103 protein-coding genes, 2 tRNA genes, 2 pseudogenes and 1 riboswitch (2 of these 108 running past the window's edge) are annotated in these 115343 nt (G+C 41.5%); of the genes and pseudogenes, 48 read left to right on the plus strand and 59 right to left on the minus strand.

The genetic code is table 11. The features are described from left to right. Together tamL and ACYZ0U_RS06750 are read right to left on the minus strand one after the other, a co-directional pair. On the minus strand, positions 1-2063 hold the 5' portion of the coding sequence (tamL, locus tag ACYZ0U_RS06745; RefSeq protein WP_461451148.1) for a translocation and assembly module lipoprotein TamL. It extends 217 nt beyond the left edge of the window; the window shows 2063 of its 2280 coding nt (coding positions 1-2063); its start codon is at positions 2061-2063; its stop codon lies off the left edge, out of view. Between the two features lie 3 nt (positions 2064-2066). Beyond that, the gene (locus ACYZ0U_RS06750) at positions 2067-7223 is read right to left on the minus strand and encodes a translocation/assembly module TamB domain-containing protein (RefSeq protein ID WP_461451150.1); all 5157 of its coding nucleotides are present in this window, start codon (positions 7221-7223) and stop codon (positions 2067-2069) included. A 229-nt stretch (positions 7224-7452) separates the two neighbouring features. Here ACYZ0U_RS06750 and dnaE point away from each other — a divergent pair, with 229 nt between their 5' ends. The 3 genes from dnaE to ACYZ0U_RS06765 all read left to right on the plus strand — a co-directional run bounded on the left by dnaE (position 7453) and on the right by ACYZ0U_RS06765 (position 13324). Beyond that, complete coding sequence (dnaE, locus tag ACYZ0U_RS06755; protein ID WP_461451152.1) at positions 7453-11043, plus strand: DNA polymerase III subunit alpha; 3591 nt, start codon at positions 7453-7455, stop codon at positions 11041-11043. A gap of 382 nt (positions 11044-11425) precedes the next feature. Then, positions 11426-12391, plus strand: coding sequence for an NAD(P)H-binding protein (locus tag ACYZ0U_RS06760; RefSeq protein WP_461451154.1), 966 nt, complete (start codon positions 11426-11428; stop codon positions 12389-12391). Positions 12392-12403: 12 nt separating this feature from the next. Continuing rightward, positions 12404-13324 carry a helix-turn-helix domain-containing protein gene (locus ACYZ0U_RS06765; RefSeq protein WP_461451155.1) on the plus strand — a complete coding sequence of 307 codons (921 nt, stop codon included), beginning with the start codon at positions 12404-12406 and terminating at the stop codon, positions 13322-13324. A 268-nt stretch (positions 13325-13592) separates the two neighbouring features. Here the strand turns inward: ACYZ0U_RS06765 and ACYZ0U_RS06770 are convergent, their stop codons facing one another. The 3 genes from ACYZ0U_RS06770 to ACYZ0U_RS06780 are packed head-to-tail and all read right to left on the minus strand — an operon-like array spanning position 13593 to position 17313. Continuing rightward, positions 13593-14402, minus strand: a complete 810-nt coding sequence (locus tag ACYZ0U_RS06770; protein ID WP_461451157.1) for a patatin-like phospholipase family protein — start codon at positions 14400-14402, stop codon at positions 13593-13595. A 33-nt stretch (positions 14403-14435) separates the two neighbouring features. Then, positions 14436-15845, minus strand: coding sequence for a D-alanyl-D-alanine carboxypeptidase/D-alanyl-D-alanine endopeptidase (gene dacB / locus ACYZ0U_RS06775; protein WP_461451159.1), 1410 nt, complete (start codon positions 15843-15845; stop codon positions 14436-14438). After that, the gene (locus tag ACYZ0U_RS06780) at positions 15817-17313 is read right to left on the minus strand and encodes an APC family permease (protein ID WP_461451161.1); all 1497 of its coding nucleotides are present in this window, start codon (positions 17311-17313) and stop codon (positions 15817-15819) included. Before ACYZ0U_RS06780 ends, dacB begins: the two co-directional genes overlap by 29 nt. 213 nt (positions 17314-17526) lie before the next feature. On the opposite strand from ACYZ0U_RS06780, the gene ACYZ0U_RS06785 reads away from it, so the two are divergent. Both ACYZ0U_RS06785 and ACYZ0U_RS06790 read left to right on the plus strand, forming a co-directional pair. Further along, the gene (locus ACYZ0U_RS06785) at positions 17527-19767 is read left to right on the plus strand and encodes a sodium-translocating pyrophosphatase (protein WP_461451163.1); all 2241 of its coding nucleotides are present in this window, start codon (positions 17527-17529) and stop codon (positions 19765-19767) included. 273 nt (positions 19768-20040) lie between these two features. Beyond that, positions 20041-21876, plus strand: coding sequence for an ABC transporter ATP-binding protein (locus ACYZ0U_RS06790; RefSeq protein WP_461451165.1), 1836 nt, complete (start codon positions 20041-20043; stop codon positions 21874-21876). 114 nt (positions 21877-21990) lie between these two features. On the opposite strand, the gene trxA is transcribed toward ACYZ0U_RS06790, so the two are convergent. The 7 genes from trxA to mgrA form a co-directional block, all read right to left on the minus strand. Next, a complete protein-coding gene (gene trxA, locus ACYZ0U_RS06795; protein ID WP_461451167.1) occupies positions 21991-22287 on the minus strand; it encodes a thioredoxin in 297 nt (98 codons plus the stop codon). Between the two features lie 52 nt (positions 22288-22339). Then, the gene (locus ACYZ0U_RS06800; RefSeq protein WP_461451169.1) at positions 22340-24118 is read right to left on the minus strand and encodes an ATP-binding protein; all 1779 of its coding nucleotides are present in this window, start codon (positions 24116-24118) and stop codon (positions 22340-22342) included. 77 nt (positions 24119-24195) lie between these two features. After that, positions 24196-24420 carry a hypothetical protein gene (locus ACYZ0U_RS06805; RefSeq protein WP_461451171.1) on the minus strand — a complete coding sequence of 75 codons (225 nt, stop codon included), beginning with the start codon at positions 24418-24420 and terminating at the stop codon, positions 24196-24198. A gap of 127 nt (positions 24421-24547) precedes the next feature. Beyond that, positions 24548-25507, minus strand: a complete 960-nt coding sequence (locus ACYZ0U_RS06810) for an MBL fold metallo-hydrolase (RefSeq protein WP_461451173.1) — start codon at positions 25505-25507, stop codon at positions 24548-24550. A gap of 79 nt (positions 25508-25586) precedes the next feature. Beyond that, on the minus strand, positions 25587-26681 hold the full coding sequence (locus tag ACYZ0U_RS06815) for an AI-2E family transporter (protein ID WP_461451175.1): 1095 nt from the start codon (positions 26679-26681) through the stop codon (positions 25587-25589). An 84-nt stretch (positions 26682-26765) separates the two neighbouring features. After that, positions 26766-27743 (minus strand): Gfo/Idh/MocA family protein, encoded by a 978-nt coding sequence (locus ACYZ0U_RS06820; protein ID WP_461451177.1) that lies wholly within the window; start codon positions 27741-27743, stop codon positions 26766-26768. Between the two features lie 109 nt (positions 27744-27852). After that, a complete protein-coding gene (mgrA, locus tag ACYZ0U_RS06825) occupies positions 27853-28842 on the minus strand; it encodes an L-glyceraldehyde 3-phosphate reductase (RefSeq protein WP_461451179.1) in 990 nt (329 codons plus the stop codon). A 179-nt stretch (positions 28843-29021) separates the two neighbouring features. Here mgrA and ACYZ0U_RS06830 point away from each other — a divergent pair, with 179 nt between their 5' ends. From ACYZ0U_RS06830 to ACYZ0U_RS06840, 3 genes are read left to right on the plus strand one after another with little or no spacing between them, the layout of a single operon-like run. Next, positions 29022-29498, plus strand: coding sequence for an RNA polymerase sigma factor (locus tag ACYZ0U_RS06830; protein ID WP_461451181.1), 477 nt, complete (start codon positions 29022-29024; stop codon positions 29496-29498). Continuing rightward, the gene (locus tag ACYZ0U_RS06835; RefSeq protein WP_461451183.1) at positions 29482-30069 is read left to right on the plus strand and encodes a hypothetical protein; all 588 of its coding nucleotides are present in this window, start codon (positions 29482-29484) and stop codon (positions 30067-30069) included. The genes ACYZ0U_RS06830 and ACYZ0U_RS06835 overlap by 17 nt, the downstream gene beginning before the upstream one ends. A 1-nt stretch (position 30070) precedes the next feature. Next, on the plus strand, positions 30071-30265 hold the full coding sequence (locus tag ACYZ0U_RS06840) for a hypothetical protein (protein ID WP_461451185.1): 195 nt from the start codon (positions 30071-30073) through the stop codon (positions 30263-30265). Between the two features lie 114 nt (positions 30266-30379). Here the strand turns inward: ACYZ0U_RS06840 and ACYZ0U_RS06845 are convergent, their stop codons facing one another. Both ACYZ0U_RS06845 and ACYZ0U_RS06850 read right to left on the minus strand, forming a co-directional pair. Then, positions 30380-31690: a bifunctional folylpolyglutamate synthase/dihydrofolate synthase gene (locus ACYZ0U_RS06845; RefSeq protein ID WP_461451187.1), complete on the minus strand. Its 1311-nt coding sequence runs from the start codon at positions 31688-31690 to the stop codon at positions 30380-30382. Positions 31691-31700: 10 nt separating this feature from the next. Then, on the minus strand, positions 31701-32186 hold the full coding sequence (locus tag ACYZ0U_RS06850; protein WP_461451189.1) for an ABC transporter ATPase: 486 nt from the start codon (positions 32184-32186) through the stop codon (positions 31701-31703). A gap of 45 nt (positions 32187-32231) precedes the next feature. Here ACYZ0U_RS06850 and ACYZ0U_RS06855 point away from each other — a divergent pair, with 45 nt between their 5' ends. After that, a complete protein-coding gene (locus ACYZ0U_RS06855; protein ID WP_461451191.1) occupies positions 32232-32714 on the plus strand; it encodes a hypothetical protein in 483 nt (160 codons plus the stop codon). A gap of 125 nt (positions 32715-32839) precedes the next feature. On the opposite strand, the gene porN is transcribed toward ACYZ0U_RS06855, so the two are convergent. The 15 genes and pseudogenes from porN to ACYZ0U_RS06930 all read right to left on the minus strand — a co-directional run bounded on the left by porN (position 32840) and on the right by ACYZ0U_RS06930 (position 49455). Beyond that, complete coding sequence (gene porN / locus ACYZ0U_RS06860) at positions 32840-33790, minus strand: type IX secretion system ring subunit PorN/GldN (protein WP_461451193.1); 951 nt, start codon at positions 33788-33790, stop codon at positions 32840-32842. Between the two features lie 6 nt (positions 33791-33796). After that, the gene (porM, locus tag ACYZ0U_RS06865) at positions 33797-35323 is read right to left on the minus strand and encodes a type IX secretion system motor protein PorM/GldM (protein WP_461451195.1); all 1527 of its coding nucleotides are present in this window, start codon (positions 35321-35323) and stop codon (positions 33797-33799) included. 51 nt (positions 35324-35374) lie between these two features. After that, positions 35375-36181 carry a type IX secretion system motor protein PorL/GldL gene (porL, locus tag ACYZ0U_RS06870; RefSeq protein ID WP_461451197.1) on the minus strand — a complete coding sequence of 269 codons (807 nt, stop codon included), beginning with the start codon at positions 36179-36181 and terminating at the stop codon, positions 35375-35377. A gap of 40 nt (positions 36182-36221) precedes the next feature. After that, complete coding sequence (gene porK, locus ACYZ0U_RS06875; protein WP_461451199.1) at positions 36222-37535, minus strand: T9SS ring complex lipoprotein PorK/GldK; 1314 nt, start codon at positions 37533-37535, stop codon at positions 36222-36224. Positions 37536-37803: 268 nt separating this feature from the next. Continuing rightward, positions 37804-38562, minus strand: a complete 759-nt coding sequence (locus ACYZ0U_RS06880) for a uroporphyrinogen-III synthase (protein WP_461451201.1) — start codon at positions 38560-38562, stop codon at positions 37804-37806. A gap of 23 nt (positions 38563-38585) precedes the next feature. Then, complete coding sequence (locus tag ACYZ0U_RS06885) at positions 38586-39539, minus strand: DUF4271 domain-containing protein (protein WP_461451203.1); 954 nt, start codon at positions 39537-39539, stop codon at positions 38586-38588. 128 nt (positions 39540-39667) lie between these two features. Continuing rightward, on the minus strand, positions 39668-40807 hold the full coding sequence (locus ACYZ0U_RS06890) for a formylglycine-generating enzyme family protein (RefSeq protein WP_461451205.1): 1140 nt from the start codon (positions 40805-40807) through the stop codon (positions 39668-39670). 10 nt (positions 40808-40817) lie between these two features. Then, entirely contained in the window at positions 40818-42695 is a 1878-nt protein-coding gene (locus tag ACYZ0U_RS06895) for an arylsulfatase (RefSeq protein WP_461451207.1), read from the minus strand. 13 nt (positions 42696-42708) lie between these two features. Then, complete coding sequence (locus ACYZ0U_RS06900) at positions 42709-43677, minus strand: sterol desaturase family protein (RefSeq protein WP_461451209.1); 969 nt, start codon at positions 43675-43677, stop codon at positions 42709-42711. Further along, on the minus strand, positions 43661-43861 hold the full coding sequence (locus ACYZ0U_RS06905; protein WP_461451211.1) for a hypothetical protein: 201 nt from the start codon (positions 43859-43861) through the stop codon (positions 43661-43663). The genes ACYZ0U_RS06900 and ACYZ0U_RS06905 overlap by 17 nt, the downstream gene beginning before the upstream one ends. Next, positions 43858-44031, minus strand: a complete 174-nt coding sequence (locus ACYZ0U_RS06910) for a hypothetical protein (protein ID WP_461451213.1) — start codon at positions 44029-44031, stop codon at positions 43858-43860. The genes ACYZ0U_RS06905 and ACYZ0U_RS06910 overlap by 4 nt, the downstream gene beginning before the upstream one ends. Before the next feature lie 25 nt (positions 44032-44056). Beyond that, positions 44057-45541 (minus strand): RagB/SusD family nutrient uptake outer membrane protein, encoded by a 1485-nt coding sequence (locus ACYZ0U_RS06915; RefSeq protein WP_461451215.1) that lies wholly within the window; start codon positions 45539-45541, stop codon positions 44057-44059. Positions 45542-45553: 12 nt separating this feature from the next. Next, positions 45554-47833, minus strand: a pseudogene (locus ACYZ0U_RS06920) (SusC/RagA family TonB-linked outer membrane protein); the annotation flags it as partial. 21 nt (positions 47834-47854) lie between these two features. Further along, positions 47855-48670 (minus strand): TonB-dependent receptor plug domain-containing protein, encoded by an 816-nt coding sequence (locus ACYZ0U_RS06925; protein WP_461451217.1) that lies wholly within the window; start codon positions 48668-48670, stop codon positions 47855-47857. 566 nt (positions 48671-49236) lie between these two features. Further along, positions 49237-49455 carry a hypothetical protein gene (locus ACYZ0U_RS06930; RefSeq protein ID WP_461451219.1) on the minus strand — a complete coding sequence of 73 codons (219 nt, stop codon included), beginning with the start codon at positions 49453-49455 and terminating at the stop codon, positions 49237-49239. Positions 49456-49670: 215 nt separating this feature from the next. Beyond that, a riboswitch (SAM riboswitch) is annotated at positions 49671-49771 on the plus strand. Positions 49772-49854: 83 nt separating this feature from the next. Between ACYZ0U_RS06930 and ACYZ0U_RS06935 the strand changes: the two are divergent. Beyond that, positions 49855-50883 (plus strand): annotated as a pseudogene (locus ACYZ0U_RS06935) (cysteine desulfurase family protein); the annotation flags it as partial. Between the two features lie 59 nt (positions 50884-50942). On the opposite strand, the gene ACYZ0U_RS06940 reads toward ACYZ0U_RS06935, so the two are convergent. Both ACYZ0U_RS06940 and ACYZ0U_RS06945 read right to left on the minus strand, forming a co-directional pair. After that, a tRNA-Cys gene (locus tag ACYZ0U_RS06940) sits at positions 50943-51014 on the minus strand. Positions 51015-51155: 141 nt separating this feature from the next. After that, a tRNA-Cys gene (locus ACYZ0U_RS06945) sits at positions 51156-51226 on the minus strand. 286 nt (positions 51227-51512) lie between these two features. On the opposite strand from ACYZ0U_RS06945, the gene hemW reads away from it, so the two are divergent. The 5 genes from hemW (at position 51513) to ACYZ0U_RS06970 (ending at position 55976) form a co-directional block, all read left to right on the plus strand. Next, positions 51513-52646, plus strand: coding sequence for a radical SAM family heme chaperone HemW (gene hemW / locus ACYZ0U_RS06950; RefSeq protein ID WP_461451221.1), 1134 nt, complete (start codon positions 51513-51515; stop codon positions 52644-52646). 17 nt (positions 52647-52663) lie between these two features. Continuing rightward, positions 52664-53065, plus strand: coding sequence for a hypothetical protein (locus ACYZ0U_RS06955; RefSeq protein WP_461451223.1), 402 nt, complete (start codon positions 52664-52666; stop codon positions 53063-53065). Positions 53066-53220: 155 nt separating this feature from the next. Next, positions 53221-53769, plus strand: coding sequence for a fasciclin domain-containing protein (locus ACYZ0U_RS06960; RefSeq protein WP_461451225.1), 549 nt, complete (start codon positions 53221-53223; stop codon positions 53767-53769). Positions 53770-54104: 335 nt separating this feature from the next. Beyond that, positions 54105-54986 carry a cupin-like domain-containing protein gene (locus ACYZ0U_RS06965; RefSeq protein WP_461451227.1) on the plus strand — a complete coding sequence of 294 codons (882 nt, stop codon included), beginning with the start codon at positions 54105-54107 and terminating at the stop codon, positions 54984-54986. A 108-nt stretch (positions 54987-55094) separates the two neighbouring features. After that, the gene (locus ACYZ0U_RS06970; RefSeq protein ID WP_461451229.1) at positions 55095-55976 is read left to right on the plus strand and encodes a cupin-like domain-containing protein; all 882 of its coding nucleotides are present in this window, start codon (positions 55095-55097) and stop codon (positions 55974-55976) included. A 118-nt stretch (positions 55977-56094) separates the two neighbouring features. On the opposite strand, the gene ACYZ0U_RS06975 is transcribed toward ACYZ0U_RS06970, so the two are convergent. Together ACYZ0U_RS06975 and ACYZ0U_RS06980 are read right to left on the minus strand one after the other, a co-directional pair. Further along, entirely contained in the window at positions 56095-56238 is a 144-nt protein-coding gene (locus tag ACYZ0U_RS06975; protein WP_461451231.1) for a hypothetical protein, read from the minus strand. After that, positions 56235-56513, minus strand: a complete 279-nt coding sequence (locus tag ACYZ0U_RS06980) for a Cif family virulence factor (RefSeq protein WP_461451233.1) — start codon at positions 56511-56513, stop codon at positions 56235-56237. The genes ACYZ0U_RS06975 and ACYZ0U_RS06980 overlap by 4 nt, the downstream gene beginning before the upstream one ends. 110 nt (positions 56514-56623) lie before the next feature. On the opposite strand from ACYZ0U_RS06980, the gene ACYZ0U_RS06985 reads away from it, so the two are divergent. Together ACYZ0U_RS06985 and ACYZ0U_RS06990 are read left to right on the plus strand one after the other, a co-directional pair. Beyond that, positions 56624-57508, plus strand: a complete 885-nt coding sequence (locus ACYZ0U_RS06985; protein ID WP_461451235.1) for a carbohydrate kinase family protein — start codon at positions 56624-56626, stop codon at positions 57506-57508. Positions 57509-57659: 151 nt separating this feature from the next. Next, positions 57660-58358, plus strand: a complete 699-nt coding sequence (locus ACYZ0U_RS06990) for a DsbA family oxidoreductase (RefSeq protein ID WP_461451237.1) — start codon at positions 57660-57662, stop codon at positions 58356-58358. Here ACYZ0U_RS06990 and ACYZ0U_RS06995 read toward each other — a convergent pair whose 3' ends face one another. Further along, positions 58359-59237, minus strand: a complete 879-nt coding sequence (locus ACYZ0U_RS06995; RefSeq protein WP_461451239.1) for a lysostaphin resistance A-like protein — start codon at positions 59235-59237, stop codon at positions 58359-58361. 120 nt (positions 59238-59357) lie between these two features. Between ACYZ0U_RS06995 and pulA the strand changes: the two genes are divergently transcribed. The 4 genes from pulA to ACYZ0U_RS07015 all read left to right on the plus strand — a co-directional run bounded on the left by pulA (position 59358) and on the right by ACYZ0U_RS07015 (position 63468). After that, positions 59358-61352 (plus strand): type I pullulanase, encoded by a 1995-nt coding sequence (gene pulA / locus ACYZ0U_RS07000; protein ID WP_461451241.1) that lies wholly within the window; start codon positions 59358-59360, stop codon positions 61350-61352. A gap of 12 nt (positions 61353-61364) precedes the next feature. Beyond that, positions 61365-61994, plus strand: coding sequence for an NADAR family protein (locus ACYZ0U_RS07005; RefSeq protein WP_461451243.1), 630 nt, complete (start codon positions 61365-61367; stop codon positions 61992-61994). A 76-nt stretch (positions 61995-62070) separates the two neighbouring features. After that, positions 62071-63237, plus strand: coding sequence for an MFS transporter (locus tag ACYZ0U_RS07010; RefSeq protein WP_461451245.1), 1167 nt, complete (start codon positions 62071-62073; stop codon positions 63235-63237). Positions 63238-63303: 66 nt separating this feature from the next. Continuing rightward, positions 63304-63468, plus strand: coding sequence for a hypothetical protein (locus ACYZ0U_RS07015; RefSeq protein WP_461451247.1), 165 nt, complete (start codon positions 63304-63306; stop codon positions 63466-63468). 2 nt (positions 63469-63470) lie between these two features. On the opposite strand, the gene ACYZ0U_RS07020 is transcribed toward ACYZ0U_RS07015, so the two are convergent. The 4 genes from ACYZ0U_RS07020 to ACYZ0U_RS07035 all read right to left on the minus strand — a co-directional run bounded on the left by ACYZ0U_RS07020 (position 63471) and on the right by ACYZ0U_RS07035 (position 68393). Beyond that, positions 63471-63740: a hypothetical protein gene (locus ACYZ0U_RS07020; RefSeq protein WP_461451249.1), complete on the minus strand. Its 270-nt coding sequence runs from the start codon at positions 63738-63740 to the stop codon at positions 63471-63473. 57 nt (positions 63741-63797) lie between these two features. Beyond that, positions 63798-65030 (minus strand): cation:proton antiporter, encoded by a 1233-nt coding sequence (locus ACYZ0U_RS07025; RefSeq protein ID WP_461451251.1) that lies wholly within the window; start codon positions 65028-65030, stop codon positions 63798-63800. A 165-nt stretch (positions 65031-65195) separates the two neighbouring features. After that, the gene (locus ACYZ0U_RS07030; protein WP_461451253.1) at positions 65196-66425 is read right to left on the minus strand and encodes a family 16 glycosylhydrolase; all 1230 of its coding nucleotides are present in this window, start codon (positions 66423-66425) and stop codon (positions 65196-65198) included. A gap of 78 nt (positions 66426-66503) precedes the next feature. Then, positions 66504-68393, minus strand: a complete 1890-nt coding sequence (locus tag ACYZ0U_RS07035) for a glycoside hydrolase family 30 beta sandwich domain-containing protein (protein ID WP_461451255.1) — start codon at positions 68391-68393, stop codon at positions 66504-66506. Between the two features lie 764 nt (positions 68394-69157). On the opposite strand from ACYZ0U_RS07035, the gene ACYZ0U_RS07040 reads away from it, so the two are divergent. The 6 genes from ACYZ0U_RS07040 (at position 69158) to ACYZ0U_RS07065 (ending at position 73313) form a co-directional block, all read left to right on the plus strand. After that, positions 69158-69976, plus strand: coding sequence for an MlaE family ABC transporter permease (locus tag ACYZ0U_RS07040; RefSeq protein WP_461451257.1), 819 nt, complete (start codon positions 69158-69160; stop codon positions 69974-69976). A 1-nt stretch (position 69977) separates the two neighbouring features. Beyond that, positions 69978-70751 (plus strand): ABC transporter ATP-binding protein, encoded by a 774-nt coding sequence (locus ACYZ0U_RS07045; protein WP_461451259.1) that lies wholly within the window; start codon positions 69978-69980, stop codon positions 70749-70751. A 17-nt stretch (positions 70752-70768) separates the two neighbouring features. Next, on the plus strand, positions 70769-71761 hold the full coding sequence (locus ACYZ0U_RS07050; RefSeq protein ID WP_461451261.1) for an MlaD family protein: 993 nt from the start codon (positions 70769-70771) through the stop codon (positions 71759-71761). A 282-nt stretch (positions 71762-72043) separates the two neighbouring features. After that, positions 72044-72199, plus strand: coding sequence for a hypothetical protein (locus tag ACYZ0U_RS07055; RefSeq protein ID WP_461451263.1), 156 nt, complete (start codon positions 72044-72046; stop codon positions 72197-72199). A gap of 38 nt (positions 72200-72237) precedes the next feature. After that, entirely contained in the window at positions 72238-72630 is a 393-nt protein-coding gene (locus tag ACYZ0U_RS07060; RefSeq protein ID WP_461451265.1) for a hypothetical protein, read from the plus strand. 44 nt (positions 72631-72674) lie between these two features. Continuing rightward, the gene (locus tag ACYZ0U_RS07065; protein ID WP_461451267.1) at positions 72675-73313 is read left to right on the plus strand and encodes a DUF4738 domain-containing protein; all 639 of its coding nucleotides are present in this window, start codon (positions 72675-72677) and stop codon (positions 73311-73313) included. Here the strand turns inward: ACYZ0U_RS07065 and ACYZ0U_RS07070 are convergent. Continuing rightward, positions 73310-74551, minus strand: coding sequence for a multidrug effflux MFS transporter (locus tag ACYZ0U_RS07070; protein WP_461451269.1), 1242 nt, complete (start codon positions 74549-74551; stop codon positions 73310-73312). The two genes, ACYZ0U_RS07065 and ACYZ0U_RS07070, sit on opposite strands and share 4 nt — an antisense overlap. 107 nt (positions 74552-74658) lie before the next feature. Further along, a complete protein-coding gene (locus ACYZ0U_RS07075; protein WP_461451271.1) occupies positions 74659-75177 on the minus strand; it encodes a VOC family protein in 519 nt (172 codons plus the stop codon). Between the two features lie 113 nt (positions 75178-75290). On the opposite strand from ACYZ0U_RS07075, the gene ACYZ0U_RS07080 reads away from it, so the two are divergent. The 4 genes from ACYZ0U_RS07080 (at position 75291) to ACYZ0U_RS07095 (ending at position 79391) form a co-directional block, all read left to right on the plus strand. After that, positions 75291-76607, plus strand: a complete 1317-nt coding sequence (locus ACYZ0U_RS07080) for a gluconate:H+ symporter (protein ID WP_461451273.1) — start codon at positions 75291-75293, stop codon at positions 76605-76607. A gap of 140 nt (positions 76608-76747) precedes the next feature. Further along, a complete protein-coding gene (locus ACYZ0U_RS07085; protein WP_461451275.1) occupies positions 76748-77947 on the plus strand; it encodes a hypothetical protein in 1200 nt (399 codons plus the stop codon). A gap of 193 nt (positions 77948-78140) precedes the next feature. Next, positions 78141-78515 (plus strand): response regulator, encoded by a 375-nt coding sequence (locus tag ACYZ0U_RS07090; protein WP_461451277.1) that lies wholly within the window; start codon positions 78141-78143, stop codon positions 78513-78515. Between the two features lie 513 nt (positions 78516-79028). Next, positions 79029-79391, plus strand: coding sequence for a response regulator (locus ACYZ0U_RS07095; protein WP_461451279.1), 363 nt, complete (start codon positions 79029-79031; stop codon positions 79389-79391). 16 nt (positions 79392-79407) lie between these two features. Here the strand turns inward: ACYZ0U_RS07095 and ACYZ0U_RS07100 are convergent, their stop codons facing one another. Next, positions 79408-79572: a hypothetical protein gene (locus ACYZ0U_RS07100; RefSeq protein ID WP_461451281.1), complete on the minus strand. Its 165-nt coding sequence runs from the start codon at positions 79570-79572 to the stop codon at positions 79408-79410. Positions 79573-79642: 70 nt separating this feature from the next. On the opposite strand from ACYZ0U_RS07100, the gene ACYZ0U_RS07105 reads away from it, so the two are divergent. From ACYZ0U_RS07105 to mtgA, 9 genes are all read left to right on the plus strand, one after another. Beyond that, entirely contained in the window at positions 79643-82759 is a 3117-nt protein-coding gene (locus ACYZ0U_RS07105) for a tetratricopeptide repeat protein (protein ID WP_461451282.1), read from the plus strand. Between the two features lie 28 nt (positions 82760-82787). Further along, positions 82788-84632: a hypothetical protein gene (locus tag ACYZ0U_RS07110; protein ID WP_461451284.1), complete on the plus strand. Its 1845-nt coding sequence runs from the start codon at positions 82788-82790 to the stop codon at positions 84630-84632. A gap of 38 nt (positions 84633-84670) precedes the next feature. Beyond that, on the plus strand, positions 84671-85879 hold the full coding sequence (locus ACYZ0U_RS07115; RefSeq protein ID WP_461451286.1) for an HU domain-containing protein: 1209 nt from the start codon (positions 84671-84673) through the stop codon (positions 85877-85879). Further along, positions 85876-86589, plus strand: a complete 714-nt coding sequence (locus ACYZ0U_RS07120; protein WP_461451288.1) for a MotA/TolQ/ExbB proton channel family protein — start codon at positions 85876-85878, stop codon at positions 86587-86589. The genes ACYZ0U_RS07115 and ACYZ0U_RS07120 overlap by 4 nt, the downstream gene beginning before the upstream one ends. Continuing rightward, positions 86586-86984 carry an ExbD/TolR family protein gene (locus tag ACYZ0U_RS07125; RefSeq protein ID WP_461451290.1) on the plus strand — a complete coding sequence of 133 codons (399 nt, stop codon included), beginning with the start codon at positions 86586-86588 and terminating at the stop codon, positions 86982-86984. The genes ACYZ0U_RS07120 and ACYZ0U_RS07125 overlap by 4 nt, the downstream gene beginning before the upstream one ends. Before the next feature lie 72 nt (positions 86985-87056). Next, a complete protein-coding gene (locus ACYZ0U_RS07130; protein ID WP_461451292.1) occupies positions 87057-87866 on the plus strand; it encodes an energy transducer TonB in 810 nt (269 codons plus the stop codon). Between the two features lie 26 nt (positions 87867-87892). Further along, a complete protein-coding gene (locus ACYZ0U_RS07135; RefSeq protein ID WP_461451294.1) occupies positions 87893-88180 on the plus strand; it encodes a YciI family protein in 288 nt (95 codons plus the stop codon). Between the two features lie 54 nt (positions 88181-88234). Next, positions 88235-88843, plus strand: a complete 609-nt coding sequence (locus ACYZ0U_RS07140; RefSeq protein ID WP_461451296.1) for a YdeI/OmpD-associated family protein — start codon at positions 88235-88237, stop codon at positions 88841-88843. A 52-nt stretch (positions 88844-88895) separates the two neighbouring features. Further along, on the plus strand, positions 88896-89576 hold the full coding sequence (mtgA, locus tag ACYZ0U_RS07145; RefSeq protein ID WP_461451298.1) for a monofunctional biosynthetic peptidoglycan transglycosylase: 681 nt from the start codon (positions 88896-88898) through the stop codon (positions 89574-89576). On the opposite strand, the gene ACYZ0U_RS07150 is transcribed toward mtgA, so the two are convergent. The 4 genes from ACYZ0U_RS07150 to ACYZ0U_RS07165 form a co-directional block, all read right to left on the minus strand. Next, complete coding sequence (locus tag ACYZ0U_RS07150) at positions 89573-90760, minus strand: aspartate aminotransferase family protein (RefSeq protein ID WP_461451300.1); 1188 nt, start codon at positions 90758-90760, stop codon at positions 89573-89575. The genes mtgA and ACYZ0U_RS07150 overlap by 4 nt on opposite strands. Before the next feature lie 66 nt (positions 90761-90826). Next, complete coding sequence (locus ACYZ0U_RS07155; protein WP_461451302.1) at positions 90827-91321, minus strand: hypothetical protein; 495 nt, start codon at positions 91319-91321, stop codon at positions 90827-90829. After that, the gene (locus tag ACYZ0U_RS07160; RefSeq protein WP_461451304.1) at positions 91322-92311 is read right to left on the minus strand and encodes a hypothetical protein; all 990 of its coding nucleotides are present in this window, start codon (positions 92309-92311) and stop codon (positions 91322-91324) included. A 49-nt stretch (positions 92312-92360) separates the two neighbouring features. Further along, on the minus strand, positions 92361-92918 hold the full coding sequence (locus ACYZ0U_RS07165) for an RNA polymerase sigma factor (protein WP_461451306.1): 558 nt from the start codon (positions 92916-92918) through the stop codon (positions 92361-92363). A 135-nt stretch (positions 92919-93053) separates the two neighbouring features. Between ACYZ0U_RS07165 and ACYZ0U_RS07170 the strand changes: the two genes are divergently transcribed. Beyond that, a complete protein-coding gene (locus ACYZ0U_RS07170) occupies positions 93054-93494 on the plus strand; it encodes a hypothetical protein (protein ID WP_461451308.1) in 441 nt (146 codons plus the stop codon). A 155-nt stretch (positions 93495-93649) separates the two neighbouring features. On the opposite strand, the gene bcp is transcribed toward ACYZ0U_RS07170, so the two are convergent. The 4 genes from bcp to ACYZ0U_RS07190 all read right to left on the minus strand — a co-directional run bounded on the left by bcp (position 93650) and on the right by ACYZ0U_RS07190 (position 97058). After that, positions 93650-94114, minus strand: a complete 465-nt coding sequence (bcp, locus tag ACYZ0U_RS07175; protein ID WP_461451310.1) for a thioredoxin-dependent thiol peroxidase — start codon at positions 94112-94114, stop codon at positions 93650-93652. A gap of 6 nt (positions 94115-94120) precedes the next feature. Beyond that, positions 94121-95845: a M23 family metallopeptidase gene (locus ACYZ0U_RS07180; RefSeq protein ID WP_461451312.1), complete on the minus strand. Its 1725-nt coding sequence runs from the start codon at positions 95843-95845 to the stop codon at positions 94121-94123. A gap of 2 nt (positions 95846-95847) precedes the next feature. Then, positions 95848-96459, minus strand: a complete 612-nt coding sequence (locus ACYZ0U_RS07185; RefSeq protein WP_461451314.1) for a fumarylacetoacetate hydrolase family protein — start codon at positions 96457-96459, stop codon at positions 95848-95850. 95 nt (positions 96460-96554) lie between these two features. Then, entirely contained in the window at positions 96555-97058 is a 504-nt protein-coding gene (locus ACYZ0U_RS07190) for a T9SS type A sorting domain-containing protein (RefSeq protein WP_461451316.1), read from the minus strand. A 185-nt stretch (positions 97059-97243) separates the two neighbouring features. Between ACYZ0U_RS07190 and ACYZ0U_RS07195 the strand changes: the two genes are divergently transcribed. Together ACYZ0U_RS07195 and ACYZ0U_RS07200 are read left to right on the plus strand one after the other, a co-directional pair. Continuing rightward, positions 97244-99187 carry a KUP/HAK/KT family potassium transporter gene (locus ACYZ0U_RS07195; protein WP_461451318.1) on the plus strand — a complete coding sequence of 648 codons (1944 nt, stop codon included), beginning with the start codon at positions 97244-97246 and terminating at the stop codon, positions 99185-99187. Between the two features lie 84 nt (positions 99188-99271). Continuing rightward, positions 99272-100075, plus strand: a complete 804-nt coding sequence (locus ACYZ0U_RS07200) for a phosphatase PAP2 family protein (RefSeq protein WP_461451320.1) — start codon at positions 99272-99274, stop codon at positions 100073-100075. On the opposite strand, the gene ACYZ0U_RS07205 is transcribed toward ACYZ0U_RS07200, so the two are convergent. Continuing rightward, the gene (locus ACYZ0U_RS07205; protein ID WP_461451322.1) at positions 100076-100330 is read right to left on the minus strand and encodes a SemiSWEET transporter; all 255 of its coding nucleotides are present in this window, start codon (positions 100328-100330) and stop codon (positions 100076-100078) included. It abuts the gene before it with no gap. Next, on the minus strand, positions 100327-102219 hold the full coding sequence (locus ACYZ0U_RS07210; RefSeq protein WP_461451324.1) for an amino acid permease: 1893 nt from the start codon (positions 102217-102219) through the stop codon (positions 100327-100329). The genes ACYZ0U_RS07205 and ACYZ0U_RS07210 overlap by 4 nt, the downstream gene beginning before the upstream one ends. Before the next feature lie 80 nt (positions 102220-102299). Here ACYZ0U_RS07210 and ACYZ0U_RS07215 point away from each other — a divergent pair, with 80 nt between their 5' ends. Beyond that, positions 102300-102959, plus strand: coding sequence for a phosphatase PAP2 family protein (locus tag ACYZ0U_RS07215; protein ID WP_461451326.1), 660 nt, complete (start codon positions 102300-102302; stop codon positions 102957-102959). Here ACYZ0U_RS07215 and ACYZ0U_RS07220 read toward each other — a convergent pair. The 4 genes from ACYZ0U_RS07220 to ACYZ0U_RS07235 all read right to left on the minus strand — a co-directional run bounded on the left by ACYZ0U_RS07220 (position 102956) and on the right by ACYZ0U_RS07235 (position 106630). Then, entirely contained in the window at positions 102956-103078 is a 123-nt protein-coding gene (locus ACYZ0U_RS07220; RefSeq protein ID WP_461451328.1) for a hypothetical protein, read from the minus strand. The genes ACYZ0U_RS07215 and ACYZ0U_RS07220 overlap by 4 nt on opposite strands. Before the next feature lie 87 nt (positions 103079-103165). Next, positions 103166-104866, minus strand: a complete 1701-nt coding sequence (locus ACYZ0U_RS07225; RefSeq protein ID WP_461451330.1) for a M3 family oligoendopeptidase — start codon at positions 104864-104866, stop codon at positions 103166-103168. 138 nt (positions 104867-105004) lie between these two features. Further along, the gene (locus ACYZ0U_RS07230) at positions 105005-105934 is read right to left on the minus strand and encodes an NAD-dependent epimerase/dehydratase family protein (RefSeq protein WP_461451332.1); all 930 of its coding nucleotides are present in this window, start codon (positions 105932-105934) and stop codon (positions 105005-105007) included. 81 nt (positions 105935-106015) lie between these two features. Beyond that, the gene (locus ACYZ0U_RS07235; protein WP_461451334.1) at positions 106016-106630 is read right to left on the minus strand and encodes a Crp/Fnr family transcriptional regulator; all 615 of its coding nucleotides are present in this window, start codon (positions 106628-106630) and stop codon (positions 106016-106018) included. Positions 106631-107174: 544 nt separating this feature from the next. Here ACYZ0U_RS07235 and ACYZ0U_RS07240 point away from each other — a divergent pair. Then, entirely contained in the window at positions 107175-107600 is a 426-nt protein-coding gene (locus ACYZ0U_RS07240) for an ankyrin repeat domain-containing protein (protein WP_461451336.1), read from the plus strand. Positions 107601-107754: 154 nt separating this feature from the next. Next, on the plus strand, positions 107755-108705 hold the full coding sequence (locus tag ACYZ0U_RS07245) for an NADP-dependent oxidoreductase (RefSeq protein WP_461451338.1): 951 nt from the start codon (positions 107755-107757) through the stop codon (positions 108703-108705). A 53-nt stretch (positions 108706-108758) separates the two neighbouring features. Here ACYZ0U_RS07245 and gap read toward each other — a convergent pair whose 3' ends face one another. Genes gap through pfkA form a run of 3 tightly spaced genes read right to left on the minus strand, consistent with a single transcriptional unit; the run spans position 108759 to position 111596 of the window. Beyond that, on the minus strand, positions 108759-109754 hold the full coding sequence (gap, locus tag ACYZ0U_RS07250; RefSeq protein ID WP_461451340.1) for a type I glyceraldehyde-3-phosphate dehydrogenase: 996 nt from the start codon (positions 109752-109754) through the stop codon (positions 108759-108761). A gap of 6 nt (positions 109755-109760) precedes the next feature. Then, the gene (locus ACYZ0U_RS07255) at positions 109761-110609 is read right to left on the minus strand and encodes a hypothetical protein (protein ID WP_461451342.1); all 849 of its coding nucleotides are present in this window, start codon (positions 110607-110609) and stop codon (positions 109761-109763) included. Beyond that, the gene (gene pfkA / locus ACYZ0U_RS07260) at positions 110610-111596 is read right to left on the minus strand and encodes a 6-phosphofructokinase (RefSeq protein ID WP_461451344.1); all 987 of its coding nucleotides are present in this window, start codon (positions 111594-111596) and stop codon (positions 110610-110612) included. A gap of 121 nt (positions 111597-111717) precedes the next feature. Here pfkA and ACYZ0U_RS07265 point away from each other — a divergent pair, with 121 nt between their 5' ends. After that, positions 111718-112407 carry an NUDIX hydrolase gene (locus tag ACYZ0U_RS07265; protein ID WP_461451346.1) on the plus strand — a complete coding sequence of 230 codons (690 nt, stop codon included), beginning with the start codon at positions 111718-111720 and terminating at the stop codon, positions 112405-112407. Between the two features lie 108 nt (positions 112408-112515). Here the strand turns inward: ACYZ0U_RS07265 and ACYZ0U_RS07270 are convergent, their stop codons facing one another. Further along, positions 112516-113376 carry an N-acetylglucosamine kinase gene (locus ACYZ0U_RS07270; RefSeq protein ID WP_461451348.1) on the minus strand — a complete coding sequence of 287 codons (861 nt, stop codon included), beginning with the start codon at positions 113374-113376 and terminating at the stop codon, positions 112516-112518. 422 nt (positions 113377-113798) lie between these two features. Between ACYZ0U_RS07270 and ACYZ0U_RS07275 the strand changes: the two genes are divergently transcribed. Further along, positions 113799-115343: the 5' portion of a PAS domain S-box protein gene (locus ACYZ0U_RS07275; protein ID WP_461451350.1), read on the plus strand. It continues 1005 nt past the right edge of the window; only the first 1545 of its 2550 coding nucleotides appear in the window; it begins with the start codon at positions 113799-113801; its stop codon lies off the right edge, out of view.

Here is a 115343-nt window from a genome sequence, read left to right on the forward strand (position 1 = left end):
GTTTCAGGGTGCAACAGCCAAATGTTACCTGCATCTACAAATAAAGCGCCTTCAACAATACTAAACAGTTTAGAGCGGTATTCCACATTCCCCTCCAGTTTAATGTCGCCCGATTCATCGGGTAAAAACTCTGTACCGTTGTAGCCGGAGGCATTCCGATAATCATAAGAACCAGGCCCCAAGGTGCGCGCCTGGAAACCGCGTAAGCTATTTGGCCCGCCGATAAAAAACTGTTGAGTATAAGGCAAAATAGTTGAGTTGCCATAAGGTAAGCCAACATCAACCAGCAACCGCGTAGCCAGTTTACTATTTGGCCCGAGTTTATGGAAAAACCTGATCTCGTTCTCCAGTTTAAAATATTGATCATACGGTGTTCCGCCAATTTTTCTAACGTTACCTTTCAGCGTATCCGCACCTTCTATCAAACCCAGCAAAACAGCTGATGAGCTTAACTTACCCATGTAGTAAAAGTTATTGGTACGGTAGGTATCGCTGGTATTATCATACGTAAAACTATAGCTTGGGCCAAAGGTTAGCTGGTTATTGATGACATGTTTAAGTGCAGGGTTGCCGGTTTTGCGAATACTATCCAAATATAAAGGGGTAACATTACCTGCATCTACATATGAAAAGTCTAAAAGGTCTAATGTGTTTTGTTTAAAAAGGCTAGGTTTCCATTGGTAACCCCATGATGCATTAAACGAGTTTAAATTATACAATTGTGAACGGTCTATCAGCGTGTAACCCGTAGTAAGAATTGTTTTAGGGATAAAGGCATTATTGGTTGTAAAATTAAACGGACTGATAAACCTTGGCCACGACAGGGATGGTGTTACACCAAACTGGTAAACATCAAAGCCGTGCTGGTAGCTGCCGAATTGCTTATCGGTACTGGTGAAAAAGGTTACTGTCAATAATTCAGCGCCCTTAAATGTGTTTTTATTTCGGAAAGTCAGATCAAGCTGGGTACCATCGTAATTGGCCGATGTTTGGCGGGCGATGATCTCCGCGGTTAATGATTTACGCTTAGCCTGGGTTAAGTAGTAGTAAACATCCAGGAACGGCGAATCGGGTGTAACATCATCAAACCTGTTTTGTACATAAGTAAACGGGCCCAATTCAATAAAACGGTTTAAGGAGTTGGTATGTTCCGTGCGGTTATAAATGTCGCCCGGATGCAACAACACGGTGTTCTTAAATACAAAAGGCCTAACTGTTTTTTGCCCGCCAACAACATTATACCAGCGATATTTGACAGTAGAATCTTTCTTTTTTGAAGTATCCCCCAGGCTGTAGTGCGGGTAAACATAAATGTTCCTGATCTTATAAATCCATCTCGCCTCATCTGGCGTAGTTTCTTTAACCTTTACAAACAGATCTACCTGGTGGCCGACAATGGTACTGTCGTACTTCATGATCAGGTCTTCGGGCGCGAAATAATAATAACCTTCCTGTTTTAATTGCGCATCGATCCTGATGCGTTCATCTTTAATAATATCCAGGTTATATTTGGCTCCAACCCTTAGCAAAGTTTGTTTTGAAGTACCGGTAACCGCGGTATCTAAATCGTCTTTTTCGTTAGGAAAAATAATTTTACGATAGTGATAAGAAGGGCCAGGCTGTACGGTATAAACAGCTTTTGCCGTACGGTTTTTACTCACTGTATCACCTGAAACCTGTGCCAGGAAATAACTTTCGTTTTGCAGCCTGCTTTGTAATATGGTACTGTTATGAACCAGGTCTACACTACTAAATAAAACCGGTGGTTCGCCTAAATGGGTATTAATGTAATGCCTTAAACCCTTAACTTTTTTGGTTTTTGTTTTTTCGTAGATGTAAAGTTTATAGCGCAAGCCTAAAATATTGCCGTTAGGCTTTGGCCTGAGTAAACCCTCTAATTCACCTTTAAGGGCCTTGGCATCGCTTTTACTAATACCGGTATCAACTATCTTCACCTCGCCGCCGGTGTATAATTTTTGACCGGGATCCAAATACTTGGTGGTACTGCAAGCGCTGATGAAAGCCGCGATAAGGATAATAAATATGTATTTAATTTTGGCCATAGCTTAGTTTGATGTTTGTTTGGTTTGTGACGGCTGGTCGGCTGGTTGCGCTTCAGTTACCGCCTCATCATGTTTCTCATCAGCTTCTTTTTGTTCCTTCTTTTTCTCTTTCTGATCTTGCTTATATTTCTTCTCGCGTTCCTTATCAGCCTTTGATTTTTTAGCGAACAGTTCCTTAAACTTATTGTACTCATAAGTTATGGAGAAGCCAACACCTGTTTCAACCACTTGTCCTTCAATTACAATAAACTCATCCTTACGGTAAACCCTCACCATGTACCGGCCGTCTTCGGTCAGTTTATAATTTAATGATAAGTTACCAGCTATGTCAGTAGTTTTTTGTCCGGGTTGATTTTGGCCTTCCAGGTTAAAATTATTACCTACCGTTACTGTTACACGGTCATTAAGGAATTGTTTGGACAGGCCGACATTCAGATCGGTCCGGTTTTGCTCAACACCCGTTGAATAATCCGCGCCCGAAGTCAGGTTAAAGCTTAGCTGCACACCGCCAATTAAGTTACCTGCAAGTTTATTCAATTGATCCGACAATAAACTGCTCACACTGTTACGGATAGCGCCGTTAATGCCGGTACTGCCGCCCTCGCTTTGCAGCGGGTTATCGCCAATAAAGTGGCCCAGCACCAGCACACCCAATACCTGTTTGTTAATCTCGTTCGGATCCTGCCTAACCTGCGCTAAACGGTCATTAATGGTTTGAACAACCACCGGCGATACGGTATAGCTGCTATCAGGCAAAATAATATCAAAAGAGATATCTGGTTTTAGCAATTGATTTTTGAGGATCAGCTCTACATTAAATGGTAGTTTTTGCTTGTATTGCGTAGCATTTGCCGAAGTGTTATCGCCGCCTAATTGCTGTTGCACCAGGTCGATAGGAGGCACATTAGCCACGTATACTGCTGTCAAATTGATGTTAGCGCTGGTTGGGTCGCCGGTCCAGGTTATGGTGCTGCCTTTCTGGAACAGGAAGGTACGTTTAACCGTAGCGTAAGCCAGGTTATATGAGCCTGATTCAACGGTATAAATACCTGTTAAATTAGTTTTTCCGCTTGGGTCGATACCTCCATTCAAATGAGCCTCACCTTGTATGTGTACCACATCACCGTTGCTTGGGTCGACGACTACGGTAAACCTGGCGTTTTTGTTGATGTTAACATTAGCGCTTACATCAAGGCCTTTCAGGTTTGATTGTTTCAATGAATCCAGTTTCTTCGCCAATAAAATAGAATCCAGTTTGGGCGCGTTCTCATTAATGACTTCAACCACGCCCTGCCTGTCCTCAACGCCCGGGTCATCTGCCGGTAGCACAATGGTCAGGTCGGTTTTATCATTCACGGTTAACGTTGCATCCACTATTGGTTTATCCGAATTACCGGTAATACTCGCATCGGCGTTCATGTAAAGCTTGCCATAGTACAGTTTATTATCTGCCTGGGTTGAGTTGATCACCCGGAAATTATCCATGTGTATCTTCATCCCAAATTTAAAGCTGGTGTAGTCTGTTGTGTATATATTACCTGTAACTACGGCCTTGTTACCTGTTGAGTCGATCAGCGTAAAATCATTAAAGCGAATACCGTCGTTGTTGAAAGTGATACTTTCATTCGGCATGCTGAAGTAGGAATTAAGCATCGATACATTAAAGCCAACTTTATTAAAGTTGATATCGCCACGTACAGCCGGCGCCGTGGTAGTGCCGCTTATTTTCATGTTACCGGTAATATTACCACTGGCGTTACGAATAGCGCCAAAGCTAAAGCCTTCGATGCTCTTCATATTGAGCGAAGCAATATTCAGATTTAGGTCAAACCGGCTATCCGGCTGGGTATAATACAAGCCGCTCAGCGTAACATTATTACCTTTACCGCTAATGGCTACATTAGCTGCAAAAGCATTGGCAGTTTGGTTATTTACCTTTAGGGCGATGTTTCCTACGGTATCACCTTTAAAGCTAAAGTCGCCTACATTTAAAGCCGCTGTAAATACCGGCGATTTTTGGAAATTGCTTACATGCACATCGCCGTTCAGCACACCGCCAATCTGTAGCGAGTCCTGCTGTGCAAGGCGTGTCAAAGTTTCGATCTGGAAGTTTTTGAAGTCTACCGTAACAGGCGCATTAAAAGTTTGCGGGTTGCTGGTAATTCCTAATGATTGCCCGGTATTGCTTATCACAAAATCCTTAGCCAAAATACCCTTGTTGCCAAATTCTAATGCGTTGTCGCTGGCAACGGTCCATGGCGTGTAGTTTAACAACAAGCCATCTGTTAAGAAACTGAATTGGTATTCATTCTGCAATGCGCTGAATACACCCGCGATCTTATAACGGTCTTTTTTAGTAGCGTCTTTAACCTGTAGGCTTAAATTAAGCTTGTTGTTTTGCGCGCTGCCGCTGATGCTGGTATACAGCAAATTAATTGATGATCCGGCCTTTACATTATCAACATTAATGGAATAGTTAAGCGCGTTGTTAGCGGTGTTAATGTTCAATTTTAAATTGTTAACGGTGTTTGTCCCATAAACCACTTTAGGCATCGATCCATTTACTACTAATGTGCCAGCCTGGCTATCAAAGTTTCCCTTGATCACAACCGGGCTTAATTGCGTTAAGCTTGGAACGAACTGGGTCATCAACGGGGTTTTGGTAACATGCATATCAAACTCAAAGTTCTCCGGCGAGTATTTAACCACATGTTTGCCGCTCGCCAAACTGGTGTTGTAATATTTGTTGATCAGGTCCTGCATAGCTATACCGATCTCAGGCAGTTTGTATTTGCCTGCCATATGCGCCGTTAGCAATGGCGTTTTTAGTTTCAAAGTGCTGCTATCCGCATTGGCAGTTGAAAGCAAGCTTACAGTATCCAGCTTTATACGTTGTGTACCGTTTACGATCAGCAGGTCTGTCGCTTCAATGTCAGCGTTCAGGTAATTAGGATCAGCAGTCGGCACTTTAGCCACAATCTTGCCATGGAAACGCATAACTGTATTTGAGAAATGCAGCTTTTGCATATCAATGCTATCCACATTCAGCGTAGCGTAAACCGACGGATATTTTTTGTTCATGTTGGCCTTTGCATCCAGGCTGAAGTGGATGTTTGGATCAGCCATATTCACTTTAGCTACATAGCTACCGTTTTGGGCAGTACCCCTCAGTTTCAGGTTGTGATAGTTGTAGCCTTTTACATTCGCGTTAGCTACTTCACCGTTAAACTTCAAGCTGGCCGTTTTAGGATTAAGTCCGGTACCAGAAATGTTAGCCGACAAAGTAACCGTACCCACCATTTGCGGCTGCTTGGTTAACTCGCCGACATTTAAATTGCTCGCGCGAATGTTGGCAGCATAGGTCGCATTATTTTTATTGCTGCCGTTTTTCATGGAAGCAGTCAGGTCAACTGCGCCATCGCTGCTACGCAAATTCATTTTTGTGTTGAAGTTGCTGATACCGCCTTTAAATGTGCCTTTCAGATTGATGTTTTGGGGAATGCTGACAGAAGCCGGTATCATACCCTTAGCCGCAATAGTATTGATATCACCACGACTGGTGCTGAAGTCGTTAATGGTCAGGTCAAAATAAGCCTTGTTCACATTAGGCAGGCCACGCATGTTGGCGGATGCCTTAATGTGGGTATTGCGAAGGCCGGTAATTTCCAGGCTTGGAATATGCAGGTCATCTACCTTACCGAATATCCGCCCGTTGATCTTGAAAACTTCGTTAGGCGATACCTTGCCAATTGATGTGCTCATGGTTGGCATCAATATCAAAACATCCTTCAAACCCAAACGGCTGCCATCCAGATCAGCATTTACGCTTAACGCGCCCAAATTGGTACTAAGCGAAGCGATAGAAGGGTAACTAACCTGCAATTGTTTTTGAATAACTGTTTGCGGTGTTTCCACATACAGGTCGTTCAAATAAGCATTCTTTGGCCCATAAAAAAACGCGGTATGGAATTTATTCAGCTGTAATCCACTTTTTTCGGAGAAGGTAAATGAATTTACCTTGCCCGATATGGTATCAGGGTTGTAATTCAAACTTTCAATATCCGCGTTGAGGTTGTGAATATCCATATGCGAAAAATCCAAACCTTTAGGCAGGGCTTTGGCGGCATTGTTATCGTATTTTATATCGTCGTTGCTGAAAGTGATCCTATCCAGCGTAGCGGCCCAGCCTTTGGTACTGGCTGCCGGTTTGGCAAGGGTATCCAGTTTTTTAATAGTGGTGACCACAGTTTTTTTAACGCTTTGCGGCTGGGCAAAGGTCAAGATGGCTTTGGTATCATCCAGGTCGATGGATTTGATGCCGATCACCTGGTTATTCAGGTCTATCTTTTTCATATCCACAGCTAACTGACCTAAATTTACTTTGGCGGTCATGGTTGGCGAACCGTAATCCACGTTGATCTTGGAGATATTGACTGTGCCAATATTAAGAAATATACCTTGCGGGTGAGTAGCCGTTATTGGCGTTACCGATTTTGTTGTTGCTGTCGGCGGAACATCCGTTTGAATGATCTTCGCGTTAAAACCCGACAGGTTAACCTTCGGGATGGTGAATTTCATTTTATCCAGATCAAACGTGGTGATCTTGGTATCAAAATGCCCCAATAAAAACTTCACATTGTATCCGCTAATAGCATCCTTATAGGCGATGTTGATCTTATTCAAAATAACCGTTTCAACCGAAATGGTCATTGCCGAGGCAGTATCTGTCGGTTTGGGAGCAACCTTAGTAGGGCTGGAAAATGCCCGCATGATGTAATCAAAGTTGAAAACGCTGTCCGGACCGCGGCTTACTTTGGCTGTTATGCCATCCAGGTTAATTTCATTGATCTCTAACTTGTGGTGCAGCAGTTTCAGCATGCTTACATCTACTTCCAGTTTGTCACCGGCTATTAAAGTATCGCGTTTCTGGTCTTCAAAATAAACCCCTTGTAAAACGATTGATTTCGGCAGGCCAATGCTGATGTGATCGATACGAACTTTGGTATGAATTTTATTCTGTAAGAAAGTTACCGCTTTATTTTTCGCGAAGTTTTGTACGGCGGGTACCTGTATTAAAATAACTACAAGCAGCACAAGGAATAGTACGCCTGCAATTAACCATAAAATAGTTTTTAAAGCTATAAGTCCAATTCGTTTCAAATTTTATACGTTTTTCAAAGGTGAAGATTGTTGTTGCATTATAATGATACAAATAGTGTGCTAAATACACATTACAGGCGGTATTGTTAATAAAATCTCCTGTGTTTATGCTAAAAACAAGCAGGGCAAACTATGGGATACAGCTGACAATTGAATTATCAACACCAGGGGGTGAGCATTTGTTTTTTGATAACTTTGTATTTCGCCACAAAATTTATTAAGTTAAGCCATGCCCGATTTTTCGCACTTACACGTACATACCCAGTTTTCGTTACTTGACGGTGCTGCCGACATCAGCAAGCTTTATAAAAAAGCTGCTGCCGACGGCATGAAAGCCCTGGCCATTACCGACCACGGTAACATGTTCGGGGTATTTAAATTTGTGGCGGAGGCAGGCAAGCATAACGTAAAGCCTATTGTAGGCTGCGAGTTTTATGTGGTTGAAGATCGGCATAAAAAGCAATTCACCAAAGAGAAAAAAGACGTACGCCGCCACCAGTTAATGCTGGCTAAAAATGCCGAGGGCTACAAAAACCTGGTAAAGCTATGCTCGGCAGGTTATATGGAGGGATTGTACAGTAAATGGCCGCGTATTGATAAAGAACTGATACTGAAACATCATAAAGGTATTATCGCCACCACCTGCTGTATTGGCGCGTCGGTTCCGCAAGCTATTTTGACCAAAAGCGAAGAAGAAGCCGAAACTGAATTTAAATGGTGGCTTGATCTTTTTGGCGAGGATTTTTATATAGAATTACAGCGCCACGATATCCCTGAGCAGCATACGGTAAATAATGTGCTGTTGAAATATGCTAAGAAATATAATGTAAAGGTGATCTGCTCCAATGATTCACACTACGTGGATCAGCAGGACTCGAACGCGCACGATATTTTGCTGTGCGTGAATACCGGCGATATGCAAAGTACGCCGATAGCGACTGATGAAGAAGGTGGTAAAGGCTACCGCTTCGGTTTCCCGAATGACCAGTTTTACTTTAAAACGCAGGACGAAATGGGCAAGCTGTTCCATGACCTGCCTGAATCATTAGATAATACCAATGAGATTGTAGATAAGGTGGATGTGCTGAAGTTGAAGCGCGATATTTTATTGCCCAACTTCGTTATCCCGCCTGAATTTAAGATCCACAGCGATATGACCCCCGACGCGGATACGCTGAACCAGTGGGAATACCTGAAGCACCTGACCTTTTTAGGTGCCAGGGATCGTTATGTTGATATATCGCCGGAGGCTGAAGAACGCATCAACTTTGAGCTGTTCACCATCCGTACCATGGGATTTGCCGGGTACTTTTTGATCGTTGCCGATTTCATCAAAGCAGGCCGCGATATGGGTGTGTTCATTGGTCCGGGCCGGGGTTCGGCTGCCGGTTCCGTGGTGGCCTATTGTATCGGGATCACCAATATCGACCCATTAAAATATAATTTACTGTTCGAGAGATTTTTGAACCCCGACCGTAAATCGATGCCTGATATTGATACAGATTTTGACGATGCGGGCAGGCAAAAAGTGATCGATTATGTAGTTGATAAATACGGCAAGAACCAGGTGGCGCAGATCATTACCTATGGTTCCATGGCGGCGCGCACCAGTATCCAGGACGTAGGCCGTGTGCTGGATATGCCATTATCCGAAGTGAACTTACTGAAGAAAATGGTACCTGATACCCTGGGCATTACGCTGCAGGGCGCGATAGACCAGGTGCCTGAATTACAAGCGATATTAAAAGGAAACGACCTGCGCGCGACTGTTTTGCGCGAAGCGGGAAAACTGGAAGGCTCCATCCGTAACACGGGTGTGCATGCCGCGGGTATCATCATAGCACCGTATGATTTGACCGACATTGTACCCGTCGCGGTAGCAAAAGATTCCGACTTGCTGGTTACCCAGTATGATGGCCGTGTGATTGAAGATGCAGGCGTTATCAAGATGGACTTTTTAGGCTTGAAGACCCTGACCATCATCAAAGACGCGCTGCGGTTGATCAAGCAAAACCATGGGGTTTCTATTGATATAGATTATATCCCGCTCGATGATACCAAAACATTCGAACTATATCAACGTGGCGATACCAACGGTACGTTCCAGTTTGAAAGTGACGGGATGCAAATGTACCTGCGTGATCTGAAGCCTGATAAATTCGAGGATTTGATCGCCATGAACGCGCTTTACCGCCCGGGCCCGATCGAGTACATTCCGCTGTTTATTAAGCGTAAGCACGGGTACGAGCCTATCGCCTTCGATTTACCTGACATGGAGGAATACCTGGGCGAAACCTACGGGATTACCGTTTACCAGGAACAGGTGATGCTTTTATCGCAAAAATTGGCCGGCTTTAGTAAAGGCGATGCCGACGTTTTGCGTAAGGCGATGGGTAAAAAACAAATTGAGGTACTGAATAAGATGGAGGCACAGTTTATGACCGGCGCCACCGCTAAAGGCCACCCCAAAGATAAACTGACCAAGATCTGGAACGACTGGAAGGCGTTCGCGCAGTACGCGTTCAATAAGTCGCACTCTACCTGTTATGCTTTCGTGGCTTATCAAACAGCCTACCTGAAAGCGCATTACCCCGGAGAATACATGGCTGCGGTATTGAACAACCAGAATAACATGGAGAAAATTACTTTCTTTATGGATGAGTGCCGCCGCATGGGCGTTCATGTTTTGGGCCCTGATATTAATGAATCCGACCTGGCATTCGCTGTGAACTCCAAAGGCGAGATCCGTTTTGGATTAACGGGTGTAAAAGGTGTGGGCGATAAAGCAGTTGAAGCGATTATTGAGGAGCGTAATGAGCGCGGGCCTTATAAATCGGTTTATGACTTCGCGCAGCGCTCCAACACACGGAGCGTAAACCGAAAATCCTACGAAAACCTGATCTATGGTGGCGCATTCGACGGCATGGGCCTTAACCGTGCGCAATTCTTCGCCAAAACAGAGAACGGCATTTTAACCGGCGTTGAGCGTTTAATTAAATATGCCAACGATTACCAGAATACACAAACCAGTAACCAGTCGTCGCTTTTTGGCGGGACGGTAGCATCCTATATTCCCGAACCAGCTATGCCCGAAGCTGATGAATGGCCGCTGATAGAGAAGCTGAAATATGAAAAAGATGTGATCGGTATTTACCTGACCGGGCACCCGCTGGACAATTTTAAGCTGGAGATGGAGCGCTATTGCAATACCAACATCAGCGACCTGAAGAACATGCAGAAAGCCCGCAGCGGTGAAGGCGGCGAAGAGATCATGACCGCATTCAACGAGCTACGCAAGCGTGGCGACATCCGTGTTGGTGGACTGGTTTCAAACGTTCAGCATAAAATGACCAAAACAGGCAAGCCTTTCGGTACGTTTGTTTTGGAAGATTATAAGGAATCATACGAGTTTGCGCTGTTTGGCGAGGATTATATGAAATTCAGGTATTTGCTGGTTGATGGCTATTTCCTGCATATCAAAGGTATCATCGAAGAGAAATTCCGCCAAAAAGATAACTGGGACATGCGCATACAAACCATGAGCCCGCTGTCCGAAATGCGTGATAAATTGACCAAATCGCTTACTGTTTGTGTCGATCTGCAATTGCTTACCAACAGCCTGTTAAGCAACATTCAGCAAGCCATTGATGTAAATAATGAGAAATACCCGGTTAAGAATTGTAATCTCAAGTTTGTAGTTAAAGACAGGGAAGACAGCATCGCGCTGGAAGCGATCTCCAAATCACTAAAGGTTAACCCAAGTGATGACCTGATCGCGGAAATATTCAGTATTACAAATGTGCAGCCGGTGTTGGGTTAGGTAGTTATTATTCTCTCTTGTCATTCTGAACGGAGTGAAGAATCTTCTAAAATACGCATAGCGAGTTTTCATCTCTAAGAAGATTTCTCCCGCCAGTCGAAATGATTGTTTTATAAATTGCTGCTTTCTAAGCACTCGCTTAATCGTATTATTCAGCCTAAATGCTGCCTCACTTGCGCTTGTTTACAATGAGTGCTTAATGCTGTTTAGCATTTACAATGCGTATCGCGATGCAATCTCTAACCCATTTTAAGCACTCGTTGTAAACAAGCGCAAGTAATCTGCACTTTCCCACAAACCTTATTTCGGCTACATCAATAATGAATTTGGCTACACCGGCCCATTGATTGTTACCCACCTTTGTTGCATCAAAAACATAAACATGAAGATTGTAGTAACAGGTTCATTAGGCAACATCAGCAAACCACTAACCGAGGAATTGGTCCAAAAAGGGCATTCGGTTGTGGTGATCAGCAGCAAACAGGATAAACAAAAATCGATTGAAAAATCAGGCGCTACGGCAGCGATTGGCAGTATAGAGGACGTGCAATTTTTAACAGCCACCTTCACGGGCGCGGATGCCGTGTATTGCATGCTGCCGCCTTTCGATTATTTCGATCCCAAGCTGGATATTATGGAATCCACCCGCAGGCAGATAGGCAATTATTGCGACGCTATCAAAGCTTCGGGTGTAAAGCAGGTGGTACATTTAAGCAGTATTGGCGCGCATACCGATAAGGGCAATGGGCTGCTGGCTTTCCATCATTTAGCGGAAACTATTTTCAGGGAATTGCCATCTGATGTGATTATCAAGCACATGCGTCCGGTTGGTTTTTATACCAACTTAAAAGATTTTAAGGCCCCAATAAGTGGAAAAGGATTTCTCGGCGCTTTTTTAACCTTGCGCTTTTCAGGATTCCGGAGTTTAGTTACCGGCAAATGGGGCGTTATCGCGGCAAATTATGGGGCCGATGATAAAATGCCCTGGGTATCGCCAAAGGATATTGCCACTGTAGTTGCCGAAGAACTTACGTCGCCTTTTACAGAACGTAAATTCCGTTACATTGCCAGCGAGGAGCTGACCTGTAACGAGATAGCGAAGATCATCGGCACTGCTATCGGTAAGCCTTATTTAAAATGGGCGTTAATGAGCGACAAGGATATGATGAGCGGTTTAAAGATGTTCGGCATGCCGGAATCGCGGGCCAAAGGTGTGGTTGATATGCAGGCGGGTATGCATAACGGTTTGGTAAACGAGGATTATTACAAGCACAGGCCGAAAGTGATGGGTAAAACAAAAATGAAAGATTTTGCGCAGGAATTTGCTGCTTTTTATAACCAAAAGTAAGTACATTGTACCATGGCAAATAAACAACCATACCGGTTTAAATCCATATCGGAATATTGCAGGCTGGCCTTTCTTCCGGCTCCAATGCATCCGCTGATGACGGTGATTCACGTTAAACCCATCAAAAATCTGCCTTATGATGAACCGATCAGCGTGGTGACCGATTTTTACATCATCGCGTTAAAAAGAAATTTTACTGCCAAAATGCAATATGGCCAGCAGCCGTTTGATTTTGATGAGGGTACAATGTCGTTTTTAGCACCGGGCCAGGTATATAAGATAGCGTTGGAGAAAGGCAAGGTGCTGGATCAATCAGGTTGGATGTTGGTAGTGCACCCCGATTTTTTATGGAACACACCTTTGGCAAAAACTATTAAAAAGTACGAATATTTTGATTATTCGGTTAACGAGGCCTTGTTCCTTTCTGACCGTGAAGAGGCGACATTGAACCAGGTGGTTGAAAACATTCAGCATGAGCTGCTGTCTAATACCGACAAATTCAGTCAGGACCTGATCATAGCCCAGCTGGAAGTGTTGCTTACCTACGCCGGGAGGTTTTACCACCGCCAGTTTCTGACCAGGAAGATCAGTAGCCATAACATGTTGAACCAGGTGGAGGAATTACTGTCGGATTATTTTAACAACGAAGACCTGATCAATAAGGGCCTACCGTCGGTGAGCTACATTGCCGATAAATTGAACGTGTCGGCCAATTATTTAGGCAGTATGTTAAAGGTGCTAACCGGGCAAAATGCGCAACAGCACATCCACAGTAAGTTGATCGACAAGGCAAAAGAGAAATTATCCACTACCGGATTATCCGTAAGTGAAATTGCCTACGAGTTAGGGTTTGAGCATTCGCAGTCGTTTAGCAAGCTGTTTAAGCGTAAAACGAATTTGTCGCCTTTGCAGTTTAGGGCTTCGTTTAATTGATTCACTACGATACCGATTTTTCTTTGTTAAGCTGTTTCACTTTCCATACAAAACAAGGTTAAATCAGGTAAAAACCGCTATTTTTTAAACTTTTAGGGTCGATTTTAGGAGTATTTTGGTATGATTTCAAGGATTTTTGGCTCAAAATGATGCTAATTTCACCTGAAAATGAAGTTAAAAACACTGTTTTTGATCGTTTTTGGGGGCATAAATCCGGTCAAAAGTGTACCACATGTACCAGGGTGTTTCACCTGTATTATGAAACAGTTCAGGCTTTGCCGGATGCCAGGAAATTCTTAAGTGTTTCATTTCCGGCGATGGTTTTCAGGCCCTCGTTATAACCGATAGCGTAAATCTCATCAGCCGCATCCGTATCAAATATTCCGAAAGAGCCGAGGCCGTGTGGTTCGATAACCACGTCACACAGGATCTTATGGGCATTCAGGCTGGAATTTATAGCGATCATAGCCGCCCGGTCAATCATCCCGCCGAATGATTTGATCTCGGTAACTATGGGCAAGTGGTTACATGATGAGCCTATGATCAGGTCGCAGTTACCCACCAGCGGGTCAACCGGGAAGTTGTTGAGGATGCCGCCATCTACATACATATGGTCATCAATGATGATCGGCCTGAACAGTCCCGGCAGGCAGCATGAGGCTAAAACCGCAATATCCAGCTCACCCTCAGTAAAGTAAACCAGCTTGCTTTCGCCAAGGTCAACCGAAGCAATGGTTACCTTGGTTTTTAGTTTATCAAATGAATTATGCGGGATATATTTCTGAAAAATGGTCCTGACATTCAATATCGAAACCAATCCTGTGCTACCCAAAGCCGGGCGGAGCAACTTCAGTAGCCTGGCGTCCTTAATGATCTGTAGGATCTCCTTTGGAGCATAACCTTCAGCAAAAAATGCTGCACCAACAGCACCCGCGCTGGTACCTGAGATATGCGAGAATGTGAGTCCATGATCCATAAGCGCCTGTATCACACCTAAATGAGAAACGCCGCGCACACCACCGCCAGAGAGCGCTAACCCTATCTTTTTCGACTTGACTGCCCTGGTGTCTGTATTCATAGATAATTATACGTTTGGATGGGGTATTTGTTATTATTTCAGTTCATCCAAAACCCTAAAGATCTTCGCCTTGATCTCCTTACCGGATCCATTATAATTATTCACCATGATAGAGAAGCAGAGTTGCCTGCCGTCATGTGTTTGATAACCGGCATAGTTCAATACGTTAATAATGCTGCCGCTTTTCATGTGCATATCATTGTAAATGGGTAAACTCTCGTAGAAATCATGATACCATGGTTCTTTAGTCGCCGACAGCAGAATGGTAGCTAAAGTTGTTGTAGTGACCCGGTCGGCAGGGGACAGGCCCGAGCCATCAAATACGTTTAATGAGTTTGGATCGATGCCTTTTTGCTGCCAGAAATCCTGCAAGGCTTTAACGCCGTTAGCGGTAGATGGTTGCTTACCCATTTTCCAGGCGATAGTTTTGAGCAATTGTTCGGCATACAGGTTGATGCTTTTCTGATTGGTCCAGTAAATGATCTTGCTGAGTTCGGGCGATGATATGGCCAGGATATTTTGGGTGGCAACAGGTATTGTATTCTTTTTTGCAGCAAGCGTTGTGGTTGATTCCGCTAATCCTGTCACGGTAATTCCTAACTCTTTCAAAGTATCTAATAAGCGGAATGCTGCATCGTAAGCAGGGTCGGGGAGGGCAAGGGCGATACTTTTTTTGGTTTGATCTTCGGCATAAGTGCCGCGCAGGTAAACCATGTTGCTGTTTATCGGCGGATAGGCGTAGGATGCATCGCCGGTATGTGCCGGCGCATTGAGCAATTCACTTTTAAAGGTGAGGTATGGCATGGCAGGCATAGTTCGGGATACCGTAATCGGTGTGCCGATCTCCCCGGTATGCAGTTTTACCTCATATTGGTTCTCGCGCCAGCAAAGGCCGGATGTACCAGCGCCGTAGTAGTTGCCGATATCTTCATAGATCCAGCCATCAGGAATGGATTGTGAACCGAAGATCGAGTCGTCGCCAATAACTCTTCCGTTAACTTTTTTAATCCCCGCTTTGCGGACGGCATCAACCATCAAACTTAAAATATGTTCTTCCTTGCTGCCTTCATAACGCCAACTGCCCAGGGTTGGGTCGCCGGAACCTTTGATGATGAGGTCGCCGTTGAGTGTGCCATTGCTGATAGAACCGCTGTAGCCGAATTTGGTTTGGTATCTGAAATCTTTACCCAGCACATTAAAAGCCGTAATGGTAGTAATGGTTTTTAGGGTAGATGCCGTTGCCAAACCCATGCTGGGGTTAACTGAGAACACTTCCTGACCGCTATTTACATCCAACACGGTTAACGAAATAGATGCATAGCGGCATTGGCTATCCGCCTGCAGCTTGTTCATGGCTGCTTGCAGTTTTTGTTGCAGGCTTTGGGTGGGCGCATATCCCGCCACAAATAAAAAGCTAAGCGTTAGTAATCGTTTTATCTTCATTTTTTGATAACCATTGCGATATATAATAAATGGGTATGCCTATCAAAACGATCGCTAAACCACACTCCGTATAAGTACGCTTATAAATTAGCAATAGAATGCAAAAAGCAATACCCATCACAATATAAATGGCCGGCAAAACCGGGTACCCAAAAGCCTTATAAGGCCTGTCGGCATTAGGATACTTTGCTCTCAAAATATAAATGCCAATAATTGTCAGCACATAAAATATCACTACTACAAAAGATATCATATCCAATAAGTCGCCATATTTACCACTTAAGCATAATAGTGAAGCTATTAGGCATTGAAGCCATAAGCCAAATCCGGGAACAGAAAATTTATTTAATTCGCCTGTCTTTTTGAAAAAGACGCCATCCTTAGCCATGGTATAATATACCCTGGCCCCGGCTAATATTAATCCGTTATTACAACCAAAGGTTGAGATCATGATCATTAACGCGATGATATAAGTACCCGCATTACCAAATATAGCCTGCGATGCAGCAATACCTACACGATCTTTAGGGGCTGTAGCTATATCATGCAAAGGCAAAACGGAAGTGTATACTAAATTGGCTGAAATGTATATCACCGTAACAATAAGTGTCCCCAGGAATAAGCTTAGGCCTATATCCCGCTTAGGGTTCCGCATTTCGCCGGCTATGAATGTTACATTATTCCAGGAATCGCTGCTAAATATAGAACCAATCATAGCAATTGCGATAGCTCCTAAAGCTGCATCCAACGTGTACTGGGAAAATGTTCCGTTAACATTTAGTTTTTGCAGATGCCAGGCGTTGGTCCAGTTAGCGTGCCATACATCACCTTTCAACATAATAAAGCCGAAGACGATCAATCCGAACAGGCTCAACAGCTTGGTTATTGTAAATGTATTTTGAATGATCTTCCCGCTTTTAACGCCCCTGGTATTAATAAAAGTTAAAAGTACGATCAGGATAATAGATACGATTTGGGCAGATGTAACGGTGAAATGATAGGATGTATCTGTAGGATTGGGTACATAATGAAAAGGATAAACAATGTTGTCCTCGCTGCAATATGGAATAAGTTTAGCCGTGTAAGATGAAAACCCAAGCGCTACCGCTGTAAATTTAGAAAAAGCGACACCCACTGCCGCGATCGTCCCGGTTTGTATTACCGCGAAAAAACTCCAGCCATATAAAAACGCTATCATTTTGTTGTAGGCTTCTTTCAGGTAAACATATTGTCCGCCTGCTTTTGGGTACATGCCACTTAGTTCGCCGTAGCTTAAGGCAGCGGTTAAGGTCATAAACCCGGTGATAAGCCAAACGGCTATCAGCCAGCCGGCTGAACCTACATTTCGGATAATGTCCGCGCTTACAATAAAGATACCCGAGCCGATCATTGATCCCGCTACGATCATGGTTCCATCAAGCAAGCCTAAGGAATGTTTCAGTTTGGGCTGGGTAGATTTTTCAGTCATATAATGAGGGTCGTTTTGTGGGTTAAGATAGGAATAAGTATTTAAATTAAAATATGGCTTGTCACAAAAACAGCAGGAAGTATTAACTGTCCATAAAACACTTAAAATCAACACAAAAACAATTATGTAATCCTTTTGTAAATAAATTAAATTGCTAATTTGCAGTCCAATATATACACCAGTACTAACCAATTAATAAACTAAATTTCTAACATGGACTTTTTGTACACCAATTTAATTTACCTGATACCCGTTTTTGGGCTCATCGGGATTCTTGTGATGGCTGTAAAATCAGCATGGGTTACTAAACAGGATGCAGGCGATGGCGATATGACAACCCTGGCAGGGTATATTGCCGATGGCGCCATGGCGTTTTTACGTGCGGAATGGAAAATACTAAGCTATTTTGTAATAATAGCAGGCATATTGCTTGCATACTCCGGTACCACTGTTCATACGTCCAGCCCGATCATTGCTGTATCATTTATAATAGGGGCATTCCTTTCGGCTTTCGCCGGATTTTTGGGTATGCGCATCGCAACTAAAGCTAACGTTCGTACCACGCAGGCAGCGCGTACTAGTTTAGCGCAAGCTTTAAAGGTGTCGTTTACCGGAGGCACAGTTATGGGTTTGGGTGTTGCCGGTTTGGCAATTATAGGCTTAGGTTCGTTATTCATCGTTTTCTATACCCATTATGTAACCAATTTGCATGGTAATGTTAACGGCGAAGATATGGCAAGGGCGCTTGATGTTTTAGCCGGATTTTCTTTAGGTGCTGAATCAATCGCTTTATTTGCCCGTGTTGGTGGTGGTATCTACACCAAAGCAGCTGACGTTGGCGCTGATTTAGTTGGTAAAGTTGAGGCAGGCATCCCCGAAGATGACGTGCGTAACCCGGCAACAATTGCTGATAACGTTGGTGATAACGTAGGCGACGTAGCAGGTATGGGTGCCGATCTTTTCGGATCATATGTAGCCACCATGCTGGCAACTATGGTTTTGGGAAGAGAGATTGTATCGCATGATAATTTTGGAGGAATAGCCCCGGTTTTATTGCCAATGGTGATTGCCGGTTTAGGTTTGATCTTCTCCATAGTAGGAGCTGCCTTCGTAAGAATTAAAAATGAAACCGACAGCGTACAAAAAGCATTGAATATAGGCAACTGGGCATCCATCATATTAACAGCTATCGCTACCATATTTTTGGTGAACTGGATGCTGCCGAATGATACTTTTCACATGCTAAGGGATGAGCTTCCGGGTGGTGCTTTAAAAGAAGGATCATTAGAATTTACCAAAACAGGTGTTACCTATTCAATAATGGTTGGTTTGGTAGTTGGTACTTTAATGTCCATGATTACCGAGTATTACACCGCGATGGGTAAACGCCCTGTATTAGGGATCATCCGTCAGTCATCAACCGGGCATGCGACTAACATTATTGCAGGTTTGGCAGTAGGTATGGAATCAACCGTATTGCCAATTTTAGTATTGGCAGCAGGTATTTATGGATCTTATCACTTTGCGGGTTTATATGGTGTGGCAATTGCTGCTGCAGGTATGATGTCTACAACAGCTATGCAATTAGCCATTGACGCTTTCGGGCCTATAGCAGATAACGCCGGCGGTATTGCAGAAATGAGTATGCTGCCGGAAGAAGTGCGCCACCGCACAGATAATTTAGATGCTGTAGGTAACACAACTGCTGCAACGGGTAAGGGTTTCGCTATTGCTTCGGCAGCGTTAACCTCACTGGCTTTATTCGCGGCATTTGTAGGTGTTGCAGGTATAGAGGATATTGATATTTACAAAGCTGATGTGTTGGCCGGTTTATTTGTTGGTGGGATGATACCATTTATCTTTTCGGCATTATGTATCTCGGCGGTGGGCCGTGCAGCTATGGCAATGGTAGAAGAAGTCCGTCGCCAGTTTCGCGAGATACCTGGCATTATGGAATATAAAGCCAAGCCTGAGTACGAAAAGTGCGTTGCCATATCAACTAAAGCATCTATCCGTGAAATGGTTGCACCAGGCTTGATTGCCTTAATAACACCGATCATCGTAGGTTTCATTTTCGGCCCTGAAGTTTTGGGAGGATTATTGGCAGGTGTAACGGTATCTGGTGTATTGATGGGTATTTTTCAGAGCAATGCTGGTGGTGCATGGGATAACGCTAAAAAATCATTTGAAAAAGGTGTAGAGATCAATGGTGAGATGTATTACAAAAAATCAGAACCACATAAGGCATCCGTAACCGGCGATACTGTTGGCGATCCGTTTAAAGATACTTCAGGCCCATCAATGAATATCCTGATCAAATTGATGTCTATCGTATCATTGGTAATCGCACCGCATTTGCATAAGGACTTAAATCATAGTCCGCGTCTGCAAAAGGAAATTCACATCCAGTCGATGGTGATGCCTGCTAAACCTATAGTTAAGAGCAAAGTATAAAGGCTATTTTCAACCTATATACAATCGCGAAGGGGGATGCTTAATGCATCCCCTTTTTTGTTGCGTGTCATTGGTGACTCACAAAAATCTGTATAGGTGGATTGATATCCTGATTTTGAGTAATTTTACATATATACATCTTTACTGTCATTGCGAGGAACGAAGCAATCTCTATACTATACAGAGAAACTTGCAAAGCTGACCTGCTTATGTAGAGATTGCTTCGTTCCTCGCAATGACGTGCTTAAAAAAAATCAAACAGAAAGAAAAATATTGAATACCCGTCCCCCCAAAAACACCAAACCCGAACCCTTAACTTTTAAGGAGCGCCTTGAAGCGCTCAGGAACCTGCCCGCTTTTTTTAAATTGGTATGGCAAACCAGTCCGTGGATGACAGTGGTGAACTCTGTACTGCGCATTGTAAAATCTGCGGTGCCTTTAGGCTTGCTATATGTGGGCAAACTCATTATCGACCAGGTTATCGCTATCGCCCACAGGCATGGTACTGATACACGCTATTTATGGGAACTGGTTGCTGCTGAATTTGCGCTTGCTATATTTTCTGATGCTTTATCGCGAGCTATTACTTTGTTTGATAGCTTACTGGGAGATTTGTTCAGCAATCATACTTCTGTAAAGCTGATGGCTCATGCTGCGACTCTTGACCTCGACCAGTTCGAGGATGCTGTTTTTTATGATAAACTGGAACGTGCAAGGCAGCAAACTATCGGCCGTACTATTTTACTTTCGCAGGTAATGAGCCAGGTGCAGGACCTGATCACTATGGGGTTTTTAGCCGTTGGATTAATGGCGTTTAATCCCTGGCTGATCGTGTTACTGTTGATCGCCATTATACCGGCTTTTTTAGGTGAATCACATTTCAATGATCAAAGCTATGCGTTGACAAGAGGGCAAACGCCTGAACGCCGTGAGTTGGATTACATTCGTTACCTTGGTGCCAGTGATGAAACGGCTAAAGAGGTAAAGATATTCGACCTCTCAGGATTTATTATCGAAAGGTTTAAACTGCTATCGGATAAGTTTTACATTGATAATAAGCGCCTAACTATCAACCGTTCCCTTTGGGGTACATTCTTTGCCATGCTGGGTAGTATTGGATATTATGCCGCTTATGTGTTTATCATCGTAAAAGCTGTTGAAGGCATGGTTAGTATTGGTGAGTTGGCTTTCCTTGCAGGATCATTCCGCCAGCTAAGAAGTTTGTTAGAAGGCATTTTAACCCGTTTCACCGCGGTATCGCAGGGAGCTATTTATTTAAGCGACTTTTTTGAGTTTTTCGATATTCAGCCTAAAATAAAACTGCCGGCTAATCCAAAACCTTTCCCTAAAGTTATTCAGCAAGGCTTCACTTTTGAGGATGTTGGCTTTAAATATGTGAACTCGGAGCGCTGGGCTAACCGGCATTTATCATTCACTTTACATCCCGGAGAAAAATTGGCTTTGGTAGGTGAGAACGGTGCAGGCAAAACGACTTTAGTAAAATTATTAGCCCGTTTATATGATCCATCAGAAGGTCGGATCTTGTTAGATGGGATCGACCTCAAAGATTATGACCTGGCTGATCTTCGCCTGAATGTGGGCATCATCTTCCAGGATTATTTGCGGTACCAGATGAGTTTTGCGCAGAATATCGCGGTGGGTAATATCAGCGAAAAAGAAAACCGCCCGCTGATCGTTTCTTCAGCCAAACAAAGTCTTGCCGACTTACTTGCAGCTAAATTACCGGGCGAATATGACCAGCAATTAGGTAAGCGATTTGCCAATGGGGTTGAACTATCTGGCGGCGAATGGCAGAAAGTAGCCCTGGCCCGTGCCTACATGCGCGATGCGCAACTACTAATATTAGATGAGCCAACCTCGGCTCTGGATGCCCGTGCCGAATACAACGTATTTGAACGTTTCGCGGAGTTAACCAAAGGAAAATCAGCCGTGTTGATCTCCCACCGGTTTAGTACTGTACGTATGGCCGACAGGATATTGGTTTTAGACAAAGGCGAATTGATTGAAATAGGCAGCCATGAAGAATTGCTCATAAAAGGCGGACGTTATGCAGAATTGTTTGATCTGCAAGCTATGGGGTATCGGTAGTTCATTGGCTCACTTGTTTATATGTTCATTGGTCTTTGCAAGCGATAGTAGTTTTTCTACTTTCATAGATGCATTTTTGTGCTGTACCCCCAATGAACTAATACACCAGCCAAACTAAACAAACTGCTCGATAACCTGCTGTAACTGCTTAGCCTGTACCACGCCGCTTTGGCGCCATTTGGTTTGCCCGTTTTTAAACACGATCAATGTAGGAACACCCTGTACCTTATATTCACTTGCCGCGGATGGGTTTTTATCCACGTCTATTTTTACGATGGTAACCTTATCACCCATGGTGTCTTTTAATTGCTTCAAAATAGGTGGCATCATTTTACATGGTCCGCACCATTCAGCCGAAAAATCAACTAAGACTGGTTTATCTGATGTTATCAATTCTTTAAAATTTGCCATCGTTTTGTCTTTTTAATTAAAATTTCAACAAGTGAAAACCGTTTTGGTGTTACTAATTATTTATCATTTCGGAGGGTGTTGATCCCCATTTTTGAATGATAGATTCCAGCCTGTCAATTGTAAATGGTTTGCTTAAGAAATCCTTCATCCCGGCATCACGGCATTCGGTTTCGTTCTCACTTAAAACATTGGCTGTCATGGCAATAATTGGCGGGGTATTACCATTCAATTTATTAATAAGTTGCCGTGTGGCTTGCAGGCCATCCATAACCGGCATTTGGATATCCATAAATATCAGGTCGTAAGTTTTAGCCTCGGCCATGTCCAGCGCTATTTGGCCGTTATCGGCAAAATCTATTTTATAACCTATTTTTTCAAAAATACGGCCAGCTACCAACTGGTTCATTTTGTTATCCTCAACTAATAAAATATTAAGCGGCTTTTTAATAAAAACCGTGTTTTTATCAGGGTAATTGTTGCTTTTTGCAGAACCATCAACAATTTGCAGCGGTAAACTGAAACTAAATACCGACCCTTCAGATTCCTTGCTTTCTACCCAAAGCCTTCCACCCATCATCTCAACCAATTTCTTACAGATGGATAAGCCCAAACCTGTACCGCCGTATTTTCTTAAAGCAGTAGTATTTACCTGGGTAAAAGGTTTAAATAATTGTGTAATTGATTCCTGGCTAATACCTATCCCTGTATCACTGATATGGAAAGTGATCTCCTGCATATCCATGCGGTTGCGCGTAACCAATACCTTTAGCTCTACCGATCCTTTGTCGGTAAATTTAATAGCGTTACCAATCAGGTTAACTAAAATTTGCTGTAAACGGCTTTCATCAATACTTAAATAATCGGCCATTCTTTGATCAATAGCATATTCTATTACTAAATCTTTATTAGCCAAACCAGGCCTGCATATATCAATAACAGTTTTTACACATTCGCGTATGTCAACTGCTGTTGGAGCTATTACTAACCTGTCGGCCTCAATTTTTGATATATCAAGTATGTCGCTGATGATGTTTAAAAGCAGGCTGCTGCTTGTATTCAGCGTTTGCAACAGCTCTTGCTGGCCGGGTAACAAATCCGAATGAGATAATAGTTGCGCGGTACCAATGATCCCGTTCAATGGAGTACGGATCTCATGGCTCATATTCGCTAAAAAGTTTGATTTGGCGAGTGTTGCCGCTTCAGCCTCATCTTTAGCAGCTGATAGTTGTATTTGCGAAGCCTGAAGCTCTTCCCGCTGATCTATCATCAATCGCTTATCATTCTCATGGCTCTTTTTCAATACGCTTAATAAAAGCCCGATGATCAGGATATCGATGACGGCAGAGGTCATTATATCTGTCTCTTTTTGGGCTGTATTTTGGGGCAGCAAAATTAATTGCGGGTAATTCTTTTCAGCAAAAAAGCAGCCAAGAAATATAGCTATCGTAATACCAATGAAAAGGTAGTGGTATTTTCGATCTAATAATATAATAATTAATGAGATGAGGAAAATACCCTCCTGTGGCGTAGAGCCTTCAACACCCCCATTAAAAAACCAACCCATTATAAATAATAACTGGCCTGATATAACGTAAATAATAACTGTTTTTTGCTCGTAGGCAATATACCTGCTCCGATAGTAGGCAACCCAGGATAGTACCCCAACCGCTATGATAACGGCCTCTAAAAAAATGTTAAAACCCAATACAAGGTTTATAACAAACGACAAAAGCATATAAGCAACCAGGAGCAGGGCAACCGCATTAAATAACTTATTCTCTAACGTAAGATCAGGATCATCGTATCCGACGATATGCTTTATTCTGTTCATTAACACTATAAAAATATTACTGTATGCCTAATCAAAGTAATTATAGGCATTTTTTATCGCAATACAACCATTGGTTGTTAAATAGTTGACATTGTGTTTAGGTTGTAGTCATTTGAGGATGGGTTATTTTGATTCCAGTCTTCCAGGTCTATTAATCCTGGTTTGGTATGATAATGCGTGTCACTTACAGGGCATTTTACTGCATAAGCACCTTCATCAATAAGGGCTATAATAGGGCGCGCACCACAATCTTTACACCGCTTTACATAAATATTTTTTGGAATATTAACATAACCCTTCATATATCTTATTACGTTAATGAAAATGAATAAGTTGTAGCTAAATAATTAATTAACTTTTACGAAACATAAAAAAATCACTTAATCATGGAGCAAAGTAAATCAATATACGTTAAAAGTAGCAAACGGTTTACAGGTAGATAGGCTTACCCTGCTCAGGATAGATGAGGTTTAATTTTAATAAATTTTCATTATTAAGCTCTTTTTTTAGCGTATCTATATTTTTTTGAGGTGGTTTAACGTGTGTAATTATAATATTAAAGCCATTAAGTTGATTTTTTCCTACTAGGGATGCCAGTTCAGTCATTTCATTCATTAACCATTTTGGGGTTAAATGGCCAAATAGTGTCTTATCAGGCTGCGCATTTTGGAAAGATGTTTCTATCATGATACCCTTTAATTGTTTGGCTTTTATTAACGGAGCAACAGCTACCCAAAGGTTATGCAGATTATGACTTTTCTCAATAGAATCGGCCCCGGTATCACCCAAATATAAAATATAAGCATTATTGCTCCTGACTAAAAAAGCGGTACTAGTTAAATTAGAGTGGCTTAACGGGAATGCCTGTACTGTCATAGCTGTATTTGCTATCGCGAAAATGCTATCCGGGGTTAAAACCCGGTAATGGTATTTTTTTAGTTTGGGGGCTTCGCCTTCATCGGCAAAGTTTGCCCAGCTTTCCCATGTAAAATAATCTGTTTGGATGGTTTTGATGCAGCTGGCTAAAGCATAGATATTTTTCGCCGTATCATCCGGGGAATTGATGATCAAACCGGCAATATGGTCTAAATGAGCGTGTGATATGAAATAGCCTTTAATGTATTGTCTTAAAACCTGCTCAGCCGGGATATTAAATACCTTGTTGCTAATGGCTTTTTCTATACCGTAATGTAACGTGCCTGCATCCAGGCAAATGTAATTATTGTTACCGGTGGCAGCTACCATATAGGCAGAAAGGTTACTCTCGTCGATACCGCCTTTAACGCCAAGTGGTACTATTTTAAAAGATGGTTTATCATTAGTTTGTGAAAAGGCAGTAACCTTAAAAAACAATAAAAAAAACAGGATGAAAACGCGGTTGCGAAACATATTTGAACAGCTATTTATATCAATTATAACTCTTCAAATATAGAAAGCCTGATCGGATTGAATATTAATAAATAATCAATTATTCGGTTTTCATATCTTCTTCTGCCGATTTTTTATACTCGTATTCGCCGCCCATTAAAAATCCCCATGGCTTGAGGCTTTCAATGCGGTCAAATATTATTTTTAATATGGCAATAACGGGAATTGACAAAAACATACCCGATAATCCCCATATCATCTCACCAAAAACAATCCCTAAAAAGGTAATTAATGCATTAAGCCTTACTTTTGATCCAACAATAGTTGGCAGCAGCAGGTTGGCATCAATTGCGTGTATACATATTACACTAACAGCAACAATAAGTGCATGCTCGATTGATCCGGTAGCAAAGGTTATAAGTGAACTTAGCAATAAGGCTGTAAAAATGCCGATGTAAGGTATAATATTGAACAGGCCGACAATCAATCCCAGTAATACCGCGTATTTAATACCAATTATCCAGAATACAGAGCAGGCAACAACAGCTACTATCCCCATTTCTAATAATAAACCCAGAATATACTGCCTTAAAATACTTTGTATATTTTGCATAATATCCACTACTATGGATTTATTGTCTTCATTAAATACCCAAACTATAAAGCGGAACAGTAACCTGCGGTAGAATAATATAAAAAAAGTAAATATCATGATGAATGCATAAAACAGCATTAATGATGATATGGCACCAAAGGTGGTACCTAAAACGCTGGTGCCCGAGGCTAATAACTTTTTGGTTGTATTGTCTACATAAGTCATCTGCTTATCGGCATTGATATGAAACGCGCCTGATACCCAGCTCTGTAAATTAACGACAGATTCTGATATCTGGGTTTTTAACTGCGGCCAATCATCAGCCAAATTTGATATTTGCGAGCCTACAAGGTAACCTATGCCAAAAATAAAACCGACCAGCAACAAGATAGATACCAGGGATGACAAACTACGTGGCAGGCGGCATTTCCGCTCAAAAAAGTTTGATACAGGCAGCAAAAGTATGGCGAACAAAAATCCGAACATTAGCGGATCGAAAACATCCTTTGCCAGTATAACAAGGTACCCAAGGGCAATCAGCCCAACCAATACCATTGCCAATTTTTCATAAAAAGGTTGCGTAATTTTTTTTACTGCCATGCTTATTTTGCTTTGATACGTAACGGGATAGAATAATATATGTTTTTGAAGATAGTAATATTATATTAACCCTTAATACTAAAGCTACTGCTTACCTGTAAAACTATCCATTATTTTCATCAAAGTAACAGCTTCTTCAATGCTGCAAGGGTTAGGCCCTTCTCCTTTAAAGTAAGCTACTATTTTAGTGATCATGGGTTGTTGAATATGCTCAGGGTGAACAAACTCGACTGTTTTGTCTTCTGTTTCAGTTTTCAGCGTTACGAAGTTCCCAAAAAACGGGAATGTTATTTTTCCTTTGGTGCCGATTATCTCGCAGGAATCGATGGTATTGCTTTCGGCTACATTGAAGCACCAGGAACCGTTGACCACCACCTTGTTTTTAAATAAGATCTGTCCGCTAACATGGTCATCTGCCGGAGTAGTTTCAGATTGATTTAATGAGAAACCATTATAAAATTCAGGTTCGCCAAAATAGTGAAGCATTAAGTCGAGCTGGTGTGGGGCCAAATCATGAAAATAACCACCACCGGAAACTTCGGGGTTAACACGCCAGTTGGTAGCCACATCGGCAACCAGTTTTGGCTTGCGGGCCTGCCACATACGAATCTGCACGATGCGAACGTCGCCGATAACTTTATCATCAAGCAATTGCTTTACATGCAAAAACCTGGGTACCTCACGGCGATAGTGCGCTACTGTTAGCTTTAACCCGCTTTGTTTAACAGCCTCCGCCATTTGCTCCGCCTCGGCGGCGTTACGGGTAACCGGCTTTTCTACATAAACATTAAAACCTTTAACTAGCGCCGATACAGCATATTCCAGGTGCGATGATGGGGGAGTGGCAATATAAATCGCGTTGATACCGGCTTCATCCATCATTTTATCGGCATCGCTGTACCAATGCTCAATCTGGTGCCTTTGGGCATAATCCTCAGCTTTTGCAGCATCGCGACGCATTACGGCAACAAGCTTGCTGCCTGGTATTTTATTAAACGCCGGTCCGCTTTTTTTCTCGGTTACATCGCCGCAGCCAATTATTCCCCAGTTGATGTTGTTCATGGTATATTAAAAATGTCATTTCTACCAAAGGAAGAAATTTTCTTCGCCAAGCATCTTTCGCTTTTCATTTAGCAGAAATTTCTCCCGATGGTCGAAATGACAATAGGTTTTATTTTAAAATCGTTTCAATCTTTGCTAATTCCTCCGAAGAGAAAACCAGGTTATCTAAACATTTCAATGAGTCCGCCAATTGTTCCGGCTTACTTGCACCGATCAATACCGATGTGATACGCTGGTCTTTCAGGATCCATGACAATGCCATTTGCGCTAATGATTGCCCGCGTTGTATGGCAAGGTTATTTAATTGTTTTATCTCTTCCAAACGTTCAGGTGTGATCTGGCTTGTTTGCAGGAACCCGGTTGATTTTGCCGCGCGGGAATCCTCAGGGATACCATGCAGGTATTTGTTGGTCAGCATGCCTTGCGCCAATGGCGAAAACGGGATACAACCAACCCCATCGGCCTCTAAAACATCCAGTAAACCACCTTCAACCCAACGCTCAAACATGGAGTATTTTGGTTGATGGATCAAACATGGGGTGCCTAATCGCTTTAATATTTGGATGGCCTCATCAGCTTCTTCCTTTTGATAATTGGAGATACCTACATACAAAGCCTTGCCCTGGCGAACGATGAGGTCTAAAGCGCCCATAGTTTCTTCAAGCGGCGTATCAGGATCCGGGCGGTGATGGTAGAAGATGTCTACATAATCCAATCCCATTCGTTTAAGGCTTTGATCTAAGCTGGAAACCAGATATTTCTTTGATCCCCACTCGCCGTAAGGGCCTTCCCACATGTGGTAGCCTGCTTTGGTTGATATGATCAGTTCGTCGCGGTAAGCGCTAAAATCTTCTTTTAAAAGCTTACCAAAGTTTGTTTCAGCTGATCCCGGGGGCGGACCGTAGTTGTTTGCCAAATCAAAATGGGTAATGCCGCTATCAAATGCCAGGTGCAAGATTTTGCGGAAATTTTCCATTACATCCACATGGCCAAAGTTATGCCACAGGCCCAACGAAACCGCCGGTAACTGGATGCCGCTTTTACCGCAACGGCGATATTTCATATTTTTATATCTGTCAGGAGAAGCTACGTATGTCATATTTTTAAATTCGGTATTAGTTGGGTAAAAATAGAATTTTTTCTGTACGGATCAGGACTTTCGATAAGCTTATTCTGTAAATTCAAAAATGCTATGAATTCAGGTTCAGACAATCTTGTAACATTTCAAATATCACTGTATCTAACCCCGCAATAAAAAGATTACAAACCACTTGCTGAATGGATTTTGAACAATTATATAACCAGTATTCGCCCCAGATATTCCGGGTGTGTATGGGTTATATTAATGATCCGGAGCAGGCGAAAGATCTTACGCAGGAAACTTTCATTGCGGTATGGCGTAACCTGTCGACTTTCAGGAATGAATCCAAAGTAAGTACTTGGATCTTTCGCATCGCGACTAACAATTGTTTGCGTGCGATAGAAAAGAACAGGCGCGTAACTAAAGTTGAGCTACCGTTCCATATGCCGGATGTGCCCGAAGAAACGCAGGAAGACAAACTGACTTTTTTATACAGCTGCATTGCTGAATTGGAAGAAATTGACAGGATCATCATCTCGCTGATGCTGGAGGATCTGCCACAAGCGGAAATCGCCGGCATTGTTGGCTTAAGCCACGGTAACATCCGTACAAAAGTTTACCGAATAAAGGAAAAACTGGCCATTAAATTTAAAGAACATGGACAATTTGAATGATTTAAAAGCAATATGGCTTACGGCAAAAACCGATAGCCTGCCTAATTCGCGAGAAATGGTGCAGATAATCAGGAAGTTCCGCAACAAAAAATTATTAGGAATAGGCGGGTTAGTATTGGCTTCGCTCTTTTTTACCGCAGTAATGATTTGGGTGGTGTTTGTTTACAAATCAAGCCTGCTTACAACACGTATCGGCGAAGCCTGTATGCTGGTTGCCTGTATTATTCTGATCATCACTAATTTAAATTCCCTGATTAGGTTTTATAAATTGCGGGTATGCAGTAACAGCGAGTTTATCCGGTTTCTGGAGCAAACCCGTGCCCGCCAACAGTTCTATTATGAAAAAACACAGGTTGTCGCCATGCTTTTTTGTGTTACAGGGCTTTTAATATATATGTATGAGGGTGTTTATCAAAACACAATTTTATGCATTGTTGCTTATGCACTTACCTTAATTTACTTCGCAGTATTATGGTTTGTAGTAAGGCCGCGTGTATTTAAAAAAGATGGCAGAAAAATAACCGAACAGATAGCAAAGCTTGAATCTATATCAAAACAAATAAATGAATAACATGAAAAAACAGCCACTTTACCCCAGGATACTAATTTCAGCAGGTTTGCTAATGGTAACCATGCCGCTACTATTTAAAGAATACCTCCCAATTCCTGACTTTGTGCGCGGATTTTTATTAGGTGCAGGAGGTGTATTTGAAATAGCGGGGATCGTTTTAATGAAGAGAAGTCAAAAGTCAGGTGCTTGTTCTTAAAAAACGTTGTGTTGAATTGCTTAATTAGATTCGTCAACTTTAAGTGGATTGCTTGTGAGGACAAAATCAATTGGATAACATTTTACCTGTTGTCAGTGTCTACACAGGCAACTATTACACAACTTCTGCTACTACAAAAGTACTGCCGCCTACAAAAACCAGGTCATCCTTTTGGGCTGCTTTTTGTGCCGATCGATAAGCAACTTTTACATTAGGATAAACCTCGCCGTGCAAACCAAAGCTTTCTGCCTGTTGCCTTAGACTTTCGGCTTCCAAACCACGCGGGATGTCTGGCTTGCAGAAATAGTAGGTAGCATTTGTAGGTAACATGCTCAGTACTTTGCTTATGTCTTTATCATTCACCATACCAATCACAAAATGCAGGTGCTTATGAGGGGTATCGGCAATATTTTTCAATACTTCTTTTATGCCTTCAGGATTATGCCCGGTATCACAAATCGTAAGCGGATCAGTACTTAATATTTCCCAGCGGCCATGCAAGCCTGTTAGTTTTTTTACCTGCGACAACGCTATCTGCAAATGCTCATCAGTAATCACAAAACCTTGCCTGCGCAATTCGTTTACTGCCGATAGTACGGTTTTTACATTTTTAAGCTGATAAATACCGTTTAGGTCAAGTTGAAGATTGAAAGTTGAAGGTTGAAGGTTTTGGCCATGAATAACAAGATTCAGCATATCACTGCTTTTAACTTTTAACTTTTTACTTTCAACTTTCAACTCCACTTCAAAATCATCCGAAGCAAAACTAATATCAGCCTCTTCTTTAGCTGCTTTCTTTAAAAAAACATCAGCGATATCCGGCTGATATTCGCCAATGATAACCGGTACGCCCTGTTTAATGATTCCTGCCTTTTCACCCGCAATCAGTTGCAGCGTGTCGCCCAAAATATTCATATGGTCCCAACCAATATTTGTGATAACCGATAGGAGCGGGGTGATGATATTGGTAGAATCCAGTCTTCCGCCCAAACCGACTTCAATAACAGCAATGTCAACTTTTTCTTTCGCGAAAATATCAAATGCTAATCCCACGGTCATCTCAAAAAAAGACGGACTTATAGCTTCAAAATCTTTTTGATGCTCGGCAACAAAATCAATCACTTGCTGCTCGCTGATCATTTCACCATTGATTCGGATACGCTCACGAAAATCACGCAGATGCGGCGAAGTATATAAACCTGTTTTATAACCCGCCACCTGCAAAATAGCCGCCAGCATGTGCGAAGTTGACCCTTTGCCGTTGGTACCGCCAATATGGATGCTTCTAAATTTATCTTGTGGTTCATCAAGACGTTTGCAAAGCTCGATGGTGTTGGTCAGGTCTTCTTTGTAAGCCGATGAACCCACCCGGGTAAACATGGGTAATTGGGTATACAGGTAATCTAAGGTTTGAGCGTAATCCATCGCAAAAGGATTATTGTGCAAGCAATGAGCTGAATAACTGGATGTGCCAGCTATCTTTAAAAGGAACTTCCCATTTAGTTTCCAGCTCGCTTAAGTTTTGCACCATATTGTTAAATACAATGGTATGAGTATCGATGGTTTTATTGCTGATCAATTCCTCAAAAGTATGGCGTGGAACTGATAGGATTTCTTCGCCGCTGCGATATGCCAAATTGAACCTGTCAAACAAATTGATTCCGAAATGCTGTTCAATATCTTTCATAAATCGCACCGATTTATCGATGGAGCAACCGGTAGCGCCTGCCTGGCTTTCATCTACAATTAAAATAATAAAGCGGTTATAGCGTATTTCGGCTTTGGCTTTAAGCTGGTTGTTGTGTGCCGTCCAGCCAATCGTAAAATTATCAAGCGCTGCCTGTAATGTATTTACGTCAGCATCGTTTAACTCTTTATCCGACTGGTAAACCCAAACCCTTGAACTTTGTGAAAATTGCATGCACAAATTTAGTATTTTATTAACTTTGGAAAGAGTGAGGGTGTCATGATAAGATCAGTTATTAAAAAAACAAATAGAATTTATTTTTTAGGGGCGATAGCGCTGCTCGCGTTACCGCATTATGGCTTTAAACCAGCTATGACTGAACAGGAAATGGTTGACTGGAGCAACCGGTGCCTAAACGAATCCTACAACCCCTCCGGCGAAGCCAAACTAAAAAAGTGGGAATTGGTTTTTACTAATGACGCCTTCATCCGCCTGCGCAAAACATATACAAACGGTAAACAGGAGTATTATTCCTTCCATCTGCACCGCTTTACTGATATGGATTACCTGGGCACTACTATTGGCGGTACGTTACAATTAAAAGCAAAGGCAGATGATATTATAGTTCAAACCTATAATGACCCACATGAGGATATTGATACCATGGCAACCCAGCTTAACCTACCTGTAAAAAATATGGAACCGGAACGTTTGGACAGCCTGCAAACGATGTTGAATTATTTTAAAAATAAAGAGTTGTAAAAACTAGTTCAAGTTATTTATCAACTACTTGTTTTTGCGTAGGAGGGATGTAAAACAAAAGAGGAACGTAAAACGCTCCTCTTCAATCTTAAATCAAATCACTAATTCTAACACTAACACTAACACTAATATTGCCATAGATTAAGTTCCCAGTCCATTAAGGATTTTTTTACCTTTTCGGCCTCGTATAGTTTGTCTATACCCTGGGCGTAATCTTTAATACGTTCGTCTTTATCGTTGGATTCTTTTACAATGTAGCTGTCAAATAAACGCTTCATAAATATATCATCAAAGCTTAATCCGGTTGCGTCACTGTGTTTGTTGGCAACCTCTTTAACTGCCAATACCTGGCGTGCATCAGGGAAATAGATCCAGAATGCGGGTTGGTAGTCAAAATCAGCATTTCCGGCTTTAGGTTTAACCAAAGGAGCTATACCAACTATTCGTGGTTCAAAAATTGAACGTTGCCTGTCAAATATCCAATCTTCTTTTATACGGAATTTTACAATACTGTCAGGGTTAAATTCACCACCAATTACAGTAGATCCAATTTTGTTGCCGTCTTTATCAAATTTATCAACCACCGAGCTATCGGCCATTCTGCTTTTAGCTTGTTCGGGTGTTAAAGGGCGGTAAAAGCTATCACCATCAGGATCATTTTTTGGATCAGGTGTAGCATCATAGGCTGTAAGTTCACCATCAGCAATAGCGTTCATTAAAACATCTATCAGCCTTGATTTAGGCGAGGCCAGGTACGCGTTCATCTTCATACGAAGATCTATCTCGCGCCAAACACGCTTACGGTAAGCTACATCTGCCTCGCGCAAACTTGGGTATGGCGTAACTTTAGCACTTCTGATATTGGTTTGCTTGTAATAGCCATCCAAAGGCCTGTCAAAAGGTTTTAACGGCGCAGCAGAAACCGGCGCGGCAGACTGTGCCTGCAAAGCCGTATTTTGCGGGGCAGGTGCCTGCTTAGCAGCAACCGTTTTCTTTTTCACAGTTTTCTTTTTTCTTTGCGCAAAGGAAGCTGTGCATGCCAGGCAAAGTACAATAAGCAAAATGTTCTTTTTCATATCTTTTTAATTTGCACTTATAACAATTGGATCTAAACCACGCTGCGAACCATCCGGGCCAACAGCAATTATATCTTTAAATACGATCGTAGTGCCGGGTGTAACCGTACTCATAGCTGTGCGCATTGCCGCAGATAATTCACTACCGGTTGTGCTCGATATAACAACATCCTGGCGTGGTTTCGCAATAAGTAAGGTAAACCTTGTTACCGTAAATTTAGCATCAAAATCAAAGTTATCAAGCTTAGCAAAAACCTTATCCTGTGCCCTGATATTAGCTGCACTTGTATTTCCGCCACTTTTGCCTGCAAACTCCGGTTTTGGATCAGGTATACGTTTTACTCTGAATTCAGATGTTCCTAAAACTAAGCCCTTGTCACCCATAACGGTTATTTTAGCAGTACCTAATGCTTTTACATCAGCTGTATAGTGTCCGCCGGTGCCTCCGCTTAAAGACCCGCCGCTGATACTTAGTTTCAAACTACTGGTTGCAACACCAGGTGCTGATACAGTTACCGGGTTAGGTACACCAATATATAACACGTTCATTTTATCAGGTGATACCACAGCTGATGGTTTTGCAACCATATATTGTCCGCTAATCGGATAGCTTTTAGGTGGGCCATCTACTTGTTTAACCAGTAAAGTTCCTGTCCATGTTTTTAATCCGTCACCACTGGCAATTGTTGAGTATGTACCTACGCCATTTGATGTTGGTACGGATGATCCCTCAACAGTTATAGCAGGATTTGAGTGAGAATCATACGCTGACAAATAAATATCTGCTTTGTATGGCTGACCTGCAATTACATAATTGCTATTTGGAACGGCAACAGCTCTAAATTGGTCAAGGGTTACTTGAGCCTGGTCAACTTCGCCTAAAATCTTTTTAACAACCTCGTTTTCAGCATTCTTTGTATCTGATTGTATCTTGATCAACGCTGTCATTGCTGCAGCCATTGGTATACCTTCGCCGAAGTTCGCGTTTTCCCAGTCTTTATCAGGGAAACCATTGATATGTGGCGGATTAGGGGCATCTAATGAAAGGTTTACACCTGCTCTTTCCTTATCCTTTAACAATGCTAATAAACCATTGCGGGTTTCATCGATCTTTTTGTGCAACTCATAAGCATATTTTTGATCATTGATCATCATATGTACAGAAACATCAAGATTTTCACGTCCGCTATAATCACCCGTTGCAGGGTCAATATCTCCTGCTTCCTGAATAAATTTCTTTTTTAATCCTTCAATATATTCATTCAAATCATCCGACAATTTTTTTGCTTTTAAAGCGTTGTCAAGTATTGGTTGCGCCCGTTTTTGCTGCTCTTTTAACTTAGTGGCCTCAAAGGTTTTGAAAGTTTGATCAATACCTATTTGTACGTTAGTCTTCGAAGCCGTTAAGCTATCGCTTATATGTTTAAATGCGTCCAGCAAACTATCGGGTACATCCAGTGCTATCAGGCCTAAAAGAACCAGATAGAGGATGCCCATCATTCGCTGTCTTGGGGTTTGTTTACCTCCAGCCATTTGCTTTAAATATTATTTAGTTTATAAAAAACTGTTATTACCAATTATGTATTAAGCGCGCGGCTGGTTCATTGCTGATAGCATGTTGCCATAAACCGCATTTAATGATGACAAGTTTTTAGCTAACTGAGTTACCTCTGCCTTAAACTGTTGTGAACCGGAAGCCGACTCTGTAAAGTTTTGCATCGTAACTTCCATATCGCTATAGAATTTGCTCATTGATTTTAAATGATTGCTTGAATCCTGCAGCTCCAGTTCATAAACAGCATTTAAGGCTGAAAGATTCTTTGTCATGGCAGTAACCTGCTCATGGTAACCTTTAGAATCTACCTCCTGCGCGGCCATGCCTGAAAGGTTTGCTGATGCTTTTTCAAACGCAGCGCTTAATTTATCATAGCTTTCAGTTGCTGATTTAATTTTTTCAGTGTAAACAATTGTTGCGTTACCTGCATCTGTAACACGTGATATACCGGCTACTTTATCGCTGAATGTTCTTAAACCATCACCTAAGCTACGGATAAGTTCAGGGCCGATGTTGGCTTCTTCCATCATCTTATCTAAAGCAGCAGTTTCTGAAAAATTACTTCCTGTACCAATTGCAACCCTTGAAGATGCTGCAGGCAATTCGCCTTTGTAATCTTCAGATAGCTCAGGGTAAGCTCTTGTCCAGTCAATTTCTGTAGTATCCCTTTGAAAACCTAATATGGCGAATAAAAACGCCTCCATCCCTAATCCCAGTGAAATAAAGAAACCACCATAAGGCCAGTGCTGAATTTTAAACAGCAAGCCGATGATCACTATTGTAGCACCCCATGATACAATATTGTTTATTCCGTAAGGTTGTTTTTTCCCAGCCATAGTTTTTAAAAAATATTCGTGTATTTGTTATTTGTTTGTTTTATCGTTTGTCTTTGATATCACGGCCCAGGAAGTGAGTTACGCAGCGAAAACCGATATAAGATTTCGCGGTATCCTGGAACTCATAGGTACGGGTAGAATTTTGGAGGAAGTAACCAACATCTTTCCATGATCCGCCTCTTACTACTTTACGTTTCATTACTTCGGGGTCGCTTGCTTTCGCGTTGTACTCAAAAGTTGGTGCTAAATCATGCACAAATGTTGATGCAGACTCATTAAATGCTGATGAAGTCCATTCAGCAACGTTACCTGCCATGTTGTATAAACCAAAATCATTAGGAAAATATGATTTTACGTTAACCGTGTAAGCGCCACCGTCATCGGTATAATTACCACGGCCAGGTTTAAAGTTAGCCAATAAGCAACCTTTAGCGTTTTTAATGTAAGGGCCGCCCCAAGGGTAATCAGTACCTATTCTACCACCGCGTGCCGCGTATTCAAATTCAGCTTCGGTAGGTAAGTCATATTTTAAACGGTGAGGTAAGTGGCGTTTATCTTTAGCCGCATCGTTTAAACGTGTGCGCCATACGGTAAAGGCAGTTGCCTGGCGCCAGGTTACACCTACTACAGGGTAATTTTTAAATGCCGGGTGAGAAAAGTAACCTTCAACCATTGGCTCGTTAGCTGCGTAAGAGAAATCGCTTAACCAAACCAGGGTATCAGGATAAACCTCAACAGTATCGCGGAAAATGAAATCCGAACGTTTTTTAGTTTTGTCGCTCCTGTGGTTGGCAGCGTCGCGCAGTTCCATTATCGAGTACTGATATTTTAACAAGTGAACATCAATTTCATTTTTATCGAACACGCGGTCATCGCCCTGGTAGTACATACCGTCAAGCTTTGATGCATTTGCGGCGCCGGCCTTGCTTTTTGCACTCCAGATCGGGTTTTTGCTTACGTAAGCCCAATTAATGTATTTTTTACCGCCGGTATTTGTTGCACCTTTACGTGGCTGGAAATAATATTTTTGATCATTAAGATAGTTGGTTATGGCGATGGAATCACGCACCCAAAATACAAATTGTTTGTACTGGCTGTTAGTGATCTCGGTTTGATCCATAAAAAACGGCGGTATGGTAACCTGTTTGGTTTGCGATATCTGCGAAAAGGTAACGTCCTGATCGGTTTGGCCCATTAAATAAGAACCACCGGGAATGTACACCATGCCATAAGGTACTTCGGCTCTGAAATTACGCTGCGGTACGCCCGTTAATTCGCCCTCACCTCCATTGCGGCAACCGCTGAAAATAACCGCAAATACAACTACAACTACTAAAGAGTATATCTGTCTCATATAAAAATCAAAATTTAGCTATATAAATATAACATAAATGAAATGCCCGAATATATTAAATAATGATGATGCTGAAGCTAAATAAAACTTTTTTATCACCAATTTGTATCAAAACGCTTAATGAACTTTTTAATTACCCTTATAAGCACAAGTGCGAATTTTTTTAAATCGCTAAATGTTAATCACTTAGCAAAGCGGGTAAATAACAAGCATTATTACGAAAAAACAAACGGAAATGTTGCAGGCAGATAAATAATTTATAGTTAAATTATTTATTTACCTGTTTTACATATTGTTCTATAGCCATCGTCATGGATGGGGCTTGTGGTGTGGGTGCAGGAATGTCAAGAATAAGGCCCGATTCAAGCACGGCTTTATGGGTAGTTGCCCCAAAAGCGGCTATACGGGTATTGTTTTGTTTAAAATCCGGAAAGTTTTTGAATAGAGATTGTATACTTGATGGGCTAAAAAAGGCTATCACATCATAAAAAACTTCGGCAAGATCTGACAGATCGCTGCAAACAGTTCGGAAAAGTACCGCGGGGGTAAAGTTATAACCGTTTTCCAGCAAAAACTTTTGGGTTTCTTCTGCGGCTACATCTGAGCAAGGGTAAAGAAATTTTTCGCCCGAGTGTTTTTTTAACACCTCGGCAAGGTCGGCGGCAGTTTGCTTGCCAAAAAAGATCTTGCGTTTACGATACTGTATATACTTTTGCAGGTACAGCGCTATGGTTTCTGAAAGGCAAAAATATTTCATATCAACAGGCACCTCGAAACGCATCTCTTCGCATATCCTGAAGAAGTGGTCAGCTGAGTTGCGGCTGGTAAAGATTACTGCTGTAAAGTCAGCCAGGTTAATTTTCTCTTTACGAAAATCTTTAGCAGGCACACCCTCAACATGAATAAACGCCCTGAAGTCAATCTTCAGTCCGCTTTTTTTCGCCAGTTCGGCATAGGGGTTTTTGTCGTTCTCGGGTTTTGGTAAAGTAACCAAAATACTTTTTACCTTTTTTTTTCTATCTTCCAAAATCAAATTTATAAGCCTGATTACTATAGGTTAAGTACTTTTATCAATATCAAAATGGGGCAAATTTCGAGGGCATAAAGATAGATAAATAAATAAAATTTGTGAAATCGAATGTTAGAAATAATATTCACACTACTGCGAAGGTAGATCCAAATGAATATTACCACTATTAAAATGAGTGCTATTGCTAATAAATAGGGAATTAGTTGTGCCGCAATTAGGCTGAAACAAACGGCAACCGGTAAAAAAACAAACGCGATATTAAAGTAGGTTAAGTACAATGCTGTGATATATTCACCTACAATCTGATCAATGTCGAACAAAAAACCGATAAACTTTAACAGCAAAAATTTAAAGGCGAACAGTGATATGATGATAAGCGCTAAAGCTATAAATAATTGCATGCCGCTTACGCTATAATAAACACCATTGTACCCCGCCAGTTGGTATAAAAATAAACCAAAAGTTAAGCCAAAGAGCAAAAACAAACCTATAAAAGCCCATAAATTTATCCCCCGGTCTTCTTTATCCATCACAGATCGCTTGCTGTAAAAGGATTGGAAGATACTTTTTATCTCGGTGCCAAGCGTTAGGTTGAGGAATGCGGTATACAATAATAATCCGATAATGATAGCGATGATCCAGGGATCGCGGCTAGTACGATTATGCCCATAACCTGCTTTTCGCCTGGAGATAAAAGGAATATCTAAAAAAGTACGGCCTTTATACAATTCGTGGTTGAAAATGTACTCGGTAAATAAATTAACCCGGTTTGAGTCGGGCATAATGTATACTATCGATAAGGAATCTGCAACAAATTGCTGCCTTAGCTGTGTAGCCATGGCTACAGAATCTAAAAAAGCCATGTGCTGCGGCTTAGCCCTAACTGAATCAGGATAATTGCGCGCTAACGGGTTTGATGCCTGGCCCGTATGCTGTATTGAGTCTTGCTGAGCAAAAGCTATAGTGCAAGTCATCAGAAAGAAAAATAGACTCAGGGCAAAAAAACGCATTAATTATCCGGGCTTATTATTAAGCTGCAAAATTACCGTATTATTTGATTGTTTTATAAGCTGATTAATAAAATAGTACGTGTTAACCAGTATTAATCCTGAACGCATCTGAAACCTAAATGTTCCATACCGCTGTCCTCGGTGCTTTTCATTCTGCGTGCTACCCTGTAGCCAGTGCAATAGCTCTCGTTACAGAGAAATGACCCACCTCTGATCACTCTTTTTACAGTAAAGGGTTCATCAGGATCGTAGCTTTTTTTAGGGCCTTTAGGATTTTGTACTCCTGTGTTGCTTGTAATCGTTCTGTAGTAAGTATTGTTATAATAATCTGCACACCATTGCCAAACGTTACCGGCCATATCATAAAGCCCGTAACCATTTGACGGGAAAGAAGCGACCGGAGCCAAGCCATAAAACTTATCCGTTACTAAGTTCTGATCCGGGAAATGCCCCTGCCACGTATTGGCTTTAGGTTTACCAGCATCTACAGATTCGTTACCCCAGGGATATATTTTATCCTGAAGGCCTCCGCGCGCGGCCCATTCCCATTCAGCTTCGGTTGGCAAGCGTTTACCTGCCCATTTGCAATAAGCCACCGCATCATACCAGGAAACATGTACAACAGGGTAGTTATCCTTACCCTTAATGCTGCTTTTTGGTCCGTGCGGATGTTTCCAGTCGGCACCTTTTTTCCATGCCCACCATTGGGTATAATCATTAAGGTCGACTGCCTGTTTTGGCGGATCGAATACCAGCGATGCTGCCTGGAGCAGGCTATCGTCAGGCTTTGGTGTACCCGGAGGCAATTGTTTTTTTAGAACGTTCCAGTCGGGCTTTTGCTCCGCAGTTGTTTTATAGCCCGTGGCTTTTACAAACCTGGCGAACTGCTCATTGGTAACTGTAGTAATATCCATCCAAAAGCCATTAACCGACACCTTATGCCTCGGGAATTCATCAGGAGCAGCCTGGCTGTTATTACCACCCATTATAAACGTTCCGGCGGGGATCCAAACCATTCCCTGGTGCGTGCCTGCCGGTTTAAGGATAGGTGCGGCAATTGTAGTATGATAAGCGGCAAAGCGGTTTGGAATGTTCGATTCGCAGCAAAGCGATTTTGCCTGAACACCAACAGCCGCCGGTAATTTTATTTTACCGGCGACTGGATGATTATTAGGCTTGCAACCGTACATTAATATAGGCAATAGCAAGAATAATAACGGTTTTTTTTTCATTTGAATAGAATTACTTGCCTGGATTTACCGGTGTATATGTGGTGTGGTGAATTCGTCCTTTCAGTACATCTTCCCAATCGATAAACGGATAAATGTTGTTCTTTTTAGCCTGGTCTTCAAATAAAGCTTTCAGTTCGGCCAATTTTTCAGGATATTTTGCTGCAAGATTGATGCGCTCATTAAAATCAGTATTCAGATCATATAGCTCCCAAACATCGGCATTAAAATTATTGGTGGTGTCTACTTTAGGACCACTTAAAATCCTTGCGTAATCAGTAAAATCAGGGTGATGATAAACCTCTGCCTTCCAGCCATCTTTATAGATTGATCTCGAACCGAAAATGTAGTAATATTGCACATGGTGACGGGACGTCGCTTTGGCATCGTTAAATGAATATACCAATGACGTGCCCTGTAAGGTATCCTGTTTTATTCCCCTGATGTACTCAGGTGGTTGAATACCCAGGTACTCCAATGTGGTAGGCAGCAAGTCGTTAACATGCCCATATTGGGTACGGATTGAGCCGGCATCCTTTATTCCTTTTGGATAATACACAATCAGCGGATTACGTGTGCCGCCCTCGGCATTGGCATCCTGTTTCCAGTATTTAAACGGCGTATTAGCTGCCTGAGCCCAACCCAACGGGTAGTTGGTTTGTTTTCCTTCAGGTGTTCCTATTTCGCCTATCTCACTTAAATTATGCTGAACGATTTCCTGCTCATTACCAGGTTTTGAAAATATCTGGCGGTCAATATCGCCATTCACAGTTCCCTCTTTACTTGCGCCATTGTCGCCAATCACAACAAAAATTAAGGTATTACCCAATTGGCCGCTTTTTTTCAGGTAAGTGATCAAACGACCAACCTGCGCATCAGCATAAGTTAAATAACCGGCATAAACCTCCATAAAACGGGCGTAAAGTTTCTTTTCATCAGGTGATAAAGAGTCCCATGCCTTAATGTTCGGGTTACGCGCAGGCAAAACTGCATTTTCAGGTATGATGCCCAGCTTTTTCTGGTTCTCAAATACCTTTTCCCTAAATACATCCCAACCAGCATTAAACTGGCCTTTGTACGGATCGCTCCACTCATGGCTAACCTGGTGTGGCGCATGGGTAGCAGCAGGGGCATAGTACAGGAAGAAAGGTTTATCCGGTGCTACCTTTTGCTGCCTGCTTAAGTAAAATATGGCTTTATCAGTAATTTGCTCATTCAAATTACGTCCGTCTGGAGTTACGTGTGCATTGTCTTCCACCAGATCTGGTTTGTACTGGTCGGTTTGTGATCCCAAAAATCCGAAGAAATGGTCAAACCCTTTGCCTGTAGGCCAGCGATCGAACGGACCGGCATCTGTAGCATCTTCGTCAGGAGTTAAGCCATATTTACCTACGGCAAAAGTATTATAGCCGTTTTCCCTTAGGATCTCAGCAATAGTGCCTTTGTCTGAAGGGATGCGGCCGTCATAGCCGGGATACCCGGCAGACATAACGGTATGCGCAAACCCACCCATGTGTACATAATGATGGTTACGCCCGGTTAGCAAAGCGGCACGCGTTGGTGCGCAAATTCCCGCGGTGTGAAAGTTGGTATAACGCAAGCCCAGGCTTGCCAGGGTATCAAAATTTGGTGTTTTGATAACCCCGCCAAAGGTTGATGAAGCACCGAAGCCAACATCATCCAGCAAGATCCATACTACGTTTGGTGCGCCTTTAGGCGCCTTAACGTTTGGTGTCCATGCTTCTTTGGAATCAGCTGTTGTTTTGCCAATTACGCCTTGAAACGGCTGCTGCTGTTGGGTGTAATTTTGCGCAAAGGAAAAGTTTGCCAAAAACAACCCGCCCAGCAGCAAGCCAAGTTTCTTATTTTTATTTGTTGATAAGGATTTCATTTTATCGGTTGAATTAATTATTTGCGTAAGACGGAACGGCTGTTAATTTTTCTTTTTTATGATCAGTGCCATTTTTCTGGGCTCTTTTTTTCAGGAGTTCCTGGTCAACTTCAATGCGTACAACCGGTCCATCGGCAGCAAGCTCACTACCCGGTACTTTTGATTTAAATATAGGCCATAGCAATTGCGCATACCATTGGTCGCCCTCGTAATGCGAGATGCCGTAAGCTTTAGGATACTGGCGAGAAATTAACGCGGTACCAAAAATCACATCCCACAAAAAGAACATATTGCCAAAGTTGCCTTTGTAGTAACCTACACCGTCATCGGTAGTAGCGGCGTGATGCGCGTGGTGGGTTGCAGGAGTTGATATCAAGCGCTCCAAAACCCAGGCTATCGGGTGTAATACTTTGTATTTATAAAAAGGCTTGTCCCAGGGAATACTTGAATGCGCTAGCGTGGTAATGGTAGATTTAATGATCCTTACCGCGATTGCCGGGATACCTAAACCAAGATAAACTAAGGCTGATGTAAGGTAGATCTGCGAGAAGAAAAGCGTGTAAATCGCGTTCTGCCTGCTCGCCATTGCCATACCCATGTATGATGCAGAGTGATGCGTACGGTGAAAACGCCATAACCATGGCAATTCGTGGTGCAGGCGGTGATACCAGTATTGGGTAAGGTCATCTGCTACCGCGATGATGGCGAATCCCCATAAAAATGGCACCCAGGTAAATGTGTTTTTGAAGCCCGGTAATACAAATGGTAGAAACTTCAACCCAAAATAAGCCACAGCAGGTTGAACGATCAACCGTGGCAAGGTAAAGCACGCAATATCAACCCAACGCTCATTTTTAGGCCATTTGCCTTTGTACAGGCCAAACGAAAATTCGAGTACGCCTATAAAAAATACAAGGAAAGGAAACCCGAATCCATTCAGGTTTTCTATTACTTTTTTGAAAAAATCAATCGTTGCTTCCATTGGTTAAATTTGTTTTATTGGTAATTGTTTTGGTGTTGTTTGCCTTTTGGTTCTTCTTTTCCCAGGGCCGCTGCCCTGTTATTTTTAGTGATATAAACAGCAGGGCAATAGGCAGCAGGTAAATGAATAAGCTAAGGATCACATTCCTTACTATTCTGTCTTTGTTAGCTTTTTCTAATTTCATGGTGTGTATGTTTTAGTTGTTTTTTGATCATGTTGCTGGCCTTGCGGGTTGCCGCCCAGGGCCTTTTGGGTAAGCCATAGCCCCCCTGCAACGATGACAAAAGGTATAATGGTGATAATAATACCAACCAGGATCTTTTTGCCTAAAATGGATACATCTGATAGTGTCATAAATTTTGATTTAATGATTTATTGATTAATTATAACCCGGATTTTGTTTTAGTTTAGGGTTTAGCTGTATGTCCACCAATGGTATCGGGAACAGTGTGTTTGCTGATGTTGCTGCTGATTTTGCGGGTATTTTATGCAAGGCATCAACCAATGCGGTACCACCCTGGCGCACCAGGTCAAACCAACGGTGGCCTTCCTGTATAAATTCCTTCCTGCGTTCCAGGAAAACAGAATCGCGGAAAGCAACCTGGCTTAAGCCGGTAGTAAGGTTAGGAACATTTGCCCTTGTACGCACCTGGTTTATAGCAGCATACGCTGTAGCAGTTGGCCCGCCATTAATTTCGTTTAAGGCTTCAGCTTGCATCAGCAATACATCAGCGTAGCGTAAAACAGGATAATTGATCCCGCTTAAACTTTGTGATGACAATGGGGATAGGCTGTAGTCCACAAACTTGTTAAAGTACGGGGTGTAAGCATTATTAAATACAACCGTTTGGCCTGTAGCGGCATTATAAACCGAACTATAAAAAGTTACCGCCCGGCGTGTATCGGTAGGGCTGAATAATTTGTACAGGCTGCTGTCTACCGGGATATCGATCGGGAAAGTACCCGTGTTAAATGAAGTAAAGCTTTCGCTTAAATACTGGGTACTGTTAGCCTCGCCCAAATTGGTTTCAAATTGTACCGAGAAAATATGCTCCTGCCCGTTTTTGGTGGCTTTTTGAAATGCATTTAAATAATTAGGAAACAATGAATAGCCGTAACCTCCATTGATAACCAAATTCAATTGTGTAAGGGCGTCGGGCCAATCCTGCCGGGTTAAATATACTTTTGCCAGTAAGGTATGCGCAGCACCGCCCGTAGCGCGACCAATATCAGCACCTGTATATGATTTTGGCAAGTTGGTAGCATCTTTTAAATCTGCGATAATTTGACTGTAAACGCTGTCTGCCGGAGTCCTGGCTGTTAACAGGCTGCTGATATCTGTACTGTTTGGATTATGTAAAACCAATGGTACATCGCCATATAATCGTACTAAATTGAAATACAATAATGCCCTTATAAATTTTGATTCCCTTACAAGCCTGGCGCGTAAGGTGGTATCCATGGATATTGGCGGGATGTTATCGACAGCGATATTTGCACGGTTGATGCCATAATACAATTGCTGCCATACCTTTTGTACACGGCTGTTTGAGGATATATAACTTTCTGTTCCCAATGCCCTTACATCAGGGTTGGTATTGCTCGGACTATACAGTTGATTATCGCTCGCGTTTTCAACCAACAGGTTTAACTGCCTGCCGTACAGCGGGAAGTCACCTGTCGGATCACTATTTAATGTGCCATAAACCGCATTTACTGCCGAGGTAGCATCAGATGTTGTTTGATAGAATTGAGAGGATACGATAACCGAGCGTGGATCCTCGGTTAATTTATTGCAGGATGTCAGGGTAGTTAAACTGCCTGCAATAAATAATATAAGTTTATATGTTTTTATCTTTTTCATTATTGATATTTATTAAAAGGTGACATTTAAGCCTGCCAAAAATGTACGCACAGCCGGGTAAGTACCGTAGTCGATGCCTTGTTTAGTATTATCGTTATCGTAAAAATTCACTTCCGGGTCAAGTCCCTGGTATTTAGTTATGGTTACCAGGTTTTGGCCTGATACATAAACTCTTAATGATTTAACGCCAATTTTTGAGACAAGGCTGTTGGTGAATGTGTAGCCAAACGACGCATTTTTAAGCTTTAAGTATGAACCGTTCTGAACATATCTGTCTGTAACCTGCGGTACTGGTGAATCCGTAGCACGGGCAACTGTACCATTAGGATTTGACGGGCTCCAGCGGTTTAATAAGGTAGCTGATGCATTTTGCGTTAGCGTAGGCCTTTCTAAAGTTTGCTGTAACAGGTTAAATATTTTGTTACCGTACGAGCCGTTAAAGAATACCGACAGATCAAAATGATCATAAGTAAATGTGTTGGTAATACTACCTGTGAATTTTGGTTGCGCGCTACCCAGGTTATGTTTATCAGCAGTAGTGATCGTTCCGTCGTTATTTTCATCTACATAACGTGTATCACCTACCTGCTGCGGAACGCCTGCTAAACGTGGCACACCTTTGGCAATATCAGCTGCTGTTAGCAGTCCATCTGTAGAATATCCCCAGAAAGTACCAACCGGTAGGCCAACCTGTACAATAACGGGTGATACCTGCCCGGTTGGTGCGGTAGGATAAAAACTGGTAACACCAGGGCCTAAGCTTAATACCTTATTACGGTTCACCGCAAATTCAATATTAGTTTTCCAGCTAAAGTGGTCCGATTTAATGTCATCAGTATTGATGCCTAACTCAACACCTTTATTTTGCACGCTACCCACATTTTCTAACTCACTCGCGTATCCTGAATATAGTGGCAGCGGTACATTCAATAATAAATCAGTTGTTTTTTTGTAATAGGCGTCAAAAGTCAGGTTGATGCGGCTATCAAACAAACCAAGGTCAATACCGCCATCGTACTGCGTGGTAGTTTCCCATTTGAGGTTAGGGTTATCAATTTGTACGGGAGCTATACCGGTAACCAGTTTACTGTCGAAATAATAATTGGTTGGTGCTAAAGCTGCAAGCGAACTGTATGGCGGCACTTCTGAGTTGCCGGTTTGGCCCGCGCTTAACCTTAACTTAAGGCTGCTGATGGCCGGCTCAAGTATTTTAAAGAAATCTTCCTTATCAGCATTCCATGAAAAACCTGCGGAGGGAAAATATCCCCATTTGTTATTAGCACCCAGTTTTGATGAACCATCGGCACGGGTTGAAACGGTAAGGTTATATTTATGCTCGAAGGAGTAATTCACCCTCGCCAAATATGAATCTAAAGCCTGGCTGGCAAAACTTGAAGTAGGCAGATCGGCAACACCGGCATAAGAAAGGTTATTGAATGTAGTAAGGTCATTCGGGAACTTTTGTGCCGTCGCTACTGATGATGAAAATTGAGTGTATTGTGTGGTATAACCAACTAAAACGTTTAAAAAGTTTTTGTTATTAAAGTTATGGTCGTAGGTAAGTGTGTTTTCATTTAACCAGCTTAATTCGTTACCGGCACCAATTGATGCATACCCCTGGTCGGCATAGCCGCCTGATGTGGTTGATGGTGCATAATAATCCTGTTGTGTATTTAATATGTCGGCCCCCGCAGTAAGTTTTAAGGTAAGGTCAGGAAGTAGTTTATATTCTGCAGCAACGTTACCTAAAACACGAGTTAATAAGGTTTTATTAGTTGTGTTTGCAATATCCTCAACTGGATTGGTTGGGGTAGGGATGTATGGGCCATTGGTATAATAGCTGCCATTGGGATTATAAATTGGCGAAACCGGTGCGGTTAACAATAGCGTAGCAAAGGCATTACTAAAGTTGATGCTATTGTATGAGCTGCCTGCAAGCTTGTTTTCAGTAGACTGGCTGCCAAATATATTGGTTGATATTTTAAGTTTATCGGTAACGTTCTTCTCATAATTAAAACGGGTAGAATATCTTTTAAAACCGGTATTTAATATAGTACCTTCCTGATCGAAATAGTTACCAGATACCAGGTAACGTGATTTTTCGTCGCCGCCAGAGATGGTTAACTCTCCATTATATTCAGGTGCATTGCGCAAAGCAGCATTTTGCCAGTTTGAACCGGTACCCAGGGCAGCCAGTTGGGCAGAGGTATAGGTTTGTTTAACGCCATCGGCAGTGTTAATATCATTCACTAATGAACCCCATTGTTCAGCGTTCAAAAGGTCGAGTTTTTTGGCAACGGTCTGGTCACCAACTTATGTGCTGAAAATAACGTTGTTGGTGCCTTTCTTTCCTTTTTTAGTGGTTATGATCACTACACCGTTAGCACCATGCGAACCATAAATTGCTGTGGCGGATGCATCTTTTAAAACCTCAATCGATTCAATATCTTCCGGGTTGATGGTTGAAAGCGCGTTTACGCTGGTACCGTTTGACCCTACGTTGGCATAATCATTATCATTATAAATAATAAAACCGTCTATAACATATAATGGCGCGTTACCAAATGATATGGAGTTGCCGCCGCGCACCCTGATGGTAGCTGTGCTACCCGGCTGACCAGAGTTTTGTGTTACCGCTACGCCCGATACTGCACCTTGCAATAAGTTATCAAATGATGCGGCAGGTTGAGCAAGTATGTTTTTAGGAACTGAACCGATGGCACCGGTAAGGTCGCTTTTCTTTTGTGTGCCGTAACCTACTATAACTACATCGTTCAATTGAGCTACATTTTCGGCAAGCTCAATGTTAACCGGGCTGCCGTTGGCTACAACTTCTTTAGTTTTATATCCTACAAAGCTTACTACTAATGTATAAGGCAATTTTTGCCCGGTAACAAAAGTGAAACGGCCGTTGGAAGTTGTGGTTACCGCGTGGGTAACATTTTTTATGCGTAACGTAACGCCGGCTATCGGCTGCTTGGTTACGCTGTCAATAACTACACCTTCAATGTGTGAATTAATTACAGGGATGTCCTTCTGCTGTGCAAAGGAAGCGAAGGGTATAATTAAAAATAAAAGGGAGGGGAATAACTTATTAAGTACGTGTTTTGCATGGATATATATTTCCATATATTTAACTGTTTTATGTTAATGATTCAATTCGTTCGTAAAGCTTTGATGATCAGTGGTTGATTCGCAGTCGTTGCTGATCCATCATGTAATTAACCGGCAAGGCTTCCTTGCCGGTTTGTTTTTTTAAGGGGGTATGCTATAGGGTCATTTATAAGTTTTATTAAATCGTAATGTAAATGGTTGGTCGGTTTAGGGCATAATTATAGCATCAGCAAAAATGCTATTAAGGTATAATCAGCCAATAAAGTTTAACGATGGAACATTGCGCTTAGCAACAACAACAGGTGCAACACACGCCCTGCATTGGGATGGGGTAGAAAAGAATTGATGTATTACCGTTAGTACGTAAAAAAGCTTTCATTGCATTTGTTTTACGTGGCAAATATATAAATAATTTATAAATTACTATAATCTATATAGAATTAGTAGTCTTTTTTTATCATTTATATTGAAATGATAAAAACTCAGGATAAAAAAGTCGTTAAAATGCAAAAAACTCAAAAGGAAACCGTTTAAACGGCTAACTTTTGAGTTTTTCAAAAACTAAAAATCACCTAAAGAAATTATTTCTTTTTAGTGGTGTCTTTTTTTGCAGTGTCAACTTTAGCGCTGTCAGCTTTAACTTTAGAGCTGTCGGTAGCTAATTTAGCAGAGTCAGCAGCTTTAGCTGAATCAGCAGCTTTTAAAGAATCAGCAGCGGCAGATGATGATTTGCTTTTGCAAGCTGCGAAAGAACAAGCGATAGCAAGAGCCAAAACGCTAACTTTGATAGAATTTTTCATGTTGTTTTTTTTAAAAGTGTATAAATTGTGATTAATTATTTCTTTTATCTCATCCGGCTTTAAAAAGCTTATCAGTTAAATAACCTTTTAAAAATTGCCAGACTTTATGCTTAATACTTTAAAATTTAAAAGGTAACCCATGTTTTCAAAAAATAAATATAAAATCTATTGATTTAGTAGAATATTTATATATTTGCATCATAATAGTTCTTTAATACTTATCCAGAAAGACAGAGGGAAAGGCCCTATGACGTCTTAGCAACCTGTAACCTTACAAGGTGCTAAATCCTGCTTCGCTTGCGAAGAAAGATAAGATGATAATAGATTTGATATCCAACACGGATATTTCTCCTGTTTCGCTGTGATAAGTATTGATTAAAAAAAATAAAGCACAGCACAATGAAAATCTATCTTGACAACGCAGCAACTACACAACTTGATCCGGAAGTATTTACGGCAATGACCCCATATTTATTAGAGCATTATGGCAATGCCTCTTCACACCATTCCCACGGCCGCGAAGCTAAGCAGGCAATTGAACAAGCGCGTAATACTGTAGCAGGGCTTATCAATGCTGATCCCTCAGAAATAATATTTACCGGCGGAGGTACCGAAGCTGATAATACCGCCTTACTATCCGCTACAGGCAGAAGAATTATTACTACACCTTTGGAGCATCACGCCGTACTGCATGCTTTGGATAAGCCGCATCTTTTATCAATAAATAAAAAGGGGGAGATCGACCTGGCGGAATTAGAGCTTTTATTAGGCGATGGCATACCATCATTGGTATCCATCATGCATGCGAATAATGAGATCGGTGTTATTAATGATATTGAAGAAATTGCCAGGTTGTGTGAAAGCTACGGCGCAATCTTCCACAGTGATACCGTTCAGACCATAGGCCATTACCGACATGACCTGCAAAAACTAAAAGCTCATTATATCACCTGCTCCGCTCATAAATTCCATGGCCCAAAAGGGGTTGGCTTCTTATACTGCCGTAAAGGCACAAATTTAGCTCAGTTATTACACGGTGGTTCGCAAGAGCGTAAATTGCGCGCCGGTACAGAAAATATTGCTGGGATTATCGGGCTTGCCAAAGCCTTTGAAATTGCCTGCCGAGATATTGATGAACACCAGCATCACATCCAAAACTTAAAAAATCGCCTTGTTGCTAAATTGCAGGATTTACCGGGGGTAACTTTCAATGGCACATCAGCTACTGAAAATAGCCTTTACACCGTGCTCAGCGTAAACTTCCCCGCAACAAATATTGACCTCTTATCTTACCTCGACCAAAATAACATCTCTGTATCGGGTGGCAGCGCATGCTCAACAGGGTCTAAGTCGCATGTGCTTGAGGCCATAAAAAGCGACCGCTCCAATGACACTGTCCGTTTCTCTTTCAGTAAGTTTAATACTGCAGAAGAAATTGATCATGCTTTCGAAGTGATTGCCTGCGTATATAATACTGTTGCTGCCTTAGGCGTGAGAACGGGTTCGAACCATTGTAAAGAGTTTTGCAGACTCCCGCCTAACCACTCGGCCACTCCGCCTGTTTGTATGATTTTTTAATTCAGATAAACAGGGGAGAAGCGGCTATGGCAGCACGCTGTTACCACTTTCCCCTATTCATTCTGAATAACCAAATCAAAAACTATAAATCAACCAATTGTTTATTACCACATAAATAATCGAGGTCAGAAGCGGATTTGAACCGCTGTCCCAGGTTTTGCAGACCTGTGCCTAACCACTCGGCCACCTGACCTAATAAAATTTTCGCTTTTTAGCTGAATTTATAGCCTTATAAAATTTAACAACAACAGCTGCACAAATCCTTTTGATTGACGGATTTTCGTACGGAGATTACGGTGTTTAATTTACTGTTGCTGGTCATGTTAATAAATGTCTACTAATTTTATAGACATTGCAAATGTAGACAAAGATTTATATAATCAAAATTAATTTTAAGGTTTATAATCGGGTGTTGCAGATGAATTGAGAAAGTTTATTAATTGCGCTTACCTTTGACAGAGTTTACACATCTGATCAATATGGCAGGCATCTACATACATATCCCTTTTTGCAAGCAGGCTTGCCATTACTGCGATTTCCACTTTAGCACCTCGTTAAAATATAAAGACCAGCTTGTTGAAGCGCTGGTGGAGGAAATTAAACTACAAAAGAATTACCTTACCGGCGAAACTATTGATACCGTTTATTTTGGCGGCGGTACGCCATCATTATTAAGTGAAAGCGAGATAAGCCAGCTCATAAACACTATTACCAGCCTGCATTCTGTAGCCTCAGACGCGGAGATCACTTTGGAAGCTAACCCCGACGATCTGGACAAAGCCAAACTACAAGCGTTAAGACAAACGCCCATTAACCGCTTCAGTATTGGGATCCAATCTTTTTTTGACGATGACCTGCAATGGATGAACCGCGTACACCGCGCTGCCGAGGCGGAATCAGCTGTAAAACGGGCGCAGGATCTGGGTTTTGAAAATATTACCGTTGACCTGATCTATGGCTACCCTTTATTAACCGACCAAAAATGGAAATTCAATACCGATAAAGTTTTTGAGCTACAGGTTCCGCATTTGTCGGCTTATTCTATGACGGTGGAACCACGCACTTCTCTGGCATCATTCATCAAACAAAAAAAGCAACCCGCTATGAATGATGAGCAGAGCGCGGCCCAGTTTACTTATTTGATGGATGCCATGCAAACCAAGGGCTTTGAGCATTACGAGATCTCCAACTTTTGCCGGCCCGGCTTTTATTCGCGCCATAACTCAAACTACTGGCGTGGGGTTAAATATTTAGGCATTGGCCCGTCGGCGCACTCCTATAACGGCGAAACGCGGCAATGGAATGTTGCCAACAATACCAAATATCTGCAGGGCTTAGGATTAGGAAACATTCCGGCTGAAACCGAAATACTGAGCGAAACCGATAAACTAAATGAATACATCATGACTTCGCTGCGCACCAGCTGGGGGCTTGACCTGGATAAGTTGAATACCATTGCCGCCGCATCGGCTAACCAATTGCAGTTCGTCGCGCGGGAGTTTTTTGATAAGGAATGGTTATTGCAAAAGGAACAGGTTATTTACTTAAGCCCGACCGGTAAACTCTATGCCGACCATATCGCATCCGGGCTGTTTTTTAGCAACGGGGAATAATCCTTAGCTTTGCAGCGATGAAGAGGAAGGCGATATTACACTTACTACCCATAGTTTTTTGCCTGGCAAGCTGCCAAACCGCAATCACTGATGATATGTTCCCCGGCAAATATGCTTTAAATACTGATAAGTGTAAAGATTCGCTTATTTTAAATGATGATTATAGCTATCAACATACCTACCTCGACTCTACTAATAAGTTGCATACCTGCACAGGTAAGTGGGACCTGAATTTCAACAAAACGGTTTTATCACTGCACAATTTTGATTCCTTTAATGCCCACGGCATCAAATTTAAAGGCACCTGGAAATCATTTTTAGGTATGGATGAGGATTCGGTAAGAGTGCTTTATTCATCCTATGTGGTGGATGATGACGATTTAGAAATGCATTACGCCATGAAAATTAGCGATCAGTAACCCAACTAAAGATGCGCGCATCTACGAAGTAAAACTGCTTCCGGTTTAAAAAAATATATAACCCCACGCTCTGAACAGTTTCCCGGTTTTCGCAATCCGGTTGGTGAAATGTGCCGTATCTCCTTACATATTACCTTAAAAACAAATCATTAAAAATGAAAAAATTAATTATCGGGGCGTTTGCTTTAGTAGCTATCGCAATTGCGCCTAAAACTTTCGCTCAAACTAAAATGGTTGGTGGTGCAGCAATGTATCCAACAAAAAACATTGTTGAAAATGCTGTAAATTCAAAAGACCACACTACACTGGTTGCTGCTGTTAAAGCTGCCGGTTTAGTTGAAACTTTAGAAGGCCCGGGACCGTTCACTGTATTTGCACCAACTAACGAAGCATTTGATAAATTACCTGCCGGTACAGTTGATAACCTGGTTAAACCAGAAAACAAAGCAACTTTAACCAAAATTTTAACTTACCACGTAGTTGCAGGCCGTTTAAGCGCTGCTGATTTAATGGCTAAAGTTAAAATGGGTGGCGGTTCTGCTACCTTGACTACTGTTGAAGGCGGTACTTTGAATGTAATGCAAAAAGGTTCAAAATTATACCTTGTTGATGAAAAAGGCGGTAAATCATGGATCACCATTGCCGACGTTTTTCAAAGCAATGGCGTAATACACGTAGTGAATACTGTGTTAATGCCTAACTAATATTGTTTGCAGTTACACAGGCGGTTTGTATTTGATGAGTGGTGATGTACAAACCGCCGCTGCAAATTCTTAAAGCATTCTTTTTATCTAAAATATAATAAGCCCGGTTGCAAAAGCGCCGGGCTTTTTTGTGTGGCTAAAATTCCCTAATGTCATTAAGGTGAAAGAAGCAATCGCATGGAGAAAAGCGGATTTGCAAAGCTCGCAATTGCTTCGCTCCTCGCAAAGACGTGTATAGTTATAATAATACATTTTGTCAAAAAACTATCAAAAACAATTTTCCCCTTTTCAGGTTTTTCCGTTTTACTTACTTTTGGAGTTAATTAATTGTAAACATGGGTATTATTTTAAGTCCGATAGATAGAGTTGACCGTATAAGCCGGGAGGATTTTGTTAACAATTATTTAAAGCCGCGTAAACCACTTATCATCCGCAAAGCCACCGAAAGCTGGCCGGCACTGCAAAAATGGACCTTTGATTACCTGAAGGAAACTGTAGGCGATGTAACCGTGCCACTTTATGACAGCTCCAAGGCCGATCCATCAAAACCTATCAATGCTTCTGCTGCCGAAATGAAATTCGGTGATTATATTGATCTTATTCAAAAAGAACCAACCGATTTAAGGATCTTTTTGTTCGACCCGATAAAATATGCGCCCGGTTTACTGGATGATTACCGTTCACCAACTGACCTGTTAGGCGGATTTTTGGATAAATATCCAAATATGTTCTTCGGTGGCAAAGGGTCGGTTACGTTTTTACATTACGATATCGATCTTGCCCATATCTTTCATACCCATTTCAATGGCCGCAAGCATGTGATCCTGTTTGATAATAAATGGAGCGACCGCCTGTATTGCATTCCATTTGCTACCTATGCTTTGGAGGATTATGACATTGAAAAGCCTGATTTTACTAAATTCCCGGCTTTGGACGGGGTAGAAGGCCAGGAAGCTATTTTAGAGCACGGCGATACCTTGTTTATGCCGACAGGTTTTTGGCATTGGATGAAGTATCTGGACGGATCCTTCTCAATTTCATTACGTGCCTGGGATAAATCATGGGGCATTAAAGCGAAAAGCCTTTATAATTTAACCATACAACGCAAGTTTGACGACATCATGAAAAAGAACTTTAAAAAGCGTTATATGGATTGGAAAGAAGAGCTTGCTATTGAACGCGCAAATAAAGCCCTGGCTGAAGGACTTCCAAAATAGATACGCGTTAAAGTCATAATGCGCTAACATAACAATTCTTTAACCTATTCTTAGCTTTGGATAGCCTACCTTAGACGTTTCGATTAATTTACACATCGGAATTGATAAATGAGCTTCATCCTTCGTCCTATCGACACTGTCGAATCTATTAGCCCTTCCGATTTTAAAAAGAATTATTTAGACAAGCGGAAGCCTTTAATCATTAAAGGCCTTACCAAAAGCTGGCCTGCCCGCGAAAAGTGGACTGCCGAATACCTGAAGGAAGTGGTAGGAAAAAAGGTAGTCCCGCTTTATGATAACTCCAAAGCCGATCCATCAAAACCCATCAATTCATCAGCTGCCGAAATGCCTTTTGATGAATATATAGACCTGATCAGGTCGACACCTACTGAACTTCGCATTTTCTTCTTCAATATTTTTAAACAAGCCCCGCAATTGCTGGATGATATTGTGCTGCCTAAAGATTTGATGGGTGGTTTTTTAGAAAGTATGCCTGCCATGTTCTTCGGCGGATCGAACTCGGTTACATTCTTGCATTACGATATCGACCTGCCGCATATTTTCCATACCCATTTTGGCGGGCGAAAGCACATCATCCTGTTTGAAAATAAATGGAAGAAACGTTTATACTGTATTCCCAACGCTACTTATGCTTTAGAGGATTATGATGTAGCCAATCCGGATATCACTAAATTCCCGGCATTGAATGGGGTAGAGGGCTTTGAAACCTTTTTAGAGCATGGCGACACCCTGTTTATGCCAACCGGCTACTGGCACTGGATGAAATATTTAGACGGGTCTTTCTCATTGAGCCTGCGTGCCTGGGATGCTTCGCTGATGCGTAAAGCTGCAAGTGTTTACAATTTGGCTGTAAAAGGAGGCTTGGATAGTTTGTTGAAAATGGCCTTTAAGGCCAATTATGCTAAACGCCGTGAGAAATTAGCGGTAAAGCGGGCCAATAGGGCATTAGCTGCTGGTAAACCTTATTAACTGCTGGGCTAAAGCCATGATCTTTCTAGTTGTAATCCGTTGACTAAAATCAACGGCAATCATAACCTTTGAAAACTCGAAGCATTAAATGCCGCTATCCAACTTTTGACTTTTTACTTCACGATGTATGGTCGCAAACGATCTTCCATTCCCCATTTAATTTCTTGAACCACAGCGTGAAATAACCACCCAATGGCCCGGCCGTACGGGTTAAATGCCAGCCACCGAGCACAAAAGCATTGTTTTTATCCAATACATTCACTTTAATAATGGTAAATGCCAGTTGCCCCATTGCTGCTTTATCCGGGTAGGCTTTTTGTAGTGATCAGTAGTGGTTTGCCAGCCGTATTGCGGGGCGGTTTTGCCTACAAATACCAGCGAGTCTGATTTCCAATAGCCTTGCATAAAGCCGTCGATATCGCCTTTGTTCCAGGCGGTTTGCTGGTCGCTTAATACTTTAAGGATGGCCTGCCTGTTCTGCGCGAAAGTGGTGGCGCATGACATAAGTAATAGCAAGGATAAAAGAAGCTTTTTCATAAAGATTATAATTGCCAAAATGCAAAATACTAATATCATTAAAATCTTTTAATCTGATAGATCATGGTTCAGACAAATTAATTTAGCTTTGGGCTTTGCTTATTACGCTTATGAACAAAAAGGTACTATGCTTCGGCGAGGTTTTATGGGATACTTTTGGTGACGAAAAAATAGCAGGCGGCGCACCGATGAATGTCGCGAGGCATTTGGTTCAGCAAAAGGTTAAGGCTGGCTTTGCAAGCCGCGTTGGAACGGATGAATCCGGCGAGAAACTGGTAGAAATATTAAAACAAAATGGGTTGTATTCAGAGAATACAATTCAGCGGGATGATGCCTTGCCAACCTGCGAGGTTACCGTACAACTCGACGACAAAGGGCAGGCAACCTATATTATTCCGGAGCCTGTTTCGTGGGATAATATCCAAACTACTGAGACTTTGACGCATTCGGCAGTAAATTCTGACGCTATCGTATTCGGTAGTTTAGCATGCCGTACTGAAACTACAAAAAATACTCTGCTTAATTTATTGGATGAAACCAAGGCATTGCGTGTGTTTGATGTTAACCTTCGTGAACCGCATTATACCATGAGTACCATTGAAAACCTGGCTGCCCGTGCAACCGTGGTAAAAATGAACGATGAAGAGGCACGCTTACTCATTGGCGGCAGTAGCAGCAATTCGCTCGAAGATGTTGTGGCGGAGTTTCGCGCCAAGTACCACCCAAAAACCATCTGCATAACCCGCGGCGAAAATGGCGCCATCATCTGGCACGACCATAAGATCTATGAGCATCCCGGTTTTAAAGTAGATGTAGTTGATACCGTAGGAGCAGGAGATGCTTTTTTGGCTACTTTTATTGGAGGTATCTTAGCCAATAAACCCATGGAGGATATACTGAAAAAAGCATGCGCAATCGGCGCGTTTGTAACCAGTAAGCGTGGTGCTAATCCTGTTTATGATGAGCAGGAGATTATCAGGATCTTAAATAGTTAGATATTCTTTTTAGATAGCATAAGCGCATTGTAGGTGTGAGTCAAAACGCAACGTATTTCGGTGAGCCAACTCACCCAGCCGGCTATTTTTACTTTACCCTTACCATAATCCCTCCAGCTTGTTTTATTTTTGTTAGATAATCATAAATATCATGAAGGTAGAAATTTGGTCGGATGTAATGTGCCCGTTCTGCTATATCGGCAAACGCAGGTTCGAGGCTGCTTTAGAAAAATCAGCACACAAGGACGAGATCGAAATTGAATGGAAGAGCTTCCAGCTTAACCCCGATATGGTAACCGATCCGAGTATTAACATCGACCAATACCTTGCTGATAAGAAAGGCTGGAGCCTGGAACAAGCCAAAGAAATGAATGCCCATGTAACCGGAATGGCTGCTGAGGCAGGTTTAACGTACAATTTTGATAAAGCGGTTGTAGCCAACAGTTTTAAAGCGCACCGTTTTACGCATTTGGCTAAAAAGCATGGTTTAGGCGATGCCGCCGAAGAGCAACTTTTTAAAGCTTACTTTACCGATGGCAGAAATACCGACGATATTAATACCCTGATCGAATTAGGCACTGCTATTGGTCTTGATTCATCCGAAATAAAACAAACCCTGGAAAGTGATGCCTTTGCCGAAGAAGTGCGTTTTGATGTTTACGAATCGCAGCAATTAGGGATTCGCGGGGTGCCATTTTTTGTATTGGATAGAAAATACGGTGTATCAGGCGCGCAGGCTGTCCCCGTTTTTGAAGAAACGATTGAAAAAGCGTTTACTGAATGGCAACAAGCAAATCCCAAGCTGGACGTCATCCAGGGTGAGAGCTGCGGCCCGGACGGGAATTGTTAATTAAACAGTAACAAGATTTACTACCTCGCGGCGTCTGGTCCAAAAATAAATAGCAAGCAATAAGCACATAGCCGGAACAACGACGCCAAACTCATCAATAAAATAGGCGGTATGGCCGGTATTTGTTGTTATAGGCGTAAAAAAGGCTTGTATAAATAAATTGTGACTGGCATGTAGCATAACACCGGTCCAAAGGCTATTAGATTTTAGTCGGAACCAGGTAAAAACAAAGCTGATACTGATCACCATCATGGTGAAGCAAGCCATACCATAAAGCGGGGGAGTTCCTTCATTATAATTACCAAAAATTAATAAAGGATAGTGCCAAAACGCCCATATAACTCCGCTAATCACCGATGTTTTGGTATAACTGGTAACATTACTTAACTCGGGCACCAAAAAACCGCGCCAGCCTATTTCCTCACCCAAAGCAGTCGACATGCTGCCAAACATGCCTATTACGCCCTCAACTATAAAAAACAAAATAATAAAAACACTTTGAGGAAGTTTGCTCCAGCCTAATTCATGAGCGGCTTGGGTAACGAAAGCTTTATTGTAAAAACCGCCCCAGCCAAAAGTCCAGATGATGAGGTAACTTATTAACGCATATATCAGGGGGATAAAATAGCACCAGATCATGTATTTAGGCTTGCCCCATTGCCATGCAAGGCCTGAAAATTTGATTTTCAGCAGCTTACAGGTGATGTAAGTAGCCAGTGCCGGACACCACATTATCCCGTAACCGTATATTCTGCCGCCTATTCGACCAGTGTTTCCGGCATTAAGAGTTAGCAGCCATACCACTGTGCTTAAAGCAATTGTAATTAATAAGTAAGTATAAATTGCTTTATAACTTTTTTTAGCGGATTGTAAGCTCATATTTTGATGAACGTTAAAGTATGGTTGTCGAATATAACTAAGATGTATTGAAAAGAAAACTAAATCTCATTCAAATAACTCAAATTTTCGCTACACTTGCTCATTAGCTTTAATCCAATTATGAGCATTTTAAGATCCGTATTAACAGGCGTTACTTTAGTTATGGCGCTTACTTCAATTTCATCGGCACAAACCACAGTAAAACCCGAAAAATATCCTGTTTATAACGGCGAGCTGGGTGTAAAATATTCACCCCAAAAAACAACTTTTAAAGTTTGGGCGCCGGATGCATCCGAAGTGAAGCTGCGTTTATATGCTGCAGGTGCTAATGGTAAAGCAATACAAACCATCGATCTTGAAAAGAAACACAGCGGGTTATGGCAGGCAGAGATCAAGCATAACCTGAAAAATAAATACTATACTTTTCAGGTTCAGCAGGATGGTAAATGGTCATTAGAAGCACCTGATATTTACGCGAAGGCAGTCGGCGTAAATGGTCACCGGGGTATGGTGGTTGATTTAAAATCTACCGATCCTCAAGGCTGGTCGAAAGATAAAAGCCCAAAACTAAAAAACACTACCGATGCGGTTATTTACGAAGCTCATATCCGCGATATTTCCATCGACCCAAATTCGGGCATCAAACATAAAGGCAAATTTTTAGGCCTCGCCGAAACCGGCACTAAAGGCCCTGATGGCAAGTCGACCGGTTTAGATCATATCAAGGAACTGGGTGTTACGCATGTACATATTTTACCGGCGTTTGATTTTAATTCTATTGATGAAACCAAGCCCGATGCCAACCAATACAACTGGGGTTATGACCCGCTGAATTATAACGTGCCCGAGGGGAGCTATTCAACGAACCCTTACGACGGCAATGTGCGCATCAAAGAGTTTAAGCAAATGGTGCAGGCCCTGCATGCCAACGGATTGCGAGTGATATTGGATGTTGTTTATAATCATACAGCCGATATCGATCACTCCAACTATACCCAGTTTGCGCCGGGTTATTTCTATCGCCACAATGCGGATGGCAGCTACTCTAACGCGACAGGTTGTGGTAATGAATTCGCATCAGAGCAACCTATGGCACATAAGTTTGTGATAGAATCTGTTTTGTATTGGGTTCGAGAATACCATGTAGATGGTTTCCGTTTTGACTTGATGGGCACGCATGATATTAAAACCATGAATGCCCTGAGTGATACTTTGCATGCCATCGATCCGTCGATTGTGATCTATGGCGAGGGCTGGACTGCCGGCTCAAGTCCGTACCCTGAAGATAAGCGCGCGATGAAAAAGAATGTGCTGGAGCTGCATAAGATTGCTGCTTTCAGCGATGATATTCGCGATGGGATTAAAGGCGGTTTTAGTGACGTGAAAGAAACCGGCTTTGTAAGCGGCAACCCAAATTCAAAAATGAGTGTAATGTTTGGTGTAACGGCATCGGTTCAGCATCCGCAGATAGACTATACCAAAGTTGCCGACTCCAAAGCGCCCTGGGCTAAAGAACCTTATGGCACCATAAGCTATGCTTCCTGTCATGATGATAATACGCTGTTCGATCGTTTGAGAATTAGCAATCCCGATGCTTCCGAAGCCGACCTCATTAAGATGGACAAGCTGGCCAACGCCATAGTATTAACTTCGCAGGGTATAGCGTTCTTGCATTCCGGATCGGAGTTATTGCGCACCAAGCAAGGTATAGCCAACTCGTTCAAATCGCCGGATAATATCAACGAGATCGACTGGAGCCGCAAAACAAAATACGCCGATGTATTTAGCTACTATAAGCAGATGATCGCTTTGCGCAAAGACCATCCGGCATTCAGGATGACGACAGCAGGGGAGATCCGCAGGCATTTAAAATTTGTTGAAACCGGCGACCCATCAACCATAGTTTACCAGTTAACCGACAATGCGAATGGCGATAAATGGAAAACGATATTGGTAATATTGAATGGTAGCAAGAATGCTAAGACAGTTATCATACCAAAAGGTAACTGGGAATTAGTTAGCGATGGCAACCAAACAAACGAAGCGGGGATAAACGCTGTAAATGGCTCGTCGGTAATTGTACCGGGTACTACAGCTTATGTGTTGCACGATTAATAGATTTAAAGTATGATAGAAATTAAGTTTTATAAGGTAGAAGAACCTTACGGAGTATTTTCAAACTTTAGTCCTTCACCAATAATACTTACATCTGAGATTTGGCCAACAGCTGAACATTTTTTCCAGGCAAATAAATTTCTGAATTTTGAAGTCAGAGATAGAATTAAAGCGATGAAATCTCCAATGGATGCTGCAAAAGAAGGGCGTAATAGGAACAATATTTTAAGAGATGATTGGGAACAAATAAAAGATACTGTGATGTATAAAGCTGTAAAAGCTAAGTTTCTACAACATCCAGATATGAAATCAATTTTGTTGGACACGGGAACTTTGCCAATAATTGAACACACTGCTAATGACAATTATTGGGCTGATGGCGGCGATGGTTCGGGGGGAAATATGTTAGGAATAATTTTGATGCGGGTTAGAGAGGAATTAAGCTTAATTTCGCCCGAGCCCGATATGATATTCCCTCCGTGGATAGCATTTCCATCAGTTGACCAGGCCGATATGTTCTGGCGCATGGGGTTAGGGGAAAACTATCTGCTCAAACTGAATACATATATGACCAAATATGGCAGAGAAGAATATGTGACAAAATTCCCAGAACCTGAAGAGTGGAGATCATTCTATCGTTAGTCAAACATTTACATTTCTTTATATTCCATCTAAATTTATTAAATATCTTTGTAAGTGTATTTAATACACTTACCGCATGCAAGAAATAATAGCAGATAATCCAACAGAAATACCCTACAAACGCTCAAAACTTACATTGAGATTGGTTGTGGGGCTGATGTTTTTCCTCGCGGGACTGATCTTCGCCAGTTGGGCATCGCGCATTGTTACGGTGCAGCAAACTTTAGGCTTGTCTGATGCGGGGCTTGGCGCGGTTTTGTTTTCACTTCCTGTCGGATTGATGTTATCGCTGCCTTTTTCCGGGTGGGTAATTACCATCATTGGCAGTAAACGTTTGCTGATATTTTCATTAACAGCATACGGACTTGCACTTATTTGCCTTAGCCTGTCGCAAAATATAGTGGAGCTAATAGCTTGTTTAATTTGCTTTGGGTTTGCCAGCAATTCGGTAAATATCTCAGTAAATACACAGGCTGTAGCTACCGAAGTGATGTATAAAAAACCTATTATGGCATCCTTTCATGGTTTATGGAGTTTGGCCGGGTTTACAGGAGCGGGCATCGGTACATTTATGATCGCCAATGGCATTATGCCGTTCCATCATTTTATAATTATTACTTGTGCAGTTGTGATCATGATCATACTTACTGCCAAATACTTAAAAGACGATAAAGTGACCAATAGCGGCCCGGTTTTCGTAATGCCCGATAAATCGCTCATTATGCTCGGCATCATCGCCATGTGTTCCATGATCTGCGAGGGTGCCATGTTCGACTGGAGCGTTATCTACTTTAAAAAAGTGGTGCTTGCGCCAACAGCTTTAGTAGGTTTAGGCTTCACCGCGTTTATGTGTACCATGGCAGGCGGGCGTTTTATAGCCGATTGGTTTGCTCACCGCTTCGGCTTAAAACGCATCCTGCAAACCAGCGGAGCACTTACGGTTACGGGCTTGTTAATCGCTGTTATATTCCCTTATTTTTATACCGCTATAACCGGGTTTTTATTGGTCGGTGTAGGTGTATCATCTGTTGTGCCGATGGTATACAGCGCGGCGGGCAAATCAAAAACCATGGCGCCCGGCGTTGCCTTAGCCGCGGTATCAACCATAGGTTTTATCGGGTTTTTGTTTGGTCCGCCAATAATTGGTTTTATTGCCGGGTTGGCTACGTTAAGGGCATCATTCGTGTTTATAGCTTTTATGGGCACTTGTGTAGTGGTATTGTCAACAAAGGCCAGGTTGTAAGAAAATCGGGCATAGTATTTGGTTTGTTGTAATATACTTGTTAAATTTATATACTAATTAATCACTATGCCCAACGTAAATAAACATGAACTTCATGCGCTTATTGTTGAGATAAGTAAATTATCCAATAACATAGATGAGCTTAAGAAAAAGCGTGATTTCCTGTTGGATAAATTCAAAAACGTACAACTGACCGAAGAAAAGCCTAAGTCTCCGGTCAAATCACTTTAATATTATTCTTCGTTCAAATCTTCGTCGCCCGGGTTTAGCAGGTACTCAAACTGCTCATGGCCGTTGTGGAATATAAATTTCAACCGATGTTTAGCCTCTTCAATATCCAAAGACATAGCTGCCAATGTTGAAGGGATATTATCCCTGATCAGTTTGATATCGGTAATATTAGGCATCTCTATAAATATATCATCGCCCTGCGGGGTAATCTTCCAGCCCTGTAAATGCGCGGCAGTTAAGGTATCAATCCATTTTTGCTGATAGAAATTCATAAGTTTATAATTTGTACCAATAAAAGGAAACAAGTGGCGAATGGTTTTAAATTCCTTTTATTTGCTTTGTTTGGCAAGTTTGCCTATGGTAAGTCCCTGCACAATCACTGAGAACACGACAATCAGGTAGGTGATGAGCACAAATTCACTGCGGTGCATACTTTCGGGTATCGAGAGTGCCATAGCTACCGACAGGCCGCCTCTTACGCCACCCCAGGTAAGCATGGCGATGGCGTTTTTCTCAAACTTTATCCATATTCGCAAAACCAGAACAGGGAACAAAACGCACAGGTATCGCGCCAGCAGCACCACAAATATCATGATGAAGCCGATAAGCATTACGGTAGATTCTATTTTGATCACCAGCATTTCCAAACCCATCAGCAGGAACAGGATCGCGTTAAAGATCTCATCGATCATGTCCCAAAACTTCAGCAGGTAATCACGGGTGAGGTCCGAGAAACCTTCCCGTTTGCCTTTGGTGCCAATGATAATACCGGCAATAATAATAGCCAAGGGTCCCGATAAATGCAGTTCATCCGCAAGCCCATAGCCGCACATCACTATGGTTAGGGTGATGAGTACTTCAATACTGTAATTATCGATCGCTTTGATCAGGAAAAAGGCGAGATAGCCTATAAATCCGCCAAAAACAATCCCTCCGCCCGCCTCGCGCACAAAAAGCAGCGCAGCACCGCTCGCCGAAAATTTATCCATACCGTTTGTGGCTATCTCCAGTATGGTTAAAAATATTACTACGCCAACGCCATCGTTAAAAAGCGATTCGCCGGCAATTTTAAGTTCGAGAGATTTTTGGATGCCTACCCGCTTCAGTATCCCCATTACCGCAATAGGATCAGTCGGCGATATTAAACCGCCAAACAGCAGGCAATAAATGTAAGGTAGCGGTAAACCAAATAGCTGGAAAAGATAGTAAGCCATAACGCTCACCAAAAAGCTTGAAATGAATGTGCCTATGGTTGATAAAACGATTACCGGCCACAGCTCTTTTTTAAGTTTTGAAGCGTCGATATGTAAAGCGCCTGCAAAAAGCAGAAAGCTCAGCATAATCTTCAGTAGTACCTGCTCAAAGTTTATCCTGGCTACCAGGATATGGGCTTCTTTTGCAAACGCGGGCACCAATTGCCCCGTTAAAACCAGCAGCAGCGATGAAAACAGCGCGAGTGTCATAATTCCTATCGTTCCGGGCAGTTTTATCCAGCGCTCATTAACATAAGCAAAAATTGCCGTTAGAAAGATGATGGTTGATATGATCTGGTATGTTTCCAATAAGCGCTCATGTTTTTTCTAAAATACATAAAAAACATGAGCATGGTAGTAAAACCATTAGTCTTTTATCATGCTCCTGCAAATAACCCTGAGCCCGCTAACAAAACTATCACCCATTTTACAGGGTGATAGTTTAGGTTACTTATTGCTTATTGTGTGATTTTGTTACTTATTAACCCCGAAGGATTCCCATCCCGAAGCAGTCGTACGGTTACAGGTCATCGCTTGCGTACCGTCCTCGCTGGATATATAATCGCCGTTATTACCTTGCAGTGTAATCGTACCATCGGCATTGGTTCCCCAGGTGAACTCTTCCCAGGTGCTATAGCTGGTACGGTTACAGGTAATAGGTTGCGTTCCGTTTTCGCTGCTTACATAATGACCCATACTCTCCAGGGCTACTTTGCCGTTACCTGCATCAACTACGGTAAATTGTTCCCAGGTGCTTGCAGTGGTGCGGGTACAGGTCATGGCCTGTGTACCATCTTCGCTGCTTACGTAATCGCCGTTAAAACCTTTTAAAGTAATGGTTTGGCCAATAGGTGGGCCGCTGGTGGTAACGCCTTTGTACACATGCACATAATCAACCAGCATGGTTGCAGGTAATGTGCCGATAGTATTACCCGGCAGGTCGCCGCCGATGGCTAAGTTAAGTATGATGTAAAAAGGATTTTGAAAAGCGCCTGTGTTATTGATGTTGTTAGCGATGTTACCTGTGCAGTATAAGGTATTATCAACATACCAGTTAATGCTGTTAGCATCCCACTCAACTGCGTAAACGTGAAAATCTCCCGGAGTGGTAGTTGTACTGCTGCCATACTGAGCTGCCCCGCTGCCGCTGTTCCAATGCATGGTACCTAAAATAGTGTTTGTGGTATTCACATGTTCCATAATGTCAATTTCACCGCAATTTGGCCAGCCTACCGAATTGATATTGGTACCCAGCATCCAAAAGGCAGGCCAAGTTCCGTTTATCATCGGCAAAGAAATGCGGGCTTCAATTCGGCCATAAGTTGTAGAGAATTTGCCCAGGGTTTCTAACTTGGCTGATGTATAAGGTTGTCCTCCCACGCTTTGTTGTTTGGCAGTTATTACCAGGTTGCCACCGGTTTCGGTCACATTAGCTGCCTGGTAGTATTCTTCCTCGTTGTTCACACCGGGATTACCCGAGTCGATATTCCACTTGGTTTGGTCAACACTGGTTCCGTTAAATTCGTCAGACCATACCAATTGATAGGATACGGCATTAGGCTTAGGCGTACCTTCGGGTTTTACAAATACAGGATTTGTTGTTTTTGTTGAACCAGCCGCATCCTTTTTACAGGATACCGGCATCATTGCCATTGTCAGTATCATCACTGTACCCGACAGGTAGTTGATAAATTGTTTTTTCATAATGAAAGGAATTGTGAAACTATCACCCGTTTTATAAGGTGATAGTTCGGTTACTTATTGCTTATTGTGTTGGTTTTGTTATTTATTTACCCCGAAGGATTCCCAGCCAGATGCCGAGGTGCGGTTACAGGTCATGGCTTGCGTGCCATCCTCGCTGGATATATAATCGCCATTGTTGCCTTGCAGCGTTATTGTGCCATCGGCATTGGTGCCCCAGGTAAATTCCTCCCATGAGCTGTAGCTGGTACGGTTACAGGTTATTGGCTGGGTGCCATTTTCGCTGCTCACATACATGCCCATACTTTGCAGGGCAATTTTGCCATTGCCGGCATCTACCACTAAAAATTGTTCCCAGGTGCCTGCTGTAGTACGGGTGCAGGTCATGGCGGTTGTGCCGTCTTCGCCGCTTACATAGTCGCCATTAAAACCTTTAAGGGTAATGGTTTGACCAATAGGAGGCCCTGATGCAGATGACTGCGTGCCTGCCCATTTAAAAGTAGCGGCAGCTCCTGCCGGCAGTGTATAGGTAAATGATTCTGTACCCCATTTAATTTTGAATGTTTGGCTTGATGAAGCAGTATTAAGCGCCACAACCACTTTAGTACCATCCGGATTTTTGAAAGCCACGTTTTGTATGCTGCTTGAAAATGTATTTGATGAAATACGAACTGCTCCTGCCTGCACAAATTCAGATGCGTGTGCAACGGTATAATAAGCCGTATTGCGGGTGTAATTATTGCCTGAAATAGTAACTGCGCCCATACAATTTGAGCAACCGCCTGAAGTATGCGGATTATAATTCGGATCAGAGGCAAGGTTCCATTCTAACACTGTACGGCTCCAGTTACGTGGCGCGCCGATGATCAGGTTATTCATGTGCCAGGAAAAATCTCCGGCAAAATTACCGGGCCCGCCAATAAACTGCTCTGTAAAGTATATGTTTTTAGCCGGATAAGCATTATGTACAGTAGTTAATGCACTGATATCGCCAGCATACAAATGGAACGCCGAGCCATCAACATATTGGGCTGCACCCGAGGTGCCCAGCACAGCTTCGGGATAACTTGGTTCATCGCAATTATGATCGTAACTGATAATTTTGGTGGTGATCCCATTTGCAGCAAACTGCGGCCCCAGGTTATTTTGGATAAAATTAGCTTCCTCATTTGATTGCATGGTCATTGCAGGATTATTGTTCGCATTTAACGGCTCATTTTGCGGCGTAATGGCGTAAATGTTTATGCCCTGGGCTTTCATAGCCTGTATATATTTTACAAAATACGTAGCATAAGCAGCATAATAGGCAGTGTTTAAACTCCCGCCTGTAAAGCCATTATTACCCGTAGTGCTGCTCTTCATCCAGGCGGGCGCGGTCCATGGCGTGGCCAGAATTTTAATGTTTGGGTTAATAGCGATAATTTTTTTAAGCACCGGCACTAAATCAGTCATTTCCTGGCTGATGCTGAAATGGGTAAGGTTAACATCGGTTTGTCCTGAAGGCATATCGTCATAGGTAAAGTCAGACGAGCTCATGTCCGATGCCCCGATACTGATCCGCACAAACGCAGAGCCAACATGGCCGGAAGCCGTTGAGAAAATGTCATTCAAAAAAGCACTTTGGTTAGCACCCAACCCATCAATCAACTGTGCGCTGCCGCCGGTTAAGCAATAACCAAAGCCATCAATAGTTTGATAGGTGGTGGTTTCATCAACCGTAATAGTGGTGGCGTTTGTGCCGGCATCAGCCGCAAAGTTTACGCTTGCTTGCTGCGCTAAAAGCTTAGTTTGGTCAGATGTGGTTTCCCAAATATTAACAGCTTCGTTTGCCGATTGGGCAAAGGTTTTAACGGTCAGGTTTTTTAATTCAGGAGATGATTTGGCAGAGAGGTCTTTTTTACAGGATACATACCCCAACACCGGCATTAAGCACAGCACCGCAAGGGATTTTAGGTAATGATTTGTTTTCATAAAAGGCTATTTTGGTAATTGGTTTATTAATTATTACCAATTAAAAGCCACAAACCTATCCAAACTGAATTTTGCTGATTTTACTTAACCAATGCTTAAAAATTGAGTTTATTTTACTGCAAAAGGTAGAGGTCAGAAAAAAATTCCTAATTACAAGGCAGATGTATGTGTTTAATAATTGGTAAGGCAAATTTAGGCTAAATAAAACATATAAAACAAGTATTATTTTTATAAATAATTGATTGATAGTATTTTATAAAATATCTAATACGCTTCAATAACGGTTGGGTTTTAGTGATAATATGCATTTTTCCGTTAGGGAAAAGTTTTTTTTCGTAAAAATAAAAAAAGGGTAATACGCTTACTTCCGGCATTAATTTTTAAGCAAAAAATAGGCTAAATCGTGCTTTGCACGTCCCCTTTCAGAGCACCCTACGCAATTAATTGAGCCGGAAATTTATTAAAAATGCATGGTCCCCATGCCGGTAAGGCTAACGGTACTAAAGTAAGGTGGCGATACCCTGTATAATTCCCTGTCCCGGGCAAAATGCGTTGAGCAGTATTTTCTATAATGTTGGGAATATTATCGGCACAGACTAAACCGCTTCTATTATTAAGCGTATTTTTTTAACGTACAGGTCCGTAAACGGATGTCATATTTGTATAATAATTGTTAAATGTTGTGCACTGTAAAACAATATACCTTAATTTTTTGTAAGATTACTTAATCATAACTGGCATATTAATACCTTTGTCCCTAATTGATGGATACAACTGATACTACACCCATTCCTGCGCCTGCAAAGCGAAAAAGATTTTCGAGCTTTAAAAAAAGCCTGAATGATTTTTTTGTAAGCCTTTATAATATCAACGCCTTTATCATCAAATTTTTTAAGGAAGCATTTTTGCCCCCTTATGAGTTCAAGGAGATCATCAGGCAGTGTTACGAAACAGGCGTACGCTCCTTTACGCTCATATCCCTAACCGGTTTTATTGTCGGGCTCATCTTCACCAAGCAATCACGCCCTTCGCTGGCGCAGTTCGGCGCAACATCATGGCTGCCTTCGCTGGTATCTATTGCCATTATGCGTGCTTTGGCGCCGTTGGTAACAGCGCTTATAGCGGCAGGTAAGGTAGGCTCAAGCATCGGCGCCGAGCTGGGCTCCATGCGCGTAACTGAACAGATAGACGCGATGGAAGTGTCGGGCACCAACCCCTTTAAATTTTTAGTTTGTACCAGGGTACTTGCTACTACGCTAACCATTCCCATTTTAGCTACTTACACCGGTTTTATAGCCTTATTAGGCGGATTTTTAAATGTTTATGTAAATGAAGGTACCAGCTACCGAACTTATATAGGGCAGGTGTTTGATCCATTATCCTTTATTGATTTTGTGGCTTCACTCATTAAAGCCATCGTTTTTGGGTTTACCATTGGCATCGTTGGGTCGTACCAGGGCTATTATTCAAGCAAAGGTACCGAGGGTGTGGGTAAAGCGGCTAACGGAGCGGTGGTAACCGCTATGTTTTTAATTTTTATTGAGGAAATTACCATTGTGCAAATAACCAGCTGGTTCAGATAATATGGAGAAGCAAAAGGCACCCATCGACCATAAAAATGCAGTGATCAGCGTTCACGGGCTTGAAAAATCCTTTGAAGACTATCATGTACTGCGTGGTGTAGACCTGGAGCTTTACCAGGGCGAGAACCTGGTGGTGCTTGGCCGCTCCGGTACAGGTAAATCTGTGTTGATCAAGATCATATCAGGACTTTTGAAAGCTGATAAAGGCAAGGTTGAGGTGCTTGGTAAAAATATAGATAATATCAGCCTGAAAGAATTACAGGAATTGCGGATCAGGATTGGTTTCTCGTTTCAGAACAGTGCTTTGTACGATAGTATGACGGTACGCAAAAACCTGGAGTTCCCGCTGGTGCGTAACCGTAAAGGCATGACCCGTAAGGAAATAGATAAGGCTGTTGAAACAGTTTTGGATGCTGTGGGGCTTTTGCAAACCATTAACCAGATGCCATCGGAGCTTTCGGGCGGGCAGCGTAAGCGTATCGGTATTGCGCGTACCCTTATCCTGAACCCGGAGATCATGCTGTATGATGAACCAACGGCAGGCCTGGACCCGATAACTTGTATTGAGATAAACGAACTAATTAATGAGGTTCAACGTAATTACAATACGTCGTCTATCATTATAACACACGATTTAACCTGCGCCAAGCAAACCGGCGATAGGGTTGCTATGTTACTGGATGGGCAGTTTAAGCGCGAGGGTACGTTTGAAGAGGTATTTGATACGGATAATGCACAGGTTAAACCATTTTTTGATTATAATTTTATTAAATAGATATTTACCATAACAATATGGATTTAGGAGAAAACAGGCGCGCGATAATAGTAGGAATATTCCTGGCCCTTGGGTTGGTGGTATTTATTTTGGGCGTGTTTACATTAGGCGGGCAGTCAAAAAGCTTCTCGAAAAGCGTTCACATTAACGCTGTGTTTGATGATGTTGCCGGGCTGAAGAACGGTAATAACGTATGGTTTTCGGGCGTAAAGGTGGGTACTATCAGCACCATTCGCTTTATTGGCCCATCAGAGGTTGCCGTTAAAATGACGGTTGATGAAGCTTCCCGCCAATATATCCACAGCAACGCGCAGGTACATATTGGCTCCGATGGGTTGATCGGTAATAAGATCATCGTTATTGATGGCGGTAGTCCGCAGGCGCCGATTATCCGTGATGGCGACGTGCTGCAGGCAGCCAAGATTGTATCTACCGATGATATCATCAAAGTGGTACAACAAAACAACGAAAACTTATTGTCCATAACCAGTGATTTTAAATTGCTAAGCCACAAAATATTACAAGGTAAAGGTACAGTAGGTACACTATTGGCAGATAGCCTGATGGGCGTACAGCTGAAAGAATCCATGCATAACCTGCAACTGGCTACCGAAAGCGCAGCTGTGATGGCAAATAACCTGAGCAAATTCAGCAACAAGCTGAGCACTAAAGGTGGCCTTGCTGATAAAATGTTAACCGATACTACTACTTTTAACAAGATCCAAGGGGCTGTTGCCCAGTTAAAAGCCGCTGCAGACAACGCGAAGGTTTTAACCGATAACCTGAACACAGCCAGTAACAAGCTGAACAGGACAGACAACGTATTGGGTGTATTACTGAATGACAAGACCAGCGCTGTTAAGGTACAGCAAAGCATCAATACCCTGCAGCAAAGCTCCATCAAACTAAATGATGATCTGGAGGCGGTACAGCATAACTTTTTACTTAAAGGATTTTTCAAAAAGAAAGCAAAAGCCAAGGCCGATAGCTTAAAGAACGCCGCGAAATAAATTCAGCTATTCCTGGTTCAAATAGAGTTAAAAACGGGATAAAATCGATCATAAAATCGCTAAAAAGAGATGTTTTTAGGTCCATTTTAGGCTAAATATTGATATTTTTTAGCATTAATGAACCCTTTTTAGCACCCAAAAGCAATGTTTTTGATGCTTTTTTAGGTTGATTTTTGACCAGAAATTGTACCAAATGTGCCAATTGTTTCACCTGCTTTTTATGAAACAGTAAATCAACAAACCATTTTTAGCATAGCCTGTTATTATTAAAACCTCTACGCTATGAAAACCAAACAAACACCACAAAAAGAGGGCGATGCTAAACAACCGGCAGGTAAAGATGCCAGCAAGCTTAAAACCGAGCCGCCCATCAGCGAAAAGGATGAGGTAAAAAGTGCGGAAGACGAAACCCGCAAAGCAACTCAAAAAAAATCATAGGTTATTTTTAACTTAGGCGGTGTAAACAGTCCATCCTCATGAAATTTAATTTGCCTGTAATAGCGCTGATCCTATTTATAACATCCTGCAAGCCAGCCATCAAACCAGCAGACCTGTACGGCACGTGGAAATACCTCAAAGTTGAAAACCCTAACGAAACCCCGCCTGATAGCGTAGGGCATAATGAGCTGGTGGCGCAAGCGCCGTTTATCAAATTCACTAAAAGCGATAGTTTGATCATTAACTGGGGCGGTAAGGTATTATCGCATGGCAAGTTTAACGTGACTGGTAATAATATCAACTATACCGAGATCCTGCCCGATAATACCACAAGGGCGTTTCCATTTTACATCTCGAAGATTGACGGTAAGAATTTAGTTTTTGAAACTTTGGGCGAACATGGTACAAGGGTTACAGCTGTGAAGGAGTAATTTTTTCATTGTCTTCGATAACCTAAAATTATTCAATTTTCATAATGAGAAGATTCATAACCCTATTATTTATTTTACTTGCGACTGCCTGTACAACAAAAAAATCTACATCTCAAAATAAAACCGACACGCTATCTAAATTCAGTATAAAAAAAAGGAAAACAGATTCGTTAATAGCCATGGGAGATAGGCCGGATAGTGAACAGGAGGGTAATACGTTTAAAGAAGTGTTATCTGAAAAATTAACATCATACAATAAAATTCAAAATATTGATACGCTGGTAGTAGACGAGAAGGATAGCATGAGGGTTCATTGTAAATTCTATTGCCTGCACGATAGTTCTTTAATTGTTCCTAAACGTTATATGTGGGGTGGGGACAAATCGAGGGATTTTATAACACATAATTTCGCGGTTAAAATTATCCTTATCACAAATAGGGATACTGTTCTTACTAAAATCTTTGTAAAAAAGGACTTTACACCTGAGCTTTACGATGCGATAAGAAAATATGCGACGTTTATAGATTTTAAATTTGAAGGTTATAATACGAAGTTGAAAAATAAACTTTTGTTCGAGAGTTCTATCTCAATTCCTTTAACTGACGTCGGGGTGCCAGTATATTTAGCAATTGATAAAAAAGGAAAATATGAAATCCTTGATCAATATGCCATTAAACATTAGTGCCCCACAGGCATCGCATTCGCATCCGGCTCTATCTCCTCAATAATATTTCGCCTGCCGATGAAAAGAATCACCAAAGCAACGCCCGATGATGCCGAAATGATCACCGCCATGGAGAACGGCGAGGTAGTTTGAAACAAGCTCACGCAGTAGGTTGCAAATGCACCAATTCCTAATTGCATGGCGCCCATCAATGAAGATGCTGTTCCACCGTTTTTACTGAATGGCGCCAGCGATAACGCCGATGCATTCGGATTGATCAGGCCTACGCCGCAAAGGATAAAGAATATCATGGCAAGTGTACCACCTAAGCTAAACCAGCCATAGTAGGATTCGATCAAATAGAAAATCGCCACAGCAACCTGTCCGCATAGCGCAACGATCACAATTCTTTCGCTACGAAAGTATTTGAGCAATATATTGTTAAGCTGACTTGAGCCAATAAAGGCTATGGATAGAAAAGCAAAGATCCAGCCATACACTTTGCCATTCACATGAAAGTATTCCATAAACACAGCCGGCGAACCCGCCACATAGGCAAACAAGCCCGCAAATGCCAGCGATGAAGTTATCGCGTATGTATAAAACTGCGGGACCTTAATCACCGACAAAAAACTATTGATGATAGGCAGCGGTTTTAGCGAGTAGGAGGTATCAGGCTTATAGCTTTCGGGTAATGAAAATATCACCGCTATAAGAATCAGTGCGGCTATGCTCATCAGCATAATAAAAACTGCCTGCCAGCCAAAAGCAGCGGTAAGGTAACTGCCAACGGTCGGCGCTATCATAGGCGATGCGCCTAAAACCAACACCAGTAATGCAAACACCTTGGCATTATCCTTCACAGGGAAGATATCACGCACCATTGCCATAGCGGCAACTCCGGCGGCGCAACTGCCTATCGCCTGTACAAAACGTAGCGCAATGAGCATATTGATGGACGTTGCCGAAAAACATCCAACTGATACCAGGATATATAATGATAATCCAAAGTACAGCGGCCGCTTGCGCCCAAAACGGTCCATTAATGGTCCGTACAATAATTGCCCGAATGCAAGGCCAATGAAAAAGCTGGATAACGAGCGCGCAACCTCGGCAGTTGTGGTGTTGAGCGCCCTGGCAATGGCCGGGAAACCCGGCAGATACATATCAATACTAAACGGACTTAACGCCGTAAGCAGGCCTAATATCAGGATCAGAAAAATATAGCGCTTACGCGTCATTTCGTTATTAGTCATTAGTCAGTCGTCATTTGGAATGATGCGCCGCAAGTTAGTAAAGTGCAATACTATATCATAACAATCATTGCCAATTTACTAATGACCAATGAATCAATGATCAATGACTATTTAGGTTCCCATAATTCAACCTTGTTGCCTTCCAGGTCAAGGATATGTACAAATTTGCCGTAGGGCGAATCTTCAATTTTATCTACAATAGTTACGCCGCTGTTTTTTAAATTATCTACCAGTCCTTCAATATTTTCAACCCGGTAGTTGATCATGAAGTCTTTTTTTGAGGGTTCAAAGTATTTAGTGTCTTCTTTAAACGGGCTCCAGGTGGTTGATCCTTCTTTTTTAAGATCGTCTTTTTCAAGCCAGTCAAATGTAGCACCGTAGTCGGTTGCCGGCACGCCCAGGTTTTTAGCGTACCATTCTCTCATTTCTTTGGGGTTCTCACTTTTAAAGAAGATACCGCCAATGCCGGTAACTTTTGGTTGTTGTTGATCGCTCATATTTGTTTTTTTAAGATTATTAGAGAATGCGAAAACGTTAGACACACTTAACCCGGCACCAAAAACAATTGCCCCTGAAACTGATTTCCTGATAAAGCTGCGCCGCGAGTTGTTGTATTGAGTTTTCACACAGGCAATTTAATAATTTGTATCAATAAAAATAATAGGGGCAAAAGCTCATAATCAACAATTGTTATTACTTTAGGTGGGTGATGATCCATCGCTAAAATCGCTTAAAACAAATGGCTTTACTATCCATACTTATTTGCCTAATACTACTGGTACTATTGGTTACCTGGGCCAAGCTTAACGCTTTTGTGGCATTTTTGATCGTATCTATTATAGCGGGTTTGCTTTTGGGGATACCGTTAAATAAGGTAACGGCATCGGTAGAATATGGGCTTGGCGACACACTTAAACAGTTAGCCATCATCATTTGCCTGGGCGCTATGTTGGGTAAACTGATAGCAGTAAGCGGCGCGGCCCAAAAAATAACCGAAACCATGGTTAATGCCGTAGGTGTAAAGTATATTCAATGGGCTATGGTGGTAACCGGTTTTATTGTGGGGATACCATTATTTTACGGTATTGGTTTTGTGTTATTGGTGCCGTTTATATTTTCGGTAGTTTACAAATATAAATTGCCTGCGGTATATATTGGTTTGCCTATGCTGGCAGCCTTATCAGTTACACACGGGTTTTTGCCTCCGCATCCATCGCCAACGGCATTGGTGGTCATGTTCCATGCCAATATGGGGCTAACGCTTATTTATGGGTTGATGATAGCTATACCGGCCATTGTTTTGGCAGGCCCGGTATTTGCTCAAACTTTGAAGAAGATCCCGTCACAACCCTTACAAACCTTTGTGGCCGATGAATTACCATCAGATCAGCTTCCCGGTACATTCGCCAGTTTCTTTTCGGCCTTATTGCCGGTATTACTGCTGATGTTGGCAGCCATATTGCCATTTGTTTTTCATACTAAAGGTACAATTCAACAAATTATAGCCTTTATAGGTGATCCTGCAATTGTAATGATCATCTCGCTTTTGGTGGCAACCTTTACGTTAGGCATCAGGCAGAAAAAAAGCATGAAACAATTAAGCGATGTTTATGGCGATGCGCTAAAAGACATCGCGCTAATTTTATTGATAATCGGTGGTTCGGGTGCATTTAAGCAGGTTTTGACGGATAGCGGGGTAACCAATCAAATCGCGGCTATGCTGCAAACTTATACTTTGTCTCCACTGATTTTAGGCTGGCTGATCGCGGCTATCATCCGCGTCTGTATTGGTTCGGCAACTATTGCGGGTTTAACTGCGGCGGCCATAGTATCATCGCTGGTATTGCAGGGGCACGTTAATCCGGAATTAATGGTGCTGTCGATAGGAGCAGGCAGTTTAGCTTTTTCGCACGTAAACGACTCCGGATTTTGGATGTTTAAGGAATATTTTAACCTGACAGTTAAGGATACTTTCCGCTCCTGGTCGGTTATGGAATCATTGGTTGCGTTTATTGGTTTGGCAGGTGTTTTAATAATCAATCTGTTTGTTAAATAATGTTAAGCATGCTGCCCATTCCTTCTTTAATAGTGATTTTTGCCACCATATTGGTATCTTACAGCAATAACAAAAAAAGAGTGTAACCCCATCGTTCAAACTATATGGTAAAAAAGGTATTGGTATCCCTTTTATTGATAATGCCCCGCCTTGTATTTGCACAAAATATATATCGTAGTATAGATACCTCCCGTTTTACAGATGATACAATTCCGCAAAAGGATCTTATTGATGTTTACCGCTCTGTTTTTAAAGAGAAACCACGTCCTCCCTTAGGAGATGAAAAAAAACGGTTTTATTTTTCTTTCTTACCCGAAGGAAGTTCGGTAGTGCAAGGGCCGGGTAAGGCGCTTATTACTTCAACCACCGGCGCCTTTTATTTGGGCGAGAAATCGAATACCAGTATTTCAACAATTACCTTCACCCCGTATTTTAATTTTACCGGGCGATACGGCATACCCATCCATTCAAACCTATGGCTAAAGAACGACGACTGGAACATACAGGGCGACACCAGGTTTTTAGTTTACCCGGTTACCACCTGGGGACTGACAGGTAATACGCCGGAGAATGACGGGTTTGTGTTAAACTATAAATATGTCCGTTTTTATCAAAGTGTATTAAAACGCGTAAACGATGATTTTTATGCAGGTATAGGCTATTACCTTGATTATTATATCGACCTGGATATAAATCCAACTAACCCAAATGCCTTTCAACAATACACAGGCTATAAATACGGGACCCTTGCAGATCATAATTCATTTTCATCCGGCCCAACGCTTAATTTGTTGTATGATACCCGTAAGGATAATAATATGTTTAATCCCCTGCCCGGGTTTTATGCCAGCTTAGTGTATCGCTACAGCTCGGTACCTTTAGGTAGTGATAATAACTGGCAATCGCTTTACCTGGATATGCGAAAATACGTACAGCTAAGCTATAGCGGCCCAAAGAATATCCTGGCTTTTTGGACCTATTACTGGACATCACTTACACCCGGAACGCCTTACCTGGATTTGCCAAGTATCGGAATGGACCCATATCAGCGGTCGGGCAGGGGGATTGAGCAGAGCAGGTATCGCGGGCAACGCCTGTTTTATTTTGAAGCAGAATATCGCAGGGATATTACCGATGATGGCCTGCTTGGATTTGTAGTGTTTACCAATATTAATTCAACCAGTGAGATAAACACCAACCGGTTTATTTACTGGCATCCTGCCGGCGGTGCCGGTTTAAGGATCAAGTTCAACAAAAAATCAAATACCAATATCGCGCTTGACTATGGCTTTAGTAAAAATTATGGGGCGCTGCTTATTAACCTTGGTGAGGCTTTTTAAATACTAATTAATGCTAAAAATATTAAAATATTGATTATTAAGCTATTGTAACAAATTTATGAGTGTTTTGAATATGTTATTAAAATACTATATTTGTTTAGCGGAATTAGTATCAGCCAGATGCCTTTATTTATAAGATAATATCATAATTAATAAGAAACTTCACTTGCTATTTCGCCACATTTAAATATCTATGTTGAAACGTATTTTAGTGCTGGATGATAATCAGGATATACTGGACATTGTTCATGAAACGTTGGCTTATGAGCAATTCGAGGTTAAAAGTATAACCCGCGGCATTGAAGTTTTGCCTACGATAAAAGACTTTGAACCCGACCTGGTTATATTGGATTACCGTGTATCCGGGGCTAATGGAGGTGAGATCTGCCGCCAGATCAAAGCGCACCCGCAATTTAATTCCATTCCTGTAATTATTTTTTCTGCATATATTAATAAAGACAGCGAACTGTTAGCTTATGGCTGTGATGCGATCATCAATAAACCATTCGACCTTAATGAGTTAGTGGACAAGGTTAATAACCTTGTTGACAGGCAGGCCAATTCTTAATTATAACACCGGTAAAACTTTCTCATTTGTTTAATTTTAAGCTTTATAAACAAAGCGGAGATTATTATTAGCGATTAAACAATAAAAATATTTAATTCGGGTTTTAATTTTTAAAACCTTGAAGCAGTACGTTACTTCGTCAAAACACTACCGCTGCCCTAAATGCGGCTCATCCTTCCACTACCAGGTACATCGGAATATTTTTATGCGCATACTCTCAGTATTTAAACCTGTACGAAGTTTTTTTTGTGCAAAGTGCAAAAAAGCATATCATATATTTTTAACAAAAAAACCGTCAGATTACTAATCCCGCATAATAATGCACTAAATAACCCTCATACATATTATCGTTTAAATATTTAATATAGTTATTTTAACTGTAATATTTGCTTATTGCTTATCAAAATCAATTATAAAATTAAAAATAAGGTACTTACATATTTGTGGTACAGGAATTGCATAAGTAATAATATGAAAGCGGTTGAAAATACTTTTGACGATAATATAATAGAGATGAAGAGGATCCTTGCGGTAGATGACAACCAGGATATACTGGATGTATTAAGATACATTCTTGAAGATTCGGGTTACGAGGTTGATACACTCTCGGATGGACATCAATTATTTCAACAGATTAAAAAACATCACCCGGATTTAATATTGTTAGATATCATGCTTGGCGATATGGACGGCCGTGTTTTATGCAAGAATGTAAAAGAAACAGCCGAAACACACAATATTCCAATCATTCTTGTATCCGCAAGCCATAATGTTGCAGATAGTATGAAGCAAAATGGCGCGCCGGATGATTTTATTGCTAAACCATTCGATATGAATGATTTATTAAGTTCTATTGAACGCCAATTGGCCGCCTAAATAATAGCTTCAAGAATTATGAATAAGAATCAGGATTTTTAACCTGTTTTTTTTTGCCAGAAATTTCGTATATTAGCATTGCAGAATCGTCTTGATTCCGGAATAAAATTTCTTTTTTACTTTTTTTCTCCACATCCATACCAACTTGTAATTTAGCTTCGTTAAAACGTTGTTTATCCACATTTGTGAATTACTAATGTGGATTGCATTTTTACGATATCACTATTTTAGCAACTTGTAAGTCGCGCCCTATGTTAAAACTCAAATACCTCGCTTTTGTATTTCCCGTTCTATTTGTTTTATCGTCAAACGCCCAGCAGTCGCCAGCCTATTGGGTAAACAAAACCTACCGTACCGCTACCGATTTGTTGTTGAATGGCAAATATGCCTCAGCGGCAGAGCAATTCAGGCAGGTTGAAAATGCAACCGTTAAAACAAATACCCAAAAACAGTTCGAATCTGAATTATCGCTATTAAAGGAAAATTCGCAATACTATGAAGCTTATTGTGCCTTACAACTGGGTAATGATGATGCCGAAAGTATGTTCCTGCGTTTCATCAAAGAACACCCGGAAAACCCGTTGGCTAAAGTTGCTTATTTTCAGATCGGTAAATCTTATTTCAACAAAGAAAAATACGACCAGGCTTTACTTTGGTTTGATAAGGTTTCAGCCGGCGAGCTAAGTGGCAGCGAGAATACAGAGTATAAGTTTATGAAGGGCTATTCGTACTTCTCCATCAATGATTACAAAAACGCGCAAATGCTTTTTGCCGATGTTAAAAACCGCCACTCCAAATATACCGAAGACGCTACCTATTATTTTGCGTACATAGCCTATTTAAATAAGGATTACCAATTAGCGCTGGTAAATTTTGAACGATTGAAAAACTCGAAAAAATACGAGAACAGCTACCCATACTACATTACCGCGGTTTATTTTTTAGATAAACGCTATGATGATGTAATCGCTTACGCCATACCCATTTTAAATACCACCCACCAGCAGCACCAAACAGAAATGTTGCGAATAGTAGGTGCATCATATTTTGCTAAGGCTGATTATGATGACGCGGTAAACTACTACAGCCGTTTTCAGGATGAGGATCAGGGTAAAACGCAAAGCACACAGGATAGCTACCAGATTGGTTATACCTATTACAAAGTTGGCAATAACGCCAAAGCCGCGGTAGAGTTGGAAAAGCTGGTTGATCATGATGATATCTATGCTCAAAGCGGGGATTATACCCTGGGTGATGTGTTCCTGAAAATGGGTAATAAACAAAGCGCACGTAATGCTTTCTTAGGGGCTTCAAAATTGAACTTCGACTACAAATTACAGGAAGATGCACTGTATGAATATGCTAAACTATCCTACGAACTTGATTTTAATTTAGAGGCGCTGAATGCAACCCGCAAGTATTTAAAAAACTATCCGCGCTCCACCCGTACCGAAGAAGTTAAGATATTATTGGGCGAGGAGCTATTAAACTCTCACAATTATGCTGAGGCGGTTGATATTTTGGAGCCGATTAAGGATAAATCAGAAAGCGCTAAGATCGCATACCAAAAAGTAACCTATTATCGTGGTTTACAGTTTTATAACGAACGCGCTTTTGAAAACGCGATAGGTATTTTCCTTCGCTCATTAAAAGAGCCGGAAGATTCCAAGATTACTGCCTTAACCACTTATTGGATGGCAGAGGCCATGTATGAGGTACGCAAGTACGAGGAATCGGTTGAAACTTTCCAGCAGTTTTTGGATATGCCGGAAGCTAAGGAAACTGATGTGCATAATTACGCCAACTACGCTTTAGCTTACGCTGCCTTCGATGGCCAGAAATACAAGACCGCCGTTACTTACTTCCAGCGCTTTTTAGCGGGTGGAGAAAAAGATACCGCTACCAAGAACGACGCAGAGACCCGTTTGGCTGATAGCTATTTTGTATTAAAAAGCTATAACGATGCTTTAATTTATTATGATAAGATCATAGCCAAGCATAACTCAAGCGAGGACTATGCTTTATTTCAGCGTGGTATAATACAAGGTTTGCAGGGATCGCAGGATAACAAGATCGCGACGCTTACTGAAGTGCTGAACCGTTTCCCGAATTCGGATTACGCGGACGATGCATCCTTCGAGATCGCTTATGCTTATTTCCTGAAAGGCGATGGTCCGACTGCCAAGGCAGATCTGGAGGCCATGATCGCGAAATATCCGCATAGTAGTTATGTGCCCCGCGCGCTGGCGACTATTGGTTTAATAGATTACAATGCAGGCAACGATGATTTGGCGGTAGAGTCATTCAAAAAAGTAGTGCAGGATTATTCTTCAACCGAAGAAGCCAAGCAATCACTGAAAGAAATTGAAAAGATCTATACCGATAAAGGTGATGCGCAAACATTTATCGCTTACGCCGCTACAACACCGATAGCCAACTATACTACTGCCGAGCAGGAGGGTATTATGTTTACCGCGGCCAATAATTTGTATTTGCGAGGTGATTGGAATGGTACTGTTGGTGCTGTAAATGCTTATTTCGATAAGTTCCCGACAAAACCTATTTATAATAAACAGGCAAGGTTTATCCGTGCTGAAGCTTTGGTGGCTTTGGGCAAACCTGCCGATGCGGTTAACGACTACAATGTTATATTAAACGACTGGACAAGCGCTTACACCGAAAAATCGCTGATCAGCATGGCAAAATTGTACATCGCGCAGCAAAAATATAATGATGCAGTGGTGTTCCTGAAAAAGCTGGAAATCAACTCAGAATATAAAGAGGATTATACCTTCGCTATAAACAACCTCTTGCTATGTTATACCCAAATGGGTATGGCTGATGATGCGCTGAACTATGTAAAACAAGTTAGGGCAAATGATAAATCATCGCAGGAAGATAAATTTAAAACCGGCTTATATGCCGGTAAAGCCTACCTGATAAAAGGCGATACTACCCGTGCCATCAACGAGTTTGACTATACCATCGCCAATACCAAAACCGAGGCAGCGGCTGAAGCGAAATACAATTTGGCTGATATTGATTATCTGAAACATCGGTACAAAACATCGCAAAAAACCTGTTTCGACCTGGCTAAGGATTACCCTAACTATGATTACTGGATAGCTAAAACCTATATTTTATTAGCCGACGATTATATAGGTTTAAAGGATGCTTTCCAGGCTAAGGCAACTTTGCAAAGTATAATTGATAACTACAAAGGCAACGATGATATATTGCCGACAGCTAAAGAAAAACTGGCGAAGTTAACAGGTAAAACCTACGAAACGCCTGTTGCTGCTCCTGATACTACACATAATGTTAAACCGGATACTACAACCACTAAACCTGCAGGCAATGGTAATTAACAGGATGGAGACCACAAACATACAAGCAATGAAATTACGCTATATATATACGCTGCTTATTTTAATATCAGTATTTTGTTTTGCCCCGGCGGGTGCGCAAACCAGGCACAAGGCTAAGGGCAAAAAGCCTGCTGCCAAGGTTGTTGCTAAAAAGTCGGCTACTAAAAACCCTTCAGCTAAAGCCCCTGCGAAAAAAACTCTAAAAACGGCGGTAGTGCAAAAATCAGCGGCTAAATCATTAGGTGATGCGGCTGCGAAGAATACCGCGCCTGTTGATACCACTAATAAAAATAGCCTATCGGAGGAAATTGTAGTAACCACAGATTACAAGCCGGTGCTGGCTGATGCGGTAAAGATCCGCCGTAACCCTGACCTGGAAGATGCTACCCCGTATAAGGCCCCGCTAACTTATGTGCCTTTGGATGTAAGGTTAGAACAGAACAGTGATATAAGGCAACTGGATGCCATGAAAATGCCGCCTCAGCGCGACTCGATACCAAAAAATAATTTTGTACAAATTGGCCTGGGTAATTTAAAAACTACTTATGGCGAAGGCTATTTTGCTACCGGCCCAGACGAAGGCCTGCAGGCAGGCGGCTATGTAAAGCATTTGGCAGAACAGGGTAGCCTGTACAAGCAAAATGAAAGCAGTAACGAGGTTGGTATTTTTGGTAAAAGCGTAGGTACTACCAACTCGGTAAATGGCCGCATTGATTATAAATACAACAGTAACTATTTTTACGGTTTTGACCCCCTTACTTCCACATCCGAGATTGATCCGGGCAAACAGCATTTCAGCGTGTTGAGCGCTGAAGGTGACCTGGCTAAAAACTTTGCCGATGTGCCAAACGACTTTACTTATGCATTAAAATTAAAAGGCTATACTTATAGCGACGCTTATAATGCTCGGGAAAGCAACGTAGTATTATCAGGTTTTTTAAATGAAACCGTACAGCAGTTTTACGCGGGTGTTGCCGGTTCTCTTGATCTGACCACACAAAAAGATAGTCTTTACAATTACAATAACAGCTTGTTACGCATCAACCCTTACATTAAGTTCCAGGGTGATTTGTACAAGATCGATGCGGGGATAAACATTGTTGATCAGTTTGGTTTTTCCAATAGTTTTTACATTTTCCCGGCTGCCAAACTGGAGTTTTCGGTGGTCCCTAAATATGTCCGCTTATTTGTGGAAGCCAAGGGCGATGTAAATAAATCTACTTTGCTTGATTTTTCAACTATTAACCCTTTTATAGGGCAAAATATCGCTATCAAAAACTCGGTTGATAAACTGGACCTGAGCGCCGGTTTAAAAGGCACATTAGCGCCGGGTTTAAGTTTTAAAGCGTTCATATTCCGTTACAGCGTTAAATATATGCCATTGCTGGTAAGTAATTTTGGCCCAACCGGAAACAAGTTTGCGGTGGTATATGATAATGGTGATTCGCGCATTAACGGCTTAACGGGCGAGCTGGATTACAAGGCATCGGATGATGTGGATGTATTTGGCCGTGTTGAATTTAAGGATTACCAGATGGCACAACAAGCCCAGGCATGGAACCTGCCTAAGTTTAAATTAACCGCCGGTACAACCATTCACATTAACAATAAAGTTGATATCACAGGATCAATGTTGTTCCGTGGTACAGCCTATGATCTGCCTTATGCTGATGCGCTCATCCCAAATTCAAAAGTTGTGCCAACTACAATCAGTGCCTTTTTTGACTTGAGCGGTGGCGTTACTTATAAGGCTACTGACAAGATCAGCATATTTGTAAAAGCCAACAATATCCTCGACAGAACAAATGAAACCTGGCTATACTATCCTGATTATGGATTTAATATATTTGGCGGAGTTGGATATGCTTTTTAAGCTTTGTAATTTTTATAATTAAGCTTACTTTTAGCCAAATGGATATAGCCTATTATTTAAGCGAACTGCTGATGCAGCGTGGCGAGGTAAATGTACCCGGCCTGGGCTATTTTGCGCAGGTTAAGGTAGATGGTTATTATGATAATGTTGCAGGTAAGTTCTATCCGCCAAGCTCAAAGTTATCTTTTGACACACAGTATCATGATGATGATGTACTTTTGCAATACATCGCCAATAAAAAGAAAATATCCCTGGCCTCATCAAAGTATTTTACCGCCAAATACATTGATAATTTAAGGCTGGAAGCTATGCAAAAAGAAGTGCAGCTTGCGGATTTGGGCACTTTGCATTTTGAGGATACTAAGCTAACTTTTAAACAGGCGGCTGTTATGCCGGTAGATCCGGCATATTATGGTTATGAACCTATCGCCATTAATAAATTAGGCGGCACATCTTTTTACGAGCAATTAGAAAAAGAACAGAACGGGACAACTTACATTCCGCAGGCACGAAAACCGGAGCCTGTACAGGCACAAGCACCTATGCCAACCCGGCAAGCACAACCAACCACGGAACCAAAAGCAGAAGAGCAACCCGAAATATTTATCCCGCAGCCTACTTATAGCACACAACAAACCGTTGCTGATGAGGAGGAATTTATTTTTCATGGCAGAGGCTATGATGGTGAGCCAGAGGAAGAGGAAACAGAAAGAAATAATAGCTGGATATGGATAACCATAGTTGTTGTTGTAGTGCTTGGTATAATCGGGCTGTTTGCGCTGTATGAGTTTAAGCCGGGTGTTTTTGATCATCTGCACAGTACAAAACCAGCACCGCTTGAATTAAAAACACCTTTAAGGCACGACACAGTAAAAGTTACTGCACCATCTTTAAAAAGTCCGGATTCAGGAAAAAATACTATTAAAGTAGATACGGCAACGGCAGTTCATGTAGCACCGCCGATTGATATTACACCAGCATCTACAATTGATAGTTCAAAAGTACGTTTTGAAGTTATAGCGCTTAAAGCGAATAACATAGAGGAAGCAAATAGAGCAGTAAAAAATTATAACAGTATTGATATAAATGCACACATTGCGGCGGGCACAAAAGGAAGAAAATTTTTCGTGTCATTAGGTACATATTCTACTCACGCTGAAGCAATGGAGGCTATTAGTAAATTAGAGAAAACTGGAAAAGTACCGAAAGGCATTTGGCCATTACCAATCAATCCAAATAAAAAATGAGTTTATTACTACAGATAACAGATACCGCGCATAAATTAGCAGACACAGCAAATCATCTTTCACAAACAGGCACAACTGCCGCCGCTGGGGATACCCTTCGCTTCGGCGATCTATTAGTTAAGGGCGGTGTCATCATGATCCCGATCGGCATCCTTGCCGTTTTAGGTTTGGTTATCTTTTTTGAAAGATATTTCACCATCCGCAAAGCATCAAAAAGCGAAGCCAACTTGTTGATGCAGGTACGGTCAAGTATCCTTACCGGTCATTTGGAATCTGCAGTCGCTATCTGCAAAAACAGCAATTCGCCGCTGGGCCGTATGCTGCAAAAAGGTTTATTAAGGATCGGCCGCCCGATAAAAGATATCGAGGGTGCTATTGAAAATATCGGCAAGCTGGAAGTAGCTAAGCTGGAAAAAAATATCGGCATCCTGGGAATTATCGCGGGTATTGCGCCGATGTTTGGTTTCCTGGGTACGATATATGGCGTAATTAAGATATTTTATGACATCGCACAATCGGGAAACCTGAGTATCGGTGTTATATCAGGCGGTTTATATGTGAAGATGGTAACAGCCGCTGCCGGTTTGTTTGTGGGTATGGTTGCTTACATATTATACCATATTTTAAATATGATGGTTGATAAAGTGATCCTGAAACTGGAAACTGACGCCATTGAATTTATTGACCTGTTAGAGGAGCCGAGCAAATGAATTTAAGGAACCGGAAAAATAGGATAGCTGCCGAAGTACAAACCTCAGCAATGAACGATATCATGTTCTTTTTGCTGTTGTTTTTCCTGATCGCATCAACTATAACCAATCCTAACGTTATCAAGCTGTCGCTGCCAAAATCATCGACCAGCTTATCGGTAACCAAAAAAACGGTAAATGTTTCGGTTACCAAGGACCTGAAATATTACGTCGATAAAAAGGAAGTAAAAGTTGAGGACTTGCAAAACGCGATAGCTGCCTACAAATCATTGGCAACTGAAATAACCATAGTTTTGTATGCCGACAAAACCGTAGCCATACAGGACCTTGTTGTAGTAATGGATGCCGCTCAAAAATTGAATATTAAACTGGTACTGGCAACGGAACCGAAGTAAGTACATAGTATTTAGTATCAAGTATCAAGACAAAAAATACTTGCTACTTGATATTATTCACTTGATACTAAAATGGAATATAAAGAAGAAAATAATTATCCCAAAGCATTCGCGGCAACCGGTATTATACTGGCTGCTTTGATTGCTATGTGTTATTTTATTGCATTCCAAACGCCGCCAAAGCCGGATGAAGGTACCGGTGGTATCCTGGTAAACTATGGTACAACCGACCAGGGCATGGGTAATGATTATATGAGCGCTGAGCAACCATCGGTGGCCGAAAAGGCAAACCATACCCCACCTGATAAAGTTACGCCCGCGCCCCCAACCGAGCAAAAAACACAGGTTGATAACAGCGACAAAAAGATCGTCACCCAAAATAATGAAGACGCGCCTGCGGTGGCTGCTAACAGTAAAAAGTCAAGTCCTACCGTTGCTACACAGGCAACTAAAGCTGTGGCTAAACCCGTGGTAAATCAAAATGCTTTATACAAAGGCAAAACCAATAATGGCACGGGCGCCGGCGATGGCACTACGAATACTCCCGGCAACCAGGGCAAGCCAACAGGCAGTACTTTGACCAATAACTACAATGGTACAGGATCGGGTAATGGCGGCAACTTAGATCTGATCCAGCGTAGTTTTGTAACGCGCCCGGTGGTGACTGATGAAAAGCGCAGGACAGGTAAAATAGTGATCGACATTCATGTTGATAAAAATGGTAACGTAATTTATGCTCAGGCAGGCCGAGGCACAACCATGACCGATTATGACCTGATACAAAAATGCGAGGAAGCGGTTAGAAATTCCAAAATTAATGCGCTCGATACCGCCCCCGATACCCAGGAAGGCAGGGTGGTATTTGTATTTAAAGTGAATTGATATAATCTTTAGAACTTAGGACGGCAATGTATATTATTGATCTCAACTACATAGTCCCGCTTGAAGAATTAGACCAGCACATGGCCGAACATGTGAAGTACCTGAAAAAATACTACAAGAAAAACATCTTTATAGCATCAGGTAGGAAAGTGCCCCGCACAGGCGGCATTATATTGGCTTTAGCTGATTCAAGGGAAGAGTTAGATAAGATCATCAGTGAAGATCCTTTTTATAAGTTTGAATTGGCGGAATTTGATGTTACGCATTTCCAGACTTCACAATACCACCCGGATTTAGCAGGGTTGTTGAAATAACTCTCAACCATGACAATTTTATATCAGTTTTTCCAAAAATGATTATCTTTAATCATGGAACAATATAACGTACGTGTACACGACTATATTAAAAATGCCGCGCCTTTTGCTAAGCCGATATTGAACCATATTCGTGAAGTGGTGCATTCAGCATCACCATTAATTACCGAAACCATTAAATGGGGCATGCCATTTTTTGAGTACAAAGGTGCAATATGCCAGATGGCGGCCTTTAAACAACATTTAGCTTTTGGTTTCTGGAGGGCATCGCAGCTTGATGACCCGCAAGGTTTACTAAGAATAGGCGACGCCGCTGCCGGGAGCTTTGGTAGAATAAACTCACTCGCTGATCTTCCTTCTGATGAAGCCATAATTCATTTTGTGTTACAGGCAATGGCGAAGAATGAGTCGGGTATTAAAACTCCGGTAGTTAAAAAAGCGCCTGTAGAAAAGAAGGAATTGGCTGTGCCGGATTATTTTGAAGCCTTGTTGAATGAGCATCCAAAGGCTAAAGAAACATTTTATAAATTCAGTCCTTCTCACCGGAAGGAATATCTGCAATGGATCATCGAGGCCAAAACTGAGGCTACACGTCAAAAGCGTTTGGATACTACTATAGAGTGGCTAATTGAGGGGAAGTCGAGCAATTGGAAGTATAAATAAATATCATTTCAAATATGTCACCTAACCAAATACTATTATTTTTGCAGGCGATATGCTAAAACTTATCCTCCGGTTCCTTAAGCTTTTTGTGATCTTTTTCTTCGGCATCACAATCATTTGGGTGTTACTTTACCGCTTTATCAATCCTCCGGTTACTTTGTTGATGATCGAGCGTGGATTTGAGCGGAAATCCGATGGCAAGGACTGGAAGATAGACAAACAATGGGTGAATTTTGATGAAATATCCGACCCCATGAAACGTGCTGCAGTAGCCGCGGAAGACCAGCGTTTTTTGGATCATTTTGGATTTGATTTTAAGGCGATGGAAAAGGCTATCGATAAAAACAGCCATAGCCATAAACTAATTGGCGGCAGTACTATATCGCAGCAAACAGCAAAAAACGTTTTCCTTTGGCCGGGCCGGTCATATGTACGTAAGGCATTTGAAGCTTACTTTACGGTGCTCGAAGAACTTTTCTGGAGCAAAAAGCGCATCATGGAAGTTTATTTGAACGAGATTGAAATGGGGGATGGCGTTTATGGTGTTGAAGCTGCCGCTCAAACTTATTATCATAAGGATGCCAAGGATTTGGATAAGCATGAAGCCGCTGCCATCGCGTCAATTTTTCCCGACCCGCTGAAATGGTCGCCGACTAACCCGAGTAGTTATGTGCATCACAGGCAATACCTGATCCTGAAGAACATGCGCAGGCTTGGTCCGCTGGATTTTTAAGCGTAAAAGTTAATCGCTTCCAGTATTACTTCACAAGCGTTCCTGATCTCATCAGGCGTAATAATCAATGGCGGGGCAATCCTCATGGCATTGCTGCAATGCAAAAACCAATCAACGATGACGCCATTCTCAATACAGCGGTCTATTATTTTCTTGTTGAGGTCAAAGCTATCCAGTTCTACAGCCAGCATCAAACCCTTGCCACGAATTTCTTTAATAGCCGGGTGGACCAATAACGACCGGATCAGCGCTTCTTTTTCCGCTACCTGGTCATAAAGTTTTTCATCCAGCAGAACCTCCAGCGCAGCTAAACCAGCCGCGCAGCAAACCGGGTGCCCGCCAAAGGTGGTGATATGACCCAAAATAGGATTTTCCTTTAAGGCCGACATTACCTGGTGCGATGCTGCGAACGCACCAACCGGCATGCCGCCGCCTAATGCTTTGGCTAATAGTAAAATATCAGGTACAATATCAAAATGCTCAAAGCCGAATAATTTGCCGGTGCGGCCAAACGCGGCCTGGATCTCATCCAATATTAATAAGGTTTCGGTTTCTGTGCATTTTGCGCGTAAGGCCTGCATATATGCTATATCAGGCACACGGATGCCTGCTTCTCCCTGTACGGTTTCTATGATGACACAGGCAGTTTCCCCGGTAATCAGGCTAAGATCATCTATGTTGTTAAAACGGGTGAAATTAACGCCTGGTAATAATGGGCGATAAGCTTGCTTATATTCCTCGTTACCCATAACGCTTAAAGCGCCATGTGTGCTGCCGTGATAGGAGTTTTGGGAGGCGATGATCTGACTTCGGCCTGTATATCGTTTTGCTAATTTTAATGCGCCCTCTGCAGCTTCAGTACCCGAATTTGTGAAATATACCGATTGGAGATTTTCAGGAAATATAGAGATCAATTTCTCTGCGAATTTAACCTGCGGGGTTTGCACGTACTCGCCGTAAACCATCAGGTGCATGTATTTATCAACCTGCTCTTTTATGGCGGCTATAACTTTAGGGTTGCTATGGCCCAGGTTGCTTACGCCAATGCCCGAAATAAGGTCGGTATATGGCTTTCCATCCTCATCATACATAAATACTCCTTGGGCCCATTCAAATTCAAGCAGGAGCGGGAAATCAGTTGTTTGGGCATTGTTAGCTAAAAAAAGCTGGCGTAACGTTGGCATGTTGCAAAAGTAAGCATTAGCCGTAAGTGTTAGGTGATTTTATTGTAATAACAGGATAAATTATAATTAATATCCCGGTGCGAGCGGAACGCCTTGCTGATTATTACGCTCTGATAATTGCCTTACCAATTCATCGTTAAATTCTTTTTCACTTTTATAAAGTTCACTTACCTTGCCGGGTGGAAGCACTTTAAGAAAAGCATTATTGAATTTGATTTTTATCTGTACAATCTCGTTCTCGTACATCAATTCCCTGTTAACCTGCTCTTGCCCGTCGGCTGCGTAAGAGTTATTTTGGCGCTTTAATTTTCTAACATTAAACAGCTCCTGCTGGTATTCCTGGTATAAAGGAAAAAATTTCTCAGCTTGTTCCGGAGGTAGATTTAACCGGGTGCGGATATAATTTATTTTAACATTTTCAATTTTACGCTCAGGGTTTTGACGGGGTCTGTCGAAATAACGCTCACGCGGTGCAACACGAAATACCCGTACCTGCCCGAATGATTTACCAACGCATAATACGAGCAGCAGAAGAAATATATGCCTGGTTAACTTGTTCATTTAATTATTAGTATCATCATTATCCTGTAAAGCATCTATTAAATTGTTGGTGTTTACAGGTGCATTCTCATCAATTACGGTATGTTGCACATCGCTGGCATCAACATCCTCTTGCAAATAGCTTTGTATATCGCTTGTTGGAACGGTAGACAGTTGCTTATGTAAAAATGTGTTGGCATGCTCGGTTGGTGTAGTTGAATTAGTTATCAATAAACCTGTACCTACCATTACCATAAAACAAGCCGCCGCCGCATATTTAAAGGTATTAGTTTCGTACATACGCCTAACAATACCCTTGCTTTTACGCTTAACCATATCCTGGTTAACAGTTTTGTTTAATACGGCTTTGTTTAGCTTATCAAAGTAACCTTCAGGTACAGCAAAGCTTTCATTATCACTGATCGCTTCTTCAACTAAAATACGGGCATTAATCTGTTGCTCAAAATTTGCAAAATAATCCTGCGGAATAGCATGGCCATCGGCTTTGTTATTCACATAAGATTCAATATTAATACGGCTCTGTATATTGCTGCTTAACTCATCGAAATAATTTTGAGGTACACTGAATTCGTTTTCAGATTTCAACTCCTCCAAATTTATGCGGCTCTGAATATTGCTGCTTAATTCGTCGAAGTAATTTTGAGGTACACTAAAATTATGCTCCGATTTAAGCTCATCCAGGTTAATACGGCTTTGTATATTGCTGCTTAATTCATCAAAATAATCCTGGGGCACAGCAAAGCCATTCCCGGTTTTTAGTTCTTCTAAATTAATGCGGCTTTGTATATTATTGCTTAACTCGTTAAAGTAATTTTCGGGCACGACGAACCCCTCACCGGTTTTTAGCTCATCCAGCTTAATTGCCGAGATGACCTGCTTTGCCGATTCATCAAAATAGCCTGGTGGCACAGTAAACGGGTTTAAGGGGTTCACCTGTTTAAGTGACATGAATTCATCCAGCCATTCTCTATTTCCACTTTCGCTTTTCATATCGGTTGTTTGATGAAAATTAGGTGAAATGGTTTAATCTTATTTTAAATTAATCTTTTGATAATAAATAGGCCTCAATTTTCTTTACAGCGAGGTGAAAAGACGCCTTTAATGCCCCAACACTTGTACCCACCACATCGGATATTTCTTCGTATTTCATGTCCTCGTAGTACTTCATATTAAATACCAGTCGTTGTTTATCGGGTAGCGTAAGTATAGCTTCCTGTAATTTGCGCTGCGCCTTATCACCATCAAAATAGCTCGATGCCGCCAACGTATCACCCAGAGTAGAATCCACATCATCCAGCGAAACATTATTTTTAGCTTTTTTCTTGTTCAGAAAAGTGATGCACTCATTGGTAGCAATTCGGTACATCCAGGTGTACAATTGCGCGTCGGCGCGAAAGCCGGGCAGGTTTTTCCAAACCTTAACAAATACATCCTGCGCAATGTCATCGGCATCATCATGGTCTATCACCATGCGGCGTATATGCCAGTAAATTTTTTGCTGGTATTTTTTCAGCAGCAGGTTAAAAGCTTCGTTCCTGGTTTTTTCATCCTGGAATTTGCTTAAAATCTCTGCATCATCAACAATAGGTACCGACATATAATATTTTTATGTATTAAATAAGTATCACGCCTCTTTTGTTTGAAGCCACACCTTACGAAAGTAATTATTATTACTTATGATGTGCAAATTTATTTGGTGGAGATACCTTAACTTAGATTTTAAATCTAAAAGATGAAAAGAATAACACTGGTGTTTTTTTTATTACTTCCATTTTGCTCTCGAGCACAAGGAGTCTTTTTGGGGAAATCGAAAGATGAAATAAATGCCTATTTTAAAAGTCTTGGAGTTCCGATTCTAAGAAATAAAATAAACGTCTTGTATGGATTGCTATTTTCTGATTGTTATGCATCAAATAATAATGAACAAATTTGCTTTGGCTATAACGAAAATAAGATTTGTGTAGAAATCATTGAATCGATGAAGTTATCTCTTATCGATTCATTAAGAAATAATTTCAATGATATCTATATAAAAAGGAGTGGGGAAACATTTTCAACCGATGTTTGGGCAGATAAAAAAAATACCTTTAAAGTTCATTTAGAGGCTGTGAAGTTAATAGGTATAGTTTACTTAGATTACTTGCCAGTAGATAAACCTTATGTAATACATTAAGGTTTACCCTGTTGGTTCAAGTTTAACGAAACATAACTTGAACCAACAATATAGCAAGCACCCTGCTTGCAAGACTATCGAATTAACTAAAAGCTAAACATAAAATGTCGAAGTTAAACTTTGCTAACTTCTACCAGTGTTCAAAAAAAGAAAACCTACCCAATCAAATCCAGCACTTGCTGAGAAGCGTTCTTCGTATCCACCTTCTCAATCACCTGCTTTATGATCCCATCGGCATCAATTATAAAGGTAGTGCGCGCGGTACCCATATACTTTTTGCCGTACATATTCTTCTCCGCCCAAACGCCGTAGGCTTCGTTAATGCTTTTATCCTCATCGGCAATAAGCGGGAAGGGCAGGCTGTATTTGGTTTCGAACTTTTTATGCGATTTGGAATCATCTGTACTCACACCCACCACCTCATAACCTTTACCAATCAACGACTGATAATTATCCCTGAAATCACAAGCCTCGGCAGTGCAGCCCGGGGTGTCATCTTTCGGGTAGAAATATAATATCACCGTTTTGCCTTTAAAGTTTGCCAATGAAACTTCTTCGCCATTCTGATCTTTCGAAGTAAAATCCGGGGCTTTATCGCCTGCTTTAAGTGTTGTTGCCATGGTTAATTATTTATAAAAATCTGCTTTAAATGTAGCTATATTATCTTTCTGGTCGGTAACATCCAGTTTAAAAGAGTGCTTACCGTGCGGGGTATCATCATCAAAGGTATAACTAAGCACCCTCGTTTTAAAATCCCACTTCATCAAAACCCATTGTCCGTCAACATAACCCATATAACTTTTTATGCCCGACAGGTTATCGCTTATTCGCAACTCAATAGCCTTTTTAACAGCCATATTCGCACCATTGCTAATGTTTACCGGTATTATTCGTGGCGCTTCGGTATCCAGCCTTATATAATAACTACCGAAACCTTTTGCCTTGGCTTTTACAAACCCATTGTCGTAGTCGCCTACAATACATTCGCCATCCGCGTTTACAATAACGGCTTTATCGGCACGCCATCCGGGCGTCGTAGTATCAGGTTTTATCCAAAGGTCGTAGGTGTCGTTTACTGGGTCATAGCGGTCGCCTAACTGGTAAGTATCCGAATATGCTCCGGGCTTTTTAGGCTGGTCAGCAAAAGTAAAGTTCATACTGTCATATAAATTGCCTGCGGCTATGCTCACCTTAACCTTGTCGTTGCTAAACTGGTTGTCTTTATCATAAGGGAAATAAGTGCCCGGCATTTTGAATAGCTCAACCGTGTGGATGGTTTTGCTGTGCGATCTTAATTTTAGATTAAGGGTTGAGGTATTTCCTGCGATATCCTTTACCACATATTGTACATCATGCAATGAATCATCACTAAAAGTAACCACTCCACGGTTGATAGATTGCGGGTAAAGCGTGATCTTACTCCCCGGCAGGATAAAGCATTTTTGTATGAAGCGATGCGCGTTTAAAAACTCAGGGTAGTCAATAAAAGCATTAATAGCATGTGTCTGGTCAAATGCGAAACGCTCCGCGGCAAAAGTAAACACGGTTTTGCCATCAACTTTTACCTGAATAGAATACACGCCGTTATGGCTGCCCGAAGTATTATTCATATCATCTGCCGTAATACCAAAGCCCACATTACCGCTTACGTCAATAACCGAAGGATTTACTAAACGGTAATGCCCGGCCGAACCCACCACGCCCAAAAACTGGCGTTGTGTACGCTCGCTAAACGGCCCGTCGTTAAAACGGTATATGCAAGCCGTGCCTAACACCGGGGGGATATGATCGGTTACTGTTAAGCCAAAAAGCTGCGGGTTGATAGTTTGTTCGGTTTCGGTATCGCGAATTTCAAAATGTACATGTGGCCCCGCAACCGCGCCGGTATGGCCCGACAAGGCAATAACTTGTCCTTTGGTAACCGGCACCTGCATCGGCAACAAGTTAAAATCAACCATATCTGTTTTTTGCTGTACCTGGTAATCATGCACCAGTTTAGCCAGCTCGGGGCTAAAGCTTTCCAGGTGGCCGTAAACTGTAGTAAACCCATTAGGGTGGGTAATGTAAACCGCGTTGCCAAAACCACCAAACTGAACCTTTAAACGGGATACAAAACCATCGGCAGCGGCATGCACCGGGTAGCCGTCGCGCTGGTTGGTCCTGAAATCGAGCCCGGCATGAAAATGGTTTGGCCTCAGTTCGCCGAATGAACCGGCTGTGCTTGGGGGCAGGTCAAGCGGGTAGCGAAAATAGTCTTTTGGGTACTGGCGCGTTTGCACCACATCCTGGGCAAAAACTAATGAACCTAAACTTAAAAATAACAGGGCAGAAGTAAGAAACTTATAGATCATTCTTACTTAACATAAAAGTCAAGTAATTTGTTGCCTCTTAAATATCCTTCCAGGTGGTCGCCAACGTTTACCCTGCTTACACCTTCGGGTGTGCCTGTGTAGATCAGGTCGCCTTTTTTTAGAGTGATGTATTGCGATATAAATGCGATCACTTTCTCAAACGAGAAGATCAGGTCCTTGGTATTACCAACCTGGCGGGTTTCGCCGTTAATATCTAACTTGAAATCAATATTGTACAGGTCTTCAAAATCAGCTTTCGGTATAAAATTGCTGATAGGCGCAGAGCCGTCAAATGATTTAGCCAGTTCCCATGGCAGGCCTTTTTCTTTATGCTTATTCTGGATGTCGCGGGCGGTAAAGTCAATGCCGATACCGATCTCGTCAAAATAATTACCTGCAAATTTCTCACTGATGTGTTTGCCTTCTTTACAAACTTTCAGCACCAGCTCTATCTCGTGGTGTACATCCTGCGAAAATTCAGGATGGTAAAAGGGTTTGTTGTCTTTTAAAAGCGCGGTATCCGGCTTCATAAATATTACAGGAACGGTAGGCAGTGGGTTATTCAGCTCTTTAGCATGCTCCGCGTAGTTGCGGCCAATGGCGATGATTTTCATAATGCTAAATTAAGAAAATGTATGAACCTTGATTGAAGGGATTAAAGGATTTTCCTGATAATTTGAATTCGAAATCGAAAATACAGAATCAAAAATTAATAGATGCTGATTCTTTTAATAACAGATTCTGTTCCGGCAACTATCCTAATGAAATAAAATCCGCGGGAAAGTTTGTTACTGCTTACCATATAAGTAAATTTTTGCTCACCAAGATCAACACGTTGCTGAAAAATGGTGGCAATATCATTACCCAGTACGTCCATTATTTTTATGCTCACGTTGGAGTTACGCGATAAGTTATATTTTAAATTGATCTGGTCGGTTGCAGGGTTTGGATAAACGTCAACATCGCTTAACAGCTTATCATCGGGCGTATGGTTTACTGTAAATTTAACATATGAAGTAACGCCTGGCTTAACTGGCGGCAACGAGAACGGCAGGCCATTTTTAAGATATGATTGCCTGGCTTTTGTTTTTTTACTGTGCAGGTAAATGGTATCCTTAATAAGCGGATGAGCATAAGCAAAAGCAAAATTCATGAACACCGCAATCGCGATGCATATCTTCCATGAAAAGCCTTTAGTATAAATTAGCCTCATCCTTATTAATCCTGTACAAAAGTATAAATATTGCGCTCATCATTGTTATAAACAATTGCGCAAAACATTCTTTTTAACAATTTTTAACACACATGTGTTTTGTAAATGTTACATCGTATACGTAACGGAAAACAAAAAGGGTGTTAACCGAAAAAATATTTATTTTTACAATTTAATTTATATCTGTGTCCAGTCATAAAGATCTGCAAAAACTGTCAGCTGCCGGGCTGCTCATAAGTTTAGGAATTATTTACGGCGATATCGGAACTTCCCCTTTGTATGTGTTTTCAGCCATAGTTGGGGCGCAAAAAATATCTGAAACCCTGGTACTGGGCGGTGTATCCCTCGTCATTTGGACGCTTACATTACAAACCACTATAAAATATGTATTGATCACCCTGCAAGCTGATAATAAAGGCGAAGGCGGCATATTCTCATTATTTTCGCTGGTAAGGCGCAAAGCTAAATGGTTAATTATACCGGCAGTTGTGGGTGGCTGCGCTTTGCTGGCCGATGGTATCATTACCCCGCCAATTTCCATTTCATCGGCTGTTGAAGGACTTGAACCACTTTACCCGCATATACATACGATACCTATTGTAATCGTCATTTTAGGAGCACTTTTTCTTATTCAAAAGTTTGGTACTTCGCTGGTTGGAAAAGCATTTGGGCCAATTATGTTTGTATGGTTTAGCATGATGGGGGTATTGGGCGTAAGTTATATTATACAAATGCCCGAGATATTTAAAGCTATTAATCCTTATTATGGGATTGATTTGCTGATAACGGAACCGCATGCCTTTGTAATTTTAGGTGCAGTGTTTTTATGTACCACAGGTGCCGAAGCCCTGTACTCTGATCTTGGACACTGCGGCCGGTCAAATATCCGCACCAGTTGGATGTTTGTTAAAGCGTGCCTTATATTGAATTATTTAGGGCAGGCGGTATGGCTTTTACAACATAACGGGCAGGTAATGGACCTGAATAAATTAAACCCGTTTTACCAGATGATGCCGGGATGGTTCCTGATCTTTGGCATAGGCATAGCCACCATAGCTGCAATTATTGCCAGCCAGGCGCTTATTTCCGGATCATTTACATTGATAGCTGAAGCGGTACGACTTAATTTATGGCCAAAAGTGAGGATAAATTACCCGTCAGATCAAAAAGGGCAGCTGTATGTACCAAGTGTTAACTGGCTGCTTTGCGCCGGCTGTATGGGAGTGGTATTATTATTTAAGCATTCCGACAGGATGCAGGCGGCTTATGGCCTAAGCATCACCGTTGCCATGTTGATGACTACCATTTTAGTATCAAAGTTCCTGAGAAAAAGGAAATACCCGGATTGGGTGGTAAACATGTTCTTGGCTGTTTACATCACTATTGAAACTACTTTTTTAGCCAGTAACCTATTTAAATTTGTACATGGCGGCTGGTTTACGCTAAGTGTTGGTACCATATTGTTTTCAGTAATGTGGACCTGGTTCTCGGCACGCAGAATACGTAACCGTTACGTTAAATTTATTGATATTGAGGATTATTTCGGTATTATTAAAGAACTTAGCGATGATGAAAGCGTACCTAAATATGCATCTCAACTGGTTTACCTGACCAACGCTAATTTTGATTCGGAAATTGAATCAAAGATCATTTACTCCATACTGCAAAAGCAACCCAAGCGTGCCGACGTTTATTGGCTGGTACACGTTGATGTAGTGGATGAACCCTATAAACGTGAATATGAAGTTGATTTTTTAGTGCCGAATAAACTCATCAGGGTTGATTTTAAACTTGGGTTTAGGGTGGAACAACAAATAAGCCTGTTATTTAGGAAAGTTGTAGAAGAGCTGGTTAAAAATGGCGAAGTTGACATCACCAGTAAATATACTTCGTTAAACAAGCACAAAATAGTAGGTGATTTTCGTTTTGTAGTGATAGAGAAGGTTATTTCAAAGTCGCATAATTTATCGCTTTATGAAAGCGCCTTGATGGCTTATTATTCTGTACTTAAAAAACTAAGCTTATCAGAAGAACGGGGGTTTGGCCTTGATTTGAGTTTTGTTACTGTCGAAAAGGTACCTTTAATGCTGGCGTCGCCGGAAACTGTTGAACTTGACCGTATCAAATAGAAAGCAACTGTGTTAAGTTAATATTAACAATTCAATTTTACTACAGATTTTTGAGTGATATTAGTATCATTAACTCTACCGTTTTTGAAAAAGATTATACTCGCCTTATTTTGTTTTACGTATTTTTCAGCCAGTGGGCAGGTGAAAATATTCCCGGACACCACTAAAAAAAACATTGGGGATACGATTAAAAAAGATCTTTTTACAGCTCCTGATAGTGTTAAAAAGTTGCATAGCAATCCGTTATCGTTTATTCCACCAGCAGTTGCCATAACTTATGGAGCTTTATCATTTGTGGTTCACCCAATTCGCCGCGTCGATTATTTCATCTACAGCGAAACACAAAAAACTAATCCCAACTTCCATAGTACAGCAGAGAGTTATTTTGAATTTGCTCCTATAGCTATGGTTTACGGGCTTGATTTCGCGGGTGTTGCCGGAAAAAATACATTTATTGATCAAACCGCATTGCTCGGCTTATCTGCAGGCATATTTGGAATTTCAGGCTATGTTACCAAATACGCAACACATCGCTTAAGGCCAAACAAGGCAGATAATTTATCTTTTCCATCTGCGCACACCGGTACCGCTTTTCTAAGCGCTGAGTTTTTGGCGCAGGAATATTCAGAAAAATCACCAATCTATACGGTTATTGGTTATACGATTGCTGTTACCACCGGTGTTTTTAGAATGTATAATCGCGACCATTGGTTTAGTGATGTTGTTGCCGGAGCGGGATTTGGTGTGCTGTCAACCAAAGCGGCTTACCTTGTTTATCCATACCTGCGTAATAAGCTAACGCACAAAGGCAAAGGTGGAAAAAGTACCATGGTAATGCCTACGTATCAAAACGGCGCGCCGGGCTTATCGTTTGCAGCGCAGTTTTAACTACTTGTATTTTAATTTGTAGATCAATATCACACTGGCAAATATCAGCGTAATGGTATTGGCTACGGCTACAGGCAAGCTGGGTTCCATTATACCGTATATCATCCAAAGCAAAGTTCCCGCAGTAAAAAAGCAATACATGGGTAATGATATGCCGGAGGTATCTTTGGTGCGGATAGTTTTAACAGCCTGTGGTAAAAACGAAACAGTAGTGCCGAAGGCCGCCAAATATCCGATGATGGTTACCATGTTCATGTTGTTTTGCTTTTCTTAACTAATATAAAGTAAGAGGATGCGATTAAGTATGCTGCCAAAAAGCCTAAACATCCGGCAACAATCCCATCTAAAATTAATACTAGGGTACTATGGTCGGGCATTAATACGCTAACAGCGATAATTGATAATACACCCGCTACAGCGCCAAACCGCAGCGATGTTGTATGGGCAGGTGAGGCTTCTTTGCCTAAGGAACTATGAGTGTATCCATAGCTAACGTATATTACCAGCCCAATAACAAGCCATCCAAGGAAACGTATCCAGTTATCGTAACCAAGCTGTGTCATTAAATAAAAGCAGCTTAAAAGCCCTAAAACGGGTATTAGTGAAAGGTTTTTAACGAATGCTAATACCGTAAGCGCCGCAGATAATATGATGAACAGGAAGAATGGAAAATTTTCATGTGCATTATCACCTGAGAACAAGGCGATCATCGGTTTCCAAAAAAATATCGTCCCGATAATAAACAGTACCGGTGCAATAAACTTAGCGTTGATGTATGGCAGGTGAAATTTTCCTGCCACAGCTGCTTCGCGCGGAATCAACAATACACCACCGCAAACCAGCACGAAGGCAAACAGTGTGCCTATACTTGTTAAGTCGGTTACCTCGGTTAAATTCATGAATAGTGCCGGTATCGCCACCACAAAGCCGGTAACAATTGTCGCGAATGACGGCGTATGAAACTTAGGGTGGATGCGTGAAAATACCTTAGGCAACAAACCATCCCGGCTCATGCTCATCCATATACGCGGCTGCCCAAGCTGGAAGATCAGCAGTACACTCGCTGTTGCAATAACAGCGCTAAACGATATAACGCCACCAATGCCCGGTAAATGTACCTTATTAAACACATAAGCTAATGGATCGCCTACGGCCAAATCCTTGTAGCTCACCATTCCGGTTAATACAAGGGCAATTAGCACGTATAGAACAGTGCAAATAATTAATGAATAGATCATCCCGCGAGGCAGGTCACGCTGCGGGTTTTCACATTCTTCGGCAGTGGTTGATATAGCATCAAAGCCAATATAAGCAAAGAATACGCCGGAAACACCTTTCATCACCCCGCTAAAGCCGTTCGGCATAAAAGGGTGCCAGTTGGCAGGTGTGATATAGAAGAATCCAATAGCGATAACGGCTAATACAATAGCTATTTTTAAGATAACCATGCCGTTTGTTGCCCTTTTAGTTTCGCGGATACCGATATAAACCAGGTAGGTAATAATAATTACGATAAGCAGGGCAGGGGTATTGGCTATCAGTTTAAAGCCGCCAATGCCGGGAGCAGTATTCCAGGCCATTGCACCTGCTTTTATATCATCAGTTATTGCAGCTAAATTATGGGCAGCGGTTAGTTTCACCATTTGGGTATGCGCCGTAAATGCCGAAAAGTAATCTGTTATCAGGTACTTGGGCATATGGATATGGCAAAGCTCCAGCAAATTTACAAAATAGGTGCTCCATGATATCGCTACAGCTATGTTGCCTATCGCGTATTCCATTAACAGATCCCATCCGATGATCCAGGCGATCAATTCGCCAAAAGAAGCATAGGCATAAGTATACGCGCTACCCGCAACCGGTATACGCGAAGCAAATTCAGCGTAGCAAAGCGCTGAAAATCCGCAGGTAATAGCTGTGATGACAAATAATATAGTAACTCCGGGGCCCCCATCAAATGAGGCTTCGCCGATGGTTGAGAAAATACCTGCGCCAACTACGGCGGCTATACCCATCAGGGTAAGATCTTTTACGTTTAATGCTTTGGTAAGGTGATTGCCTGAATGTTCGCTGTCGCTAAGGCCGCTGGCCACATCGGCCATTATTTTATCGATTGATTTTTTACGGAATATACTATTCGACATAAATTAAATATGGGTTCGGTCAATGGTTTCAAACATAATCATTTTTTTGCAGGCAATAAGTATATGCTTATTTTGCACCCATGAATATAGGCATAAAAGATGTATTGTATAAAATAAGGTGGTTTTTTGTGCCTTATCTGGTTGTTTTGATCGTATGCTTGCTTATAAAAATCACATTTTCACGCGAGGAAATCTACTTCGCAGTTAACACCCGTAATTTTTCCTTTGGTGATTTTATAGCACCGTATTTAACCGACCTGGGCAACTTCTGGACGGTGATAGTATTGTCGGCCATATTGGTGATATTTAGCTACTCCAAAGCCTTTTTAATGCTGTTATTAAATACCATCAGTGCGCTTGTAGCGCAAATTGTGAAACATGTTTTTGATGCCCCAAGGCCTAAACTTTATTTTCAAAGCCAGTTAGCGCATATTCATTTTGTAAAGGGGGTAGATATGCTGATGCTGCACAGCTTTCCATCGGGCCACACAACCACTGCATTTACAACTGCTGTTTTAATTACCTATTGGTGCAGAAATAAATTTTTTGGGTTCCCGCTATTGCTTTTGGCGATGTGCGTGGGCTATTCACGTATGTATTTAAGCGAACATTTTTTTGAGGATGTGACAGCAGGATCAGTATTAGGTGTAATTACAACGGTTTGCTTAATTACATGGCTGGCAAACGCTAAATTTCTGAACTCTCCGAAGTGGGATAGGGGGCTGATCAGCAAAAATTAATCAGTAATATCCTCATCATCATATTTCTTTTTACGGTTGATTGCCATGTAAACGGTAGCCAGTATAAAAATGATCCCGCCGATGTAGATCAGTGCCTGTGATATTCCGAATGATCCCATATAGTTACTACTGTTAATTTGAAATTATGTTTTACTAATATCCTTATAAAAATAAAAAGGAGCTCACATTTGAGCTCCTTTTTATTTTTATAATTTATCCATTTCGCCTTTCACAAATTCGGCGAGTTCTTTTACATAACCCGCGCTAAAATCAAATTTGATACCGGCGGTTTCGTAAATTTCCTTTATAGTTTTGGTATAGCCTAATTTTAAGGCATCCAGGTATTGTTGCAATCCTTTTTCAGGGTTTTCGTTGTAATTTTTCCATACCGCGATAGCGCCTAACTGGGCCATGCCGTACTCTATGTAATAGAACGGCACTTCAAAAATATGCAGTTGTTTTTGCCATAGGTTAGCTTCGGCTTCCTCCAAACCGCTCCAATCCGCAAAACCTGCACCGAATGGCTCATATATTTTGATCCAGGCTTCAGTACGTTCGGCATCAGTATGATCAGGGTTGGTGTATATCCAATGCTGAAATTGGTCGACCACGGCCACCCACGGCAATGTTTTTAATACGTCAAACAATTGATCGCGTTTGGCGCGTTTCAGATCTTCTTCATTATCAAAATAAACATTCCAGTTATCCATCGAGATCAGCTCCATGCTCATGGATGCCAATTCGGCAACTTCAGATGGGCAGTGTTTAAAGTCGTTTAGTTCTAAATCAGCAGTAAGGAATGTATGAACGGCATGGCCACCTTCGTGAACCATCGTAGTCAGATCGCGGAAGGTATTAGCCGAATTCATAAAGATAAATGGCGCGCCGGTTTCCGACAAGGGATAGTTGTAACCACCCGGTGCCTTGCCTTTGCGGCTTTCCACATCGAACAAACCATTATCCTTCATTATTTCCAAGCGCTCACCCAAATAGCTATTGATATTACGGAAACACTGGATAGATTTTTCGATCAACTCCGCGCCGCTGTTAAATGGTTTTAAAGCAGGTTTGCCTGATACATCAACATCAAGGTCCCATGGGCGAAGTGTATCTAAACCTAAAGCTGCTTTGCGTTTGTCAGCTTGTTCTTTCAATATAGGTACGATCTCCTTTTCAATCGCTTCATGAAAAGCATAGCAATCCTGTGGCGTATAATCAAACCGGCCCAATGCCTGGAACATATAGTCGCGGAAATTCTCGAAGCCAGCATTCAAAGCCACTTTATGGCGAAGCACACGCAGGTGATCGAACAGTTCGTTTAATTTATCCTTATCCTGCAGGCGGCGGATCGTTATCTTTTCCCAAACTTCCCGGCGTTTGGCGCGGTCGGTACCTTTTAAGAAAACTGCAGCTTGCTCCAAGGTAAATTCCTTGCCATCTATCTCTACCGATAATGCTCCGCTGATGCCCTGGTATTTTTGCTGCTCAACCTGGATCTCTGTTTGGATTGGGATATTTTCTTCCCTGAACAATTCCAATGATTTTTTTACGCCACGCAGGTAGATGAAAAACTTCTCTTCATCTAACTCGTCAACGTATGGACTGGCAACCAGCTTTTTGTTTAGCTCATTGCTGTAAGGTGCGATCTTTGGTTCGATCTCAGTAGCGAAATATTGAAATTTTTCAAGTAATTCCTCGTTAGCAGTATCACAGGTCATGCGGATATAGCGCCAGGCAAAATCTTCTTCAATAGCTGCCTCCAGTTCGCTGCGGTCTTTTAACCAATGCTCTAATTCTTCGGCAGAATTGATGGGGCGGTCGCAAAGTTCTTTAAAAAGTGGTTCCAGTGCTTCCCATTTCATATCAAGGTCGGCAGGGATATATGTTCTTGTTTTTTTGTGGATCATGGTTTTATAATATGCAGATGTGCAAATATGCAGATTAATGACCAAGAGCCAAATATGATAAACAGATTTTATACTTTATTGTACGTTGTTTGTGAGGACACAAATAACTGATAATGATTTCTGTGTCCGCACAGGGAACTATCCAGCTTTATACAAAGTTTTAGACATGTGCCTGATCCCATCCTCATAAGTTGTTGGCTTAAAATTAAATGCTTTTTCAAACTTATCAGAGTTGAAATTATAGTCGTGGTCGTACTGGTAATACATTTCTACAACACCTGCTACCACCTTATTGAATAGCCCAAATACCCACAGCATAAATTTATTAATGCGCATATATTTTGGTTTTACCTGGTAAATATTTGCAGCCAAATTGATGAATTCTTTTCCTGTGATCGGGGCAGCGGTAGGGGCGTGCCATATTTGGTTATCGCTTTGCGGGTTTTGGCCTAACAGGAATATTGCTTTACCGCAATCAGGTATATAAGTATAGTTGTGCAACATCCTCGGGTCGCCAACCCATTGTGCAGTTTGCTTGTGCGCATATTTGTCGAGCAGCATCATATCAAAGGTGCTATTTTGGGAATCGGTACCGTAAAAATCAGGTGCGCGTAAAATGCTGGCTTGTATATTCCCGGCTTTTACTTCAGCCATTAAGTGGTCGGCTATTTTTGCGCGGATCTTTCCTTTTTCGCTAACGGGTTTGTAGGGCGTTTCCTCGGTCATTGGTCCTTTAACCAAGCCATACATGTAAACATTATCAAAAAATATCAAGCGGGCATTAGCAGCCTTTGTTGCATTGATAACATTTTGGATGATAACAGGCCATTGCTGTGCCCATATTTTAGCATCGTAAACCAGGCCCGCACATAAATAGATAACTGTTGAGCCTTTAGTGGCTTCCAAAACCTCATTATAATTTAACAAGTCGGTTTTTTGCCATGTGAGTTTTTTACCGGTTATTTTTACAGGCCTGCGACTTGCCAGCCTAATGGTTTCGTTATGGTTTAATAACTCTTGTGTTAGCGCGTTTGCTACCGGTCCGCCGGCTCCTAATATCGTATGCATGATCTTTTCGTTTTGTTATAACAAAGGTATCCCACTATTGATAGTCAAAACGTTAACAAAAGATAAGAAATTGAGGGTGAGTTATTTTGCTATAGGTTCCAGGATACGCTTGCGTATCCGCGACAACGAAACCGGCGTAATACCCAGGAAATTAGCTATGTAATGTTGCGGCATGCGATGTATAATGTCCTTGCCGTTTTGTGTTTGTAGTAATTGAAGGTATCTTTCTTCCGGCGATTGAGTCACGAATGAATTCATTCTGTCCTCGGTGCAGCATAAATAATGCTCGGCAATGAGCCTGCCGAAACGTTCCATTTTATAAGCCAGGAGTGGATGGGCCAGCATCTGATGCCAGGCTTTATAAGTAATGTTGATCAGCCGGGTTTCTTCCAACGCCTGGATATAGGTAATGGTTAGCGTTTGGGTTGTGAAGCTTTTATAAGAGCTGGCAAAGTCTTCCTCAAAGCTGAAATAGTTGGTGATATCCTCGCCATTAACAATATGATAATAACGAACCGAGCCGGTAACTACAAAGCCAATTTTGTCGCAAACGGTATCTGCGGTAGCAAAATGCTGTTTCTTTTTTAGTTTGGTGAACGTTAGGTGCTTGATGAATTCCTGCCATTCTTCGTCATTAAATTCAACGTATTGAATTATAGCGTTCCTGAAGATAGTTAATGCTGTGGCGGTATCCATATACAAATATGGTTATTTAATTGTGTTGTGCCTAGAATCAGCTTTGCAATTGAATATTTGAACGCTTTTTTTATTTATAATCAGTTAGTTATATCGTCGTTTTATAAGGTTGTTCATTTTATGCATATTTTCTAAACAGGAAATAATGAACACGGTGAACGGCGATAAATTTAAGACAAATTTTCACCGTAATTTATGATAATGTTTTAGTAAACAGATTTAGCGTATTTATATCATCAGGTATTTTCATTCCAATCAGCTCTGAAATGTAATGGAACTGTCATGCGAAAATTAGAATTTAAAATTTAAAATCTAACTTATGATTAAATATTACTTAGTGTTTAAATTACACATGGTTTGATTTATTAGGTTTAGACAGAAATAGCCTAGTTTATATAGCGAATAACCTATTTCGTACAACGAAAAACCATGTCTGAACAGTTATAGGATCAAAAAAACAATAAAAACCCCTGTTACATTCTTTTCGTTAATATTGCCAAATAAAATATTTTAACACCCTCATTATTAAATATTAAAAAGACAAATGAAAAAGAAAGTTATCCTGTTAAGTGTATTTACATTGTTCGCATTACCAATTTTTGCTCAAAACATTTTTACAGCTGTACAAACGAATGATATCCCTGGTATCCGTTTTTTATTAGCCAATGGCGCTAACATCAATGCCCGCAACGCCCAGGGCGAAACACCACTTATTGTTGCTGTTGAAAACGGCCAGTTACGCGTTGCTAAACTTTTATTGGAATTAGATGCTAAGATTGATATGAAAGACAAAGCGGGTAATACTGCGTTAATTGAAGCCGTAAATACAAATAATTTAGAGTTGGTAAAATTCCTTGTTAACCGTGGCGCCAATGTTAGTATTACTGATAAGAAACACATGACAGCCTTAGATATTGCTAAACAAGCTTCTAATGCAGATATATTGAATTTACTAAATTCAAACAGCTAATAATTACTGTTAATTTTTTAAGTTATATAGAGCCGGTATTCATTTTTGAATACCGGCTTTTTTGTTGATAATTATTACAATTCAGGTCTTAATTCATATTTCACCGAACAATCTTACTGCTACATGGTTTAAATTATACTAAATTTATTTAACCATGAGTACAGATAACAGCAAGAATCACGCAGTACAATATGACCACTTTGGCCATATTGATGTATTAAATATTGTATCGTTACCAATACCATCACCCAAAGCAGGTGAAGTTTTGGTAAAAGTAAAAACCGCAGGCATTAATCCTGGCGAAGCATCAATAAGGGAAGGTAAGTTGCAACAGCAATTCCCGTCAACTTTTCCATCCGGACAGGGTACCGACTTTGCAGGTATAGTTGAAACTACCGGAGATGGTATAACTGATTTTAAAGCTGGCGACGAAGTTATCGGCTTCAGCAACAACCGTAACAGCCAGGCAGAATATGTGGTTGTTAAAGCAGATCAATTAGTGCCACGCCCGCCAAAAGTGTCATGGGAGCAGGCCGGCGGATTATTTGTTGCAGGAACAACCGCTTATGCAGCTGTAAGGGCAGTAAATTTAAAAGCCGGCGATACTGTTATTATATCAGGTGCCGCTGGAGGAGTAGGTTCATTAGCAGTACAGATAGCGAAAAAGCAAGGCGCGAAAGTAATTGGAATTGCCAGTGAGCACAACCATGAATGGTTGAAAAAACACGGAATTGTTCCTGTTAATTACGAGGGGAATATTGAACAGAATTTAAAGACAGCCCTGAACGGTGCTAAAGCGGACGCATTTATTGATACAGCAGGTAAGGGCTATGTGGACATAGCCGTACAAATGGGTATTCCTGCTGACAGGATAAATACCATTATTGATTTTGAAGCTGTTGAAAAATATAAAATTAAGGCTGAAGGTAGCGCTGCCGCATCTACAGCAGAAGTATTAAGTGAATTAGCTCAAATGGTAAATGATGGTGAACTGGAAATACCCGTTGCCAAAACTTATCCGCTCAAACATGTTAAGGAAGCTTATCAGGAACTCGAAAAGCACCATACACACGGTAAAATTGTATTGATCGCTTCGGCAAATTAAAACAAGAAGCCCCCGATATGATCGGGGGCTTCTTAAATATATTTAAGTTAAGATTATAACTTACCGATAACCTGTACCAGGTCAATCAGTTTGTTTGAATAACCCCACTCATTATCATACCATGATACCACTTTAACAAAGTTATCATTCAAAGCAATACCTGCTTTCGCATCAAATATTGATGTACGTGCATCACCTTTAAAATCTTCAGATACAACTTCATCTTCAGTGTAACCGAGGATACCTTTCATGTCACCTTCAGAAGCTTCTTTCATTGCAGTTTTAACTTGCTCGTAAGTAGCAGGAGTTTTTAAACGTACGGTTAAGTCAACTACAGATACGTCGGCAACTGGTACGCGGAAAGACATACCGGTTAATTTACCTTTTAACTCAGGTAAAACTAAACCTACAGCTTTAGCAGCACCGGTTGATGAAGGGATAATGTTTTGGTAAGCGCCACGGCCGCCTCTCCAATCTTTAGCCGATGGGCCGTCGACTGTTTTTTGAGTCGCGGTAACCGCGTGGATGGTGCTCATTAAACCTTCTTCAATACCAAATTTATCATTCAACACTTTAGCAATTGGCGCTAAACAGTTGGTGGTACATGAAGCGTTTGAAACGATGGTTTGATCAGCTTTTAATTGTTTGTGATTAACGCCCATTACAAAAGTAGGGGTATCGTCCTTAGCTGGCGCGCTCATTACAACTTTTTTAGCACCTGCATCAATATGTTTTTGAGCAGTTTCCTGGGTTAAGAATAAACCGGTGGATTCGATGACAACCTCAGCACCTACTTCGTTCCATTTAAGGTTAGCCGGATCTTTTTCCGCAGTTACGCGGATGGTTTGGCCATTTACTACCAGGTTACCGCCTTCAACAGCGATAGTACCTTTAAACTGACCGTGAGTTGAATCGTATTTCAACATGTAAGCCATGTAATCAGGCTCAACAAGGTCGTTGATACCTACAATTTGAATGTCTGGTCTTTCAATTGCAGCCCTAAAAGCTAAACGACCGATACGGCCAAAGCCGTTAATTCCTATTTTCATGATTTTTTAATTTTTGTTAGAATAGTACGTTAGTAAATTATTTATAGGTTCTTTAATTATGTTTCCGATGGTTAGTTTTGAATTGGCAGCCACTTCTATGAGGTGCTCCTGGAAGTTGGCGGCCACTGAGCCTGCAAAGTGAACGGAAGCTTCCGGATGTTGCTGATGCAAAGGTAATAAATATGTGTTTATTAGCTTGCTAAATCCTTTTTTTATTACATTTTGTAGATAAATATCATCCCTGTTATCAAGGTAAAAATCATTGAAAGAACTTAAGAAAAGTGCCGGTTGTTTTTGCCTGTAAACCTTCTCCAAAAGGTTGCTTCTGTCGGCATCATACTTATGTACGAATTTTTTTCTTAAATGCTCGGGCAGGGTCTCGTTCATAAAGCTTTTAATTAGTTGCCTGCCCAGCCAGTTGCCCGATCCTTCATCAGCCAAAATATATCCCAAACCATAATTGTTTGGTTTCACCTTTCGGCCATCATACCAGGCCGCGTTTGATCCGCTGCCGCAAATGCTTACAATGCCCGGCGTGTTTTTACAACAAGCTATGGCTGCCGCTGTAATATCATGCTCAACGTTAACTTTTCCATTTATAAAAAAGGTAGAGAAAGCATTTTGGATCACCTGCTTCAGGTCGGCAGTTGAGGCTCCGGCTCCAAAAAAGTAAATGCGTTTTATTTCCTCGGCGTGATGGATGAGGTTGATATTTTTATTCAGCAGTTGCAGTATCAGCTTTTCGTCATTAAAATACGGATTGATACCATTGGTTTTAAAAGAGGCAATAGTTCTTCCTTTATCAGCCAACCGCCAATGCGCATAATGCGACCCGCTATATACAACTGCAATCATTTATATCGATAATATATCGGCCATCAGTAAAAGGTCCGATTCAAGCCTGAACTCTTGTTGATTCAACGCTTTTTCTAAACTGGTTAGTACTATGTGGTTGGCTTCTAAACCCACCATTTTTTGTGTTTCGCCTGCAATTAAGGCATTTACAGCCGCAAAGCCAAGCCTGCTGCCCAAAATACGGTCAAAACTTGATGGGCTTCCGCCGCGTTGCAGGTGGCCTAATATAGTTACTTTAATATCGTAATGTTTTACCTCGTGTTCAACGCGTTTGGCAATGTCATAAACACCGCCATTCTTATCGCCTTCGGCAACAATTACAATACTTGATGATTTTTTGTTGGTGTGGCCATTCTTTAAGCCGTCAATCAGATCGCTGATGGCGGTTTCTTTTTCCGGTAATAAAATGGCTTCTGCTCCGCAGGATATGCCTGCTCGCAACGCTATAGCGCCTGAATCGCGGCCCATCACCTCGATAAAGAATAAGCGGTCATGCGCGTCGGCAGTATCTCGTATTTTATCAATGGCTTCTATAACGGTATTTGTAGCAGTATCAAATCCTAAGGTATAGGTTGTGCCGCAAAGGTCATTATCAATAGTGCCGGGAACACCCATTACAGCAATGTCAGGATATTTTCTGGAGAAACGCAGCGCGCCTGTAAAAGTTCCGTCGCCGCCAATCACTACTAAGGCATCAATGCCTTTAGCTTTTAAATTTTTGTAAGCAGTTTCCATACCTTCATCGGTACGAAACTCTAAACAACGGGCTGTTTTTAATATTGTTCCGCCCAGGCTAAGTATGTTACTTACCGAACGCGGAGCCATATCGTACATATCGTTTTCAATAAGCCCTTTATATCCCTGCCTCACGCCAACAACCTCAAGGTTATTATATATGGCTGTTCTTACCACCGCTCTTATACATGGGTTCATGCCCGGGGCATCGCCGCCGGAAGTGAGAACCGCAAGTTTTGAAATTTTATGCATCTTTACAAAACCAATTAGTACGACGAAGATAGTGTGTATAAATTACACAATTAAATTTTATTTTATTTTTGGTTTAGAAATTATCCCTATATATTTAATTTTATTTAAAATTTAACAGCTTTTGGACTTACAACTTCCTCATTTCGACTCCGTATTTTCTATTGATTGCGTGATTTTTGGTTTTGATGCCGGGGTACTTAAGGTTTTATTAATTGAGCGCAATGAAGAGCCATTTAAAGATAGCTTCGCCTTGCCGGGATACATAGTTGAGCACGATGAAAGTATTGATGCTGCTGCCGAACGCATATTATACGAGCTTACCGGCCTGCGCGATATTTCTATACGCCAGTTCCATACTTTTGGTGATGTAAACCGCCATCCGCAGGGTAGGGTAGTGTCGATAGGTTACTTCGCGCTAATCCGTATAACAGGGCAAAAAGAATTGAGCCCTGTAACTCAATATGCCAGCAAAGCATTTTGGCACCCGGTTAACGAGTTGCCTAAACTGGCTTTTGACCATACTATTATTTTTAACCGGGCCTTTAAAAAGATCCGCGCTAAACTTAATTATGAGCCTATAGCGTTTGATCTGCTACCTGAAAAATTTACACTTACCCAACTACAATTATTGTACGAGGCTGTATTGGATAAAAAATTAGATAAACGCAACTTCCGCAAAAAAATGCTTAGCTATGGCTTTTTAAAGGAGCTGCCTGAAAAGCAAAAAGGCGTTTCGTACCGCGCTGCCAAGCTCTATAAATTCGACAGGCGCAAATATTCGAAGATATTTCAGAATGAGATATCGAGTTAGTTAATCACAGATTAAAGGCTAGAGAACAGGTCTTAATATTTATATTAAAAATAAAAAGAGCGATGGATAACACCCATCGCTCTTTTGCTGAAAATAAATCTCTATTAACTATAATTGCGTTGGCGCAAGTTCTAAGTGGTATTTAACCAGGTCATCTATAGGCGAGCGGATGATGCGGCCTACGGTCATACCATTTTCGGTAGCCACTTCTTCCAATACGTTGCGGAAATTGTAACCTACTGAACCAATACAGTTAAAAGTATATTTTTGATAATCCGGGTAATGGGTTACCAGGTTACGGAAAAAATCCTCGAATGATGTACGAACGATGTTTCTTGAATATTCAATGTTTACAATGTTATCATAAACAAATTTGCTAAAGCTTGCGCAAAAGCGGTTTGCAAGCGGTTGGGTGTAAACACGCTCGTTTATATCATCAGGAGTTAGTTTAAAGGTATCCCAAAAATTTTTACGTACAGCTTCGGGCATATAACCACGGATGTAATCTGTCAATAATTTTTTACCGATATAGCAACCACTGCCTTCATCACCTAAAATATAGGCACCTGAGTCAATGTTGGTTAGTATATCTTTACCATCATAAATGCAAGTGTTTGTTCCTGTACCTAAAATAGCGGCAAAGCCTTCGGTGTTGCCTAACAATGCACGTGCAGCAGCAAGCAAATCATGGCCCACGTTAATTTTTGAATGGATGAAAACAGCCTGCATGGCGTTTTCAACAAGTTGACGTTTATCGGCAGTTGAGCAACCTGCGCCGTAATAGTTAACTTCAGTTATTGCATCCAGAGCTAAATCTGTTGGCAAATTTTCTTTTAGCGATTGTATGATATACTCTTCGTCTGAGAAATACGGGTTATAACCCTCTGTGTTAAAATAAACTTTTTTACCCTCTTCGGTAACTAAACACCAATTTGTTTTAGTTGAGCCACCGTCAGCAATTATGATCATAAATTATGTTTTTAAAAAAATCGGTTAAAAGTATGATTTACTTATTGTAAAAAGAACACTTTGTATTATTAAAATTTAATTGTTGGGGCTAACAAGATTACAATTATAGGTATAGCAATAAAATTGTTACTTAAAGATAAACTTGCAGTTGAATTTATTTCATTACGCAAAATTAATTCTTTAAAGCTCACAATTGGTTTGTAAGTAAAAGTTCAGTTAATATAAATACAATAATATGGATTTACGTTGATATTTAGGATCGCTACAGCCGAAAATTATTAAAGTGTTAATAAATCAATAAATAAAAAGTATAGGAAAAATAAGATTTTACACTAATTATTAGTTTTGCCAAACCAATATTACGATAACTGGTTTAATTTATTTTGTAATAATTTTGCCGTAAAAATACCTTCCAATATTAAATGGATACACCTGACAGACTTTTTAGCAGTAACGAGATACTGAATATATTATCCTTATCGCCATTAGCTACAGCCATATACACTACTGAAAAACTTATTATTCAAACCGCCAATAACGCTATGATAGGTTATTGGGGAAAGGACAAAAGTGTAATTGGGCAATTGTTTGAAGAAGCCGTGCCGGAACTCAGGGGGCAGCCGTTTTTGGATCTGCTAAAAAAAGTTTGGCGTACCGGGGAAAACTACAAAGCCGTTGACACTGCAGCAACACTGCGCATAAATGGTGAATTAAAAACATCCTATTTTGATTTTACCTATGAGGCTATAAAAAATGAGCAGGGCGAGGTTTATTGCATTTTACATACCGCAACGGATGTTACCGAACGTAACCGCCACCAAAAAGTAATTAAAGATAGCGAAGAACCTGAACAGCAGTTAAATAATGATATCGTATCAATACATGAAGAGCTGACTGCTACCAATGAGGAGCTTGCGATATCGCAAAATGACCTGAAAGAATTAAACTTTCAACTGGAGACCAAAATTGAAAGCCGCACACGGGCACTTGCTGAAAGCGAAAACCGTTTGAAAAGTATGGTGATGACATCACCCATTGGCATGACTATACTGCGCGGATACGACTTGGTGGTAGAGATAGCCAACCACCAAATGCTGGAAATATGGAACCGCAGGGAAGATGAGATAGTTGGTAAAAAATTGATGGACGTATTCCCTGATCTGGTAGATCAGCCATTCCCGGAATATCTAAAATCAGTATTAGATACCGGCAAAAAAGTAGCTATGCCCGAATCTGCCGTTATTATAACTAAACCGGGTAACGCTGACAAGCTTTTGTACGTAGATTTTTCGTATGACCCTTTGTTTGATACCGAAGGAAGATGTGTAGCTATTATGGCAACAGTTATTGATGTTAGCGATAAGGTAGTGTCGCGCAGGGCAATTGAACGAAGTGAAAAAGAACAACAAGCACTGAATGAAGAACTCAGCGCGACAAATGAAGAACTGGCATCAGCTAACGAAGAGCTTATAACAGCCAATGAAGAGCTTGCGGAAACACAACAAAGCCTGAAGGATATATTGGTGAGGCTTAGCGATAGCGAAGTTAAGTTCCGTGCCTCGGTTGAGCAGGCGCCGGTAGCTATAGGGGTGTTTAGTACACGCGACATGATCATTGAATCGGCAAATGAAATGATACTGCAGCTATGGGGTAAAACTTCGGTAATAATAGGTTTGCCTCTCGCGATAGCTTTGCCCGAATTGGATGGCCAGCCGTTTTTGCAATTACTTGATAATGTTTTCACCAGCGGGCGAACGTATTATGGCAATGAGGCTAAGGTTTCACTTGTTCGTAATGGTATTTTAGGCGACTACTATTTTGATTTTATTTACAAAGCAATAAAGGACAGTTATGGCGATGTAACCAGCATTATGGTGATAGCTGTTGAAGTTACCGAGCAGATGAAAGCCCGTAATGAACTTCAAAAAGCTGAGCAAATGCTCCGGTTATCATTAGAAGCCGCTAAT

Source organism: Mucilaginibacter sp. (genome assembly GCF_965225845.1).
GTDB lineage: Bacteria > Bacteroidota > Bacteroidia > Sphingobacteriales > Sphingobacteriaceae > Mucilaginibacter.

What these genes read in the sequence shown, in the direction of transcription:
- dnaE (WP_461451152.1), top strand. Translation starts at nt 7,453, where the DNA reads ATGCCCGATTTTTCGCACTTACACGTACATACCCAGTTTTCGTTACTT.
- ACYZ0U_RS06760 (WP_461451154.1), top strand. Translation starts at nt 11,426, where the DNA reads ATGAAGATTGTAGTAACAGGTTCATTAGGCAACATCAGCAAACCACTA.
- ACYZ0U_RS06765 (WP_461451155.1), top strand. Translation starts at nt 12,404, where the DNA reads ATGGCAAATAAACAACCATACCGGTTTAAATCCATATCGGAATATTGC.
- ACYZ0U_RS06770 (WP_461451157.1), bottom strand. Translation starts at nt 14,402, where the DNA reads ATGAATACAGACACCAGGGCAGTCAAGTCGAAAAAGATAGGGTTAGCG.
- dacB (WP_461451159.1), bottom strand. Translation starts at nt 15,845, where the DNA reads ATGAAGATAAAACGATTACTAACGCTTAGCTTTTTATTTGTGGCGGGA.
- ACYZ0U_RS06780 (WP_461451161.1), bottom strand. Translation starts at nt 17,313, where the DNA reads ATGACTGAAAAATCTACCCAGCCCAAACTGAAACATTCCTTAGGCTTG.
- ACYZ0U_RS06785 (WP_461451163.1), top strand. Translation starts at nt 17,527, where the DNA reads ATGGACTTTTTGTACACCAATTTAATTTACCTGATACCCGTTTTTGGG.
- trxA (WP_461451167.1), bottom strand. Translation starts at nt 22,287, where the DNA reads ATGGCAAATTTTAAAGAATTGATAACATCAGATAAACCAGTCTTAGTT.
- ACYZ0U_RS06800 (WP_461451169.1), bottom strand. Translation starts at nt 24,118, where the DNA reads ATGAACAGAATAAAGCATATCGTCGGATACGATGATCCTGATCTTACG.
- ACYZ0U_RS06805 (WP_461451171.1), bottom strand. Translation starts at nt 24,420, where the DNA reads ATGAAGGGTTATGTTAATATTCCAAAAAATATTTATGTAAAGCGGTGT.
- ACYZ0U_RS06810 (WP_461451173.1), bottom strand. Translation starts at nt 25,507, where the DNA reads ATGTTTCGCAACCGCGTTTTCATCCTGTTTTTTTTATTGTTTTTTAAG.
- ACYZ0U_RS06815 (WP_461451175.1), bottom strand. Translation starts at nt 26,681, where the DNA reads ATGGCAGTAAAAAAAATTACGCAACCTTTTTATGAAAAATTGGCAATG.
- ACYZ0U_RS06820 (WP_461451177.1), bottom strand. Translation starts at nt 27,743, where the DNA reads ATGAACAACATCAACTGGGGAATAATTGGCTGCGGCGATGTAACCGAG.
- mgrA (WP_461451179.1), bottom strand. Translation starts at nt 28,842, where the DNA reads ATGACATACGTAGCTTCTCCTGACAGATATAAAAATATGAAATATCGC.
- ACYZ0U_RS06830 (WP_461451181.1), top strand. Translation starts at nt 29,022, where the DNA reads ATGGATTTTGAACAATTATATAACCAGTATTCGCCCCAGATATTCCGG.
- ACYZ0U_RS06835 (WP_461451183.1), top strand. Translation starts at nt 29,482, where the DNA reads ATGGACAATTTGAATGATTTAAAAGCAATATGGCTTACGGCAAAAACC.
- ACYZ0U_RS06840 (WP_461451185.1), top strand. Translation starts at nt 30,071, where the DNA reads ATGAAAAAACAGCCACTTTACCCCAGGATACTAATTTCAGCAGGTTTG.
- ACYZ0U_RS06845 (WP_461451187.1), bottom strand. Translation starts at nt 31,690, where the DNA reads ATGGATTACGCTCAAACCTTAGATTACCTGTATACCCAATTACCCATG.
- ACYZ0U_RS06850 (WP_461451189.1), bottom strand. Translation starts at nt 32,186, where the DNA reads ATGCAATTTTCACAAAGTTCAAGGGTTTGGGTTTACCAGTCGGATAAA.
- ACYZ0U_RS06855 (WP_461451191.1), top strand. Translation starts at nt 32,232, where the DNA reads ATGATAAGATCAGTTATTAAAAAAACAAATAGAATTTATTTTTTAGGG.
- porN (WP_461451193.1), bottom strand. Translation starts at nt 33,790, where the DNA reads ATGAAAAAGAACATTTTGCTTATTGTACTTTGCCTGGCATGCACAGCT.
- porM (WP_461451195.1), bottom strand. Translation starts at nt 35,323, where the DNA reads ATGGCTGGAGGTAAACAAACCCCAAGACAGCGAATGATGGGCATCCTC.
- porL (WP_461451197.1), bottom strand. Translation starts at nt 36,181, where the DNA reads ATGGCTGGGAAAAAACAACCTTACGGAATAAACAATATTGTATCATGG.
- porK (WP_461451199.1), bottom strand. Translation starts at nt 37,535, where the DNA reads ATGAGACAGATATACTCTTTAGTAGTTGTAGTTGTATTTGCGGTTATT.
- ACYZ0U_RS06885 (WP_461451203.1), bottom strand. Translation starts at nt 39,539, where the DNA reads ATGACTTGCACTATAGCTTTTGCTCAGCAAGACTCAATACAGCATACG.
- ACYZ0U_RS06890 (WP_461451205.1), bottom strand. Translation starts at nt 40,807, where the DNA reads ATGAAAAAAAAACCGTTATTATTCTTGCTATTGCCTATATTAATGTAC.
- ACYZ0U_RS06895 (WP_461451207.1), bottom strand. Translation starts at nt 42,695, where the DNA reads ATGAAATCCTTATCAACAAATAAAAATAAGAAACTTGGCTTGCTGCTG.
- ACYZ0U_RS06900 (WP_461451209.1), bottom strand. Translation starts at nt 43,677, where the DNA reads ATGGAAGCAACGATTGATTTTTTCAAAAAAGTAATAGAAAACCTGAAT.
- ACYZ0U_RS06905 (WP_461451211.1), bottom strand. Translation starts at nt 43,861, where the DNA reads ATGAAATTAGAAAAAGCTAACAAAGACAGAATAGTAAGGAATGTGATC.
- ACYZ0U_RS06910 (WP_461451213.1), bottom strand. Translation starts at nt 44,031, where the DNA reads ATGACACTATCAGATGTATCCATTTTAGGCAAAAAGATCCTGGTTGGT.
- ACYZ0U_RS06915 (WP_461451215.1), bottom strand. Translation starts at nt 45,541, where the DNA reads ATGAAAAAGATAAAAACATATAAACTTATATTATTTATTGCAGGCAGT.
- ACYZ0U_RS06925 (WP_461451217.1), bottom strand. Translation starts at nt 48,670, where the DNA reads ATGGAAATATATATCCATGCAAAACACGTACTTAATAAGTTATTCCCC.
- ACYZ0U_RS06930 (WP_461451219.1), bottom strand. Translation starts at nt 49,455, where the DNA reads ATGAAAAATTCTATCAAAGTTAGCGTTTTGGCTCTTGCTATCGCTTGT.
- hemW (WP_461451221.1), top strand. Translation starts at nt 51,513, where the DNA reads ATGGCAGGCATCTACATACATATCCCTTTTTGCAAGCAGGCTTGCCAT.
- ACYZ0U_RS06955 (WP_461451223.1), top strand. Translation starts at nt 52,664, where the DNA reads ATGAAGAGGAAGGCGATATTACACTTACTACCCATAGTTTTTTGCCTG.
- ACYZ0U_RS06960 (WP_461451225.1), top strand. Translation starts at nt 53,221, where the DNA reads ATGAAAAAATTAATTATCGGGGCGTTTGCTTTAGTAGCTATCGCAATT.
- ACYZ0U_RS06965 (WP_461451227.1), top strand. Translation starts at nt 54,105, where the DNA reads ATGGGTATTATTTTAAGTCCGATAGATAGAGTTGACCGTATAAGCCGG.
- ACYZ0U_RS06970 (WP_461451229.1), top strand. Translation starts at nt 55,095, where the DNA reads ATGAGCTTCATCCTTCGTCCTATCGACACTGTCGAATCTATTAGCCCT.
- ACYZ0U_RS06980 (WP_461451233.1), bottom strand. Translation starts at nt 56,513, where the DNA reads ATGAAAAAGCTTCTTTTATCCTTGCTATTACTTATGTCATGCGCCACC.
- ACYZ0U_RS06985 (WP_461451235.1), top strand. Translation starts at nt 56,624, where the DNA reads ATGAACAAAAAGGTACTATGCTTCGGCGAGGTTTTATGGGATACTTTT.
- ACYZ0U_RS06990 (WP_461451237.1), top strand. Translation starts at nt 57,660, where the DNA reads ATGAAGGTAGAAATTTGGTCGGATGTAATGTGCCCGTTCTGCTATATC.
- ACYZ0U_RS06995 (WP_461451239.1), bottom strand. Translation starts at nt 59,237, where the DNA reads ATGAGCTTACAATCCGCTAAAAAAAGTTATAAAGCAATTTATACTTAC.
- pulA (WP_461451241.1), top strand. Translation starts at nt 59,358, where the DNA reads ATGAGCATTTTAAGATCCGTATTAACAGGCGTTACTTTAGTTATGGCG.
- ACYZ0U_RS07005 (WP_461451243.1), top strand. Translation starts at nt 61,365, where the DNA reads ATGATAGAAATTAAGTTTTATAAGGTAGAAGAACCTTACGGAGTATTT.
- ACYZ0U_RS07010 (WP_461451245.1), top strand. Translation starts at nt 62,071, where the DNA reads ATGCAAGAAATAATAGCAGATAATCCAACAGAAATACCCTACAAACGC.
- ACYZ0U_RS07015 (WP_461451247.1), top strand. Translation starts at nt 63,304, where the DNA reads ATGCCCAACGTAAATAAACATGAACTTCATGCGCTTATTGTTGAGATA.
- ACYZ0U_RS07020 (WP_461451249.1), bottom strand. Translation starts at nt 63,740, where the DNA reads ATGAATTTCTATCAGCAAAAATGGATTGATACCTTAACTGCCGCGCAT.
- ACYZ0U_RS07030 (WP_461451253.1), bottom strand. Translation starts at nt 66,425, where the DNA reads ATGAAAAAACAATTTATCAACTACCTGTCGGGTACAGTGATGATACTG.
- ACYZ0U_RS07035 (WP_461451255.1), bottom strand. Translation starts at nt 68,393, where the DNA reads ATGAAAACAAATCATTACCTAAAATCCCTTGCGGTGCTGTGCTTAATG.
- ACYZ0U_RS07040 (WP_461451257.1), top strand. Translation starts at nt 69,158, where the DNA reads ATGGATACAACTGATACTACACCCATTCCTGCGCCTGCAAAGCGAAAA.
- ACYZ0U_RS07045 (WP_461451259.1), top strand. Translation starts at nt 69,978, where the DNA reads ATGGAGAAGCAAAAGGCACCCATCGACCATAAAAATGCAGTGATCAGC.
- ACYZ0U_RS07050 (WP_461451261.1), top strand. Translation starts at nt 70,769, where the DNA reads ATGGATTTAGGAGAAAACAGGCGCGCGATAATAGTAGGAATATTCCTG.
- ACYZ0U_RS07055 (WP_461451263.1), top strand. Translation starts at nt 72,044, where the DNA reads ATGAAAACCAAACAAACACCACAAAAAGAGGGCGATGCTAAACAACCG.
- ACYZ0U_RS07060 (WP_461451265.1), top strand. Translation starts at nt 72,238, where the DNA reads ATGAAATTTAATTTGCCTGTAATAGCGCTGATCCTATTTATAACATCC.
- ACYZ0U_RS07065 (WP_461451267.1), top strand. Translation starts at nt 72,675, where the DNA reads ATGAGAAGATTCATAACCCTATTATTTATTTTACTTGCGACTGCCTGT.
- ACYZ0U_RS07070 (WP_461451269.1), bottom strand. Translation starts at nt 74,551, where the DNA reads ATGACTAATAACGAAATGACGCGTAAGCGCTATATTTTTCTGATCCTG.
- ACYZ0U_RS07080 (WP_461451273.1), top strand. Translation starts at nt 75,291, where the DNA reads ATGGCTTTACTATCCATACTTATTTGCCTAATACTACTGGTACTATTG.
- ACYZ0U_RS07085 (WP_461451275.1), top strand. Translation starts at nt 76,748, where the DNA reads ATGCCCCGCCTTGTATTTGCACAAAATATATATCGTAGTATAGATACC.
- ACYZ0U_RS07090 (WP_461451277.1), top strand. Translation starts at nt 78,141, where the DNA reads ATGTTGAAACGTATTTTAGTGCTGGATGATAATCAGGATATACTGGAC.
- ACYZ0U_RS07095 (WP_461451279.1), top strand. Translation starts at nt 79,029, where the DNA reads ATGAAGAGGATCCTTGCGGTAGATGACAACCAGGATATACTGGATGTA.
- ACYZ0U_RS07105 (WP_461451282.1), top strand. Translation starts at nt 79,643, where the DNA reads ATGTTAAAACTCAAATACCTCGCTTTTGTATTTCCCGTTCTATTTGTT.
- ACYZ0U_RS07110 (WP_461451284.1), top strand. Translation starts at nt 82,788, where the DNA reads ATGAAATTACGCTATATATATACGCTGCTTATTTTAATATCAGTATTT.
- ACYZ0U_RS07115 (WP_461451286.1), top strand. Translation starts at nt 84,671, where the DNA reads ATGGATATAGCCTATTATTTAAGCGAACTGCTGATGCAGCGTGGCGAG.
- ACYZ0U_RS07120 (WP_461451288.1), top strand. Translation starts at nt 85,876, where the DNA reads ATGAGTTTATTACTACAGATAACAGATACCGCGCATAAATTAGCAGAC.
- ACYZ0U_RS07125 (WP_461451290.1), top strand. Translation starts at nt 86,586, where the DNA reads ATGAATTTAAGGAACCGGAAAAATAGGATAGCTGCCGAAGTACAAACC.
- ACYZ0U_RS07130 (WP_461451292.1), top strand. Translation starts at nt 87,057, where the DNA reads ATGGAATATAAAGAAGAAAATAATTATCCCAAAGCATTCGCGGCAACC.
- ACYZ0U_RS07135 (WP_461451294.1), top strand. Translation starts at nt 87,893, where the DNA reads ATGTATATTATTGATCTCAACTACATAGTCCCGCTTGAAGAATTAGAC.
- ACYZ0U_RS07140 (WP_461451296.1), top strand. Translation starts at nt 88,235, where the DNA reads ATGGAACAATATAACGTACGTGTACACGACTATATTAAAAATGCCGCG.
- mtgA (WP_461451298.1), top strand. Translation starts at nt 88,896, where the DNA reads ATGCTAAAACTTATCCTCCGGTTCCTTAAGCTTTTTGTGATCTTTTTC.
- ACYZ0U_RS07150 (WP_461451300.1), bottom strand. Translation starts at nt 90,760, where the DNA reads ATGCCAACGTTACGCCAGCTTTTTTTAGCTAACAATGCCCAAACAACT.
- ACYZ0U_RS07155 (WP_461451302.1), bottom strand. Translation starts at nt 91,321, where the DNA reads ATGAACAAGTTAACCAGGCATATATTTCTTCTGCTGCTCGTATTATGC.
- ACYZ0U_RS07160 (WP_461451304.1), bottom strand. Translation starts at nt 92,311, where the DNA reads ATGAAAAGCGAAAGTGGAAATAGAGAATGGCTGGATGAATTCATGTCA.
- ACYZ0U_RS07165 (WP_461451306.1), bottom strand. Translation starts at nt 92,918, where the DNA reads ATGTCGGTACCTATTGTTGATGATGCAGAGATTTTAAGCAAATTCCAG.
- ACYZ0U_RS07170 (WP_461451308.1), top strand. Translation starts at nt 93,054, where the DNA reads ATGAAAAGAATAACACTGGTGTTTTTTTTATTACTTCCATTTTGCTCT.
- bcp (WP_461451310.1), bottom strand. Translation starts at nt 94,114, where the DNA reads ATGGCAACAACACTTAAAGCAGGCGATAAAGCCCCGGATTTTACTTCG.
- ACYZ0U_RS07180 (WP_461451312.1), bottom strand. Translation starts at nt 95,845, where the DNA reads ATGATCTATAAGTTTCTTACTTCTGCCCTGTTATTTTTAAGTTTAGGT.
- ACYZ0U_RS07185 (WP_461451314.1), bottom strand. Translation starts at nt 96,459, where the DNA reads ATGAAAATCATCGCCATTGGCCGCAACTACGCGGAGCATGCTAAAGAG.
- ACYZ0U_RS07190 (WP_461451316.1), bottom strand. Translation starts at nt 97,058, where the DNA reads ATGAGGCTAATTTATACTAAAGGCTTTTCATGGAAGATATGCATCGCG.
- ACYZ0U_RS07205 (WP_461451322.1), bottom strand. Translation starts at nt 100,330, where the DNA reads ATGAACATGGTAACCATCATCGGATATTTGGCGGCCTTCGGCACTACT.
- ACYZ0U_RS07210 (WP_461451324.1), bottom strand. Translation starts at nt 102,219, where the DNA reads ATGTCGAATAGTATATTCCGTAAAAAATCAATCGATAAAATAATGGCC.
- ACYZ0U_RS07215 (WP_461451326.1), top strand. Translation starts at nt 102,300, where the DNA reads ATGAATATAGGCATAAAAGATGTATTGTATAAAATAAGGTGGTTTTTT.
- ACYZ0U_RS07220 (WP_461451328.1), bottom strand. Translation starts at nt 103,078, where the DNA reads ATGGGATCATTCGGAATATCACAGGCACTGATCTACATCGGCGGGATC.
- ACYZ0U_RS07225 (WP_461451330.1), bottom strand. Translation starts at nt 104,866, where the DNA reads ATGATCCACAAAAAAACAAGAACATATATCCCTGCCGACCTTGATATG.
- ACYZ0U_RS07230 (WP_461451332.1), bottom strand. Translation starts at nt 105,934, where the DNA reads ATGCATACGATATTAGGAGCCGGCGGACCGGTAGCAAACGCGCTAACA.
- ACYZ0U_RS07235 (WP_461451334.1), bottom strand. Translation starts at nt 106,630, where the DNA reads ATGGATACCGCCACAGCATTAACTATCTTCAGGAACGCTATAATTCAA.
- ACYZ0U_RS07240 (WP_461451336.1), top strand. Translation starts at nt 107,175, where the DNA reads ATGAAAAAGAAAGTTATCCTGTTAAGTGTATTTACATTGTTCGCATTA.
- ACYZ0U_RS07245 (WP_461451338.1), top strand. Translation starts at nt 107,755, where the DNA reads ATGAGTACAGATAACAGCAAGAATCACGCAGTACAATATGACCACTTT.
- gap (WP_461451340.1), bottom strand. Translation starts at nt 109,754, where the DNA reads ATGAAAATAGGAATTAACGGCTTTGGCCGTATCGGTCGTTTAGCTTTT.
- ACYZ0U_RS07255 (WP_461451342.1), bottom strand. Translation starts at nt 110,609, where the DNA reads ATGATTGCAGTTGTATATAGCGGGTCGCATTATGCGCATTGGCGGTTG.
- pfkA (WP_461451344.1), bottom strand. Translation starts at nt 111,596, where the DNA reads ATGCATAAAATTTCAAAACTTGCGGTTCTCACTTCCGGCGGCGATGCC.
- ACYZ0U_RS07270 (WP_461451348.1), bottom strand. Translation starts at nt 113,376, where the DNA reads ATGATCATAATTGCTGACGGTGGCTCAACTAAAACAAATTGGTGTTTA.